The sequence below is a fragment of the Novosphingobium sp. GV079 genome, from assembly GCF_003058045.1.
Classification (GTDB): Bacteria; Pseudomonadota; Alphaproteobacteria; order Sphingomonadales; family Sphingomonadaceae; genus Novosphingobium; species Novosphingobium capsulatum.
Genome location: NZ_QBUE01000014.1, coordinates 1 through 115,343 on the forward strand (window position 1 = coordinate 1; position 115,343 = coordinate 115,343).

Here is a 115,343-nt window from a genome sequence, read left to right on the forward strand (position 1 = left end):
ATATCAGTCCATGCCATTGGTCACACCATCTTCTCGCAAGGACGGCGTGAATCACAACATACTGGTATCGCTCAACAACTTTCGGATCGGGCTCTCAGACGGGCTAAAGGCACCATAATAACCTCAAGTCTCTGGTAACAACCACTGCATTGCCATTATTATAAAACCTATTGAATTTTATGCAAATTAAATAACAAATATGAGTATTATTACTTCTCCTACTGAATAACGAACTTCTGATAAATTCTATGGGATGAAATTAAGATTATTGACCCTCCTCCCGTTCTTAGGCCGCCGATAAATTAGATCCGGTGCCCTTATGGTCTTGGCGAGGGCTTGCAAACTCAGCGGGTGCCATCCCGCCAGGGCTGCCGTGCGGACGCACGGCGCTGTAGTCCGTCCGCCATGCCTCGATGATCCTTCCTGCGTCGGCCAACGACGGGAACAGGTGCTATGACGATGCCGTGTGACGATGCTGGCGCTATGGGGGTGCGGCGCTTCAAGGTATTCACTGTCGTAGGCCGCCGACGGGATTGACCGGCGGAAGTGAAGGCATCGATCGTGGTCGAGAGCTTTTCAGGCCACGAGACGGTTTGCGCGGTGGCGCGCCGGCATACGCTGAGCCCATCGCAACTGTTCACCTAGCTCCGGGAGCTGCGTAAGCAGTTCGAGGAGCGCGGTATGGCGCCGCCAGCGGCGCCGGCGCTCGAAGGCGAGTGCGGTCGAACTGGAGATCGACGGCGTGCTGTGAAGATCGGCCGTGGTGCTGATGCCGGCGTGATTGCTGCGGTGAGACTTAACGCATCAATCACAGTAAGTCGGGGTCCGGCTCAAGGCCGACCAGATGGCGCCCGACGATGACCAGGCGATTTTCGAGATCGAAAAACATGTGATTGCCGGCAGTATGGATGTCCCGCCAATAGCGCTGCAACGGTCGCGACTTGAATGTCGCGCTTCCGCCAGCGGCGGCGAGCAGCCGGTCAACCGCGTTCATGATCATGCGCCCGGCAAATGCTTCGTCGCCACGCGAGCGCAAGACCTCGTCCATCGCCGGACGGGTTCCCGCCTTGGCGTGATCGACAATGCCTTGCCAGTGCGCGGTGACCAGCGCACTGGCAGCGCGGATTTCCATATGGCTTTCAGCAAGCCGGATGAATGACAGGGGATTGTCCATCCGCAGCTTGCCGGTATGCGGGCGAATGCGTTTCTGCACACTTTCGCGGTAGGCAGCCAGGGCGCCATCCGCAGCACCGAGCAGTACGGCGCCGAAGTTGGCCGCAGTGGCCAGAAATGGCATCCGGAAGAGCCAATGGTCGTGCAGACCGGGTTCTGCTGGCGGCGCGAACATGCCTGGCCCCCAGCAGCGATGCTGCGGCACGAACACGTTGCGCACTTCCACCCGCTTGCTGCCGGTGGCACGCATGCCAACCGTGTCCCAGTTGTCTACGATATTGAAGTCGCTGCGCGGGATCAGGCCAAGGTATGACACGCCCGGCATGCCCTCAACGCGAAATCCAAGCTGGGCCCAGGCAGCATGGTCGCAACCGCTGGAAAAGTCCCATGCGCCGGTAAGCAGATAGCCGCCCTCGGTCGTCTGCGCGGTGACTACCGGCGCGAACGACGAGCAGATGCGGGTGTCGGGCCCATCGGCCCAGATGTCATCCTGCGCCTGTTTGCCGTAATAGGAAATCCCGTGCGAATGCGTGCCAACCACACCAGCGATCCAGCCAGAAGCAGGGCACACCGCAGCGAGGCGCCGCACGCCGGCCAGGAATTCGATGAAATCGACCTCGTCGCCACCATACATTGCCGGCACGAGAGCGCGGAAGACACCTGCTTGGGTCAAGGCAGCGATGCTGTCGGGATGAAGCGAACTGCGCTCATCGCCTTGTGCAGCCCCGGCGGCGATCTGCGGCAGTATCTGCTCTATCCGTGCGCCAAAGCCATCGGTCGCGACGCCATGTGAATCTGGTGGCGGCATGAGCAGGGTGTGATTCATGGGGGCTCTCCTGAACGGTGGCACCGCGCTTCATCGCGCGTTGCGGGCCGCGTTTTGTCAGGAAGCCAGACTTCAGGAAAATCGTAAGGCGTGTACGGATACATCACGTAAAATGATAGATGCCGGCATGGCGCCAGCCTTCATGCCGCGTGGACATCCATCGTGTGCAACACCCTTTCGAGCCGCGACAGCAGCCATTCGAGGCCAGGATCGGATGTCCGGTGACGATGCCATTGCGCAATTTCGATCACGGGCTTGAGCGCGAGGGGCAAAGGCAGAACCTTCAAAGGCAACATGCGTGCAAACCGTTCGGCATGGCGGCGGTGCATCACACCCATGTGCCTGCTGCCGACCAGTGCAAAAGGCACCATGGCGAACGAGGCGACCGACACCTCGATGCGGCGATGGATACCCATTTCCGCCAACTGCTTTTCATACACGGATGGGTGCGAAACGCCCCTGAATTCGGCACAGACATGGCCCATGTCGAGGAACTGGTCGAGCGTGATGCGATCGCCAATCGTCGGATTTCCGGCCCAACAGACAGCCCGCGCGTCATCCTCGAACAGCACGCGCCGCGGATGTTCCGGCCTGGCGAAACTTTCGGCAACGATCAGAAGATCGATGTCGCCACGCTCGAACATCTCCAGCGCGCTGATATCAGGGGGAAGGAACTTGAAACTGATCCCCGGCGCCTCGTTTTGAACCTGCAGCGCAAGGTCGTGACCAACGATCATCGCCACATAGTCCGAGCACCCCAGCGTGAAACACCGAACCGCGGTGGCCGGGTCGAATTCGGATGGGTTGGTAATGGTGGATCGCACCTGTAGCAGAATCGCGCGAATGGCAGGGGCAAGCTGCTGGGCCTTGCCGGTCAGCACCATGCTGCGGCCGTCTCTCGCCAGAAGCTCGTCGTTGAAATATTCACGTAGCCGCTTGAGCGCGCCACTGACCGCCGATTGGGTCAGGTTCAGGTGCTCCGCCGTGCTGGAAACGCTCTTCAATTCGATCAGCGCATCGAGCGTGACCAGCAAATTGAGATCCAGTTTGTCAAAACGCATCGCGCCACTCTCCCAGCTACGCGGATGCGTGCATCTAAGCCGGAACACCACATGCTTTTGCAACCCAAAGATTGGCGATGCCCAGCGGAGGGACGACGGCCGCCATATGGCCCGGCGCGGCTACCCGGCTCGGGAGCCGGGCCCGCCAATACCGAGCATTATCTGCATCGGCGCGCTGGTTCCGCTCAGATCGGATAATGGCCGGGCAGGGTTTCCACCGTGATCCAGCGGGTTTCGGTGAAGCTGTCGATGCCCTGGCGCCCGCCGAAGCGGCCATAGCCGCTGTCGCCTACCCCGCCGAACGGCATTTGCGCCTCGTCGTGCACGGTGGGGCCATTGATGTGACAGATGCCTGATTTGATGCGCTTGGCCAGCATCAGGCCCTTGGCCGCGTCGCGGGTGAAGATCGCTGCGGAAAGGCCGTAGTCGGTGTCGTTGGCCAGCTCAATCGCGTGGTCTTCGTCGCGGGCGCGGATGATGCCGACGACCGGGCCGAAGCTCTCGTCGCGGAACAGCTTCATGTCGGTGGTCACGTTGTCCACCAGATGGGCGGGCATGATGACGTTCTGGCTCGTCTCGCCGCTGACGAGAAGGTTCGCGCCTTGTGCGACGGCATCTTCGACCAGGGAGAGGCAATGGGCGACCGTCTTGGCATCGACCACAGCGCCCAATGGAGTCTTGCCCCGACGTGGATCGCCAGCGGTCAAACTCTTGACCTTGGCAGCGAATTTCGCGGCGAATTGATCGGCCACGGCATCGACTACGATAATCCGCTCGGTGCTCATGCAGATCTGGCCCTGGTTGAAATAGGCGCCGAACGCGGCGGCCTTGACCGCCTCGTCAAGGTCGGCGTCGGCGCAGACGACGAATGGCGCCTTGCCGCCGAGTTCGAGCAGGCATGGCTTGAGGTTTTCAGCCGCACGTTTGGCGATGATGCGGCCCACCGCCGTACTGCCGGTGAAGTTGATGCGCTTGACCTGTGGCGCGTCGATCAGCCCGCCAACGACATCGGCAGCATCCTCGGGTCGGTTGGTGACGACTTGCACCAACCCTTCCGGAAAGCCGGCAGCGGCAAAACTTTCGATGATCAGCGTGTGGGTGCGGGGGCATTGTTCCGACGCCTTGAGGATCACACCATTGCCGCAGGCCAGCGGCACGGCAATCGCGCGCACGCCCAGAATGAGCGGGGCATTCCAGGGGGCGATACCGAGGATGACCCCGACCGGCTCCTTGAGCGCCATCGCCAGGCAACCCGGTTTGTCGCTGGGAATAACCTCGCCCGCGATTTGCGTAGTGAGGGCCGCTGCCTCGCGGATCATGCTGGCACCCAGCATGTGGTTGAAGCCCGCCCAGCCAGCGGTTGCCCCGATCTCGGCCATCATCGCGGCGATGAAATCATCCTTGCGCGCCACCAAGGCATCTGCTGCCTGCATCAAAACCGTGCGCCGCGCATTGGGGCCCATCGCGGCCCATGCGGGCTGTGCGGCCGCTGCGGCCGCAGCAATCGCGGGCACGTCGGCTGCTGTCATCGCGCGCGCCGTTGATGCCACTTCGCCGGTGATCGGGTTCAAACGGGTAAAGGTCACCAGATCTTCTCCTCAAACTTTCCGGCTGACAGCTTGGGGTATAATTAGTTTGTCGTCAAACTAAAATGCTGTATCAGCGCGCCAAGGCCGTGAACGAATCGACGGCCTGGAGGAGAGCAAAAATGAGACTTGCAGGGATGGATGCACGGATATCGGCGAGCGTGACCGCGATGATCGTAGCGGGACTGTGGACCGCGTCGGCGCAGGCACAAGCGGCAGACCAGGTGCCGGATCAGGCGGCCAAGGATGCGGCCGTGGCGCAGGAGATTGTCGTGACCGGGTCGCGCGTTGCCAGCAATGGCAATGCCCAGCCAACCCCTGTTACCGTGATGTCGGCCGACCGCCTGCAGGATGCCTCGCCGCGTGGCCTGGCCGAAGGCGTGCTGTCACTGCCCAGCTTCAACGGGTCCAACTCGCGGACGGCGGGTGGTGCGGCAGCCAACGCCGGGCACAGCTACCTCAACCTGCGCGGCCTGGGCACCAACCGCAATCTCGTGCTGCTCGATGGCCGCCGCTTCGTGTCGACGCAAGATGCCGGCGCGGTCGACATCAACCTGTTCCCGCAGTTGCTGATGAAGCGCGTGGAAGTCGTGACCGGTGGGGCGTCGGCGGCCTATGGTTCTGACGCCATCGCGGGCGTTACCAACTTCATCCTCGACGATCGCTTTACCGGGCTTAAGGGCCTCGCCTCGCAAGGCATCAGCCGTTACGGGGACAGCAAGACCACCCGTCTCTCGCTGGCCGGCGGCACGTCGTTCCTGGATGGCAAGCTGCGCGTCGTTGCAAGCTTTGATTACACCAAGGACACTGGCGCCCAAGGCTACAACATCGGCGGCAAGAACCGCGCGTGGCAGCGTCTTGGCAGCTTCCTGGTCAACAACCCCAATGTGTCGCCAGCCAATCCGGCATCGCCCACCAACCCCACGCTGATCGTGGCCAACAACGTGGTGTTTCCCTATGCCACCACAGGCGGTCTGATCGTGTCGGGCCCGCTGGCGGGAACGCAGTTCCTGCCGAACGGGGCAACCGCGCCATTCACCTTTGGCACCAACCGCACGTCGGGTTCGATGTCGGGCGGGGATGGCGCCAGTCCGGTTGGAACCGGCACGCTGGAAACGCCGCTGGATGCCAAGGTGGGCTTTGTCCACGTTGCCTATGGCGACAAGGACAGCATCGAGGTGTTCGCCGAGGGCAACTATGCCCATACCTACATCACCAACAATGCCGGTGCCAACAGCTATGGCGTGAACGGCACGGCTTACACGATCTTTGCCGACAATGCCTATCTGCCGGCCAGCATCGCCTCGCAAATGGCGCCTGGCAGCAGCTTCAAGATGGGCCGCTACAACATTGACCTTGGGGTCTACCAAAAGCAGGTCGAAACCGAGGTGGTGCGCGGCGTCATTGGCGCGCGGGGCCGCATCGGTGCCAACTGGAACTGGGACGCCTATTTCCAGCATGGCCGCACGCAGGGCAACTTTACCGCCGCCAACGGCATCATCACTGCCAATCTCTACAACGCGGTTGATGCGGTGGTGAACCCAGCCACCAACCAGATCGTCTGCCGCTCGACGCTCAGCAATCCGGGCAATGGCTGCGTGCCCATCAACCTGTTTGGCGCCGGCACCCCGTCGGCCGCGGCGCGCCAGTATATTGCCGGCAATGCCTATGCCAACCAGACTGTCACGCAGGATGTGCTGGCGGCCACGCTGCGTGGGTCGCCGCTGGAACTGCCCGCCGGCAAGGTGCAGGTGGCCGTGGGCGCCGAACACCGCCGCGAAGGCCTGAAGCAAGTGGTGCCCTCGCTGGCCACCATCACCCAGACCGGCAATGGCGCGCAAGGGTTTCCCGGCAGCCTGCTGGGCACCCAGGGCGGCTATTTCCTGGGTAACTCCTCGCCGGTCAATGCCAGCTATCTGGTGGACGAAGCCTTTGCCGAAGCACAGATTCCGCTCCTGGCCGACAAGCCCTTTGCCAAGTCACTGGAACTGAACGGCGCTGCCCGCGTCACGCACTATTCCAACGCCGGCACGGTGTGGACCTACAAGGCGGGCCTGGTCTATGCGCCGTCAAGCGATCTGCGCCTGCGTGCCACGGTCTCGCACGATATTCGCGCGCCCAACCTCGGCGAACTTTACCTGTCTCAGGCGCAGACGATTGCCACGGTAATCGATCGCCAGAATGCCAATGCCTCGGCGACGGCGACGATCCAGTTGCCCGGGAACCCCAACCTGAAGCCGGAAAAATCGAACACCATCACGATCGGTGCGGTGCTCACCCCCAGCTTCTGGCGCGGTTTCAGCGCATCGGTCGATTATTACGACATCAGCATCAATGGCGCGATCACCCGCCTCAGTAACCAGCAGACGGTGGATGAGTGCGCCGCGGGCAATGCGGCCCTGTGTGCGCTGATCACACGCAATGGCGGTGCCATCTCGGTGATCTCCACGCCCAATCTCAACCTTGCCACGTTGAAGACGCGCGGCTTCGATGTCGAAATGAACTATGGCTTTGGCATCGGCACGGTGTTCGGCCAGCCGAGCCGGGTTTCGCTGCGGGCGCTGGCGTCCTACGTCACCAAGCTGCAAACCACGACGCCGGGTTCCGCGCCGATCGATCGCGCCAGCCAAACGCCCTTTCAGGGCACGGCCAGCGCCGATATCGACCTTGGCCGGCTGAATGTGCTGGTGCAAGAACGGCTGATCGGCAGCCGCGCGATCGACAGCACCTATACGCCCTCGTTCGTGGCCAACAACCATATCGGCGCGGTGTGGTATACCGACCTCAATGTCACCTATCACCTGGGCGGCAAGCTGGAGGGGGTCGATGTGTTTGCCTCGGCCAACAACCTGTTTGACAAGGCCCCGCCGCTGGGTGCCACCACCTTTGGCATTGCCCCGTCTTCCACCCTGTCGCAGTTCTATGATGTCATCGGGCTCTATATGACCGCCGGCATTCGCTTCAAGTTTTGACCCTGTTGGCTGGCGCCCTTTGTGGCGCCAGCCTTTTTCGCATGGGGAGCTTCGACCATGACCAAGATTTCAATCGCCAGTCTCGCGCTGGCCGGCGCGATGGCGCTGACCACAGTGGCCCCCCTGCAGGCCGCGCCTGCCGCATCGTGTGACCGGGCCTGCCTGATCGCGATGATGGAAAGCTATATCGACGCCATTCCCACGCACGATCGCGCTGGCCAGCCCATCGCGGCCGGCGCCAGGGAAACCGTCAACGGCCGGGTATCGCCCGCCCAATCGGACTATTTCTGGAAGCTGGTGGACGGTATCACCTATCGCCAGATCCTGGCCGATCCTTCCACCGGGCAGGTCGCCATGCTGGGCGTTGCGACCGAGGCGGGTGGCCGCGGCGCCTATTGGCTGCGGCTGGCGGTGAAGAATCGCCAGATCACCGAGATCGAGCAGGTGATCGGCGACCGGCCTGCTGGCGGTGTGCCGGGCCTTGCCGCGCCCAACCCCTATTTCGAGCAGATTCTGCCGGAGCAGAGCCGTTCCACCCGCGCGCAACTGATCGCCATTGCCGACAGCTATTTCGAGGGTTTGCAGCGCCACGATGGGGCTGGGGTGCAGTCTGCCCTGGGGTGCCGGCGCTATGAAAACGGCAACCAGACCTCGCTCAACCCGCTGGGCAACACCTGGGCCTGCAACGTAATGAGCGACTACACCTACATGGACAAGATCAAGGAGCGCCGCTTCCCCATCGTCGATGTGGAACGCGGCATCGTGGTCGGCGCCATGGTGATCGAGGTGTCAAAGCCCAAGGCCAGCGCCGCGATCACCGGGGCCGTTCCCGGCGGCCCGCAGTCCGTTGTGCCGCTGTTCAGCCGCCCGCACGACACGCTGATCCAGGAGGTTTTCAAGATCGCCGACGGCAAGATCCAAGAGATCAACGTGATCCGCCAGGACATGCCCTATCAGTGGGGCAGCGGGTGGTGATGGCCCTTATCCGAAAGACGCCGGCATGAAGATCATGGTTGTGGGGGCAGGCGCCATGGGCACCCTGTTTGGCGGGCGCTTGGCCCGGGCCGGCCATCAGGTGGTGTTCGTCGATACAGACCCCGCGCGGGTCGCGGCCATTGCCGCCAATGGCGTCTGGGAAAACGACATCCCCGCCCGTTGCGCGGCGGCGTTGCCCGGCGTGGCGCAGGGTGAGACTGATCTGCTGATCCTGTTCACCAAGGCCCAGCATACCGCCGCTGCCATGGTACAGAACGCTGGCGCGTTGCGCCCCGATGGCATGGTGCTCACGCTGCAGAACGGCCTGGGCAACGGTGTCGCGATTGCAGGCGTTGTCGGCGCTGATCGAGTGCTGGTGGGTATTACCAATTGGCCGGCCGATTTGCTCGGCCATGGGCGCATCCACGTGGCGGGCCATGGCATGGTCAAGTTCTGGAGCCTGACAGGCGCGGATACCCCCGCCATTCACCGGGTTGCCGCCGCATTGGCCGAGGCGGACCTTGGCGCGAGCGCCGAGCCTTCGGTCAAGGTCGCGATTTGGGAAAAGGTGATTTTCAACGCCGCGCTCAATGGTATCTGCGCCCTGACGCGGATGACAGTGGGCGAGGTCGGTGACTTCGCGCCCGCTCGTGATCTCGCGTTGCAGGTGGTGGCGGAAGGAATCACCATCGCGCTGGCCAACGACGTGGCGGTCGACGGTGAGAGAGTGCGCCAAGCCGTTGCCTTTGCCATGACCCATCACCGCGCCCACAAGCCTTCCATGCTGCAGGATGTGGAGGCCGGCCGCCCCACCGAAGTCGATGCCATTCAGGGTGGTTTGCTGGCCGCAGCCCACCGTCACGGCGTGACGACGCACGCACTTGCCCATTGCACCGCGCTGTTGCGCAGCATCGACCACATCGTTCGGAGTTCGTGATGTACACCACCGCCACTGCCTTTCTGGAAGCCCTTGTCGAGCAAGGCATCACGCACGCGTTCGTCAATCTGGGTAGTGATCATCCGGGGCTGGTAGAGGCGATCGCCGAAGCGCGCGCAAACGGGCGGGCCGTTCCGACCATCGTGACCTGCCCGAACGAGATGGTGGCCTTGACCATTGCCCATGGCCATACCCAGATTAGTGGTCAGCCGCAGGCCGTCATCATCCACGTCGAATGCGGGACGCAGGCCCTGGCTGGCGCGGTGCACAATGCCGCCAAGGCGCGCATTCCGGTGCTGATCTTCGCCGGTTCTTCGCCCTTTACCCAGGACGGGGAAATGCTCGGCAGCCGCAACGAGTTCATCCAGTGGATTCAGGATGTCCACGACCAGCGCGGGCTGGTGCGCGGCTACATGCGCTATGACAACGAAATCCGCACCGGCGCAAACGTCAAGCAACTGGTTCATCGCGCGATGCAATTTGCCAGGTCTGACCCCAAGGGCCCCGTCTATCTGATGGCCCCACGCGAAGTGCTGGAGGCGCCGTGCGAGCCGGTAAGCGTGGACATGGCACGCTGGCAGCCGGTGACGCCCTGCGCGCTGGCAGCGCAGGATGCGCGCTTTCTGGCCGAGCGGCTGGTCAAGGCGAAGCGCCCGTTGATCGTCACGTCCTATCTCGGCCGTAATCCGGCAGCGGTTGACGTGTTGGCGGCGTTGTGTGCCCAGGTGGGTGCGGGCGTGGTGGAATCGGTGCCCAGCTACGTCAACCTGCCGCACAACAACCCGTTCTATCTTGGCAACTACTGGAACAATCCCGAGCAGAACCCCGATCTTGCCGCTGCCGATCTGGTGCTGGTGGTAGACTGCGACGTGCCGTGGATTCCGATCAAGAACACCCCGTCCGAAGCGGCCGAAATCTATCACATCGACATCGACCCGCTGAAGGAGCAGATGCCGCTATGGTATATCGAGCCGCACCGCAGTTTCCGCGCTGATGCCGCGCAAGCCTTGCAGGCCATCGGCGATGCAGCAGCGGCACTGGACACGGATGCCGCTGCCTTGGCCGAAAAGACCGGGCACTATGCCGCGCGCAGTGCTGCGCGTCGCGCCCGCGTCGCGCAGGAAGTGTTCGCGGGCGAGGGGCTTACGATCGCCCGCCTGATGGCGGCCCTGCGCGAGCAGTTCGATGGCCAGACCATCGTGATGAACGAAGGCATCACCAATTATCAGCCGGTGTTCGATCATCTGGCCCCCGTGCGTGCTGGCAGCATGTTTGCCAGCGGCGGCGGATCGCTGGGCTGGAACGGCGGCGCGGCAATCGGGGCAAAGCTGGCCAATCCCGAAGCGACGGTGATCGCCGTGTCGGGTGATGGCTGTTATATGTTTACCGTGCCGTCCAGCGTGCACTGGATTGCGCGCCGCTATGCCACGCCTTTCCTGCAAGTGGTGCTGAACAATGACGGCTGGAATGCGCCGCGCCATTCAGCGCTTGCGGTTCATCCCGATGGGCATGCCAGCAAGGCCGCCGACCTTGATTTGAGTTTTACGCCAGCGCCTGATTACGGCGCGATTGCAGCGGCATCGGGCGGTGCGGCCAGTTTCGTCGTGGACCGCGAGAGCGACCTTGCCACCGTGCTGGGCGACGCTTTCGCCGTGTTGAAGAACGAGCGCCGCGCGGTGGTCGTCGAGGCGAGGCTGGGCTGATGGCGTTGGGAGAGGCGCCTTCGTCCGTTGCGGGGGTAATTGATGACCGACCCTGGGGCTGGCGGCAAAAGCTGCTGCTGGCGCTGGTGTCGCTCACCATCCTGCTGGATGGGTTTGACAACCAATCCTTGGGCTTTGCCTTGCCCAGCCTGATGAGGGATTGGGGCCTGCCCAAGGCGGCGCTGGGCAGCGCGCTGGCGGCTGCGCAGGTTGGCATGTTGATCGGGGCGATCAGCGGCGGCGTTGTGGGCGACAGGTTCGGTCGCAAGGCTGCCCTGGTGGCCAGCACGACCTTGTTTGGTGCGGGCACCTTGCTGATCGGCTTTGTCCACACGCCGCTGCAACTGGCAGGCTTGCGATTTGCCGCCGGCCTCGGGCTGGGGGCGGCTTTCCCCACTGTTGCCGCGCTGGCCGCAGAATTTACGCCGGCGCGCCATCGCAGCCTGGCGGTCATCCTCTCGATCGTCTGCGTGCCGCTGGGCGGCGTGGTTGGCGGCATGGCGGCATCGGCGATCCTGCCCGTGATGGGCTGGCAGGCACTGTTTGTGCTGGCCGGCGCCTGCACCTTGGCGCTGGCACTTCTGCTAATGCTGGCGGTGCCGGAATCGGTGACGTTCCTGCTCTCGAACGGCGCGAGCCCCGCGGTTGTCTTGCGCAGCCTGCGCCGGATGGGCCTGGGCGATGCGGTTTTGCCCGAACGGGCCGCAGCCCGATCGCAGGGTGCTGCCGCGCCGCTGTCGGCCGTCTGGGCCCCGGCGTTGCGCGCCGACAGCATGCTGTTGTGGGCGGCGTTCTTCTTTTCCCTGGTGTCCGTCTATGCCGCGTTCAACTGGCTGCCCACGCTGCTGGCAGAGAGCGGTCTGAGTGTGGCGCAGGCCGCTGAAGGTCTGGCGGCGTTCAACATGGGCGGGGTTGTCACAGCCCTGCTGGGGGGCGCGTTGATGGCCCGCTTCGGCTCGCGCTGGGTGATGGCGGCGATGGCGCTGGTGGCGGTTGGCGCGGCTGCGACCCTGGCCTTGCTGGCCAATGTACACCTGCCGCTTGCCGCGACATTCGCGCTCATCGCGATCGAGGGCGGCTGCGTGAACGGGGTCCAGACCAGCCTCTATGCCTTGGCGTCGAACATCTATCCGGCGCCAACCCGCGCGCGCGGCGTGGGCATGGCAACCGGGATTGGCCGGCTTGGCGCGATTTCCAGCGCGTTGCTGGGGGCAGTGGTGGTTGGCGCGCTCGGCATGGCCGGCTTTCACTGGGCGATCGCAGGGGTGATGGTGGTGGTGTTGGCAGCGATTGCCCTGATCGTGCGCCATGTGCCATCCCGGTGATTGCTCGGCATTTCCGCCAAGCTTGACTCCGCCGTGCCAGCCGTGCGACCGATCCGGACCGTCTGCCGGATTTGGGACCATTGATGCCGCGATGTAGTTGCTGTCATGTTGATTCGGCGCTCGTTGTGCGGGTCACGCCAGCGGTGGTCCATGGCCGGTAAGAAGCGGCGCGGTGAAGCGGCCGTAGCTACCGAAGACAGGCAATGGACGCGCGGGCTCGACGACGTCATCGCCTATCATCTGCGCCGCGCGCAGGAGGCATCGTTTGCCGCCTATTCCCGCAGCATTGGCGAAATCCGCATCTGGCCGGGCTGGTATGCCCTGCTGCGGATCATTTACGACAACCCCGGCATCAACCAGACCGAACTGAGCGCGGCCAGCGGGCGCGACAAATCCACCCTGACCGCGTCCTTGCGTGAACTCGGCAAGGCAGGGCTGGTCGAGCGCGAGCGCGACGAGATCGACCGCCGCAATTTCCGCCTCAAACTGAGCGCGGCTGGCGAGGCCCAACTCGCCGAGCTGGAACTCAAGGCAGCGGCCCACAACGCCAGGATCGACAGCATCATCGGGCCAGAGCATCGCGATCTGTTCCTGGCGCTTCTCAAGGAACTGTCAGCCCGGCTCTGACCAGATCGCGCTGCGTGGGTCGATCGGAGTTGCACGCTATGCACCACCGCATTGGGCCAAACGGCCCTGGCAATGCTTGCTCTCACTTGGCGGGGCAGTGCATGTTTCTGGTGTTTCATAGTAAGCGCCAACGGAAGGCGGCGTTGACGCGGCGTCGGGCTGCCGCGCAGCAGCGCTTGTACTTCATGCCCCAGCCGCGTTTCGACCTCTCTTGCCAGTCTGCATGGCGCGGAGAGCGGGTTTCTTGTCCTCGCGCATGAGCGCGAGCTTGCGCATTCCAACTAGGGCGCAGGGTATGAGGGCTGCGTGCTCATCGCGGATTGTGTTGGCGTCGTCGCGTTCATCGCACGGCTCGCCGATGTCCATGAAGCCGGTGAACAGGGCAACGAGCGTGGCGGTTCGTTCGTCCTCGGCGATCACCGACCAGTAATCCGGCGCCAGCTTCATGGCGCTCCAGAAGCCCCTGCCCCAGGTCCTGACCTTACGTGGTCTGGCTTCTGACCCGGCTCGCAGAAGGCGGGGGAGAAGCCTGGCCAGCCTTTGGCGAAGCTTGCCTCGGTAGCCTTGTGATGGGCCAGGACCGTAACAAGGCCCTGCTCGATCCGGGCAGGATCGACCGCAGACCGTTCTCGCCACAGACCCATATCCGCCTTTCTGGACAGCGATCGCGGCTTCGTCCGCGCCCGCGAAGCCGCGATCGCAAGAGTTCAAAATGACGCGATCGTCGGAGGAATATGTCCGGCTTCTGCGGATCGCCGAGGTGAAGCGATGCGTGAGCATCGGCAAGAAGCGGATACACCGGCTTATCAAGCGGGTGGATTTTCTTTTCACATTAGCACTTTTCAGCGCTTGCCGGTATTCCGCTCAGACACGCTCTAGCAGAACCGCCAGCCCCTGCCCCACGCCGATGCACAGGAACGCTAGGGCATAGCGGCCCTGCTTGCGGTGCAGTTCCTCCACTGCGGTCATCGCGATCCGTGCACCAGACATGCCCAGTGGGTGACCCAGCGCGATCGCCCCGCCGTTGGGATTGACGCGTGGATCGAGCGGATCGATGCCAAGATCGCGCAAGGTAGCGATCGCCTGGCTGGCAAAGGCTTCGTTCAGTTCGATCACGTCGAGTTGGTCGATCCGCAGCGCGTGGCGGGCCAGCACCTTGCGCGCCGCCTCGATCGGGCCGACGCCCATGATGCGCGGCGCGATGCCGGCGGCGGCCATGCCGATGACGCGGGCGCGCGGTGTCAGGCCATGCGCCGCAGCCGCTGCCTCTGTCGCAACGAGCATGGCTGCGGCGCCATCGTTAAGGCCCGATGCATTGCCCGCCGTCACCGTCCCGCCAGGCTTCACAACGGGCTTGAGAGCGGCGAGCGCTTCCAGCGTCGTGGCGCGCGGATGCTCGTCTGCATCGAACAGGATCGGCTCGCCTTTGCGCTGCGGGATCGCGACGGACACGATTTCGGCGGCAAAGCGCCCGCTGGCCGTGGCGCGATGTGCCTTTTCCTGGCTGGCCAGGGCAAAGCGGTCCTGGTCCTCGCGGCTGATCTGCCATTGCTCGGCGACGTTCTCGGCCGTCTGCGGCATGGTATCCACGCCATAGGCCGCCTTCATCGCGGGGTTGATGAAGCGCCAGCCCAGCGTGGTGTCCTCGATCTTCTGGTCGCGCGCGAATGCGCTATGCGCCTTGCCCATGACGTAGGGCGAGCGCGTCATACTCTCGACGCCACCCGCGATAAGGAAATCCGCGTCCCCCGCACGGATCGCCTGGGCTGCCATGCCCAGCGCGTTGAGACCGGAACTGCACAGCCGGTTGACGGTAACCCCCGGCACCGTTTCGGGCATGCCCGCCAGCAGCACGGCCATGCGGGCCACGTTGCGATTGTCCTCGCCCGCCTGGTTGGCACAGCCAAGCAGCACATCGTCCAGTTCCGCCCAGTCTGCCCCCGGGTTGCGCGCCATCAGCGCCTTGAGCGGCACAGCCGCCAGGTCGTCGGCGCGGATGGTGGCGAGCGATCCGTTGAGCTTGCCGATCGGGGTACGGATGGCGTCGCAGATGAAAGCATCGGGCATGCGGTATCAGCTTTCCAGAAAGGCGGCGATGGTCGCGGCCAGCGGCTCTGCCGCCTCTAGCGGAGCCAGGTGCGCCGCTGCCAGCGCAACATGGCGCGCGCCGGGAATGCGCGCAACCAGGTGTTCGCCATGGCCCTCGAACGGCGTCGAGGTGTCGCGCGTGCCGGTCACTACCAGCGTCGGACAGGCGATGGCGTGGAGCCGGTCGGCCAAGGCCATGTCGCGAATGGCACAGGCACAGCCGGCATAGCCTTGCGCGTCCATGGCAAGCAGTTGACGCCGCACCGCTTGATAGATGGCCGGATCGGCAGCATCGGACAGGAAACGCCCCATCGCCAGATCGACGATTCCGGCCATGCCTTGCTCGCGCACGGTGGCAACGCGGTTGTCCCACGCGACGCGGTCCATCGTTGCCGAAGTGCAGATCGGCAGCAAGGCCCTTACCCTGCCCGGCGCGCGCAGCACAAGTTCCATGGCGACCATCCCGCCGAGCGAAACACCCGCCACGGCAAAGCGCGCAAATCCAACGGCGGCGGCTGCGGCCAGCACATCGTCTGCCAATTGCGCCAGGCTGTAGTCCCCCGGATCGGCCAGCGAAGCTCCATGGCCGCGCGTATCGATCCGCAGCAGCGCGAAGCGATCGCGCAAATGCGGCAGGACGGCGTCCCACAGGTCCATGTCGGTGCCGATGCTGTTGAGCAGAACGAGTCCGGGCGCCTCGTCGCGCCCGTCGTGCTTGATGTATAGCCGGGCGCCAGGGCGCGCTAGGAACGCCATGCCATTTCCTTTGATGCGATCGGTGCGTGCTCTGACGCGGTCAGGGAAAGCGCCAAGGGCGCTGCCGTCTTGGCCAGCACCTCCGCCTCGGTTACACCGGGCGCGCATTCGATCAGGTTAAGCCCGCCCTTGCCGCGATCGACCGCCAGGACAGCAAGATCGGTGATGATGAGGTCCACCACCGCCTTGCCGGTGAGCGGCAATGTGCAGGCAGGCAGGATCTTGGGGCTGCCGTCCTTGGCAACGTGATCCATGACCACGACCACACGCTTGACCCCCGCAACCAGGTCCATCGCGCCGCCCATGCCTTTCACCATCTTGCCCGGGATCGTCCAGTTGGCGAGATCGCCCTGGGCCGATACCTCCATCGCGCCAAGCACGGCCATGTCGATGTGGCCGCCCCGGATCATGGCAAAGCTGTCTGCCGAAGAGAAGAAACTGCTGGTCGGGAGCGCGGTAACGGTCTGCTTGCCGGCATTGATCAGGTCAGGGTCTGCTTCCCCGTCATAGGGAAAAGGTCCGATGCCCAGCATGCCGTTTTCAGACTGCAGCGTTACGTTCACACCGGGCGGCACATGATTGGCCACCAGAGTGGGAATGCCGATGCCCAGGTTCACGTAATATCCGTCGCGCAGTTCGCGCGCGGCGCGGGCGGCCATCTCGTCGCGGGTCCAGGCCATCATGCACTCTCCCGCTGACGCGTGGTCAGCTTCTCGATGCGCTTCTCATTGATCGTGGCGAGGACGATCCGGTCGACGTAGATGCCCGGTGTGTGGATGCCATCGGGGTCGAACGTCCCTTCAGGCACGATTTCCTCCACTTCCACCACGGTCACTTTGCCGGCCGTCGCCATGTTGGGGTTAAAATTGCGCGCCGTCTTGCGATACATGAGATTGCCCGCGGGGTCCGCCCGCCAGGCTTTGATGATCGAGAGGTCCGCCCGCAGCCAGGTCTCTCGCACATATTCGGCGCCTTCAAACACGTCCACCGGCTTCCCCTCGGCCACGACAGTGCCGACCCCGGTTTTCGTGTAAAAGGCCGGAATGCCCGCGCCGCCGGCGCGGATCCGCTCGGCCAGCGTCCCTTGCGGGTTCAGTTCCAGTTCCAGTTCGCCAGACAGGTACTGGCTCTCGAACAACTTGTTTTCGCCGACATAGGACGAGATCATCTTCTTCACCTGCCGGCTTTCCAGCAGCATCCACAGGCCAAAGCCATCGGCACCGGCATTGTTGGAAATGATCGTCAGATCCTTGACCCCGCGTTTGCGGATTTCGGGGATCAGGCTTTCGGGATTGCCCGAAAGCCCGAACCCGCCCGACATGATGGTCATTCCATCAAACAGAAAGCCATCAAGCGCAGCGGCAGGATTGGCGTAGATCTTGTCCATGTCGTATCGAAACCTTTAGCCGAAGAATGCGCGTTATCCGCCCTGGCGGTGCGTTATGCCGCATCCACTGGTTCGGCCGCAGCGCGCGCGCGGGCAGAAAAGCCTTCGTCCTCGGCATCGCTCGCCCGCTGCAACTGGAAATCGAAAGCGATATATGCCGCATCACCCTGGCGATTGGGCACAGGCAGCAGGCCTTCGCGCGTGCCAAAGGCAAAATCGTCGGCTGCAAAGGGGTCGTCGCCGAAATTGATCTGGGTGGTCAAGGTGCGATAGCCCGGTGCCTCGATAAAGAAGTGCACGTGCGCCGGGCGATTGCCATGCCGGCCCAAGGCCTGCATCAGTTGGTCCGTTGCGCCACCGGGCGGCACCGAATAGCCGCTCGGCTGCTTGGAATGAAACGCATAGCGCCCGTCCTTGCCCAGCTTGATGCGCCGGCGGTTGTTGAACGGGGTCTGTTCGCCAGTTGGATCGAAGTGCGAATACCACCCTTGGCTGTTTGCATGCCAGACATGCACGATCGCATTCTCCACCGGCTCGCCATCGGGGCCGGTCACCGCGCCGCTCATGTAGAGGGTGTGGGCGCCTTCGTCGGGATCGACCGTCAGCGCGGCATCGCCTTCCACCAGCGGCGCACCGGCCACATAGAGCGGCCCCTCGATAGTGCGCGGCGTGCCGCCAACCCGCCCGGCTTGCGTGTCCTTGGCATCCAGGAACAGGTCGATGAAATGCTCAAGCCCGATGCCCGGAACGATCAGCCCGAGTTCGCCGGAACCTTCGGCAAGATACTTCACCGCCAGCCAGAATTCGCTCTCCGACACGTCATGCTTGACGATCACGGTCATGGCGCTTTCGATAAGGTCGCGCATGATAGCCTTGAGACGCGGGTTGCCACCGCTTTCCTCGATGCCCGCCGCGCGATCGAGCAGCTTCTGGACTTCTGGCGATTTGACGAAGCTGGTGTCCATGTTCACTCTCCTGGATGTCTTTTATGCCCGGTTTTCGTACGCTGCGCTCAGCGATCGTCGTCGTGGAGCGACGAGGGATGCCGGCACAGCGGGGTCACTTTGATGGTCATGAACGGAAACAGCGGCAGCGCCATCAGCGTGTCATGAAGCGCGGCATTGCTCTCCACATCGAAGATCGAGACGTTCGAATAAAGCCCCACCTTGCGCCAGATGTGGCGCCAGGTCCCTGCCGCCTGAAGCTGCTGGGAATAGGCCTTTTCCTCGGCCTTAATCCGCGCCGCCTCGTCAGCATCGAAGCCCAGCGGAATGTTGACGTCCATTTCCACCATGAACAGCATGGGTTTCAGGCTCCTGCACTGACGGGATGAAGACGCGGCCCGTCGCGGTCGCGCCGGAAGAAGGCGAGCTTGTCCTCGTCAAAAGCGATGCCAAGCCCTGGCCCGTCGGGCACGCCCAACGAGAAGTCGCGATAGTCGAGCGGCTCGCGCAGAATCTCTTCGGTCTGCAGCAGCGGGCCGAACAACTCGGTTCCCCAGGCCAGATGCGGGATGGTGGCAAAGACATGGGCCGAGGCGGCCGTACCGACACTGCCTTCGAGCATCGTCCCGCCATAGAGACCGATGCCTGCGGCCGCGGCGATTGCCGCAACTTCGGCCGCAGCAAACAGCCCCCCGGATTGGGCGATCTTGAGCGCAAACACATCGGCCGCGCCGGCCGAGGCGATGCGCAGTGCGCTGCGCGGCCCGTGCAAGGCTTCGTCGGCCATCAGCGGGATCGTCTGCTGCGCGGTCAGGCGGGCCATCGCCGCGATGTCATCGCCCGCGATCGGTTGCTCGACCAGATCGCAGCCCACATCGTGCAGCATCGCCATGCCCAGGCTGGCCTGCGTTGCCGACCAGTTCTGGTTCACATCGACGCGAATGCTGGCGCGATCGCCCAGCGCCTTGCAGATCGCGCCGACGTGGGCAACGTCATCGCGCACCGCACGCTTGCCGATCTTGAGCTTGAAGATGCGGTGCCGGCGCCGATCGAGCATTTCCTCACCCTCGGCAATGTCGCGCCCGGTATCGCCGCTGGCCAGGGTCCAGGCCACGGGCAGCCGATCGCGCCGCGCTCCCCCGGAAATCAGCGCCGAGCCCGGCACGCCAAGCCGTTTGCCTGCGATGTCGAGCAAGGCGGATTCCACTGCGCATTTGGCAAAATGGTTGCCGCGCACACTGGCGGAAACCTTGGCCATGGTCGCGCCGACCTGCGCGATATCGCAGGTTTTCAGCACGGGCAGGATATAGGTGTCTATCGCCGACTTGATGCTTTCGGGGCTTTCCGGGCAATAGCTGAGACCACCGATCGTCGTGCCCTCACCCACGCCTTCGATGCCGTCGGCGTCGGTCAGGCGCACGATCACCATCGATTGCGCGTGCATTGTCGCCATGGCCAGGACATGCGGGCGGATCGTCGGCACATCGACAATGAAGGTATCAGCCCGACTCAGCGTTGCCATTGCAGAAATTGCCCCAAACAGCAGAATTTCAATGATCGATAAGCCTTGCGCCCGAGGCAATCCAACATCTATTGGGTCTAATCTCTATACCTGATAGGTATGAACCATGCTGGACCTGCGCCTCTTGCGCTACTTCGTGATCGTTGCCGACGAAGGCAATTTCAGCCGCGCGGCCGAGCGGCTGCATATTGCCCAGCCGCCATTGTCGCGCGCGATCCAACAGCTCGAAGCCCATGTCGGCGCGCCCTTGCTGGATCGCACGATGCGGCCGCTGCGCCTTACCGAGGTTGGTCGCCTGCTCCATGCCCAGGCCGTGCAATTGCTGGCGCGGATGGAGGATGTCGACACGATGGTGAAGACCGCCGCCACCAGCCGCCGACGGCGGTTCGTCATCGGGTTTGTCGCCTCCACGATCTATGCCCGGCTGCCCGAAATGATCCGCGAGTTCCGCAAGGTCGCGCCAGATGTCGAGATCGTGATGGTCGAAAGCACGACGCTCGAACAGATCGCACAGCTGAAGGACGGGCGCATCGACGTAGGCTTTGGTCGCATCCGCTTCGACGATCCGGCCGTACGCCGCATCGTTCTGCACAACGAGCGGTTGATCGCCGCCTTCCCGGTCGACCATCCCCTGGCGCGGGGTGAAGGGCCGATCTCGCTGCACGACCTGGCGAACGAGCCGCAGATTCTCTATCCGCGCTCTCCGCGCCCAAGCTATGCCGACCAAGTTCTATCGCTGTTCCGCGACCAGGCGATCGAACCACGCATCGTCCACGAGGCGCGCGAACTCCAGATCGCCATTGGCCTTGTCGCGGCGGAGGAAGGCATGGCCATCGTCCCGGAGTCGGTGCGCCGCGCGCGCAGCCACGATATTGCCTTTCGCGAACTGGCCGAGCCTGCGACATCGCCGATCATCATGAGCCACCGCGTGGGCGATCTTTCGCCCGATATTGCCAGCATGACCGAGGTTGTGCGCCGCAAATATCGCGATTGGGGCCATGATGCGCCTTTGTCAGGCCAACTGTGACGATGCCCTGCGTTGCCCCCGCAACCAATAGTTGACCTGCGAGCGCGTCATGCCAAGGCGCCGCGCCGTTTCGGTGACGTTGTTGTTGGTGGCCACGAGCGTTGCGCCGATCAGACGGTCTACCACCTCGTCGCGGGTCAGGCGCGCATCGAGCAGTAGGGCATCGATCCTATCGGACGTTTCGGGCAGGCCAGACGCCCCGCGGCGAATGCGATCCATCACATAGGCGGAAAATGGCTCACCGGCTCGCCCGTCGCCATCGCTGTGTCCGCCGTCGAACGATTGCGCCGTCATCGTCACGTGGTGGATGCCGATCAGCTCGTTATCGTCGGCCAGGATCACCGCCCGCTCGATCAGGTTTTCCATCTCGCGAATGTTGCCCGGCCAATCGTATTCCAGGAAATGGCGAATGATCGCATCGTCGAACGCCACCTGGGTGCGCCCGTGCTTGGCGCACATCTTGCGCAGGAAATAGTTGGCCAGCAGCGGGATATCGGCGCGGCGCCGGCGCAGCGGCTGGATCGTGATCGGAAAGGTGGAAATCCGGTGCAGCAGGTCTGACCGGAACGTGCCGTTTGCCACGTCCCGGTGCAGATCCGCATTGGTTGCAGCGACAAGCCGGGCGTTGGTGCGCAGCGGCCGACTTCCACCCACGCGATCGTATTCGCCTTCTTGCAGCACGCGCAGCAATTTGGCCTGAGCCGCGAACGACAAGGTGCCGATTTCGTCCAAAAACAGGGTACCGCCTTCGGCCCGCTCGAAGCGACCGGGGCGCGACGCCGTAGCGCCGGTGAACGCCCCCTTGTCCACGCCGAATAATTCCGCCTCGATCAGCGTTTCGGGAATGGCGGCGCAGTTGACCGACACCAGCGGACCATCGGCACGGTTGCTGCGCTTGTGCAACTCGCGCGCGAACACCTCCTTGCCCACGCCGCTTTCGCCGGTGAACAGAACCGGCGCATCGGTTCTCGCCACCTTGTTCACGAGGTGAAGCGCCAGGTTGAACGCAGAGGAGGCGCCGACGATGGAGCGTTGGCCGATGCGCAGGTCTTCATCGGGTAGCAGCTTTCCCGCCGCCACCCCGCCCTGTCGCTGTGCGTAGTTTTCCGCGCGGAACCAGCGCATTTCCTCGTCGGCGTTTTCCCACTGCTCGGCCGCCTTGCCGACGAGGAAGCAGCGATCGTGCCCCATGGCGACGCATTGAACTTCTCGAAAGATCATCGCCCGCCCGAAAAACGCCGAAGCATAGCCCGAAGCATAGCCCACCTGCTGCCAGCCACCGGGATAGGGCGTGATGCCCAGCTCCTGCCGGTGCGACAGGCATTCGGCAGAATTGTGCCAATGATATTCGCTGTAGAAATGGCCGGTCTTGCGATCCGCTTCGAACACCAGCGGCTCGACCTTGACCGATCCCTTGAGCGCATGAAGCTGCGGCCCGACAGCGAAGCCAGCGAAAATGTCATCTTCCTTGCGCAGGTCCAGTGCCAGTTGCGCATCGGCCGAACCGATGCCGTAGCCGATCCGCGTCACCAACCCGCGCGCTTTGTCGTAACCCAAAGAGGACACCAGCTCGCGCCGCATGATCCCCAGGGCATTGTTGTCGGTCAGCACCATGCGCTGGCCGTTCAGCGTGATCTCGGCCCGATCGGGATCGTAGTGGAAGGACTTCCACAGATCGTCGAACGATGGCTCACCGGCCACGACCAGTTTGCGCGCCAGATCGCGCGCGGCATCGCGTTCTCCGGCCCAGGCCGGATGCGAAGGATGCTCGCTGGGCATCACTCTCCCCTGTGTTTGTTTTTATACAACTCCAGCATAATGAATGGCCAATTTTGCGCAACAGTTCTCATGCCACACGAACGATCTCGCGCATCATCCCAATTATTTCATGCCCTTATTTAAACTGGCACATTCCCTGCTCTTACACTCTGCGCAACGGCACTCCGAAACAACGGGGGCCATTACGGAGGGGTAGAAATGATCAAAGCAGCCTTGCTCACCGGGACCGCCATGCTGTCTGCGGCGTTGGCAACTCCCGCCATGGGCCAAACCACAGCCGGCACCGAACCGGCTGCCACCGCGCAGAATGCTCCTGCCGCCGATACCGGCATCGCTGAAATCGTCGTCACCGCGCAGAAGCGTGCGCAGAACGTGCAGGACGTGCCCATCGCCATTTCAGCCTTTGCCGGCAATGCGCTGAAAGAGCGCGCCGTGGCTGATGTGTCGAGCCTTTCGAACATCTCGCCCAACGTGACGCTCGATGCCGGCTCGCCTTTCTCGGGTTCGTCCTCGGTCCTGTCAGCCTATGTCCGTGGCATCGGCCAAAGCGACTTTGCCGCCAACTTCGATCCAGGCGTCGGCGTCTATCTCGATGGCGTCTATCTTGCCCGCACCGTGGGCGCCAACCTCGATTTGCCCGATGTGCAGCGCATCGAAGTGCTCAAGGGGCCGCAGGGTACGCTGTTTGGCCGCAACACGATCGGCGGCGCGATCTCGATCGTCACGCGCGATCCGGGCAACACCACGTCGTTTCGCGGCGATATCACCACCGGCCGCTACAATCGGCTCGACATGAATGCGAGTGTCGACTTGCCCGTGTCCGACACGCTTGCCTTCGCGATAACCGGCGCCTCGCGCCACCGCGATGGGTATCTCAACCGCATTCCCTATCCTGGCGCGGCGACCTACGCCACCGATCCGGAATCCACTTTCCGCGCCAACGGTACCGATCGCTCCGCCCAGGAAGGCGGGCAAAGCGAATGGTCGCTGCGCGGCAAGATGGTGTGGCGTCCGACAGACCGCCTGACCATCCGCGTCTCGGGCGATTACATGCGGCAGAACCAGCAGGGCACGGCCAACAAGCTGATCAAGACGACATCCAGCATGCCTTCGACGCTGGCCTTTCTCTACAACACCTGCATCAACACCCCGCAGGCGGGGCTGGCCGCAGCAGGGCTGAGCGCGCTGTGCGGTTCGCGCGGCACACCGCTCAATCCGGGGCAGATGCTCGGCGGGATCGGCGGCGTGAATGTCGATGCCGATCCGAACAACAACCGCCTACCGTATGACGACCGCTTCGTTACCAACAGCATCGATACCAGCTATGCCACCGGCATCAACTTTTCGAAGATGAAGGCCTGGGGGCTTTCCGCCACCGTCGATTACGAACTGGCCGATGGCCTCTCGCTGAAATCGATCACGGGTTATCGTGATCTCGACTGGGCAACCGGCCTCGATGCCGATGGCTCGCCGCTCAACATCCTGGAATTCTCTTTCGGCCTCAAGAACTGGCAATTCAGCCAGGAGCTGCAGCTGGTTGGCCAGACCCTCGACAACAAGCTCAAGTTCGTTCTGGGAGGCTATTACTTCAAAGAACGCAGCCACATGAACGACTATGTGACGTTCGACCAAGGCCTGATCCAGATCGATGGCCCGAATTATCTCGACACCAAGAACTATGCTTTCTTCGGGCAGGTCGATTATGAAATCTCACCGCTTGTCTCGGTCACCGTCGGCGGGCGCTATACCAACGAGAAGAAGACCTTCAACGGCGGCCAGAGCGACCTCAACGGGTTTTTCTACAAGGTCAGCGGCTGCACGACCTATGGCAATCCCTGTTCCTCGCTGCTCGGGTTCCCCGATCCCAACCAGCCGCTGCGCTTCTTTGTTTCGCAAGACCAGCATCAGAAATTCAACAACTTCTCGCCCAAGCTGGGCATCCAGTTGCACCCATCACGCGATGTGATGGTCTACGGTTCGTGGTCCAAGGGCTACAAGACCGGGGGTTGGACCACGCGACTTTCCGCGCCGCTCAACTATGCGCCCACGTTCAACCCGGAAAAGGCCGAGACGTTCGAGGCCGGGATCAAGTCCGAACTGCTCGATCGCCATTTGCAGATCAACGCTGCCGTGTTCACCACACGGTATTCCGATATTCAGCTCAATTTCCAGCTTGGCATTTCGCCCACCATCCAGAACGCCGGCGATGCCCGCATCAAGGGTTTCGAGGTCGAGGCCGTGCTCGCCCCGGTCGCGGGCCTCACTATCAACAGCTCGATCGGCTACACCCAGGCGAAGTATACCAGCGTGCTGCCGGGCGCCGTGGTGGCCCCCAACACGCTGCAGGCCGGCGTCTTTGTCGGCGCCCCGCTGCCCAAGGCCCCGAACTGGAAGTTCAACATCAGCCCGCGCTATGAATATCGCCTGGGCAACGGCGGCTCGGTTGTCGCGCTGCTCGACTATACCCGCACCAGCAGCCTGTGGAACGATACCGAGCGCACGCTCCTGCTCCAGCGCCCGGGCGTGGACTCGCTCAGCGCCAGCCTCACCTATCGGGCCCCGGACAAGCGCTGGAGCGCCACGGTGGGCGGCACCAACCTGACCAACGATCGCTACATCGTCAGCGGCAATCTCCAGGCCGCCGGCCTCATCTTCGGCACCTACAACCGTCCCACCGAGTGGTATGCCCGGCTGGGCGTGGAGTTCTGACCATGCCAACCAAGACTGAAACTTTCCTGCAAAACTGCTGGTATTGCGCCGGCTGGGGCACCGATGTCGGGCTCGGCAGCCGCGATCTTGTCGTGCGCAAGATCGCGGGCCGCTCGATCCTGCTCTATCGCACGCCGCAAGGTGCGCTGGTGGCGATGGAGGATCGCTGTCCACACCGTTCCGCCCCCCTCTCGCTGGGCCGCAAGGAAGGCGATGCCGTGCGCTGCATGTACCACGGCATGCTGTTCGGCCCCGATGGCCGCTGCCGCCAGGTCCCCGGCATGGACAAGATCCCGCCTGGCGCTAATGTGCCGACGCTCGCGGCGGTGGAAAAGGACGGCTGGATCTGGGTCTGGCTGGGTGATCCAGCCACGGCCGACCCCGCGCTGATCTGCGAGGCGGTGGGGCCGGCCGATCCTGACTGGGTGCTCAAGACCAACGCGATCCGCATCGAGACCAATTACCGGCAGGAAATCGCCAACCTGGCCGATCTCAGCCACGTATCCTGGGTGCATGGCGAAACCTTTGGCGGGTCTGACGACTGGAGCCTGATCCGCCCCCGCCACAAGAACCTGCCGCGCGGGATCGAGACGCGCTACACCGTGCGCGGCGTACCGGCGCCCAACTTTGCCAAGCACCTGTTCGATCCGGCGGCACGGTTCGATATCGATGTGCATGTCACGCTTACCGTGCCGTGCAATTTCATCATGAGCTTCCGCATCAAGTCTGCCGGCGATGCCACGTCGGGAGAGAGCAACGGGGACTTGCTGCTCGATACGTTTACCAGCCAGGCGGTCACGCCGCGCGACGATGGATCGATCGACTATTACTTCTCGTGGGGCACCAGCAAGGCCACCTGGTTTCCCGGCATTGTCGAACTGATGCATGCCACCAACCTCGATGCCTTTCTCGAAGACAAGCGCATTCTGGAAGGTCAGCGCGAGCGGCAACTGCAATATCCCGACGCCCCGCAAATCGACATCGTCCACGATGCCGGCCCCGGCCGCATGCTGTGGGTGCTCGACAAGCTGCTGGAGCAGGAAGCATCGGACCACGTGGCGGAGACCGTTGCATGAACGGATGGATTTCCGTTCGGGTCGCCGAGCGGCGCGAGGAAGCCGAGGGGATTGTCGGCCTCGTCCTCGCGCCGCTGCCCGGCGCCAGCCTGCCGCCATACGAACCGGGCGCGCACATCGACCTGAAAATGCCCAATGGCATGATCCGCCAATATTCGCTGTGCGGCCAGGTGGGCGACACAATGGTCTATGAACTGGGCATCCTGCTCGAGACCGCCGGGCGCGGCGGCTCGCGCCATGTGCACGAAGAGGTCAAGGTGGGCGACGTGCTGGAAATCAGCGCGCCGCGCAATCTCTTTGCCCTGGTGCCAGGAGAGCCCGCGCTGCTGTTTGCCGGCGGCATCGGGATCACCCCGATCATCGCCATGGCCGATCATCTGGCGCGCAGCGGCACGCCCTATGCCCTGCACTATTGCGCCAGAACGCACGCGCGCATCGCGTTTCGCGAACGCATCGCGCACTCGCACGCGCCCCACCACGTTCATTACCATTTCGACGATGTGCCGCAGACGCGGCTGGACATGGCGCGCGTGCTGGCAGAGGCTGAGCCGCAGGCCCACCTTTATGCCTGCGGCCCGGCCGGCTTCATGGATTTTGTGATCGGCGCGGCGCGGGCGGCCGGTTGGCCCGAAGCACGCCTGCACGTGGAGCATTTCTCCGCGCCGGAAGTGCAGGATCCGGGCGATGCCTTCGAGATAGAGATCGCCGGAACCGGGCAAATCGTGCCCGTTGCTTCTGGCCAAAGCGCGGCAACCGCGCTGGCCGAGGCAGGGATCGAAGTGCCGCTGTCCTGCGAACAGGGCATCTGCGGCACCTGCCTCACCACTGTGCTCGCCGGGGTACCTGACCATCGCGACATGTACCTGTCCGCGGCCGAACAGGCTGCCAACGACTGCTTCACGCCCTGCTGTTCGCGCGCGCGCACGCCGCGCCTTGTCATCGAAATCTAGATTGGAGAGGTCTTGCCATGAAAACCCGTGATCATTTCCTCATGAAGGCCTGGTACATCGCCGCCCTGTCCACCGAGGTGGACGGCGCGCAACTGTTCCATCGCAAGCTGCTGGGCAAATCAGTGCTGATCTATCGCCAGGCCGATGGCACCGCAGTGGCGCTGCACGATCGCTGCCCGCACCGCTTTGCCCCGCTCAGCATGGGTACGCGCCATGGCGACGAGGTGGCCTGCCCCTACCACGCGCTGCGCTTCAACGCGCAGGGGCAATGCACCCACAATCCCCATGGCACTGGCCATATTCCCAAGGCAGCGCAGGTCGATACCTTTGCCCTGGTCGAACGCCACGGCTTCCTGTGGATCTGGATGGACGCATCCGAACCCGATCTCACCCTGCTGCCCGATTATTCCCCACTCGACATCGGGCACGAAAATGCCGTGGCCTACACCTATATGCACCTGCCGGTGAATTACGAGCTGATCATCGACAATGTCATGGACCTTAGCCACATCGACCACGTCCATGGCGAGATCATCACCACGCGCGGCAAGCTATCGCCGATCGTGCCGCAACTGCGCGAAACCGAAAAGAACGTGAGCGCGCGCTGGGAATGGTCGCAACAGCCGGCGATGATGATCTTCGCCCCGTTCCTGCCGCGTCCCGAAGACGAGGCCAGGCAGTTTTTCGACATCACCTGGAGCGCGCCGGCCAACATTCAGCTTACCGTTGCCGCGGTGCAGGACAGCGACCACTTCGACGACGCGCTCGACCAATATGACCTGCACAGTTGCACGCCCGCCGATGCCTTCTCCACCCACTACTTCTTCGCCACGCGGCGCAATCACGTGGTGGAGGATGCAGATTACAACGCAGCCAAGATCGCTGGCATGCATGCCGCCTTTGAAGACGAGGATGGCCCGCTGGTTAAAGCAGTGCAGCAGGAAATGGGCGATGCCGAGTTCTTCTCGCTCAACCCCGTGCTGATGTCCAACGACGTCGCGCCGGTGAAAGTGCGCAAGATGCTCGATCGCATGATCCGTGCCGAACGCGCCGAGGCATAGCGCCACGCGAACACCCTGGGGGACGCCGCACCGGAGCCTCAAGCCGAACAGGGCGCCGGCGCGATAACCTCACGTCCTGCGGGCAGCGTGGTTTGCGCCAGGCTGCCCGCCTTTTCATCTGGTGTACGTGCTCGCGGCACAAGATAACCGGCCAGTATGCAGAAAAGCGCGATTGCGCCACTTGGCCGGCACCCTGTCCAGATTTCCGGCACCACCTCAATTGAGCCGGCGAGAACAGCGCCACCGCCCGTCACGTTAAACATCCGAATTGCCGAACGCGCGGCGAAGGGCATCGAATTTGGCCTTGGTGAACTGGCGTGCCGGTGCCGTATCGGCAGCGACAACATCAAAGCCGTGATAGGCACCAGGGATCACCAGCAATTCGCATGGCACCTTCGCCTCGATCAGCCGACGCGCATAGGCAACGTCTTCAGACACGAACAAGTCGATGCCACCAACGCCAATGAACGCCGGCGCCAGTCCGCCCAGGTCCTTGACACGAGCAGGAACGCCTGCCGCCGGCACGTTTGCACCGCCTGGCCGCATGCCCAAGAACGAGGACCAGCCATAGCGATTGCTGGGCGCATCCCAGCCAATCGAACCGAGCGGGAACGGCGGAATAACAGTGCTGCCGGTGCGATCGTCCAGCATCGGATAGATCAGCACCTGCAACAGTACGGGCACCTCGCCGCGATCGCGCGCGGTGATCGCCAGACGCGCAGCATGGCCGCCGCCGGCACTTTCGCCCATGATGGCGATGCGGTTAGGATCGACACCGAGCGTGGCTGCATTGTCATGCACCCATTTCAGCGCCGCGTAGTTGTCCTCGACCGAACCGGTGAAACGGGTTTCGGGGGCGAGGCGATAATCCACCGTAACGATGACACAATCGAGTTCCTTGGCCACTGCTTGGTGCTTGCCCACCTCGAAGGCGGCTGTGCCGGCGATATACCCGCCGCCATGCATGTGCACGATGGCGGGTCGCTTGCTGCCGGCGCGGGCGTTGATGACAAACACCTTTACCGCTGGCGCGCCACCTGGAACGGGGATCAGGCGCTCTTCCACCGCAACATCGGGCAGTCGCTTGGGCATGAATTCAGGGTGCGGACGGCGCAGTTCAGCCAGGGTGCTGTCGTTGGGCGTGCCGTGTTCGGCACTCATGCGGGCAACCATTTCAGCCGACGGGCGCAAGGCTGGATTTACATAGCGCAGCGCATCGCCCGGGGTGAGCGCGCCGCCAGTTGCGGATCCGGCCGCCGCGCGGGCGATGGGAGGCACCAACTGACTGACGGCCAAACTGCCGGCCCATTGCGCAAGACTCCGGCGCGTGATCTCGAGTGCCATGATCGATTTCCAATCGTGTAACGGGTTTTCAGGAAAGCTGCGTCTGCGCCCAGGCATGGAACAGATCCGGCCAGGCTTTATTGGGTTGATTGGCCCGACCCGCGCCAAAGGCGTGACCGCCCTTTTCGAACAGATGAACCTCGACAGGCCGCTGCGCTGCCGTCATTGCACGCATCATCACCAGCGTGTTTTCCGGTTTGACCGCAGGGTCATCCAGGGCATGCGCCAGGAACATCGGCGGCGTATCGGCCGTCACGTGCAAGGCTGGGGAGTGGCGCGCGATCTGCTCCGCCGTCGGATTGGCGCCGAGCAGATTGGCGGTCGAATCATGGTGGCCGAGGTCTGGGGAAAGACTGATGACCGGATAGATCGCCGCCACGGCAGCAGGCCGTGCATCGGAATCATCCAGCGCGTCCACCGCTGGAAAAACCCGATTGCCATAGCCGCTAGCGAGTGAAGCCGCGAGATGCCCACCGGCCGAAAATCCCACTGCCATGATGCCGTCAGGCCTGAGCTGGCGGCGCGCTGCGTCAAGGCGGATGACTTGGACGGCGCGGCGCGCATCGGCGAGCGGAACGTCTGCGCGCTGCTCCCACCCCTCGCCCGGCAAGCGATAGACCAGCACAAACGTGGTATAGCCCATCGCGCCGAACCGCGCGGCAACCTCGATGCCCTCGTTGAGGATCGACACCCAGCTGTAGGCCCCGCCGGGAAGGAGAAGCAGGCTAAGGCCGTTGGATGGCACGCCTGCTGGTGGCGGAAAGACCCGGATTTCGGGGCGCGCGACATTGCGGATCAGGATGTCGGGAAAGCCAGCGGGCAAAGGTTGCGCCTGGAACCCCGTGCCCGGCACTGCCCCTGGCCACAGCGGCACGCGTTCCACGCTGTTCCATGACGCCGGGAGCGGTGGCAGTTGCAATCCCCTGGGCAGTACCTGCCCCAGCGCCGGGCCGGTTGCGCAGGCCCCCGCGGCTAGGCCAAGCGCAGGCAGTATTGCGCGGCGCGTCCACCCTGCTGCCCGCCGGTTGCCTCCGTCCATCGCTGCATCCTCTCTCACTTATTCCCAGTACATTTATATCAAATGGTAGAAAATGCAATTGATTGCAGCAAGATTCTTGCTATGGTTTCGGCAAGGCTGACGAGGCCACGAGAGGATCCCTGATGATGCAGAAATATTCAACTGGCATAGCGGCGATCTGCGCCGTGCTGTCCATGGCGGCAGCGCCGGCCCAGCCCGACCTGGCGCGGGTGGATGCGCGCGCGCCGGCCGGTAGCGGCCGCTTTCCAGCCGTGATGGAGCAGGCGGCATCGTTTCCCGGCTACACGGTATTCGCGCCGGCCCATCTCGCCACTCAATCGAAGCTGCCGGTCGTGCTGTGGGCCAACGGCGGATGCATGGCCTATGGCAACCGCTACCGGACGTTTCTGACCGAGATCGCCTCGCACGGGTATCTGGTGATCTCGATCGGTGGGATTGGGCCCGCCACGATCGAGGGTGGCTCGGAAGAGGGCATGCCCCCGCCGCCAGTGAGCATGACCGCCCCGGCCCTGTCGAACTATACCCAGCTGACCGACGCGCTCGATTGGGCGACAGCGCAGAACCGCGATCGCAAAAGCGCGCTGTACGCCAAGGTGAATACCGCTGCCGTGGCCGTGATGGGTCACTCGTGCGGAGGACTCCAGGCTATCGCGGCCGCCGCCGATCCACGGATCAAGACCACGCTGGTCATGAACAGTGGGGTCTGGAACAAGGGCACGGGTGGCTTGCCCGGCGCGCCGGTGACCAAGGCGAGCCTGGCCAAGCTGCACGGCTCGGTGCTCTATATCGGCGGTGACGCGTCAGATGGCGCGCACGAAAACAGCCGTGACGATTTCGAGCGCATCACCTCCATTCCAGCGGTCTGGGCCTATCCGGACGGGGTCGGCCATGGCGGAACCTACTTTGAGCCGGGCGGCGGCACGTTTGGCAGCGTGGTTGTCAACTGGCTGCAATGGCGCCTCAAGGGTGATCGCGCCGCTGCATCGCTGTTTTCGGGGCCGGATTGCGGGCTGTGCCGCGACACCCGCTGGCATATCGCCCGCAAGAACCTGAAATGATGATCGGGCGCGACCCGGCCGATACGCCAGCTGGCAAGCCGGCCAAGCGAAAGGAAATACGCCATGCTGTTTGACCGCCGCAGCGCGATGGGCGCGACGCTTGGCTGTGCCGCGCTCATGGCGTTTGAGCGCCCTGCACATGGTGCGGCGGCAACATCGGTGGCGCGGACGACCGCTGGCCGGGTTGCGGGCGTGCTGGCTGACGGGGTGCACCGTTTCCTCGGCGTTCCCTATGGCGAGCCAACCGGAGGAGCGGCCCGGTTCCTCCCTGCCCGCCTGCGTCGACCGTGGAGCGGCATCCGCCCGGCCATTGAGGTCGGGCCGCGTTGCCCACAAAAGGGCCATGACGGCTCAACCCCAGAGGCTTCGGAAGACTGCCTGTCGCTCAACGTGTGGACCGGCGCGCTCAAGGGGCGCAAGCCGGTCATGGTATGGCTGCACGGCGGCGGATGGGAAGCCGGCATGGGCTTCGATCCGCTCACCGATGGGGCGTTCCTCGCCCGCACGCAGGACGTTGTCGTCGTGACTATCAACCATCGCCTGAATGTCTTTGGCTATCTCAATCTCGCCCACGCCGGGGGCGAGAAATACGCCGCTTCGGGGAATGCCGGGCTGCTCGACATCGTCCTCGCCCTGCAATGGGTGCGACACAATGCCGAGGCATTCGGTGGCGATCCTGACCGCGTGATGATTTTCGGCCAATCGGGCGGAGGGCGCAAGGCCAGCGTGATGCTGGCAGTGCCGGGCGCGGCGGGCCTGTTCCATCGCTGTGCGTCGGAAAGCGGGCCAGCGCTGCGCATGGATGATGCCGACCTTTCGTTCGAGCGGGCCGATCGCCTGTTGCACACGCTTGGGCTGAATGCCGGTGAAGTGAGCAAACTTGCCGATATTCCCGTGGCGACGGTCACCGCAGCGGGCATCACCGTGCGCAACGCCATGGGGCAGTTCCGGCCCAATGTGGATGGCGTGATCCTGCCCCGGCAGCCCGTCGATCCTGGCGGCTTGGCCCCCAGTGCCCATGTGCCACTCATCGTCGGAACGGCGCGCGATGAAACCGCGCTGTTCCTTGGCGCCGACCCTGCCTATGCCACGCTTGGCGAAGCGGAGTTGCGGCGGCAGCTGGAACCATTTCTGCCGTCCAGCCATGCCGAGGCGGTTATTCAAGCCTATCGAGCGCGCTATCCCGCGCTCGACAATGGCCGCTTGTTCGCGCGGCTGACCACCGATCGCAGCTATCTGCTCGATGCGATTCTGCTTGCCGAGCACAAGGCAGCGCAAGGTGGAGCACCCGCCTACCTCTACGCGTTCGACTATCCCATGACCGTCGGCGCATTTCATGACGTGACCCCGCATGTGGCCGAAGTTCCATTCATCTTCGGCACACTGCCGGCCTGGCGCTATGTCACGCCATCGGCAGAGGCGCTGCGGCTGGTCGACACGATGTCAGGCACTTGGGCAGGTTTTGCCCACACGGGCGTGCCCCATGGGCCGCGACTGCCGTCATGGCCGCGTTTTGACGTTGCGACGCGATCGACGATGGTGATCGGCAAGACCATCCGTGTCTTGTCCGATCCGTATCGTGCCGATCGCGAAACCATGCTGCCGTTCGGTTCGCAGCAACTCGATCGCTTCGAGCCAAGGCCCCCCGGGCCCTGGATCCGCCCATGACCAGCGCATCAAAGCCAGCAAGGCAATCAGGCAGGACAACAGCGATGACCGAAACAAAGCGATCCCCGTGGTGGTCCCGTGCACTGATTGCGGGCGCCGTGGCTGCCATGCCGCTCTCCAGCAGTGCCCAGACGCCACCAGCGCCAGCCGGCGGTCCCTCGCCGATCGAACTGGCGCGCTATGCGGGCTATTTCGCGTTGCCAGACCTGCCGGGTACTGGCCCGATGCCCGCTATCGTAGAAAACCGCGCCACCCTCCCCAACCACCTTGTCTATCGCCCGGCCTCGCTCCCGAAGGATGGTAGCAAGCTGGGCGTCCTGCTGTGGGGCAACAGCGGATGCTCGGCCGATGCGGCCAGCGCGCGGCTCCACCTGCTTGAAATTGCCTCGCATGGTTATGTCGCCATTGCGCCCGGCACCGCGTTGACCGGGCCAGACGCACCTGCTGCGCTTCGCGGGATCATGCCTGATCACGCGCTGCGTCCGGTGGCGACGATGCCGGCGGATATCCTCAAGGGCCTCGATTGGATTCTTGCCGAAAACGCCCGGCCGGAAAGTGATTTCTATGGCAGGATCGATCCGCGCCGCGTTGCAGTTTCCGGGCACAGTTGTGGCGGCGTACAAGCGCTGGATGCCGCGTCCGATCCGCGCGTCCACGCCGTGATCATCCACAACAGCGGCATTTTTCCTGATGGGAAGCCGTTCATTCCAGGGCTGACGACACCCAAGCAAGCGCTGGAGCGCCTGCATACCCCGGTCCTCTACATCATGGGCGGCCCGGGCGACATTGCCTACGATAACGGGATGGATGATTTCCGCCGGATCAGCCGTGTGCCGGTGGCTATGGTCAATATCCAGCTCGGCCATCGCGGCAGCATGGACGAGCCATATGGCGGGCGCGTTGCGCAGGTGGCACTCGACTGGCTGGATTGGCAGCTCGATGGCAATGCAGCGGCTGGGCGAACGTTCACGGGCCCGATGTGCCGCCTCTGCGTCGATCCGGCGTGGACTGTGCAGCGCAAGGGCTTTTAAGCGCCAAGTGGGCGGCATCGGGCGGTTTGGCTCCGCCCGATACCGCATGCACTGCTCAGGGCAGCTTCTGCTTGTTGGGATCGATCTTGCGATCGCTGCGGAGCATCGGGTCCCAGTGTTCGGCGATCCGGCCATGCGCAATGCGGAACAGATCGAACCAAGTGGTGACATAGCGCTGCCCGGCCGCGTCGGTTTCTGGCCGTGCGAATGCGATCGTCACGTAATCGCCTTCTGCCATGATGTGAATCATCGGGATTTCGAGATGATCGAGCACCGGCCGCACTGGCCGGGTCGCCTTGACATAGGCGATGAGCCCGGCGAGCCCCTGCGCGGCATTCGGATTATGCTGGATGTAGTCCGTGGCGATGAATTCATGCGCACGGTCGGTGTCTCCGGCCTGCAGCACGATCCGATACATATCAAACACCAGGCGTTTGTTCGCCGCCAGCTTGCGATCGGCACTGGCGAGCAGAGCCCGCTGATCCTTGGTCGCGAGGACCACCACAGGTGCGGCGGGCGGGGTTACCGTAACACTAGGCGGCACTGCGGCAGGCGCGCTGGCGGCCGCAGCCAGGAAGAGCAGGGAAGACAGGGCCATCGGAGTATCCAAACAGGAAGATGCAGGAAAGGAGATCGGGAGCTTCTACCAGATGGAGAAGCTCCCGATCCGATCGATCAGAACGAGCGCTTGACCGTGATGCGCCATTGGCGCGGTGCGGCCGGGAAGCCGGTCACCAGGCCATTGACGGCACGCGCATCGAGCAGCGCATAGTAGTACAGCTTGTTGGTAAGGTTCATCAGGTTACCGATCACCATCCACTTGCCGTCGGGCGCTTCCCACGCGAGCGAGGCGTTGAGCAGGGTGTAGCCCGGCACCTTGTTGAAGGTGGTGTTGGGGATCGAGGTATAGAAACTCGACTGGTACGTCATGTCGAGGCGCGGCGTGATCGCTCCGGCAGATTCCGTGTCGATCCGATATTGGGCGCTTGTGCTAGCCTTCCATTTCGATGCCAGCGGGAACTGCGAATTGAGTGTCGTCCCCGCGCTGATGGCCGCAGCCTGCAGCGACTTGAACCCGATGTCGAGATAGCCGAGGGTCCCTTGCAGCGTGAGCTTGTCGATCGGACGGGCGGTCACTTCGAGTTCACCACCCTGGGTCCGGGCCTTGCCGGCGTTGAGCAGGGCGCTGCATGGCTGGGCATAGCTGGCCAACGGAACGTTCGGATAGGCCGGATTGGCCGGGCAAGAACTGACCGGCAGCTGCAGGTTGGTATAGTTGCCGTAGAACAGGCTGGCGTTGACGCGCAGGCGGCGATCGAACAGGTCGCTCTTGAAGCCAATTTCATACGAGGTCAGCCGTTCGGGATCGAACGGGATAACCTGATAGAGGTTGTACGGCCGGGGATTGACCCCGCCACCCTTGAAGCCGGTTGCGACCGAAGCATAAGTCATGAACGTCGGCGTCCACTGATACTGTGCGGCCACGCGATAATCGACGTTGTCTCCCTTGAACGTGCCCGACAAACCGTTAACCGGGCAGACTGCCACGTTGACCACGGTTCCGCCTGCCTGCGGGCACGGGAAATAGGGCGGGCCATCGGGATGGAAGCCAGCGACCGACCCCGGCACGCCAAGGCGCCCGAAGTTGAAGGTCTTTTCCTGCTTGGAATAGCGCAGGCCACCGATCAGCTGCAGCTTGTCGGTCGCTTTCCAGTCGATGTTGCCGAACGCAGCATACGTGGTGGCGGGCACGCGATCACGCCCCAGGAAATCGAAGGGTGGGATATCGATGCGCGAATCCAGCTTGGTCTTCTCGTTCATGTAGAACCCGCCCAGCGTCAGGTTGATGCGGTTGTCGAACAAGCCGGCATTGAGACGGAGTTCCTGGGTAAATTCGCGATAGGTCAAGGCATTGGTCAGCAATGCGCCGCCGATCGGGGTGGTGTCGCTGTCATCGACATAGTCCATGCGCTGACGACGATAGGCCGTGATCGACTTGAGCGAGACATGATCGCCGATCTTGTAGTCGATGGTGAGCGAACCACCACCGCCATGCGTGGCCGAACGCGGCTGGACGCAATAGGCCGCGGTCTTGTCGCTGGGCGACGGATCGCAATACGTCGCATAGCTTACATAGGCGCTCTTGCTGTACGGATCGGTGGCATAGGCACCATAGGGCGAATAGCTGATGAACTGTGATGCGCCGCTGGCGGTGCCAAGGCTTACGCCGTTGATGCTCGTTTTGGGCGTTTGCCCCGGGTTCTGCGCATAGAGCAGCGTTTGCGGCGTGCCTTCCGAATTGTCGTTGATGTAGTCGCCGGCCAGATTGACCTCGAGCGTGTCGCTGGGAACCCAACGCAACTGTACGCGGCCCGCCGTTACCGACTTGCCGCCCAGCGTGCCCAGCTTGCAATCGCCCGAAGAGCCGAACGAGGGGACCGCCGTGCCGGGATGGGTGCAGGCAAAGTCATAGCGCGTGACATAGCCATCCTTGCTGTCGGAAACCCCAGTGATGCGCATGAACAGACGATCGCGGACCAGCGGGATATCCGCCGCAGCATTGACCCGGACATTGTTGAACCGGCCATAGGACAGCGCAACATAGCCGCTGCCATCACCGGTCGGCTTCTTGGAATAGAGTTTGACCGAACCACCGATGGAGTTCTGCCCCGCCAGCGTCCCCTGAGGCCCGCGCAACACCTCGACGCGGTCAAGGTCGACAAGATCGAAGTTCGCCCCGGCGATCGAACCGTAATAGACGTCGTCGATATAGGTGCCCACGCCGGGCGACACCGCCGGGTTGGAATCGACCTGGCCTACGCCGCGGATAAACGATTGTACCGACGGGCCAGCACCCGCTTGCGCCGGCTGCAAGACAACGTTGGGCGCCTGCGCCGCAATGTCGCTCACGTTCGTCAGGCCCTGTGCCGACATCGTCTCGGCCGAAAGGGCCGTGATCGCCAGCGGCGTGCGCTGGACGCTTTGCGCGCGGAACTGCGCGGTAACGACGATTTCGCCGATCGCCCCTTCGGTGGTGGCGGTGTTTTGCGCAGCGCCTTGCGGTTCTTCAGCCGGGCTCTGCGCGGTTTGGGCCCAAGTGCTGCCCGGGAAAGCAAGCACAGTGGCAAATGTGGTAAGCGCCGCAGACTTCAGCAGCCAGGTCTTGCGCAACGTCGAAGCGTTAATTCTATCGGTCATGATAACTCCCCTCCTAATAATGGCGGGCTCTGGCCGCCTTGTTTGCCGTTAAACGTGCAATCGATTGAATCTTTGGGCACAAAAACGCGATGGTCGTTATCGCGTCATTTGACTGGCTTGGCTTTGGACAGTGGCAGGAACCCAGCACCCATGAACTTGCGCCCGCAACGGAAGCGGGACATGCACCCTGGCGATCGGGCCGCGGCTGGGCCGATCGGCATCGAGCACCCACAGTTCGGATTGAAAACCCGCGTCGCCATTGGCCTTGTCGACAATGCACAACAGCCAGTCACTGCCGTTGGGCTCTGTCGCCGGAACGTGAACGGGCTCGCTGACAGCATGGCCCGGCGGCAGCGCCAGCATGTCGATCTCGCCATGCGGCAGCGTGATGCGGATCAGGCAATTGAAGGCAGCGCCCACTGGCCCACCCGGAAGCGGCGGCCCACCCTGCGGGTTCATCGAGAGATACCAGCCGGTCTTGTAGTCCCGCCCACAATCCGCATCGCGAATCCGCGGCATGTCTCCGGGCGGCCCGAGCGGCGTCACCGTGAAATGTTCGCCCTCGCCAGCCAGGTCGAACGTCCAGCGTTCAAATCCCCCGCGAATGGCGCGTTGATCGATATGGATACCGCCCGCCTCGCGCATAAAGCCAAACGCATTGGTTTCCGAAACGAACAGATCCAGGTGCACCACATCGCCCTCGTCAAAGGCATTCATGATGTGAAAGGCCGAAGCGCCCTTGGCACCCTTGAACCACCGCATTCCCGCCACGTCGCCGTCTCGGCCCATGATCCCCACGCAGCATTCCAGGTTCTGGTCGTGCGCCCATTTCGGCCCCCCTGCCCGCAAGCGGTCGAGATCGGTCGTAGTGGGGAAGAACGGGAAGATCGCGCGGCTGCGCGTGATGGCAAAATCATGGATCATGCCGTGATAAGGCTGCTTGAACCACTGCTCGCGCATCAGGTGCCCGCGCGGGTCAAGCACCGCATAGGAAACGTCGCGCGAGCAGGCGCCATCGGCTTCATAGCCGAACAGGAACAATTCGCCGGTCTCGGGATCGACGCGAGAGTGCGCCGTTACGGTTTGCGAACGCAAGGCCCCGTCGAAATCGCATGCCCCCTTGGTGGCCAGTGTGTCCGGATCGATCTCATAGGGGAGACCATCCTCCTTGGTCATGAACAGGCGCCCGGCGTGCCACAGCGGCGTCGTATTCGCCACGGTACGATCGGTTTCGGCCACCGAGGGATGATCGGTGAACGGATTGCGATAGCCGCCAAACAAGGCCTGGCCAGCGTGTTGCTCAGCGAGATAGCGCGCGGTCTGGACGTAGCGGATGTCGAAATCCACCGCACCTTTGCTGAAGCGAAAGCGGGAAATCATGCCATCGCCCGACAGGATGTTGTCGTCGGCAAACATCGGTGGATGGGCCGGGTCTGGTACGGCCCGGAAAAACGATCCTTCCAAACCGGACGGTAGCGTCCCTTCCACAGTAAGGCCGGGCACCGAGGCCTCGATGCCAACCGGGGTGTTAAGGCCGCGAAAATGGACAGTATCGGGATAGGCGTCGCGATCGCTGGCCACCCAAGGCTTTTCGCTGACCGGCAGGGTGCGTTCGTCGTGCACGTGTCTCTCCCCTAGAGCGGGCTTGCGGCCCGCCATCCGTTGCTTGAAAATATCGAGAATGGCGGCCCTGCCCGGTCTTTCTGAGATTTGGATGTCGGCAAATCGCCGAACATCTATAAAAAACCGGACAATTGAATTTACAGCAACCCAATGGGCGTCAGGCTTCCGGACGGCTCACCAAGCGGGCGCTGACGCGATGCCCTGTCACACCAGCGCCCAGTAGGTGAAGATGGAGTGCGATTTGTCGCGATCCGCCTTGCCCACGAAGATAGTCTGGCTGAGCCATTCATAGGGCCCTTCGGGCGCTTCGAAGCGAGGCGTCAGCCCCATGTAATACTCCGACGGATCGACGTGTTCGTACCGCTGCATGCGATCCAGCACAGCCTTGTCGGCGTGGCGGATTCCGGTGTTGTGAAGCGCAACGATAGTGCCATCATCTGCCTGAAGCAGGTAGCGCGCGTCAAAACGCACGCTGTTGTCGGGCCGGATGGTCGGCCAATCGCCACCGCTGTGCGGAATGACTTTTCCGGAAAAACGCGGCCCCGTCACCGTGCCCCCAAGAACGCCGACGTAGCCACGATCAAAGCCCCAGTACGTCGGCCCATAGCGCAGCCGCTCGCCCAGTTCGATCCGGATCTGAAAGGCAAATTCAAAACTTGGCGGCCGCGCATCAGGCGGGATCACGAAGCCGTTTGCGCTCGTCTGGGTTTTGACAACTTCGGTGGCGGCGTTAGCCAGGGTTGGCAGCATTCCCGCGACGCCCACTGTGCCTGCAATCATGCTCCGGCGCGATACTTCAGCGGTCATCAGATGTCTCTCCCGGCCTGGGCTGGCGATTTCCAGCTCCAATTGTGACGCATTCGTGCGCCTGCTGCAGCGGACTAACCATATAATGTCTGCTTTTTCAAGCCGATTCGATTTAGCTTTTCCCGGATATCAGCCAATCGAGCGATAAAATGACATCGATTGCAAGGAACATGGGTGCACGCCATCGCCTGATATCTGCCAAGGCTAAACGTGCAATTCCTTCTGATTCAGTGCATTATAAATCATCGAATTGCCCGCTCAACGGCTTGCCATCGGGGCACTTTTGGTGACTATGCATTGCACGGTTGAGGGCAGCATGAATTGTCAGGGTAATGACAGTCCGTGATGAGGTTCCGCTAACCCGCGCCTGCTGATATTGCGATGCTGTCGGGCTCCATGATCTGCCCCGCAAATTGGAAGAACAAGATATGACTGCTGCAGCCCATCCTGCGAGTCCTTCGGCGAAAGGTGGCGGCCGAAAGAAAAAATCAAGCCTTCACAAAAGCATAGCCCATGATTTGGGAGTCGCGATCGTCACCGGCCGGCACCAGCCCGGCGATATCCTCAGCACTGAAATCGAATCGAGCGAGCAGTTGAGCGTCTCGCGCAGCGCTTATCGCGAGGCGATCCGTATTCTCACCGCCAAGGGTTTGGTGGAATCCCGCCAACGCACGGGAACGATCGTCTTGCCGATCACGCGTTGGGCCATGCTCGATCCCGACGTGATGGCCTGGATGTTTGAAGGCGGCGCCTCCGAATCGGTGCTGGATGGGCTGTTCGAAATGCGCCTGATCATCGAGCCGGCGATGGCGCGCCTGGCCGCGATGCGCCGCACGCTCGACCATATCGCCGATATGCGCAAATCGCTCCAGACGATGGAACGCCATACGCTCGCCACCGACGAAGGCCAGGCGGCAAACCGCCGGTTCTACAGCATCATCGTGCAGGCGACGGGTAATCCGCCGCTGGTCAACCTCGGCAACAGCCTCGGTACTTTTGTGCTGTGGTACACCGAATTCCAGGGCAACAGCGGCTCTAAGCCACGGGATACGATTGCCGAGCATTGGGAACTGTTCGATGCCGTTGCAGCGGGCATGGTCGACGAGGCCGGCATCGCGATGGAAAAGCTCATCCGCGCCAACCAGGCAGACTTTCCAGAGCGGCAGAATATCGCAATGTAATCCTCAAGGTAGCCAATCGGTAACAATCAAGGTTGTCCCTAGGCGTTCAAAGGTAGATCTGGCTCACATTCCTTTCAAATTTGACATTTCCGCGCGTTGTCCACCCCACTCCACTGGGGCTCAGCAGTGAGTGCACAGCAATGGCCTCAAAAGCATGGGACATTAGGCGGCGTGGACAAATTGGCGCTTGAAGCGGACTATCGGTTATGACGGTTGCGCTGAACGGACGATGTTGACCAGAGCAAGGTCATCCATGACCGTTGCGCTCCAGCACCAAACACCTGTTAGTCCAGTCAGGGGCACAATATGGCTGTACAACTCATCGCAGGCGGCTTGTGCGATGTGATCCGATGCCCCCTCGATCCGCTGTTCTTTGCGCAGCAGGGTGGCCCATTCGACCAGTGCTTTTTCGTGATCGATGGCAAGGACTTGGGAGACGTATGTCCCGCCCTCGTATTCGCAGATGAATGTGAAGAGGTCCGATGCCATATGGCAGGCATATATGGTTCGGATCGCTATCGCCACCGGATCTATAGCTGACGCTGCCACCAAGCCTTGATTCAAAGCTGCTTTTTTGGAGGCAGGCTTGAGCAGGGGCGATCTTACAGAAGCGGAATGGCGTGTTCTGAAGGGCTTATTGCCCATCGAGCCTGCAAACCGTGGCCGAGGCATGCCGCCCGAGCAGAACCGCTCCATCATCAATGGCATCCTGTGGCGCCTCCGCTGCGGCGCTCCGTGGCGCGATGTCCCGCCCAAATATGGCAGTTGGAACACCATCTATAGCCGGTTCCGGCGGTGGAGCGAGGCCGGGGTCTGGGAGGCCGTCGCCGTGACGCTGGCCGAGATCATGGCGGACAGCGGCCACTACAGCATCGACAGCACCACCGTTCGCGCCCATGTTTCGGCAGCGGGCGGAAAGGGGGGACTCATCGACGCGCTCTTGGCCGCTCGCGGGGCGGGTTCACCAGTAAACTTCACTGTCTGGCTGATGCCCATGGACGGCCAGTCGCCTTCCACCTGACGGGCGGCGAGGCGGCGGATTGCAAGGCCTATGATGATTTGATCGACCTGCCTGAGCAGGCACCCGATGCCTTCCTTGCGGACAAAGGCTATGACGCCGATGCCATCCGCGCCGATCTCGCCGAGCGAAAGATCAAGGCAGTCATCCCCGGCCGGTCAAACCGCCGCGTGAAGATCGAATATGATCGGGCGCTCTACAAGCAGCGCAATCGCATCGAGTGTATGTTCGGCCATCTCAAGATCAACCGCGCCATCGCCACCAGATACGACCAACTGGCAAACAGCTTCCTCGGCATGGTCCATCTCGCCACAACCAGATACTGGCTCAAATTTGTCCACAGCGCCCGTCTGCAGGCAAAAACCGCCAGTTCAAGGAGGCGAGGAAGCGCAATATCGGGAATATTGTGCGACGAGCCGACGCGGAAATGACGATTTTAGGTCCAGCCCCGAAGGGGTTGTGGAATTTGTTCACGCCGCCGAACTGGCGGCTACCAGGTTTGCTCGTGGAACGGCGGATTGTGGTCAACGGGATTGTCGACATGTCACGCCAGCTGGCGGCCACCCTCGCGATTTGCTCGGACGGTGCGATGCCCTCAACGTCGATTCACAGCCGATCCGAGCGCCGATCAGCGGGAATGGCGTCAGACTGCAGTTGTCGTTTTGACGGTTCCGTTGCACGCACGTGCTTTGCCCCCGGTACACATTCAGCGAGCCGCTGACTCCGTAGGTTGGCCGGCGATATGGCCCCAGGGCGACGGGGACGGGCGGACAGCTTTCTTTAGCCCATCGCCTGCAGCTTGCGTCTCAATGTAAAGCGCGTCACCGATAGGCCGAACTAATCCCAGACTACCGATCGCAATGCCGATTCGGCCCAGGCCGCCCTAATCAACGCAGTGATTGAGAAGGCCGTGCCCGCGCTGATCGCCACACGCGATGCGCTTGATCGCTTCCACGCGATGATGCGCTCGAAGGAGAAGGCACGGCTCGATCCGTGGATCGCCATGGCGGCGAAGACCAAGCTCGCTGCGTTCGCCGCTAGCGTCGAGGCCGACAAGGATGCGATGGCCGCCGCGATCTCGACGCCGCGGTCCAGCCGTCAGGTCGAGGGCAAGGTCAACCGCTTAAAGGTCATCACGCGCCAGATGGTACTGGGCGCGCCAAAATCGACCTGCTCAAAGCCAGGGTTATGGCGCCAACATGAGCCGAATTGCACGGAATGTGAGCCAAACCCAAATTTGCACGCCGTTTGACACGATGTCGGCGTGAGAAGCGTAAGTGCAACCGTTGATGAATCGTATAAAAGTAGCTCGCCCCATCATATTCGATGATGCAGCGGCCCCAGGTTCCGGCGCCACTATCCTACAACTGTATCTTCACGGTCCGGACTCCGTAATAGTTACGCTGCGCCCTCGGCGGGGTGATTCGATGGCACCAAGAACTCAAACCTCCCCAAGAAAATTTTGAGGGTATCGCTTAGGGCATCATGCAGAAGATCGCTGCCAAAAAAAGTGGCAGAATTGAGGGATAAATGGGTGCAAATACGAGTTCTCTCCTGGCGCCCCATAACCACCGGCGAAGACAGGGAAACAGCAGCAATGGGCAAGACTTCCAAGCTCCTGGCGATCATGGCGATCGTCCTGGCCCTGTGCGGCTTAGTGCTGTTGGGCGGGGGATTGTGGCTCGCGATCGAAGGCGGCAGTTGGTTCTATGCCCCGGCGGGGCTGGCCCTGATCGCCTGCGCCGTGCTGCTGTGGCGCCGCAAGGCGGCGGCGCTGCACCTCTATGCCGCGCTGGTGGTGGCCACGCTGGCCTGGGCGCTGGTGGAAATCGGGCTGGACTGGTGGGCGCTGGTGCCGCGTGGCGACGTGATCTTTATCCTCGGCGCCCTGCTGTTGCTGCCCTGGATCACACGGCGACTGGTGCCCGCGCAAACGGGCTGGTGGCGCAATGCCGGGCCGCTGGCGCTGGCCCTGATCCTGGCGGGCGCGATCGGCATTGCCGCCATGCTGCGCAGCCCGCACGAATGGGACGGCGCCCTGCCCGGCGCGCGTGGCGCCGCGCCGGCATTGGCCGCCGGCACCGATGCGGGGGACTGGCTGGCCTATGGCCATACCTGGGCCGGCACGAAGTGGTCGCCGCTCGCGCAGTTGACCCCGGCCAATGTCAGCGGACTCAAGCAGGTCTGGCGGATGGACACCGGCGACAGCCGCCGCCCCGGTGACCCGGAAGAAATCACTTATGAACTCACCCCGATCAAGGTCGGCGATACGCTCTATGCCTGCACGCCGCACAATATCGTGCTGGCGCTCGACGCCGAAACCGGGGCGGTGCGCTGGCGCTATGATCCGCACATGCAGGTGCCCAGCCATGTCCAGCACCTGACCTGCCGCGGCGTATCGTATCACGATGCCAACTGGCCCGGCGCCACGCGCAGCGCCGATGGATCGTGCCCGCAACGGATCATCATGGCCACGGCCGATGCGCGGCTTATCGCGCTCGACGCGCATACCGGGCGGCTGTGCCCCGGCTTTGGCAAGGGTGGCGCCGTCAACCTTGCCGTCACCGGCCCCGGCCTCAAGCCGGGCTGGTTCCAGTTCACCTCGGCCCCGCTGGTAACGCGCGGCCTCGTCGTGGTGGGCGGGGCGATCTATGACAACGCCTCGATCCATATGCCCTCGGGCGCGATCCAGGCGTTTGACGTTGCCACCGGCAAGCCGGTGTGGGCGTTCGATCCCGGCCGGCCGGAAGACACCGCTCCCCTCGGGCCGAACCATCCCCCCGTGCCCTCCACCCCCAACAGCTGGAGCACGGCGGCGGCCGATGAAGACCTTGGCCTCATCTACCTGCCGATGGGCATGGGCGCGATCGACCAGTGGGGCGGCAACCGCCCGCCCAATACCGAGCGCTTTGCCACCTCGATCCTGGCGCTCGACATCAAGACCGGCAAGGCGCGCTGGGTGTTCCAGACCGTGCACCACGATCTGTGGGATATGGACGTGCCGGCCCAGCCCGCGCTGGTTGACCTGACCATTCCCGGCAAGGGCCGCGTGCCGGCACTGGTGCAATCGACCAAGACCGGTAACATCTTCGTGCTCGATCGCCGCACTGGCTTACCCGTCCAGCCCGTGCACGAAATGCGCGTGCCCGGCGGCGCGGCGCCAGGCGATTTCACTGCGCCCACCCAGCCGGTTTCGGCAATCTCGCTGATGCCGCCGCGCATCCGCGAGGCAGACATGTGGGGCGCCACGCTGTTTGACCAGATGGCCTGCCGCATCGCCTTTCGCCGCTATCGCCACGAGGGGCCGTTCACCCCGCCCTCGACCCGCGGCACATTGGTGTTTCCCGGCAATTTCGGGGTGATGGACTGGGGCGGCCTGGCCATCGATCCGGTGCGCCAGGTGGCCTTTGCCCATCCCAACTACATGGCCTTTGTCGATCGCCTGATCCCGCAGCGGCCCGGCGCCGGCAATGGCAAGGATGGGCCGGCGGGTGCATCGGATCGCGGCGGTTCGGCCGAACATGGCTTCAATCCCAATGCTGGCGCGCCGTTCGCCGTGTCGATGGGGCCGTTCCTCTCGCGCCTTGGCCTGCCGTGCCAATCGCCGCCGTGGGGCTATGTCGCGGGGATCGACCTGGTGACCGGCAAGGTGGCGTGGCGCCATGCCAATGGCACGATCCGTGATGAAACGCCGCTGCCCATTCCGCTCAAGCTGGGCGTGCCCTCGCTCGGCGGGCCGATGATGACCGGCGGCGGGCTCTCGTTCATGGCCGCCTCGCTCGACTATTACCTGCGCGCCTATGACACCACCACCGGCCGCGTGCTGTGGCGCGCACGGCTGCCCGCTGGGGCCCAGGCCACGCCGATGACCTATCGCTCTCCGGCCAGCGGGCGGCAGTTCGTGGTGGTGGTGGCCGGCGGCCACGGTTCGCTGGGCACGCGGCTGGGCGATTCCATCATTGCCTATGCCCTGCCCAAATCCTGATCTCGCCTGAAAGGGCAGCTTGCCGGGCGGGGCGGTAATGGTGCTTTGCTCGGCCATGTCGACCGTTGCCCTGCCCCGCCCGCTCGTTGTCCTTGGCCTTGCCGGCATTGCGCCGCAGGCGTTCTGCCTGCTGATGGTGCTCCATGGTGGCGAGGATCGCTGGACCGCGCTGGCCGCCGCCTGCTGCTATGCCGCGCTGATCCTGTCGTTTCTGGGAGGATTGTGGTGGATGGCCGGCATGCTGGCCGGGGTGAAGGAAGCCTGGTTCCACGTCCTGGCCGTGGTGCCCAGCCTGATCGGCTGGGCCATGCTGCTGCCCTGGTGCGTCGGCGCCCCTTGGCCACGGCCGGAACTGATGACGCTTGGCCTGCTGATCCTGGCCAGCCCGCTGGCAGACCGCGCGCTGGCGCGGCACGTGCAGTGGCCGGCAGGATGGCAGAGGCTGCGGTTGATGATGGCAACCGGGCTGGGGCTGCTGACAATGGCGATCGGGCTGTTGGCCTGACCGCATCCCGGATCGCGGCGCTGTTCAGGCCGGCTCTTCGTCCACGCGGTCTGTGGGATAGGCGCCCAGCGTTCCCAGCAGCACCGCAGCGGCAACAAAGCAGGCGATGCCGCCGAAAATTGCGCCGTCATAACTTTTCGTCAGGTCGAACGACCAGCCCGCCAGCGGCGCGCCCAGGGCTGCGCCCAGCGAAAAGCAGGACATGAGCAGGCCATAGATCGCGCCATAGGCCCGCATCCCGAAATAGCGGCTCGTCAGGTAGGCAACCAGATCGGTCTCGGCACCGGCGGCAAACCCCAGCAGCAGGATCGCCAAGGCCGTCATCGGCAGCGATGGCCCTGCCAGGAACAGCAGCGCCAAGGCAGCGGCGGGCATCAGCAGGACGCAGCGCGCCACCAGGGTGCCCGGCAGCAGATCGAGCAGCAGGCCAATCACAACGCGCCCGACGATGACCGAAATCCCAAGCGATCCTGCCATCTTGGCGGCAAGGCCAGGGGTAAGACCGTGGTCAGCCAGGAACGGCACGAGGTGAACGGTCGCGCCCGACTGGGCCACGATCAGAAGGAACACGCCGATGGCAATCTGCCAGAACTGGCGCGAGCGCAGTGCCTGCTGGCGCGTCAGGCCAGAACGGGGATGCGGCACGGCGTCGCTGCGCCCTGACGGGCCTTCGCGCAGGCCGGCCGCGACCACCGGCATGACCACCAGCACGACCACGCCCGCCATCGCCAGATAGCCGCCGCGCGGCCCCCAGATGGCGATAACCGCGGCCAGCAGCGGCGGCGCCGTCAGCGCGACAAGCCCAGTGCCCAGCAGCGTGAGGCCCAACGCCAAGCCGCGCCCGCGATCGAACAGCAGCGCGATCGGGCGCGTCCACGTGATCGGCGTAGTGCCAACCCCCAGAAATGCCAACGCGATCCACGCCGCATAGAAGGCCGGCAGTGAGCCGAGCGCAGCGGCCAGCAAGGCAAAGCCGACGGCAAGGCCTGCCAGCGACACCAGCGCGATGCGGCGCACGCCGAGCCGGTCGATCGCCGTTCCCAGAAACGGCGAGAGCAGGATTGCGCCCAGGCTGAGGCAGGTCATGCCCAGCCCGATCTGGCCACGCGACCAGCCGTAGGCGGCGGAGAGCGGCGCAATGAACAGGCCGAAACTGTAGAACGGCAGCCCGGTGGTGCCCACGCCCACGCCCAGCGCGGCAGCCAGCACGCTGCTCCACCCGCGGCGAAATTCCGACAGAGCCGATGGCGTTGCCGTCACCTGCGGTTTTGCTGCAACGCGCTGATCCATGTACCGCCTGCTCCTGTGCCGTTTGCCAGCCGATCCTAGGAAAATGTTGCCGCAACGCAACATCACCTACGCGCGGCTGATCGCCAGTCGGAGAGTCTTGCGCAAGCATCGGGCCTTCGCGCCGCTGATAGGGCCTATTCATCGGTGAAACGCTGCCAAGGCGTCACAACGAGAAAGACGAGGACAACATGAGGACTGCACTCTCCTTCAAGGGCCTCCTGCTGACAGGGGCCGGGCTTGCCATCCTGACGGCGAGCCCTTCGGCCTATGCCCAGAATGCCAGCGCCGCGCAGGACGAAGCCGCGAGCGACGGCCTGCAGGTGATCACCGTGACCGCGCAGCGCCGCAGCGAGAACCTGCAGTCCACCCCGGTCGCCGTCACCGCCTTTACCGGCGATTCCCTCAAGACCATGCAGGTCAGCTCGGTCCTCGACATGGCCCAGCATGTGCCCAACGTCTCGTTCACGTCGGCCTTGGCCAGTTCATCGAGCGTGGCGGCCTTCATCCGTGGCGCGGGCCAGGCCAACGCCGGCTTCGCCTTCACGGATTCGGCGGTCGGCTTCTATGTCGACGATGTCTATCACGCGCGCCTTTCCGGCACGAACCTGCTGTTCAACGATATCGACCGGATCGAGGTTCTGCGCGGACCGCAGGGCACGCTCTATGGCCGCAACAACCTGACCGGCGCGGTCAAGGTCGTGCGCAAGCAGGCCGACGGCACCACGTTCGGCTCGGCCGAGGGCAGCTATGGCAGCCGCGACTACAACGACCAGAAGGCCACCTTCTCCACCGCGATCGCGCCCGACAAGCTGGCCGTGATCGTCTCGGGCTTCCACCAGTACAAGGGCGACTACTATGATGCGCCCGCGATCGGCGGGAAGCGCGGCAAGGACGAACAATATGGCGCGCGTGTTGGCCTGGCCTGGATCGGCGACGGTCCGTTCAGCGCCAAGGCCAATGTATCCTACACCCATGAAAAGGGCGACGGCGCCGCGCAGATCAACTTCACCGAAGGGCTCAAGGAAACCGGCTGCGCCTTTGGCACCTATATCAGCCCGATCCCGTCTTCCAGTTTCAACGAGCAGATCAATGCCGACCTGACGCTGGGCTATGACTTTGACAATGGCCTCAAACTCAAGGCGATCACCGGCTACATCCGCGGCGACGATCGCTTCCGCTTCGACGTCTATGGCGGGCAGGTCGATGCCACCACCGGCGCCTACACCGCGGGCTTTGACCGCCGCAGCGACATGATCAACCACCAGTTCAGCCAGGAACTGCAGCTCTCGGGCGATGTCGGCGGGAACGTCCAGTTCATTCTCGGTGGCTATTACTTCCACGAGACCATCCGCCAGGTCTTCAATGACAACGTGCTGGGCTACCAGGTCCTGCCTGACACGATTCACCAGGTCACCAACAGCTATGCCGGCTTTGGCCAGGCGACCTGGCGCTTTGCCCCGCGTTTCTCGCTGACCTTGGGCGGCCGCTACACCCGCGAAACCAAGGACATCGACGCCACGCTGTCCAACGGCCTGTTCCTCCCCAGCCAGACGCTGACCGCCGTTGGCGGGCACCTGTCGTTCACGAACTTCAGCCCTAAGGGCGAGATCGATTTCCAGGCGACCCGGGACATATTCATTTACGCCAGCATCTCGCGCGGCTTCCAGAGCGGCGGCTTCAACGCCTCGGTCGTTGCCAACCCCACGCTGTTCAACACGCCCTATGGCGCCGAGACGGTGACCGCTTATGAGGCGGGGATGAAGAGCGAATTCTTCGACCATCACCTGCGTGTCAACGCGGACTGGTTCGTCAATCGCTTTGGCGAAATTCAGACCAACACCTACATCGGTACTTCGGTGGTGACGCAGAACGCAGGCACGGCGCTGGTCCATGGCCCCGAACTGGAAGTGACGGCCGAGCCGGTCCACGGCCTCACGCTGTTCGGCAACGGATCGCTGACGCTGGACAAGTACCTCAAGCTCAACGCCAACACCGCCGCCGCGCGCGCCAACGCTGATGCCCTGCCGCGTGTGTCGAAGTGGCAATACAACATCGGCTTCAACGCGCGCCATAGCCTGGGCGGCCAGGGTATGGGGACGCTGCACGCGTCGAGCAGCCTGGCCTATCGCAGTTCCTACAACGTGGATCCGGGCCTCGTCGCGATTTCGCAGATGCCGGCGCAGACGCTGCTCAATGCCGCAATCGGCTGGACCTCGGACAACGGCAAGCTGGACGTGACGCTGTCGGCCGACAACCTCACCAACAATCGCTTCTACGTCACCGGCTCCAACTATGGCGTCAACCGCAAGTCGCGCCTGCAAAACGAGCCGCGCCTGGTCAAGATCGCGGTATCCTACAAGCTCTAGGCCGCCCTGCATCGACCATGCCCTTCCGTCCGTGCCCGCGCGGGCGGAAGGGTTTTGACGCTGGGTAATGGGGGGATTGCCGTAAGGGCGTGACGCTGGGCGTCTGGTCTCAGATACCCTGGCCGCCATCGAGCGGGATCACTGCCCCGTTGACCATCGCTGCAGCGGGTGAGCACAGGTACGCGGCCAGCGCCGCCACCTCCTCACGGGTAACCAGCCGCCCGGCCGGTACGCGCGCTTCCAGGCGGGCCATCAGGGCCGCCGCGCCTTCCGCGCCCAGGGCATTGCCACGCAGCATCGGGGTGTCGACTGGGCCGGGGGCAATAGCGTTGATCCGCTGGCCCTTGGCGCCCGCCTCGGCAGCGAGCCCGCGGACCAGGGTCTCGACGCCTGCCTTCGCCACTGAATAGGCCAGCGAGAGTGGCGTCGGTCGGCTGGCCAGGGTGGAACTGAACAGCACGACCGACCCTTGGCGCAACAGCAGCGGAAACAGAAACCGGCAGGCCAGGTAGGCGCTGTGCAGATTGGCGGCGAGATGGTCGTGCCACAGATCGGGCGACAGTTCGGCAAAGGGCAGGTTCGGACGATACCACCCAGCGGCGTGAACCACCGCATCGATCTGCCCGTGGCGCGCCGCAAGCGTTGCGGCCAGCCCCTCCCACGCGCGGGGATCACGCACGTCGCAAACGTGGGCGCGCATGTCTTCTGCCCGGCCCGGGCGGATCTGGTCGGCGCGCTCGACGGTAAAGCCATCGGCGCTGAAGCGCTCGACGATCGCGCTACCCAGCCCCCCGGCCGCGCCGGTCACCAGGGCCACGCGCGCGGCGCTCGGCGCGCTCATACCGCTGCGGCCCCGGAGACGAGCGAGCGCAGGAACTGCGCGGCTTCGTCCTCGCTGACCACGTCGGCGTACTTGGCATTCATGTCGAACAGGTTGGCCTCGTGCGGGTCGGGATGCCGATCGCCGCAGGCCTCGGCCACCACGGCGGTGCGAAAGCCGTGCGACATGGCATCGACGCAACTGGCCCGCACGCAGCCAGATGTCGTCAGCCCGGTAAGGATCACGGAATCGATGCCTGCCGCCGTCAGCGTGGATGCAAGCGAGGTGGCGAAGAACGCGCTGGGATACTGTTTCGAGACCACCAGTTCGTCGGCGAAGGGGGTAAGCCCGGGGCCGAACGCGGCAGTGGGGCTGCCCTTGAGGAAATTGCGCAAGGGCACTGCCTTTTCAAAGAAGCGCCCGCCGTCCAAGCCACCGGCCTGATAGACCACGTTGGTCAAAACCACCGGAACGCCCGCCGCGCGGGCGAGCGCACGCAGGCGCAGCGCGGATTCCAGCGCGGCTTCCACGGGCGCGTACAGCAGGTTGCCCGGCTCGAAATAGGCCTGGCAGAAATCGATCAGGATCAGCGCCGGACGGTGGCCAAATCCCACGCGATTGTCATAGGCTTTCCGATAGTTGGCCATCAGATCATCATTGTCGCGCATCGGCGTGCCTTTCCTTCGTGCATGCAGGCCATTGCAAAGCCTTGGCGATTCACCTTCAAGCTAGCATCCGGCCGGGGTGCGCCCGGTTTCCCGCCCGGCCTATCCGACTGGTGGTCATCGCGGGCGACCGGATCGACACCACGGCCGCAAAGGTAGGTATTCGTCCCGTTGCACCCCATTGGGGTTCGGTCCCGGTTTCAGCAGAGAGTTGCACCATGGAATACGATTACGTCCCGCTGCCGCAGCGCAAGCCCCTGATCTGGCCGAACGGGGCCCGCGTCGCGCTGATCCTGACTTTCAACCTGGAAACGTGGGATCTTACCAAGGACACCGACAAGCCCTACTACGCCGGTGGTCCGTCGATCCTGCCCGACACCCTGCCCGGCAATACACCCGACTTCCCCAACTATACCTGGCGCGAATATGGCCAGCGCGTAGGCATCTGGCGGCTGATCGAGCTGTTCGACGAACTGGGCGTCAAGGCCAGCTGCACCACCAATGCCGTCACGTTCGAACGCCGCAAGGCGATGACCGATGCGGTGCTCGAACGCGGGTGGGAGCTGCTGACGCACAACTGGGAACAGGGCGAGTTGCTCACCAGCTTTGCGCAAGCACCCGAGAAAGAACGCGAAATCGTGCTGCGCAGCCTGGCGCAGTTCGAAAACTATGTCGGGCGCAAGTCGAAGGGCTGGCTCTCCTCGTCGCTGCGCGGCACGATGCAGACTGCCGATATCCTCGCCGAATATGGCTGCACCTTTTACTGCGACATCATGAACGACGATCAGCCGTTCCTGCTGCGCACCCCGCACGGCCCGATCGTTTCGGTACCCTATTCCAACGAGATCAACGACTTTACCTTCATCACCCGCAAGAACTACACCACCGACCAGTTCCGCGATGCACTGATCGAGGAACTGGACGTGCTCTATGCCGAGGGTGCCAAAACCGGGCGGATCATGAACGTCGGCCTGCACCCCCACGTATCGGGCCGTGCACACCGCGTGCGCGCGCTGCGCGAGTTCATCGCGCACGCCAAGTCATTGCCCGGCGTGTGGTGGGCCACCCGCGAGGAAATCGCCGAATGGTATCTCGCCAATCATGAAACCCACATTCCTGGCCAGCTGATGCGCGACGTCTGAGGCCGGGCGAGCGACAAAAAGGGGGCGGCATCGTGGATGCCGCCCCCTTTTTTCATCAGGCCCACGCCTGGTCAGGCATGACCCATGACCTCGTTGCTGAGCGCGTGGCTGATCGCGTCGGCGGTCGCCTTCATGTCAGCCAGATAGAGGTTGATCCCCTCGGACAGCTTCATCGCCGCCACGAAGAATGCCAGCGTCATTGCCCCTTCGAAGCGGCCGTTGCGGAAGATCGGCACGGCGATCGACGAGGTCTTGCCCGGTGTCAGGTTATGATAGTTGCGCCCCTGCACGGCATAGCCATCTGCCCGGATGCGTTCGACATCGAGGCCGACTTCCGCCGTTGCCAGGTAATTGAGGTCGATGTCCTGCGACACACGCATGAAGCGCAGGATCATCTCGCGCTCCTCGTCCGGCGCAAAGGCCATCGAGACCTTGCCAGACGCGCTGTCGAGGATCGGCAGGGTAAAGCCGGGATAATAGTGCTCGAACGTGAGCGACGAGTTGGAATGCGTGGAATCGCGCAGCATCATCTCGCGCCCCACCCGCACGGCGATCGACACGGGCCAACCGAACCGGCGCGTCAACTCGACAATGTGCGGCCGCGCGGCACGAACCAGCGCATCGTCCTGCTGGTATCCGGTGGCCAGCGTCTGCACCAGCATCGTCGCACGGTAGCGCTTGCGCGCCGGCTCCTGCTCGATCAGCCCTTCATACAGCAGCGTCTGCACGATCCGGCAGGCGGTGGCGTATGGCACCTCCGACGCCTTGGCGATCTCCATCATGTTGAGCGAACCTGCCCGGTTGATCGCGCGCAGCGCCGCGATCGAGCGGGTGATGGACCGAATCGGAACGCCTTTTTCCATGTGACCAATTTCCCCACGTCTTTGACCGGGATCAAAGAGTGACGAGAAAATGACGTTTCACCGATTTTATCAAGGTTTTATCCGACAGGCGGATAAATCAGCCTCGAGCCACGCCCAGATAGGGCCGTCCTGCACGGCGCCTAGACGGATGGCCGCGCCCATCGGCGTTCGAATTCGCGCACCTCGTCCATCCCGATCAATGCGGAAAATTCCCTGAAATCAAACAGTCCCTCAGGGTCTCCGGCGCCGGTGTCCTTGAGCGCGCGCAGCACGGTCTCCATCGCCTGCGCCGCAGCCAGACTGGTCAGCGAGGGGTAGATCGCAAAGGCGAAGCCCAGCTTTGCCAGCAGCGTCGGCTCCAGCATCGGGCTGGCCCCGCCGTTTGCCATGTTGACCATGCAGGGCAGCGGCAGTTCGGCGCAGACCCTTGCCATTTCCTCTTCATCGACCAGCGCTTCGGGAAAGAGCACGTCGGCCCCGGCCTCGGCATAGGCGCGCAGCCGCCGCAGCACCCCTTGCTCGCCTTCGGACTGGCGGGCGTCGGTGCGGGCAATCACCACGAAATCGCGGCTGTGCCGTGCCGCGCAGGCAACCTTGATGCGCTCGACCATATCCTCCACCGGCACGATCCACTTGTCGGGCATATGCCCGCATTTCTTGGGAAACTCCTGATCCTCAAGCTGGATCGCAGTGACCCCGGCAGCCTCGTAGCCGCGCACCGTGTGATGCACGTTGATAAGGCCGCCATAGCCGGTATCACCATCGGCAATGACAGCCGCGGTGCTGGTGCGCACAAGGGTCTCCATCCGGTCGCGCATCTGCGTATAGGTCGCAATGCCGGCGTCGGGCAGGCCAAAGGCCGAGGCAGTCAGCCAGTAGCCGGTGCCGTAGACAAACTCGAAACCGACCTTTCGCGCGATCACGGCAGCGATCATGTCCTGCACGCCGGGCACCATGAAGAAGCGGCCCTCGGCCAGGCGCGTACGCAAAAGAGGGTCCGCCATCGAAATTGCCTGCCTTTTCCATCGACCCCGAACTGCAGGGCCCGTTGCCAAGGCGTTCGCATGCGCGGCTGCGCGCGCCGCCGCTTGCCCCAAAAATCGCCGACAGGCGGTGAGCCAGCCGCCCGGGCCAGGCCTCTCCAGCGCTGCCAAGTGGTTGGAAAAACACGCGTGCTGATCGCCTAACCGGCAGGTGGATAGAGTGCCCGCGTCCTGCTCCTGGCACCGTGGTCGCGTTCATAACCGCCGGGTGTTCACCGGCTCCTGCGATGGGCCGGTGCTGATCGGAGAATGCGGAAATGACAGGGCATAATCGCTGCCAGGTGGCCATCGCCGGTGCCGGACCCGTCGGCACGGTCATGGCGACTCTGCTGGCGCAGGAAGGTATCTCGGTAATCGTGCTCGAGACGGGCGCCGACTGCGCGCAAGACTTGCGCGCATCCACCTTTCATCCCCCGACGCTCGAGATGCTCGACCGCATCGGCATCACCCGAATGCTGCTCGATCGTGGCTTGAAAGCACCGGTGTTCCACTGGCGCGACCGCGCCAGCGGCGAAGTGATCGCGTTCGACCTCTCCGAGATCGCCGACGTCACGCGCTATCCCTTCCGTATCCAGTGCGAACAGTATCATCTCTCGCGCGCACTGGCGGAAGGTCTCGCCCAGCTGCCGCACGCCGACATCCGCTTCAACAGCCGCCTTTTGACATTCCGCCAGGACGAGGCCGGGGTCGACCTGTGGGTAGAAACCATGACCGGCGTCGAGACGATCCGCGCCGATTACCTGATCGGCGCCGACGGGGCGAATTCGATCGTGCGCAAGTGGCTGGGCATCGAATTCGATGGCTTCACCTATCCCGAGCGCTTCCTGACATTGTCCACCGAGGTGGAGCTGGCAGACTACCTGCCCAACCTCGCCTACGTGAACTACGTCAGCGACCCCGCCGAGTGGCTGGTGCTGCTGCGCGTGCCCTCGCTGTGGCGGGTGCTGGTGCCGGTCAACGGCGATGTGGACGAGACGACGCTGCGCTCGGACGCCAACAAAAATGCCATTTTTGACCGCATCACCGGCGACGGCGCGAGCGTGGAAACCCGACACCGCACGCTGTACCGGGTGCACCAGCGCGTCGCCAAGTCGTTCCGCGAAGGCCGCGTGATGCTGATCGGCGACAGCGCCCACCTCAACAACCCGCTCGGCGGCTTCGGCATGAATTCGGGCATCCATGACGCGTTCAACCTGTTCGACAAGCTGGCGCCGGCGATCACCGGCAACACCAGTGCCGAGTCAGGCCTGGCGCTGTTCGACCGCCAGCGCCGCACGGTGACGCACACGTTCACCCAGACGCAGACCCGCCAGAACATGGAATTCATCCGCGGCAACCAGGACAATGCGCATGAAGCCCGTCGCCGCGCCATGCTCGATATCCTGGCCGATGACGACAAGCGCCGCGCCTACATGCTGCGCCAGGCCATGTTCGAAAGCCTCGACCTCGCCGCGCAGATCGCGTGACGGCGTGGTGACTACAGGAGACCTGCCAAAATGACCGACGTTCTGGGCTGGCGCGCGCTGTTCGGCGTGGTCGCGCCCTCGACCAACACCGTCGTCCAACCCGATATGGAGCGGATGCGCCCCGACGGCGTGACCAACCACGTCTCGCGCATCTGGGTGGAAGACCCCTACGCCCTCACCAACGAGGACTTCATCGCCGGCACCACGGCGATCGCGCAAAACACCCTCGATGCGGTGCGATCGGTAATGACCTGCAAGCCCGACTACCTCGTGCTCGGCATGTCGGCCGTCACCTTCTACGGCGGCGTCGATGGCGCACGGGCATGGAAGGCGCAGGTTCAGGAGGTGGCGGGCGTAGGCGCGTCCACCGGCGCGGAATCGGTTGCCGCCGCGCTCCATGCCTATGGCGCAAAATCGGTGAGCTTCGTCTCGCCCTATTATCCTGTCGCCAACGCCGAAGTCCGCCGGTTTCTCGAGGAAAGCGGCTTTGCGGTGAAGCGTGATGTCCCGCTGCAATGCCGCCGCTGGACCGATATCGCCAAAGTCACGCCCGATCGGCTCGACGCTGTCATCGACCATCTCGATGGCGACGACGTGGATGCCATCGTGCAGGTGGGCACCAACCTGTCGATGGTCGACATCGCCGCGCGACACGAGGCCCGCCTTGGCAAGCCGGTGATCGCGATCAACACCGCCACCTACTGGCACGCGCTCCGCAGCTTTGGGATCAAGGACCGCATTTCCGGTATGGGGCGGCTGCTGGCGGAATTTTAGGCCATAAACAGCCTAGCCTGGCACCATGTCGATCCGCGCCGGCATGCGGTAAGGCTGGCGCATGGTCGACTGGGTGATCCACTCCACCGGCCCGGCCAGTTCGATCCGCACGTCAGGGGCGAACAGCCGGGCGAGCATGCGATGAACCATCAACCGGGCGATATTGCGGCCCGGGCACAGGTGAATGCCGCCGCCAAAGGTGGCGTCATAGCGCCGCATCCGCTCCAGCCTGTATGTGCCGGGATCGTCAAAAATATCGGGATCGCGATTGCCTGCCGCCCACAGCATGGCAATCGCGGTTCCGGCCGGGACCAGCACGTCGTCGAACACGAAGTCTTCCAGCGCATAGCGGTGTGTCACGATGACCGGGGACGACATCCGCAGGCCCTCGTCGATCGCGGCGCCGACACGCTGCGGGTCCGCCCGCACCTCTGCCGCCGCAGCGGGATGGCGGAGTAGCTGATATGTGGCGTTGGCGGCAGCGAGCGCGGCGGTATGGAACCCGTCGATCAGATTGGCGGCCAGCGACAGCGCCACGCTTTCCGGCTTGCCTTCAATCGTGACCGCATCGAACTCCGCCGCCATGGTGGCGAGCAGCGGATTGTTGCCTTCGGCCAATGTCCGTTCGATCGCCGTGGCCATCAGCGACAGATAGGCGCCGATGGCCGCGTTGGCCTCAACCGTCTCGGCAGCGGTGCGCACGAGGAAAAAGAACGACGTCATCGCGCGCACCTGCTCGACGACCTGGCGCTGCTCCGATGGCGTAAGGCCGATCAGCGCGCCCCAGAATCCCGCAGTGACCTGTTCGGTGAAGTCGAACCCGAAATCGATCTCGCCCGCTCCGGCAACCTCGGCCAGGACCTTGTCCACCACGCCACGCACCAGATCGTCGAACGCTGCCACCTGCTTCATGCCGAATGGCTTGGCCAGCAATTGGCGGGTCGGGCCGTGGAGCGGCGGATTGGCGGTGAAGACCTGATTGAAGAGGATGCGGCCAAAGTTCGACACGTCGGGCTGGTCGTGCTCGGCCCGATCGTCCCCCGCCTCTTCCATCGCCCGCTCGGCAAGGGCGCGAAGCGGCATGTTGCCCACCGCCGGAAGCGCGGCGATCCTGCGCAGATCCTCGCCACGAAACACGACGATGCGCTTGCTACCCGCCTTGAACAGCCGTTCGGCAGTTCCGAACAGCGCGGCGAAATCCTCGGAAAAACCCGCTTCGAACGGATGGGGCAGGTCCGCAAGGTCGCTGATCGACCGGCGCGTGACGTCGCCCTGCAATGGTTGCGCTGACATGGAACACTGTCCCGGACAAGCAAGCCCCGGGGCGATGGGCGCGCCGGAACCGAACGTGGAAGGATGGGTGGATGATCCGCGCCCGCCCCGGCCCGCCAGGGTCGAAGCAGGTGCGCTGGAAGGCGCTCAGCCGCGCTCGCCGGTGAACGAGAACGCGCCGAACGGGCCGGCCGAAACGCTGCCGCTCAGGCTGGTTTCGGCCACGGTGCCATCAAACGTGAGCGAGAGCGGCATCGGATTGGTGATGTCGATCTTCCAACTCACCTTATCGCCGGTGATCTTGCCGTCCTGGATGGGGTGCGGCGCGCCATCTGCATCGGTGGCGGTGCCGGTCAGGCTATCCCCCGAAACCGTGAAGGTGGTCACGCTTTTCATCGGCCCCATCGGCGAGTTGACGATGATGTTCCATGTTCCGGCAACAGACATAGATATTCCTTCCCTGGCTCGCCGCGCGGTGGACGCCTGCCCGCCGGCAAGCGGTGTGCCTGTTGCCGCACGCTACCGCAAAATTTCATATAGTAAATACTATTCTTTGTTGGTGCGGCAGATTTCGCCCATGGCGACGCGCGCCAGGCGTTCCGCATCGAGAATCCAGATCACGCGATAGCCCAGCCGCACCATGCCGGCCTGCTCCAGCGTGCCCAGAATGGCATTGGCAGTCTGCCGTCCCATGCCGCAGGTGCCGGCAAGTTCGTCCTGGGTCATCGCCACCGGGGCATCGTCACCCGCGCTTGATGCGAGCAGCACCTTGGCCACCCTGGCGGCGCGCGGCAGGCTGAGGAGATCCTGAATGTGGCTGATCGCCTGGCGCTGATGCGTGCAGGCCAGCCGGCCGATATGCCGCCACAGTTCGGGTTGCTGTGCGGCAATCTCCGCAATCGCGGCAAGCGGTATCCGGGCAACCTGGCACGCCCCTTGCGCGATCGCGTCCTGCTGGCGGGGCGCGGCATCGATGGTCGAAACTTCGCCGAACCACATGCCCTCGGCGGCGAGCAGCAGCAGGCAGCCGACGCCGCCCGGGCTCCACGCGATCAGGCGAACCCGGCCCTGCAGCATGGCGTACAGCCCGTCGGGCGCATCGCCTTGGCGATAGACCGCCTCGCCATCCTTGAGCCGGCGCACCTGCGCGGCGGCGGCCAGCTGCACCTGGATCGGATCGGCCAGGCTCGCAAACCATTCGCTCTTGCCCTGCATGGTCGCAAGGAACCGCGCTTCCTTTGTCATTCGATCATCCTTGGGCCGCAGGGAAATGTCGGCCAATCGACAAAGCGACCAGCCGGTCTGTGGCATCCTTGCGGCAATAACCACTGGAGAGACGCATGACCCTGAACGCCACGCAAGCCCCTGATTCCGTGGAAGCGGCGGAACGCCAGATCCGCATCGACCTGGCCGCGGCCTATCGGCTCGTCGCCCATTTCGGCTGGGACGACCTGATCTTCACCCATCTGTCCGCGCGCATCCCCGGCCCAGAGCATCATTTCCTGATCAACCCATACGACCTGATGTTCGAGGAAGTCACCGCGTCCAGCCTCGTGAAGATCGATGTCGATGGCAATCCGGTGAGCCCGACGCCGCACCCGGTCAATCCCGCCGGCTTCACGATCCATTCGGCGATCCACATGGCGCGCGAGGACGCGGCCGCCGTGATGCATCTCCACACCCCGCATGGCCAGGCTGTTTCGGCCATGGAGAGCGGGCTGCTGCCCCACACCCAGACCGCGATGATCGCCGGCAGCGGCCTGGCCTATCATGAATATGAAGGGCTGGCGGTGGATCTGGCGGAGCGGGAACGCCTGGTGGCTGATCTGGGAGACGCCAACCTGATGATCCTGCGCAACCATGGCACGCTGGTGGTCGGCAAGAGCGTCGCTGCCTGCTTCCTGCGTCTCTATTTCCTCGAGCGCGCCTGCGAGGCGCAGGTCCTGATGCTGTCGGCCGGTCGCGATGCGCTGCATGCTCCGCCGCCCGAGACGCTGTCCAAGGTCGCGCTGCAATCATCCCCTGCCGGTATGGGCCTGGTGGCAGAGCGGCTGGCATGGCCGGCGCTGCTGCGCAAGCTCGACCGTATCGACCCCAGCTACCGCGACTGACGGAAGGACTGGTGCGCGGGCCAGGCCGCGCACCAGTGTCTTAGTGATGATCAGGCGGTCGCGGCGTCTGCGGATGCCGACTGCTTGATCAGCGAGCGCGTCGTCGTCACGGCCTGGAACGCGGCCATGCCCATCAGATTGACGTCGGTGGCCACGGTCACGATCTGGAAGCCTTTCGCCGCCATTTCCGCGGCATAGGCGGCCGTTCCGTTCTGGATGCCGGCAATGAGATTGCGCGCACGCACGGCCGCGATCACGCGATCGTAGATGGCCAGGATTTCCGGCTCCTGACGATCGAGCACGGGCGCGAGCCCCATCGCCAGGCCAAGGTCGCTCGGCCCCACATAGGCGCCACTGATGCCCGGCACATCGAGGATCGCCTCCAGATTCTCCACCGCCTCGACCGTCTCGATCTGTGGCAGAACCAGGACATTGGCATTGGCGATCCCCTGATAGGGCGACGCCGTCCCATAGAAACCGGCGCGAACCGGCCCGTTGGAGCGGGCACCCTGCGGCGCATAGAGGCAGGCATCCACCAGCGCGCGCGCCTGCTCGGCATTGTTGACCATCGGGCAGATGATGCCCCATGCGCCCGCGTCCAGGATCTTGCCGATGATGCCCGGCTCGTTCCACGGCACGCGCGCCAGCGGCACCGGGCCGCGGCCATGCAGGGCCTGCAGGCTCTCTACTGCCGAACGATAGTCATGCAGCCCGTGCTGCAGATCGATCGTCAGGCTATCCCAGCCGGTCTGCGCCATGATCTCGGCAACATAGCTGTCAGGTGCCAGCAGCCACCCGTTGACGCAGACTTCGCCGCGCTTCAGGCGTTCGATAAGCGGGTTTGCCATAATTCCTCTCCAGTTTTTTGCGTGCTCAGAAATAGGTCCGGATCGATCCGATGACGTCGAACGCGCCATCGATCACGTGCAGCACCCGCCACTTGTCGAAAGTGAGGCACGGATGAGAGATGCCGAAGCCGATCATGTCGCCCACCCGCAGCGGGGATTCGTGCGGGATATCGAGAAACCCGTGCTGGTCGTTGAGTGCGATGACCTGATGGTCTGGCGTTAGCGCCTGCGGCGCCGACATGTCTGCGCTGGGGCGATGCCAAAGTTCCGGCTTGGGCATCTCGTCAAAGCCGACATCGCGCTTGCCCATGGTGACGATCGCGCGGCCGGGCTCTGGCATGGATTGCACATAGGCCCAGACGCGCAAGGCCGGGCTTGGCGCATCCTCGGCCAGCAGTTCGGGCGCCCGCATGTTCAGCAGGGAGAACAGGAACGTGTACAGGCCGGAGTCGTGCGTGATGTAGCAGCCGCTGCGCAGCAGCGTGGTGGTTCGGCGCTCCAACCACGCGGCGTTGAACGCGGTAACGACCAGATCGAAAAAGCCCGATCCCCCCGCGCTCAGCAGCACATCGTCCGAGGCGAACAGCCCTTCCCGGTCACACGCCTGTGCAAGCATAACAACCTGGCCCAGGAAGGCGTTCACGGCGTCGAGCGTGGATTCCAGGTCCGCCTTGCGGATAATACCTTCAAATCCTTCGACCCCGGCAAGTTCGAGGTACGGCGAGGCAGCCACTGCCCGCGCGACGGCAAGGCCCTGCTCCACCGTTCGGCATCCGGTGCGCCCGCCTTCAAAGCCCATTTCGACCAGCACCGGCAGCGCACGACGACCGCCTTTCCCGGCTGCGACGGCGGCGAGCTGTGTGACCAGATCGAGCGAATCGACCAGCGAATAGATGGCAAGCTCAGGATCCCGCTCAAGCTGATCCAGCACATAGGCGATGCCGCTGCGCCCGATCAGCTGGTTCGCCACAAAGATGCGCCGATGCCCGGCCGCCACGGCAACGGCGATCTGGTGGGGTGTCGATACCGTAATCCCCCACGCGCCATCGCGCATCTGCAGGTCGAACAGCGCCGGGGCGAGCGTGGTCTTGCCGTGCGGGGCCAGCGCCACGCCGTGCTCGGCCGCAAAGCTCCGCATCCAGCGACTATTGCGCTCCAGGCTCTCTCCGTCCAGCACCGCGACCGGCAGGGGAAGGTCTTCCCGCAAGAGATTCCAGCGCTTGCCCGCCACGTCTGCCAGCGGGATCGGTCCGCCGCCCCCCGGCACCCCCTTGTCCCAGGGCATGAGCGTGCCCGACAGATCACCATCGAAGCGCAGCGGGGTCTGCTCTGCGCCGCTCATGGATGCACCGCGACAACGGCCTCGATTTCGACCGTGATGTTCCCCGGCAGCGAGCCCACGCCCACTGCCGATCGCGCGTGGCGGCCAGCCTCCTCGCCGAACACCGCGCACATCAGGTCAGAGCAGCCGTCGATCACGCGCGAATGCAGCACGAAGTCCGGCGTCGCATTGACCATGCCGAACAGGCGCACCACGCGCCGGACGCGATCGAGCGAGCCGAGTTCCTGGCGTATGGCGGCAAGCAGCGAAAGGCCCACCAGCCGGGCATGCTCGCGCGCTTCGTCCGCAGAAACGTCGGCACCGACCTTGCCAAAGCGGTAGCCGGCCGCATCGCGCGGGCCTTGCCCGGAAAGATAGAGCAAGCCGCCATCGAGCAGGGCAGGCGCAAAGTTGGCGATGGAGGGGATCGCCGGCGGCAGCACGAGGCCGAGTTCCTCCAAGCGGGCTTCGGGTGAAAGCGATTGGGTCATGCGGCGCTGCCTTCCAAGAATTTGCGCCCGAAGGCGCCCAGGTCAGCCTCCCCGTTGGGGAAGGCAATAAGCTCAACCGCGCGCCCATCGGGATCGCGGACCGAGAAATAGCGGACGCCGAACATCTCGTCGGGCTGGTCCGCCACGCCGATGCGCACATCGGCCAGCGCCGCGAACGCGGCATCGATATCGTCCACGGTGAGCGCAGGCGTGATGGTATCGGCGCCAGTCTTGGCCTCGCGCTGCTCCAGTTCCAGCAGCAGCTGCCCGATCATGCCCTTTGCGTTCGGCACCGTCTCGGCCCTGCCGTCGTGGATCACCGCCATGCCCAGGCGATCGCGATAAAAGGCCGTGGTCACCGCCACGTCGGCCACGACGAGCGCGAGATGCGACAATCCCCTGATCCGAAAATGCCCGCCGCCGGCGGCTGTTGCCGCGGGTGCTTCTGGCTCCGCCATGCCCATCTTCCTTCTCCTGTCCGCACCGGACGAACCATCATATCCGCAGACCATTCAATCTGTATAGCTTTCACTATATTTTTTATCTGTCAATCCGCGCGTGGACGCCCTACCAAGGCTTGGGGGCACCTCTGTCAGGGCTGCGCCGCTTGCGAGAGTCTCCGCGCAGGCGGCACGCCGGCCCCATTGGGCGGGGGTGCCGTTGCCGTCGGTTCAGAGAGGAAGACGAATGCGGAAGACGAAGGAAAAGATTGTCCTTGTGACGGGTGGCGCAAGCGGCATCGGCGCTGCCATCGCGCGCGCTGCTGCCGCGCAGGGACACAGGGTGCTGATCGCCGACATCGATGTTGCCGGCGCGGAACGCGTTGCCCAGGACATCGGCGAGCGCGCGCAAAGCGTCGCGCTCGACATTACCTCGGACGCGCAATGGTCTGCGGCGCTCGACCTGGCATGGGCGCAGTACGGCCGGCTCGACGTGCTGATCAACAACGCGGCGATCGTGCGGACCGGCTATGTTCGCAACGTGGCGATGGACGATCATGCGCTGACACTCGAAGTCAATGCCATGGGGCCAATGCGCGGCATGGTCGCCACGTTGCCGCGCTTTCGGGAACAGGGGCATGGACACTTCGTCACGGTGTGCAGCATGACCGCGTTCCTGCCCTTCCCGGGGCTCGCCAGCTATGCCGCGGCAAAGTTCGCGCTGCGCGCTTTCCACCTTGGCCTGGCCATGGAAGAGCGGGATTCGCCGCTGAACTTCACGATCGTCCACCCCACATCGACGGAAACGCCGATGCTGGAGGCAGAGGCGGCCAGCGACGAAGTGCCCATGGCATTCCTCTCTGACGCGGTTAGTGCCGACTATGTCGCGCAAGTGGTGCTGGAGGCGATGCGCCGGCGCAAGCTGGAGGTGTTCATGCCCGCAGACCGTGCCAAGTTCGTGCGGCGGCTGGGTGGCAATGCGGCCGAACTGCTGAAGATTGCCGGCCAGGCCGAGCAGTTGGGCGCACATAACCTGGCGGAGCGCCGCAAGAGCAAGAGCGAAGCGGCCTGAAACAGCGTGCCTCGGCCCGCGTGCGCGGACCGAGGCACCTTCTGCAACGATGATCGGTCAGGGCAGGCCGGCGCCGGCCACATCCATTCGCACGGCATAGACCCGGGCCGTCCGCACGTCGCGCGCGATCGCCGGCGTCCTGCTGTCGGCGGTGAGGATGAACAGGGTGCGCCGGTCCTCACCGCCGAACATGCAGGCGATCGCTTCCTGCTCGGTCGCGATGCGATCGACCACTTCGCCGTCCCGACGCAGGCACAGCACTTCGCGGGATGTAGGCGAGGCAGCCCAGACGCAGCCGGCGGCATCCAGGCAAATGCCGTCGGGTAGGGCATCGTCGGGCAATCGCGCCCAGAGCCGCGGTTCGACCAGCGCGCCATCGGCTGCGATCGTCAGTTCGGTCAGCACGCGCGTGCCGCTTTCGGCAACGATCATCGTGGCGCCGTCGGGCTGGATGACCATGCCGTTGGGAAACCACAATCCGGCCGCCGCCGTCGACACCGTGCCATCGGCCGTAACCCGCGCGATGCTCGCGGTGCACGGCGAAATGGGATGAGTGTCGATATCGAAGCCGAAGTTGCCGACATAGGCAGTCCCGTCTGGCGCCACGATCATGTCGTTCGCGTGCCACGTGGCAATGCCTGACAGATCGGCATGCACGTCGAACACGCCGTTGCGGTGGCGCAGGATCCTGCGGTCGTGCATCGACACGACCAGCATGTCGCCATCCGGCAACCAGCCCAGGCCAGAGACGGGACCATCGTGTTCGGCCACAACCTCCCACCCGGTGCTTTCCGAATAGCGCAGCACGCGGTTGGCGTGCATGTCGGAAAGGTAGAGCGCGCCGTTGTGCCAGCGTGGCGCTTCGCCGAAGGCCAGATCGTCGGCCAGCAGCGTCAGGGTATGGGTCATGGTGGTTCGCTCGCTGAAGAGGGATTGTGCCTGGATCAGAAGTTTATCTTCGCGCCAACGCCATAGGTGCGCGGCGGCGCATAGTTGGGCTGGACGTAGCCGAACGGGCTGATGCTGTTGAACGCAGCGGTGGCGTAGTAGGTGTTGCCGAGATTGCGCACGAAGGCTGACAGCTCGAGCTGCGAGATGGTCAGCGCGACGCGTGCGTCCTGCGTCCAATAGGCCTGCTGCGTCGTATAGGGATCGTTGGTCGCGTCCAGGAACTGCCGGCCCTTGTAGGTGGCGCTGTATTGCAGGTCGATCGCCTGGCTTTCGCCGATCGGGATATGGTACTGCGCCTGCAGGAACGTGCTCAACTTGGGCGAGAACGCCAGCTGGTTGCCCGAATAGTCTGGCACGGTGGGATCGGCCACCAGCAGGAACCGCACGAGCTTGGTGTTCAGCAGACCCACCTGCGCGCTCAACGTCAGATTGCGGACCGGGCGAACGGTCAGGTCGATATCCGCGCCATAGGTGCGCGCCTTTTCGGCATTGGCCGCAAGATTGAGCGGCCCGATCGGGCTGGGCACCAGGGCAAACAGCTGCATGTCGCGATAATCGTTGTAGAACAGCGCGGCATTGAACGTGACGGCGCGATCGAGGAACGTCGTCTTGATGCCCACTTCGTAGGTTGTCACCTTTTCCGGCTTCACCGGGCGCTGCTGATAGGCGGCCTGGGCGGGGTCGGGGCTGAGAAAGCCGCCATTGAAATCGCCGCCCTTGAAGCCTGTCGTCAGGGTCGCATAGGCAAGAACGCCAGGCATCGGTTTGAAATTCAGGCCGATGCGATAGGAGAATGCGGAATTCTGCAGGCGGCTCGTGCTGTCGGCAACCTGAGCCAGTGGCGTGAAGTTGTCCATGCCGCCGCTCTGGTACTGCACCTGGCTGTTGAACAGGAACGAACGGCGCTCGTGGGTAAACCGGCCGCCGAGCACCAGGCGCAGCGTGCGGGTCAGGTTGTATTCGCCCTGCCCGAACGCGGCATAGGCGTCTGTCACCTGCGTATTGCGGGCAAACTGCCGGCTGGCCAGACCATCGCCCGCGCCAGGACCGTAAAACCGGTCGATGTCGAGCAGAAGCGCGTAATCCTGGTTCTGGTTCAGTCGCTCGTGCAGGTAATAGACACCCGCCACCCAGTTGTAGTTTTCCTTGGTCTGGTTGACGCGCAGCTCCTGGGTGAACTCGTTGCTGTTGTTGCCCCAGTTCACCTCCAACTCGCGATAGGGCGAGGAGTCGCTGTCTTCGGGCAGGAAGCGCTGGTTGTAATTATAGCCAGTCACGGACGTGACGGTGATCGTGCCCGGCGACCATTCGATCCGCCCGACAACGCCCCTGTCCGTCACTTTCAGATGCTCTGTCCGACTGGACGCGATGGAGTAGCGCTTGGGGTCGCTCGGCTGGTTGTAGATGTCGACGCACTGCGAGGCATAGGTTGCGGCGACCGAACAGACCACAGGCGATCCGGTTTCGACCGAGCCCGGCTCGAACGCGCCGAAATGCGCGTAATTGTCGGGCAGCCGATCGACATGGGACACATGCCCGACAACAAGAATGCGCAGATCCGGCGTCGGCTTGTAGAGCAGCGACGCGCGGAAGGACTCATCATCAGCGCCGTTCTGACGGCGATTGAGGAACGTGTTGTAATTGTACCCTTCCGAATAGTTCCGGACGAAGGCGAAGCGGGCCGAGAGCGTATCGCTCAGCGGGCCGCTAACCGCGCCGCTGATCTGCGAGGTATCGAAATTGCCGTAACGCGCATCGAGATAGCCCTCGAACGTATTTGTCGGCTTGGCCGTGATGAAGTTGATCGCGCCGCCCGAGGTATTCCGGCCATAGAGCGTCCCCTGCGGCCCCTTGAGCACCTCGACACGATCCAGGTCGAACATCGCGAAGGCCTGCGAGGTGGGAGCGCTGAGATAGAACTCATCCACATAGATGCCGTTCGGCCCGGAATTGTTGGAATTGTTCACGTTCAGCCCGATCCCGCGGATGGTGATCGCGGGCTGGTTTCCGGCGCCTTGCGGCAGGGAGACCACAACGTTGGTCGCAATCTTGCCGAGATCGGCGGCAGCCTCGACGCCCAGTTTCTTGAGCGAGTCACCCGAGAACGCCTCGATGGTGATCGGCACGTCCTGGATGTTCTCGCTACGACGCTGTGCCGTGACCACGATATCACCCTGGCCGACAGCGCCGCTCTGGCTCGACACTGGCGTGGTTTGGCCCGCAGCAGCCGGTGCGGTCTGGCCCAGCGCATGGCCGGGTAGCAAGGCTGCGACGATCAGTGCCATGGGCGCCGTCGCGCTTGCTGCGCCGATCATGCGATTGGTCTTGGTGCTTCTCCCCATCGATCTGCTCCTCATCTGTTTGTGACAAGTTAGCTAAAACTATCCATTTGGCAATAGGCCGATCGACAGGGAGGATCATGGATGCATTTCCCGCCGCCAGCTGTCGCGTGGCGGCGCTTTTTCGGTTAGGGAAAGGCATGGCAGGAAAAACGGAAACCGTCGCAGACACAGCGACAGGCGAGAATAAAGTTCTCAAGAAAGCGCGCGCATCGTCGGCTGGAAGCAAGGCCGCACGCCCCCGCGCGACTCCAAAGCGAGACGCCGCGCGCAACCAGGATCTGGAAGACACGAAGGTGGTTCCGCGCTCGCGCAGGGCGATCGAAACCTATGAGAAGCTAATCGCCGCGGCCGGCGAATTGCTGGGCGAAGTCGGGTTCGAGCGGCTGACGACCAACGCGATCTGCGAACGCGCGCAGCTCACCCCACCAGCGCTCTATCGCTACTTCGATGACAAGTATCAAATCATCGAGGAACTCGCCACGCGGCTGCAAAAGCGGCAGTTTGATGCCTTTGCCGTCTGGCTTTTCAAGAATGGCGCGACGCTGGACACCAGCGAAAACCCGATCCTGCTGGCAGACTGGTTTCGCACCGCGTCCGAGATCATCGAAACGCAGCCCGGCGGCGTGTGGACCATCCGCGCGATGCGCGCGCTGCCCCATCTTGCCCATGTGCGGCTGGAATGGCAGCGGCGGTTCACCGACCAGATGTTCCGGTTTTACCGCCCAGCCATCACCGACCTTTCCGATGAAACGCTGTGGGCCAGGCTGCGCATTCGTGCCGAATTCGGCTTCGTGGTCGATGAACTGGCCCTCGAAGAAGACCGGGTTGCCCGCTCGACCCTGTTCAAGGAAGCTGCCCTGATCCTCACCGGCATGAGCCGCTTGACCACGTCATGAGCCGGACGGCGGCGACACGCCATTGACAGGTGTATAGTTTTAGCTAGCCTCAATGCGTCGGCGGTCCACCGGCGAGGAGAGCGCGTATGGCTACATCGGTGAAGCGTCGGCAGGCCTGGCTGCTCGATCCGCCGTCGCACCGCGAGCTTGCAGCGGTGATGGCGGTGGGGACCTTTGCCCTGGTGATCGCCGGCATTCAGCCGCTGCTGTTCGGGGCATTGGTAAACGAAGGCCGGATATCGGCCGCGGGCCTGGGCGGCGCGGTGACGGTGGAGTTCCTTGCTCTTGCCTCCGGGGTGGCGCTGGCCAGTGCCAGGCTTCAGCCGGTTCATCTGCGGCTGCGCGGGCTGCTTGCGGCCATGGCGCTGATCGCTGCCAACGTGATGAGCATGCGCCATGCAGCGCCGCTGCTGTACGTCGATCGCGGGATTGCCGGATTCAGCGCGGGGGTTTTGCTGTCGATCCCTTCGCTTCTGCTGGCGCGCTCGCGTAATCCCTCCAAGCTCGGCGCCGTGCTGATGGTGTTGCAGGGATTGGTCCAAGTGGCGTTTTCGGCGCTCCTGCCGCTCACCTTGATGCCGGCCTGGGGCGCCAACGGTGGGTTCCTGGCGCTGGCCGGCACTTCGACGCTCGCGGCGGTCTTCGTGCTTGGCGTGCCCAACCGGCTGCCCGCCGTCGCCGACGATCACTCCGATGGGGAGCCCGCGCAAAAGCTGCCACCGGCCGGCGCGCTCAGCCTGCTGGGCGTGGTGCTGGTCTACGCCTTTGTCTTCGGCTTCTTTTCCTACCTCGGGCAAATCGGCACGGAAGCCCACCTCGGATCAGACCTGATCGGCCTCGTCCTTGCAGTGACGGTGGCAGCCTCGATCGTGGGGTCGCTGCTGACCGCCGCGATCGCGCCGAAGGTTTCGTTTTTCCGGATCTACGGCATTTCGGTGGCGTGCAACGCGGCGCTGATCGTCATCCTGTTTCAATTGCCCGGGCCCATCGGCTTTGCGCTGTGCGCCGTCTGCTTCGGCGTGTTCTGGGGCCTGCTGATGCCGTATCAGCTCAACTTCACCGCCGAAGTCGATCCCACCCGGCGGGCCACCTTGCTCGTCCCCGGCGCCCAGGCGCTCGGTGCCAGCCTTGGCCCGCTGCTGTGTGCCCTGAGCGTTACGGCCACCGACAGCAGAGGGGCATTGATCGTCGCGGGCGCCTGTCTTCTCGGCTTCCTGGTCATCGTCATGGGCCTCCATGCCCGCCAGCGCCGGCTTCTGTCCCATCCCGAGCTGTTCCCTTCGACCTGACGCGTTGCTGGTCGTCTGACCGCCGCAGGGCGAAGGCAGCGCCAGCACTTATCCGGTGGCGTGCAAGGGCTCGGCCAGGCCCAGCAGCGGCGGCTCGATGCAGTTGCGCCCGCGCTGCTTGGCTTTGTAGAGCGCGGCGTCGGCGCCTTCGATCAGCACATTGAGATCGAAATCATCCGTCAATGCGCCTGTCGCAATGCCGAAACTGGCAGTGACAAAGGGCGGCCCGATCGGTGCCTTGTGCGGTATGCGCCGCGCGGCAATTTCGCGCCGCATGCGTTCGGCAACAAGGATCGCGGTCGGCTGATCGATGTCGATGAGGAAGACAATGAACTCCTCCCCGCCGAACCGGCATACCCGGTCACCCGTCTTGCGCGCCTCGGATACCAGCAACCCCGAAATGCGGCGCAGGCAATCGTCCCCGGCAAGGTGGCCGAACGTATCGTTATAGGCCTTGAAGTGATCGATATCGACCATGACCACGGATACCGGCCGGCCGACATGAACCTGCCGCTGGATAGTGACCCACTGTTCCAGGGCACGCCGATTGCCCAGCCCGGTCAGCGGATCGATGATCGACAGTTCCTCGAAAACCTGCGCGCACAGGCGATCGCGAACCGAACGCAGCCAGCCGCGCCGCTCCATCTTTTCCAGGCTGTAGAGCGCCACCAGCGCGAAACCGACAAAGGCGAGCGAGAGGAAGGCGGATGCGCCTTTCGACTGTACCGAGGCGTCTTCGAGACTGGCCAGGGTCAGGAGTTGGACAGTCACCGTGGTGGCCGCTGCCAAGAGGGCGTAGCGCCATCGCAGGCGCAGCACCATCACCGTGAACATCATGACGAACAGGATGCCCAGATGGTAGTTCTCGCGCAGCGGGCTCGCACTGGCGACGACCAGCATATAGATGGAAAGCGCCATGATCGTGGAGAGTGCCACCTGCAGCCCCTCGCGCACGGCGGCGGGAGGATGGCGCGCGGTTATCCAGACCGCCGCGACCGTCAGGCTGGTCACCAGCCCGAACCGCAGGACCAACGCCAAGCCAAATGCATCGGGCAGGGAAAAATAGTCGAGCACGATAAGCGAATCGAACAGCGCCAGGGACAAGAGCGCCATGCGCACATACCAGCGCACCCGCACCGGCCCGGTCTCCTGCTCGAACTGCTCTTCCAGCGCGCGCGGAAAGCGCAGCGCAAAGCCTCTCTTGTCCAGCGCCTGATCGATCAGCGCGAACTGCAGATCGACCGCACTCTTGCCGTGGAGGTCGTCCATCCCGTGTCTACCCGCAGCAACTCCCATTTCAGGGTACATCGGCTGCAAGAATGAATTGTTAACAGGCGGGTTTTTGAGTGCCTTGATCCACGGCCAATCCCAATCAGCGGCAGGCGCAATTCTGGATCGGCGTGGCTCTCCAGAACGGCTGACGTATGGCCTCTGCCACCGCTTTCCTCAGCCAGCGGAGGGCGGGATCCTGCGATTGACGCGCGCGCCACGCGATGTGGATGGCAATTTCCGGCAGGGCAACCGGCAGCTCGTGGATCGTCAGATGGGCCTTCTCCTCCTCGCGCAGGATCGCCGATGGCACGACTGCGAGAAGATCTGACCCGATCACGACGCTGGCAACGATCAGGAAATGCGGCACGCGTAGCATGATGCGGCGGCGCAGACCCATGGTTTCGATGAGCGAGTCGACATTCGCCCCGGTACCTTGGCCGATATCCACGCCGACATGCGGCAGCGTCAGGAAAGCCTGAAGCGTCATTCCGCCAGACAGTGCCGGGTGCGCGCGATCGGCGATGCAGACCATTTTCAGCGTCTGGACAGGCTCGCAGTGCAGGCGTTCGGGCAGGTTGGGAAATACGCCCAGGCCAAGATCGGCCGCGCCGGATAGCAGGTGCTCGGTCCCCTCGCGCGCGCCCGATGCCAGCAGGTCGATGTCCACGCCAGGAGCGCTGGTCCGCAGGCGGGGAATCAGGTTGGGCAGCAGGTGCGCTGCACTCGCATCCGACATGGTAAGCGTGAAGCTGCGCTCCGCCGTGGCCGGCTCGAACTCGGGCTCGGTGTCCAACGCGGCGCGCAGCCGGTCGAGCGCACCGCCGATCGGGTCGGCCAGGGCCAGCGCGCGCGGGGTTGGATCCATGGCACCGCCGCGGCGGATAAACAGATCGTCGCCCAGTACCCCGCGCAAGCGACGCAGGGCGTGGCTCATCGCTGGCTGGCTCAGCCCGACCCGATCACCGGCGCGCGAGAGATGGCGGTCCTTCATCAGCGCATCGAAGATGACCATCAGGTTAAGGTCGAGCGAAGCCAGGTTGAGCGGAGCCGTCATGCCCCCGGCTATAGCAGCAAGGGATCATCACTGAAAACGAGGGAAATGCCCAGATCATTCACCATGCGAATAATGTGGTGCGAACATGCAATTTGCCCAACCCCGGCAAACCAGGCTTAATCGCCCCAACAAGGCCCAAGAGAGCCACGAAGGGGAGAAATGATGAAGGCACTATTGCTGGTCGGCACTGCGTTTGCGGCGGTGTCGCTTCCCGTGACCGCAGCCGCGCAAGTCGCCACGCCTGGCACTGCCGTGGCGCCTGCAGCCACTGCCCAGGCCGAACCATCCGGGCAAACCACCGGGCTTGCCGAGATCGTCGTCACGGCGCAGCGCCGGGTCGAAAACGCGCAGCGCGCCGCCGTGGCGATCGATGTCGTTTCGCCAGGGGAACTGACGCGCGCCGGAGTGGTGACGGCAACGACGCTCAACGCCACGGTTCCCGCGCTGACGGTGCAGCAAGGCGGCGGCGCCAACACGACGTTCTTCGTGCGCGGCGTCGGCAACTTCACCAACAACGGCTATTCCGACCCGGCGATCGCGTTCAACCTCGATGGCGTCTATCTGGGCCGGCCGACATCGACCACCGGCACGTTCTTCGATCTGGAACGGATCGAGGTGCTCAAGGGGCCGCAAGGCACGCTGTACGGCCGCAACGCCACGGGCGGGGCCATCAACGTCATTCCGGCCAAGCCCAAGCTGGGCGAGCGGTCGGTCTCGCTTTCGGGCGGTTTCGGCAACTACAATGCCATTGACGTCGAAGCAGCGGCTAATCTGCCGATCGGTGACAATGCGGCGTTCCGCCTGGCCGGTAAGATCGTGAACCGCGACGGCTACAACCAGGACGGCACGTCTGATGAAGTGGGCCAGGCCATCCGCGCCCAGTTGCTCGTCCGCCCGAGCCCCGGCGTGACCGTAAGGATCAGCGGTGACTATTCGCATCAGGGCGGCCGGGGCGTTGGCGGCAGCTATGTCGGCACGGAAAACTTCACGCCGGGCACGCCCGCAACCGCGACATCCCCGGCGAACTACACGTTCGCGCCGGCAAACGTCGATCCGTACAGTGGCCTCCTGTCGCGTTCGGGCAGCGCCTATTTTGCGCAAGCGGTCATTCCCGGCACGTTCATCAATCCGGCGCCGCTGGTGCGCCCCTATCTCAACAACACCTACTGGGGCCTGACCGGCGAGGTTAATGCCGATCTGGCCGGCGGCACGCTCACTATCGTGCCGGCCTACCGGCACTCCAAACTCGACAACCTGTTCAACGGCCCGTCGTTCAGAGGGTCGCTCAACCGCGAGAACGACAGCCAGTTCAGCGGTGAAATGCGCTTCCAAGGTCCGCGGGTCGGTCCGTTCGACTGGTTGATCGGCGGCTACTACTTCGACGAAACCGTCAAGGGGCAGTATGGCATCAACCAGTACCAGATCATCTCCTTCCAGGATTTCACGTCGAAAACCAAGTCTTACGCCACCTTTGGACGGGTAACCGCCCATCTTGGCGATGCCCTGCGGTTTGTCGCGGCCGGGCGCTACACGCACGACAGCAAGACGTTCAACGGTAGCTCCGACACGCTCGTCGAACTGTGCAACAATGCGCCGCCGCCGTTCGGCACCGGCTGCTTTGGCGGGCCATCGCTGCCGGTTGTCCAGACCCTTGCCCAGGTGCCAGGCGTACCTGCCCTGCCCGGGCCAGCCAACGCGGTGCCCTATGGTTCGGCCGGCAACATCCTGTTCTACATTCCCAACCAGGTGAATGCCGCGATCAGCAAGGGCCGCGTGACCTATCGCCTGGCCGCCGAATACGATGTCGCGCGCGCATCGCTGCTCTACGCCAGCTATGAAACGGGCTATCGCTCGGGTGGCTTCTCCAACGCCCCAGGGCACGAAACCTTCGCCCCGGAATATGTCGAGGCGTGGACGCTCGGCTCGAAGAACCGGTTCTTCAACAGCCGCGTGCAGTTGAACATCGAACTGTTCCACTGGCGCTATCGCAACCAGCAGGTGTCGCACTATGGCCTGGATGCCAACAACGCCACCAACTACTTTACAGAGAACATCGGCAGCTCGACCATCAAGGGTGTCGATGTGGAAGCGCAGGTTCTGGTTACGCGCAACACGCGGTTGAGCGGGACGGTCCAGTATCTCGACGCCAAGGCCACCAGCTATACCTACAACACGCCCCGTGATGCGGCTTCACCCCCGCCGGCCGTGGGCTGTGCCGTAACGCCGACAACTGCGGGCGGCGCGGCTGTCTACGCGATCGATTGCGCCGGCAAGCCCAGCTACAATTCGCCGCGCTGGTCGCTCAACGGCGGGATCGAGCAGACGATTCCGCTCGGCGATCGCAAGCTCGTGCTGAACGGCGATGCCCGCTACCGGTCCAACAGCGTCGTCGGTTTCGAATATCTCGCGCAGCAGAACAGCGGTTCGTTCTGGACATTCGATGCCTCGGCCACGTTCGGATCGACCGACGAACGCTGGTCGATCACCGGCTATATTCGCAACATCACGAACCAGGCGGTGCCACTGTTCACACAGTACGTGGCGCCAGCCGGCGGTGTGCTGTCGTCGGTCTATGCCCCGCCCCGGACGTATGGCGTGCGCCTTGGATACAAGTACTGATCACGCCGGAGAGAACGTGATGCTGAAGATGATCATCGGCGGGCGCCGCCGCGCGGGAATGACTCACCGCGACTATTCCCGCTATGCCGAGCAGGTTCATGGTGCAACGGTGGCGCATAACCCCGGCTACATGACGAGCTACATCCAGAATCACGTTCTCGATGCAGTCTATGGCACCCATGCGGCAGGATGGGTGGCCGGGCCCGACTTTGACTCGTTCAGCGAGATCAGCTTTCCCGACGGGGCAGCGTTTGCCCGTTCGATCGCCGATCCCTATTACCGCGAAACCATCCAGCCCGACGAGCTCAACTTCGTCTGCCACAGTGCCATCATCCTGCTGGCCACCCGGACGCAGGAGGTTGGGGTACGCGTGCCCGGCGCCGCCCCGCTCAAGCTCATGCGGTTCATTGCCAGTAACGATGCGTCGTCGCCTGCCGCGTTTGCCCAGGCCTGGGCGCAGGAGGCCGGCCGCATCGCCGATCATCCGGCCCTTGCCCCGTTCCTCCGGCGCATGACCCGCAGCATCAGCATCGCGGGAGAGGCCGACGCCAACCTTCCCGCCAACTTCATCGCCAATGCGCCGCTCAGCCCCTTTGCCGGGGTGGAAAGCCTGTGGTTCGACAGTGATGACACGTGGCGCGCGATCGATGCCTATCGCGCGGTGATCGAGGAACCCCAATCACACCTTTCTGGCCTGCTGGACCGCCGGCAGGAAGCGCTGTTCGTGGTCGAGGAGCGCACGATCGTGGCCGATCACACGGCACCCAACTCAGCAGTGGAGATGACGTGATGGCTCGCTTTGTTCAAAACCGCTGGTATCAGTTCGCCTGGGCCGATGAAATTGCCGATGGTGCCGTGCTGACCCGCACGGTGCTGGATATTCCCATGGTCGCCTTCCGCACCGACGCCGGCAAGATGGCCGTGCTCGACAATCGCTGCCCCCACCGCTTTGCGCCGCTCAGCGAAGGCAAGCGAGAAGGCGACACCATCGCGTGCCCCTATCACGGCCTGGTGTTCAATACCGCCGGCCAATGCGTCCGCAACCCGCACGGCGCGGCGACCTCGACGCTTGCGGTCGCCAGTTTCCCGGTGCTGGAGCGGCATAAGGCGGTGTGGATCTGGGTCGGCCAACAAGAGCCGGACGAAAACCTGCTGCCCGATCTTTCCTTTATCGATGCCGCGCCGGAAACGGCACAGTTGCGCCTGCACACCGCGGTCCAGGCCAACTACGAACTGCTCGCCGACAATATCCTCGATCTGAGCCACGCCGATTATCTGCACGCCAGCAGCCTGGGCAGCGGGTTCAACACGCGGGCCAAGTCGACCGTGGAAGAACATGCCGATCACTTCTCCATCGCCTGGCGTTCGGACAGCGACGATGCGCCGCCGGCCTTCAACCTGGAATCGCCGGCCAAACTGTGGACCGAGGTGGATTGGTATGCGCCGGCGCTGATGGTCCTGCGCGCTGGCGGGCATCCGGTGGGCAAGCCCGAGCGCGGCATCGACACGCTCAACCTGCACAACATGACGCCCGAAACGCTGACCAGCACGCACTATTTCAGCTGCAACACGCGCAATTTCCTGATCGATGACGCCGCGTTCAACGCTGTCCTGCGCGAACAGCTGATCCACGCTTTCCAGGTCGAGGACAAGCCGATGATCGAGAAGGTCCAGCGGCAGATGGGAACGCCGGACCTGTGGTCGCTGGGGCCAAAGATGCTGCCGATCGACAAGGGCGCCGTGCTGGCCCGCCGCCGTGTTGCCAGGCTGATCGAGGCTGCCGAATAAGGCCGCGAGCCCGGCGCGGATCGATCGCCGCGCCGGGCTTGTCCACTATTTCCGAAACATGTCTATTGCGATGGCATCGGCCATCGCCTGGTAGCCCGCATCGTTGGGATGTAGCCAGTCGCCCGACTGCAGATCCGTTCGCATCCTCTTGGGACGAAGCGGGTCGCGTATAACCGCGTCGAAATCGATCACGGGGCCATCGCCGGGGTTGTTTCTGATCCAGGCGTTCACCGCCTGCCGCGTCGCTTCGCCCGCCTCGGAATAATAGTCGGCGCCTTCGAACGGCGGTATGGTCGCCAGGTGAACCTTGATCCCATGGGCGTGGGCCCGCGCGGTGATCTGTTGATAGGCCGCGATCAGCGCGGCGGCCGGCGTTTCGGGCGCGCTGCCGATATCGTTGATACCCTCCAACACGATCAGGTCGGTAACCCCTGTCATGGCAAACACATCCCGATCGAGCCGCGCCAGGGCTGGAACCCCGAAGATCGCCACAGGATCAGGCGCAAGGACGCGATTGCCGCTGATCCCCACGTTGACCACCGCCGCAGACGCAAGGTCCGCCGTCCCATGCAGTCTCGCGGCGAAAAAGTCTGGCCACCGTCGGTCGGCGCCGGGGGTCGACATATAGCCGTCGGTGATCGAGTCCCCCAATGCCGCGATTACCCGGCCCGGTGGGCCCTGCACCTCGACCGCCGTCAAGAACGGGCGCGCCGGAGAGCGGGACGCCGGGGTAAACGCACGCGTGGTGTAATCGCCGGGTGGCGAGAGCAGCGTATAGGCCTGCCCATCGGCGTGGCACGTGCATGCGACCTTCTCGTCTGCGACGTATATCGCCACGCTGAGCTGGGCGCGCGCGGGAACGCGGATCGCGATGGCATCGCTGACCAGCGGTGATCCGGGCGCCACGGTAAAGTCGGCGTTGCCATTGGCGGTCACCACCCGCGGCTCGCCAACCGTCTTGGCCCCTGCCGCATCGAGCAGGCGAACCGTCACGCGACCAATGTGCAACGGCGCCGCACCGAACTCGTTGGACAGGCGGAGGCGAACCGCATCGCCACCCGCGCTCAGGCGGATGACCTGAACGATCGTCTGGTTCGCGATGACCGGACTGACAAATTCCGGCGGAACACCGGGGCCCGCCTGCAACGACGGCGCGGGTGATGCCGTCCAACTCGCCCGCCATACCTGTGCGCCCGCCGGCGCTCCTGCCGCAAAGGCAGCCACGATCAGCGCAGCAGCGCGAACAGCCATCCAGGGCATCGTGCCGAACACTCCTGCAAAAGATTCATCACGCATGGGCCGGCGCGATCACACGTCCTGGCCGACCCATGCTTGCAACGATGATCAATAATGGAACGAAACCTGCACGCCATAGGTGCGCGGCGCGCCCACCGTCTGCGTGATCATCCCGAACGGCGCCGTCTGGTCGGCCGCGCCGATCGCGTACTTCTTGTTGGCAACGTTGCGGACATAGGCACCGATATCGAAGCCATGCTTGTTCTGGTAAACAATGTTCAGGTTATGAATCCAGTACCCGCTCTGGGTGATATAGGGATCGTTGGTCGAGTCGAAATACTGGAAGCTGCGATAACTTGAATTCCAGCGAAAATTGAGATCCCCATTCAACGCGTCGAGCGGAATCTTGTAGCTGGCGGTTCCGGAAAAGCTGAACCGGGGCGCATTGGCAAGACGATTGCCATCGAGCGGCGTGGCGCCCTCGAACATCGGCAAGCCTGCGCTGATGATCTTGGCATTGAGCCACGCCGGCGCCAGGGTGAACGTCAAGCCGCGAACAGGGGCGGCGGTCAGTTCCACCTCGACGCCCTCGGTACGTGCCTTGTGGGCATTGGCCAGAACCTGTGTGATCTGTTCGATCGGCCCGGCCGCGGTGTTAACGGTCTGCGGAACCTGCGCGAAGATCTGCTCGTCGATATAGTCGTTGTAGAACAGGGCAACGTTGAAAATCAGGCGGCGATCAAACCAGCTGGTCTTCGCCCCGATTTCATAGGCCGTCACCCGCTCGGGCTTGACCGGCTGCAGCTGAAACAGCGCTTGCTCGGGGTCGCTGCTCAGGAAGCTGCCGTTGAACACGCCGCTTTTGAAACCGGTCGCGACGCTGGCATAAGTCAGGATCGCATCGGTCGGGCGATAGCTGACCGCAGCGCGCCAGGTGGCGTTGGTGTTGGTCTGGGTCTGGTCCGAAGAAATGAACCCTTCCAGCGGGCCGAAATTACCGCGACCGCCGGACTGGTATTGCCGCGACGCGTCATACTCGAACGTCTTGCGTTCGTGAGTCAGCCGGCCCCCAAGCGTGAACGTCACGTTGCCCAGCGTATAGTCGGCTTGGCCGAACGCAGCCACGGAATCGGTTTTCTGATGGCTGTGGTCATAGGCACGCTGGGCGATGCCATCGAAATTGCCGGCGCCAGCCGGAATGCCGAAGCCGCCGTAGAGATCACCATCGATGAAGAGATCAAGCGGTTGATCCTGCCGGAGATCTTCGTGGAGGTAGTACAGGCCGAACACCCAGTTAAATTTTGCGGAGGTGTACGCCGCGCGCAATTCCTCGGTGTAGGTGTTGGTTTTCACGCCAAATGTCGCTTCGACCAGGTTGGCCGGGTTGGCGTCGCTGTCCTCGGGGAAGTATTTGTCGTTGTGCTGAAAGGCCGAAATCGAGGTCAACGTCACGTGGCCGAGGTCGTAGTCGATCCGGGCGGTTTCGTTGAGATTGAGGTTCCGCAGATACTGCGTGCGGTTGTATTGGCCGCGATAGAAGTTGGACGGCGTGCCGAAGCCGAACATATCGACGCAGTTGCCGGCATAGGCATCGGTGACCGAGCACACCACCGGCGCCGGATCGCTTTGCGTGCCAGGCTTCAACGTGCCGATGTGGCGATATTCGTTAGGCACGTTGTTGACCAGGCCGGCGGTCGAGCTGAGCAGGATTTTCAGGTTCGGCGTCGGCTTCCACAGCAACTGTGCGCGCACGGCCTTGCTGTTCGTGCCATTGGCGGAAATGCCGTAGAAGTCGTTGTGCATGAAGCCGTCGGAATGATTGTAGACGACCGCAATGCGCGCACTGAGATTTTCCGTAATCGGCCCGCCGACCGCGCCGGTGACAAACGTGGTGTTATAGTTGCCCTGCTCGATATGGACGTCCGCCGTCAGCTGGTCGGTCGGCTTTTTCGACGTGAACAGCAGGGCGCCGCCGCTGGTATTGCGCCCATAGAGCGTGCCCTGCGGCCCCTTGAGCACCTGCACCTGGTCGAGATCGAAAATCGCAAAGCTCTGCGCCGAGGGCGCGCTGATATAGACATCGTCAATATAGACGCCGTTGGGGCCAGCGTTGTTGCTGTCAAAGTCATTGAGGCCAATGCCGCGAATACTGATCAAGGGCTGGTTGCCGACCCCCATGGGGCTCTGGATCATGAGGTTCGGGGTCGCCTGGGCGATATCCTCGGTGCTCTTGACGCCGATCGACTGGAGGTCCTGGCCGGACAGCGCCTGGACGGACACCGGCACCTTCTGAATATCTTCGTTTCGGCGCTGCGCCGTGACCACGATCACACCGACCTGGTTGGAATCCGGGGCCACGGCTACCGCCGTGGTCGCAGGGGCCGCCTGGGCGGCAGCGCTTCCAGCATATCCCAGAACCATCATCGCGCTCGTCATCAACAGCGTTCGATTTAGCAACTGCTCGGACATAAGCCCCCCTCATATTTTGTTGTGGACCGTGGCCTTTTCGCAGTGGGCGAATGCGGCCTCATTGCGATAGCTAGTGCTATTGAAACATGTTCGACATACCTTGGCAATAGGGGAATAATGGGGCGGTGGATTTAGCGTGACTGGACGCATCGCAACCCGCACAAGACCGCCGAAAATCCAGCTATCCGGTATCGCCTTCCCGGTGCCCAAACGCAGCAATTATCGCCGTCGTCCCGATTAGAGCAGGACCGCCGGCGGCGCGTCCAAACCCGGCAAAAGGGCGACTCGATCGCTGTAGAGTCGCCCCTTTTTGTGCGCATTTACAGCACTATAGTATGATCACTGCGGATTGGAGGCTCGCTGCCAGACTGGCGCGCCCTGGCGATGTCACCGCAAATTTGGCGAATCGAATCACGAATGATCGCTGCAGGATCGGTGACGCTGCGGCACAGGCCCGCGACGCTGCTGAAAAGCAGCCCCGAGCACTGCCGAATCCCTTATATTATGATAGTCTATGCAATCGTTATTTTCGGCCGCTTTCGACGTGCCTGACGATCATGCATGGGGCGCGGCCTGGCCGCCTGCGACGCGTGATCGCGTCACATAGAGACCGACGATGAGCAGAGTCGCGCCAATGGCCAGCAATGCGCATAGCTGCAGCACGCGGCCCGCACTGGCATCATCAGCCAGCGTGGATGCAGCGAGCGGCCCCAACCCTGATCCGACCAGGACCGCGGACGGGACCAACAGTGCCGTGCGGCGCGTCGGGTCGTTTTCGATCGACAACGGCGTCAGGAATGGGGTGATGAAAATCCATACCGCACCAAACAGCGTTTCGAGCACGAAAAAGACGGTGGCCCCTGGCGGAGTGGACAAAATGAACAGCACGGCGCTCAATGCGATGCTCGAGACGATCAGCGAGACAAACCAAGGCAGGCGCCGGGCAAGAAATATCGCGGCAAAGCCACCCACCACCTGCGCGCCCAGCGACGCCGGCACCGCAAACGCAACCTGCTGCGGTGTCATGCCGGCCTGGCGGCCAAGCGGCTCGAAATAGACCCATGCCCCAACGATGCAGCTTTGGATCAAAAGCGACGCCGCCAGGACAACCCACCCCCGCAGCGGGGGCAGACCCGATACCTGCGCGGGATCACGCGGCAGCGGATTCAAGCGCTTGGGCAGCAACGGAACCAGCAGCATCGCGGCAGCCGCCAGGACGGCGATCGTTACCGGCACGCCATCGCGGGCATTGGGAGCGGCGATGGCAAGGCCGGTGGAGGTGGCGAACTGAACGATCGCCTGGGTCAACAGAAACGCAGCCGACAACGCCGTAGGGCGCGCGGAACGGACAATGACGCCGGTGGTCATCCACACCAGCACACCCGCCGACAGGCCGACCAGCCCACGCACGAAAAGAACGCCCAAGCCGCTGGTCCAAACCGTTGCGAAATTGAGCGACGCGACCAGCGCCAGGGCAACGAGCGTGGAAAGCCAGACCGAAACGCGCTCGAGAAACGACTCGGCAATGACGACGCCGATACCGATCGAGACCAGTTCGGCTGCCGCGACATGGCCCACCTGGGCCGCCGAAAGACGGTCAGCGGCGAGCAGCGCCCCGAAGAAGACCGGCTGGACGCCGGCAATGACGAGCCCGACCGTACCGATCAAGAGCGCTGCTGCCATTGCGCCCCGGCTGGAGGCGCTTCGCCCCGCGTTCGCCTGGCTATCTGCTGTCACCGTGCCGCTCCTTTTTGCAAGGTCAAGGTACTGTTATTCCAAACTTCGCTCCGTCGGCATCGGCAACACAGTATGGCCATCGGGTGGCGCGCAACGCCCACCGCCGCCCTGGGTCAACTTGCCTTCTCGTCGCCTGTTGCTGCCTCGACGGTCACACCCAGCAGGTTGCGATAATAGAGACTGACCATGTTCGCGTACTCGCGCCCGATCTCGTCGCCCCACTCGGGCATGTCGGAGATCAGATCATTCGTCGCACTGCCCAGCGCCGTGCTCAGCAGGGTCGCGGCTCTCAACCGCGTTTCGTCCACGCCGGGATATTGCGCGTGGAGCTTGGCAAAGAGCACGTCGGAAACAGCCTGCGTCGAGCCGATCCGCACCTCTTGCAACACGGGCACCGCCCGCATGACCCGCAAGATCCATTCGCCGCCCGGAACTCTGCGCGCGGCCCGCCGCACCTTCGTCAAAAGATCCAGGCGATGTTCGACAACCTGCTCGAGCGGACCATCGAAACCGAGTTGCCCGGTCGCGATCGAGCGGAACACGACACGATCCTCGGCCTTCATCGCCCGATCGCCCATCTCCCTGAGAATGGCATACTTGTTTGGGAAATACCGATAGAGCGCAGGCGGGGTCAGTCCCGCACGCTCGCAGATCATATTGGTCGAAAGACGTTCGATGCCCACCTCGCCAAGCAACTCGCCGGCGACCTTGAGAATGATTTCAAACGTGACCTTGGAGCGATCCTGCGACGGCGCGAGCTTGGTATTGAGTTCGACATCCTGGTCGCTCCCGCTCTTTGCTCTTCTCGGCCGTGCCATCGCTGTTCCTTGAACTTTCAGATTACCTCCTGATCCACTATCCGCAGTGCCGGGCAATATCCAGCAATCGCTAGGAAGACGCGCCAACACTCCGCGACAGCGCCATGGTTTCGTCAAAGCTGGACAGCGCGCCGACCGTGCCCAAGCCCATTGCCACTTGCGCCGCGGTTGCCGTCGCGAAACGAAGCGCCGCTTCTTCATCAAGGCCCCGCAGCCGCCCGGCATGGAACCCCACGCAGAAGGAATCGCCGCAGGTTGTCGTGTCGACAGGATCGATGGGCAAAGCGGGCACCTGCACCGCGTAATCCGGCTTCAACAGGATGGCGCCTTCGTGGCCAAGCTTGAAGACGCATCCCCCCGCGCCCATTGCAATGAACCGATCGGCTGCCGCGCGCAGATCGTCATTGCCGTGCAGGTGCAGCACTTCGGCAAGGCTCGGCATGAAGAGATCGACATAAGGCAGGATGCGGGCAAGATCCTCCATCGTCCCCTCACGCGGGGAAACAAGATCGCAGGTCACGAACGCGCCCGCCGCCTTTGCCGCCTTCAGGATCGCGACGGCCTGTTCTCCAATGCCAGGGAAGTTTACCGCTCCCCAATGAATGGCCCGGATCTGGGGCAGCGCCGCTGCCAGGTCCTCATGCAGGGGCGTGACCATGCTCGCGCCGACCATATGATAGGTCGAACGTTGGCCGATGCTGCGCACGGGAAGCACCGTCGAGGAGGTGGGAAACTGCTCGTTGGTGACGAGGAAACGAAGATCGACCCCGGCCTTCTCCAGGCCATGGCGAACCGCAACCCCCTGCAGATCGTCACCGATTGCCGATGCAAGGGCGACCTTCAGCCCGAGCTTTGCGGCAACCATGGCAGCCCCGCCCGCCGTTCCCGCCGGGGAGAGCAGGATCGATTCCACCAACATGCCGCTATCGATCGGCGGCAACTCGTTCACCGGCCGCACCGCGATATCGACTGTCAGCAGGCCGACAGTGAGAAGATCAATCGACTGGTCCATGGTTGTTCCTCGCAGCATGCGTTCAGGCCAGGGCCTGGAGTTCTTCCGCAGCTTTCGCTGCTGCCATTGCCAGGATCACCGGCGAAGGTTGCAACTCGGCCATGCGCGCCCGGGTCGCGGCAAACGCCCCATCCGCCGCAGCAACCGCCATATCGATGTCAGCTTCCGTCATGCAGGCGGCGATGAACATGTTATGCCAGGGATGAATATAGACGCCGCGCTGCAGCATCTCTTCTGCCCAGGCAAAGCCGACGCGCAGATCGGGATCGTCGTCGAACAGCATGATCGGCATTTGCGACGGCCCCGTCTGGCGCAGGCCGAACCCGTGCCGCTCGGCAGCGCTGGCCAACCCGGCCCGCAGCCGGTCACCCATGCGGATCATCTGTTCAAGGTAATCGCTCTCGCGGATGATGCGCAGCGTCTCGAGCGAGGCTGCCATCGGCACGGCCGCGAACCAATAGGAGCCGGTGACGTAGATCGAGCCAGCGCCCTTGCGGCAGCGATCCGATCCCAGCAGGATGGACAAGGGCTGTCCGTTCGCCACGGCCTTGCCCCAGCAGCTCAGATCAGGCTGCACGCCGACAAGCGACCAACTGCAATCCCGCGCCAGCCGGAAACCGGCGCGCACATCATCGACAACCAGCATCGCCCCGGTTTCGTCGCACAGCTCCCTTGCCCGGCGCGCATAGACCGGATCGGGCAGCGCCTGGTCGAAAAAGGCATCGTGCTTGAACGGCGTGGCGAAAATAGCGGCCAGGTCTTCGCCGGCATCGCGAACCGCGGCCTCGAGGCTCTCGGCATTGTTGTATTCGTAATAGCGCAGCATGGCGCGATCTTCGGCCACGACGCCAACGGGATTGGGCGTGCACCAGGGCGCCGCGCCATGATAGGCGCCCTTGGCCAGGAGCACGATCCGTTTGCCGGTTTGCGCGCGAGCGGCGACCATCGCCATGCTGGTGGCATCCGTGCCGTTCTTGCAGAACATCGCCCAGTCCGCATGGGTCACCATCGAAACCAGTGCTTCGGCAAGATCGACCATCACCGGCGATGGTCCGGTCATGGTGTCGCCTTTTGCCGCCTGCGCAGCGGCCGCCGCGTCCACCCGCTGATCCCGATACCCCAGCAAGCTCGGCCCATAGGCGCACATGAAATCAAGATAGCGGTTGCCATCGGCATCCCAGATGTATGCGCCTTCCGCTCGCTCGAAAAACTGCGGGAACGTGGCAGGCAGCGCATGCACCGCCTCGTGGCCATACATGCCGTTGGGAATGACCTTGAGTGCGCGAGCCTTGAGATCGCGATCGGCAGTACGATCCATAGAAACCTCGACAATGATAGTGTGAACTATGTAATTTTGAGCTTGTGAGATTGTCAATTCGCTTTCCGCAAAGGCTGGAAATATCGAACCAGGCCAACCCCATTTGCAACGAAACGACAGAAATCATCCGCTACGGTCGACATAATAAAATCACGCACTCATCAGCTTTCAACAAACGACGGCGGTGCAGATGATTTTCAGCCGGTTACGGAAAATTCCGCCTGAAGAAGATATACCCTATCGTCCGTAGGAAATCTTCGAGATCTTTTCTCGAAACGCGTCCATATCTTCGACCGACAGGTGGTTTGGCTCACCCAACTGCTGCGCCAGGAGGTATTGCCGGCAAAGAATCTCGAGCCGATGGGCGAACATCATCGCAATGGGCATCGAAGGCCCGCGCGCGGTCATGCCGTGGTTGGCCATGAGGCAGGCGTAGCGATCGATCAGCGCGTGCGAGACATCTTGCGCCAGCGTTTCGCTGCCAAAGGTCGAATACGGCACGCAGGGAACGTCGTCCCCACCGAACAGGCCGACAAGGTAGTGAAACGGCGGCAACGAATGGCAATGGCACGACACCGCAACACAATTGTCGGAGTGCGTGTGCACGATTGCGGTGGTATTGACATCGTTGCGATATATGCCGGCATGCAACTGCCACTCGCTCGACGGATCGAGACTTTTGTCCCAGTCCCCCGATGCGTTGACGTAGACAATGCTCTCTTCGCAAATATTGTCGCCATCAGCGCCCGCCGGTGAAATAAGCATGCCATTACCGAAACGGACACTCAGGTTTCCCGAAGACAGCTCGGTCAGGCCGAGGTCCACAACCCGTCGGTAAGCCTCTGCCAGCTGGTTTCTTGCCTGCTTTTCGGTTTGATCGCTCATGAGCCCTCCTTGCGCGAAACGCGCCGCCGAAAGCGCCTTTCAAAGGCACGATTCGCTCCATCCAGATGCACAGATACCGCACCCAATAGAATAGTCCAGACTATTGTTTATGCCGGCTGCATGCGCTACTCTGCCGCTGCGCTTGACGAGAAGGGATGCGACGAATGGACAGTGTCGAGATCGGAAGCCTGGGAACGCTTGCCGAGTTCGGTTTCACCGGCGGCCGCGATAGCATCCGCCCCTTTGCAGAGCGCGTTTTTGCCGGCCCGGAGCCTCGTTTCCTTCAGGACCAGGACGGGAACCTGGCGGTTTTCCGCAATGCGGATTTGCAGAAACTGGGCGCCCTGCCCCAGATCGGCAACGTTCCCGCCGGGGTGCTGTTTGGCGAATCGCTCACGCGGATGGACGATCCCACGCCGCCATTGGGTGCCGAAGTCGCGCGCGTGGTGGCAAACCAGGTCTTCACCGCCAATCCGCCGATCCATCGGCCGTTGCGCAAGGCGCTGGTTTCCCGCCTCGGCCCCAGAGAGGTGAGCGCGATGCGGCCGGTGGCGGAGGAAACCGTACAGCAAATCCTCGATGATCTTGCGCCTTTTGGCGAGATAGACGTCATGAGCGACGTCGCCGAACGGCTCACCTGCGGGTTCTGGGGCCGCATGCTGGAGATGGACGCCGACGAAATCGTGGCGATGCAGGCCTATACGCAGGACCTGACCCGGCTTTTTCACTTCGACCGCAACGCCGAAGACTACATCGTGCTCGACAACGCCATGCGCGGATATTGGCGCGTGATCAGGGCAGCGGCCGAGCGCAGCCTTCGTCGGGGCGAGAATCTCTTCGTCGTTGCCTTGGCCGACGACCTCCGGCGGATCGATCTGCCGGACGATCCCGACGAGGCGGGAATCGTCCCGCGCGATGTTGGCGCCATGCTGGCCGGCAACCTGATCGACGGTTTTCATACCGCGGCCCTTGGCGCCGCCAACACGCTGTTCGCGCTGCTGAAAAATCCAGACGCCCTGGCGCGGGTGGTTGCTGACCGGCAACTTGTGACCAGTGCCATCTTCGAAGCATTGCGCATCGAGCCGCCCGTGATCCACCTGCCCCGCTGGGCGATGGAGGAGGTTATCTTCGCGGGCGTGCGCATACCGCGCGGCGCGATCGTCTCGCTGATGTGGGGCATCGGCGGCTTCGACCCAGCGGCTGTGACCGACCCGCTGCGCTTCGACCTCGATCGCTCGCGCAAGGGCAGCACGACGTTCGGCGGTGGCCAGCACATTTGCCCTGGCCGGTATGTGGCCGTGATGCTGATCGAAGTGCTGCTCGACGCGGTAATGGCCCGCGGCCTGACGCTCACCCCCGGAACGGCAGCGCCGCAATGGATTCCGGCGCACGCCATGGGCCAGATGGAGCACTTTCCGCTTCGCCTGGCGCCAGCTTCCTGACTGCACAACGCCTTGCCGACGCAGCGCCAGCACGACCAACAACGATATTTATAGCTACTTTATACACAACCACCCCCGCCTGGTTCGGATGAACTGCGGGCACACCGATTTGAGAGGAGCCGACATGCGCGAGTACACACGATTTTACATCGACGGCCAATGGGTTGAACCGGCAGGCCAAGAGACCCTCGATGTCCTCAATCCCGCGACCGAGGCGGTCGCCGGCCGTATTGCGCTGGGCACCGCTGCCGATGTCGACAAGGCCGTTCACGCGGCGCGGCGCGCTTTTCCTGGCTGGTCTGCCACCAGCCGGGAAGACCGGCTCGCCATCCTGGGCAGCATTCTGGCGGAATACCAGAAGCGCGCCGACGATCTTGCCGCGGCCGTGACCGAGGAAATGGGGGCGCCGGTCTCGCTGGCGCGCAATGCCCAGGTGCAGATCGGGCTGGCGCACCTCGCCACCGCACTGGAAATTCTCAAGACGTTTCCATTCACGCAGGAGCGCGGACAGACGCTGATCGCGCGCGAGCCGATCGGGGTCTGCGGCCTGATCACGCCGTGGAACTGGCCGCTCAACCAGATCACCTGCAAAGTGGCGCCGGCCATTGCCACAGGCTGCACCATGGTGCTCAAGCCATCGGAGATCGCACCCTTTTCCGCGCAGATCTTTACCGAGATTCTGGAGGCCGCCGGGCTTCCCGCTGGCGTGTTCAACCTGGTTCATGGCGACGGCATTGGTGTGGGCGTGCCGCTTTCCTCGCATCCCGAAGTCGACATGGTGTCGTTCACCGGATCGACGCGGGCAGGCATCGAAGTGGCGCGCAACGCCGCCGCAACCGTCAAGCGGGTGGCGCAGGAACTGGGCGGCAAGAGCCCGCACATCGTGCTCGACGATGCCTATCTGCCGCAAAGCGTTGCCGGCGGCGTGCAGGGCATGATGATCAACTCCGGCCAGTCCTGCAATGCGCCGTCGCGCATGCTCGTGCCGGCCGCGCGCATGGCCGAAGCGATCGAGAGTGCGCGGGCTGCCGCAAGCAGCATCACGGTCGGGCCGCCTGATGGCAACGCCCAGATCGGCCCCGTTGCTTCGCAGGCCCAGTTCGACAAGATTCGCGGGCTTATCCAGTCAGGCATCGATGAAGGCGCCACGCTGGTCGCCGGCGGGGTCGCGCGCCCCGAAGGCCTGGACAAGGGCTATTATGTCCAGCCCACGGTGTTCGCCAACGTGACGCCTGACATGACCATCGCGCGGGAGGAAATCTTCGGTCCCGTCCTGTCGATCATGGCCTACCAGACGCTCGACGAGGCAATCGAAATCGGCAACGACACCGAATATGGGCTCGCCGCCTATGTCAGCGGGGCAGATATCGAAACGGCGCGCAAGGTGGCAGCCAGGATGCGCGCGGGCCAGGTATCGATCAACGGCGCGCGCGATCTGATGGCGCCGTTCGGCGGCTACAAGCGCAGCGGCAATGGCCGCGAATGGGGCGATTTCGGCTTCCACGAGTTCGTCGAGGTGAAAGCCGTGCTCGGTTACGCCAGCCAGGGGTAAACCGGCGCAGCGCCGCGCTGAATAATTTCTCCCACAATTCCAAATCAACCTGCCCAAGCACGTATGAAAAGGATGCGATATGAGCGTTGCAATTTCGGCCCCGGAAACCGGGCTCTTCAATCCCAACCCGTCTGACAACTGGAAACCTGTGGAAGGGTCTCCCACGATGAAGACGTGGCTCGAATTCCAGACGGCAGACAAGACCATGGTGACCGGCACCTGGCATTCCACCACCGGCACCTGGCATTCCGAAAACACGCCCTATCACGAATATATCTATCTGATCGCAGGCGCGATCGAACTGACGGCGGATGGCGGCGAGACGGTCAGCGTCAAGGCCGGGGATGCCTTCATGGTCGAGGCAGGGTTCACCGGGACCTGGAAAGTGACCGAACCGGTGGAGAAGCGGTTCTGCCTGCGGCTGGCGTAATCCCCGCCTGAGAGGCAGGCGCGCAGACCGCCGTCGCGGGAAGGCCTGCTCCGACCGCATGCCGGGGCAGGCCTTCTTATTTGGGCGCGCAACAGGACCGTTTCTGGCGGTCGACGGTATGTTAGGCGATGGGAACGTCGAGACGATAGAATTTGGCAGCAGAGCGCGCGAACAGCCACGATTTCTCGTCTGCCGAGGCGGAACGCGTCAGACGTTTGAACGCGTTCCAGGTTTCGACATAGTCTGCGCCCCAGCGGTCGACCGGGAAGTTGCTTTCGAACAGCGCACGGTGCGGCCCAAAGGCTTCGATGCAGCTTTCGATATAGGGCTGCCACAGGCGCGCGAGAGTCTCGGAGCCAACGCGTTGCGTGGGTCCGAGGCCGTCGAGCATCGTGAAGGGCATGCCCAGCCCGCCCAACTTGACGTGGACGTTGGGGCAGGTCGCCAGTTCCCGGATGGCGCGTTGCCAATCGGGAAAGGTCGCTGCCAGCGTGCCGCGATGCCGGGCGATCCCCAGCGGCGTGCCAACGTGATCCAGCATGATCGGCACCTGCGGAAACGCACGGGCGAGGTCCGTCACTTCCCCGATCTGCGGCGCGAATACCCAGGCATCGAACGAGAGGTCTGCCTCGGCCAATGCGGCAAAGCCGCGCCGAAAGGCGTCGCTGCCATAGAGCCCACGGGGCGCTGGGGCGACCGGGCCGAGCACGCGTTCGTCGTCATGCGGGCCGATGTTGCGGATGCCGCGCAGTTTGCCCGCGCCAGCCGCTTTCGCGCGCGCCAGCGCCGCAGCGGCATCATCGCTGGTCAGATCGACATAGCCCACGATCGCCGCGCACGGCTGGCCTCCCGAAGGATCGCCCGCGCCTGCCTGCGCGATTTCCACGACCCGTTCGATCTCACCCAGCGCGCGATCGTTCTCCGATCCGTGCTCGTGGTAGAATGCGCCGCATTCGACATAGACCGTGGCGATGATGTTATGGCCGGTGCGCAAGTCCGCCAGGAACTCGTCGCGCAGATACACGGGGTCTTGGGCAAAGATATCGTTGAACGGATGCACCGCCTTTGCCGCATAGTGGCTTTCGGGATGGTCCTGCCAAAGATGATGGTGCGGATCGATGATCGGCAGATCGGGATCGATCGCGTCCTCGCGCGGCATTATCCGCGCTGCGTTACCCAGCCCCATGCTATCGCTGTCCTTTGCTGTGGCCAAACACCGCCCCTGCCCCAGCGCCTCGGCCATCTTGACCCTGTGAAATGCGGTTCCGGGCCGGCAAAGCGGCGGGCACGCATATTAATAGCTATCGCTATTGATTGGGTCAAGCCGGTGCGGTAGCATGCGTACTACGCATAGCGGCCCGGAAACTGGGCGCGGCGAGGCCCAGTCGGGTTCAGCGCCGCGGTTGTAATAACGATAGCGATTGATGGACAGGAGAACTGAAATGGACACGCTCGCGCCGGCAGACCGGACAGCCGCACAGACCGATACCGCATCGCAGGAATGGCAGATCCGCGTAGAACTGGCCGCGCTCTATCGGCTTGTCGCCCTGCACGGCTGGGATGACGCGATCTATACCCACATTTCGGCGCGACTGCCCGGGGATGATCACCACTTCCTGATCAATCCCTATGGGATGTTTTTCGAAGAGATCACGGCCTCGTCGCTGGTCAAGATCGATCTGGATGGCAAGATCATCGAGCCGACGCCGTACAAGGTCAACCCGGCCGGCTTCACGATCCATTCGGCGATCCACGGCGCGCGCGAAGACGCCCGTTTCGTCATGCACCTCCACTCCGATCACGGCGTTGCCGTGTCGACCCACAGCGAGGGGCTTCTGCCACTGACTCAGCATGCGCTCATCGCGCTGCCCTCGATCAGCTACCACGGGTATGAAGGGATCGCGCTCAATCTTGAGGAGCGTGAGCGGATCGTCGCCGACCTGGGGGACAAGAAGACCATGATCCTGCGCAACCATGGTACGCTTGCGGTGGGAGAAACGGCGGCAGAAGCGTGGCTCGGCATGTATTACCTTGAAAAGGCATGTGCCCAGCAGGTGGCTGCGCTGTCGATCGGGCGAGACAACGTGATGCTTGCGCCAGCCGCTGCGCAGGAAGAAGTGCGGCAGCAGGTGAGTACCGGACGCGCAAAATCGGCGATGCTGGCTTGGCCGGGCTTCCTGCGCCAGCTCGATCGCCGCTTGCCCGGTTACGACAGCTGAGGTCCTGCCGGTTTAGCCACGGCGGGGCAGCGTATCAGGCTTTGCCCCGCCTTTGCTGCCGCGGCAACTGTACGTGGAACACCGCGCCACCATCCGGGCGGTCGCCTGCCAGGACTGTCCCGCCGTGCGCCTCGACAACCGCTTTCACCACGGCGAGGCCAAGGCCACTGCCTCCGTGCACCCGGCTGCGCGACGGTTCACCCCGCCAAAAGCGGCGAAAAACCTGATCGGGCTCGTGCGACGGCAGACCGGGACCACGATCGGTAATGATCAGCAAGGCGCTGGCACCATCGATTTTCGTTTCGACTTCGACCACCCCACCTGTTGCGGCATGCCGGCGGGCGTTGTCGACAAGCGCGAGCAGGACCTGTCCTAGCCGTTGCTCATCCATCTCGACCAGGGTCGGCGCGAGGCGCGTTTCCAGGCGCATGCCGGCGCTGGCCAGGATCGGCTCGAGGGCGTGCAGGTGCGTGGCGGCGAGCAGCGCCATATCGGCCAAACGCACATTCAGTTCGAGACGGCCGGTATTGGCCAGGCTGAGCGTCTGCAAATCCTCAACGATGCGCGCGAGCAGATCCACCTCCTGGATCAGCGCGGCGATCGCGGGACCATCGGTGGCAAACACGCCATCCAGCTGGCCTTGCAGCCGCCCGCGCAAGATTGTCAGCGGGGTGCGCAACTCGTGCGCGATGGCGGCAGAGCCTTCGCGCAGATCACGGTCATAGGCTTCCAGCGCCTCGGCCATGCTGTTGAAATCGGACAGCAATTGCCGTAGCTCGCCCGCGCCCGGCGGCCCTTCGGCCGCCCGCGCCGACAGATCGCCCGAGGTGATCGCGCGCGCCGCGTGGCTCACTGCCTCGATCGGGCGGGCCAGGCGGGTGGCCAGCGCCAGGCCAACCGCGATGCCGAACATCGATGCTAGCGCAGCCAATCCGATCAGCAGCACGCTTTGTTCGTGGTCGATGGTCTGCGCAATCCGCACCCGTTCCTTGTAGAGCGCGACAGCGGCTGCCGCCGGCGGCCTCCCCCCGGCGTTGACCTCCATCAGCGTCTGGCGCGCAACCGGATCGAGCGCATTGAGCATCATCTGCTCTTGCCATCGCGCGAAGAGATTGAGCCCGACATAGCCGAACAGAATGGCCAGCAGGATGGCCAGGATCATCGCCGCCGCCAGTTGCGTGCGCAGGCGCAGCGTGCGCCACATCATCGCGCCGACAATCGATAGCCGACGCCGCGCACGCTTTCGAGCACGTCGCCGGCCCCGGCCATCTCCAGCTTGCGCCGCAATTTCGACAGGTGGCTGTCGACGGTCCGTTCGAGCGCCTCTCCTTCCGGAAGGCAGGCATCAAGCAGCGCGCCGCGACCGACCACCCGCGGGCTCGCGCGGGCGAGATATTCGAGCAAGCGAAATTGCGTGATGGTCGTCTCGATCAGGCGGCGCGGTCCCTGGCCTGCGGAAACCGACACGAGATGCGCATCGCAATCGATCTCGATCACCCCGATCCGCAGCCGCTGCGGCACGCTTTGCGACCTTGCCCGGCGCAGTACGGCGGCAGACCTCGCCACCAGTTCGGCCGGATTGAAAGGCTTGACGACATAGTCGTCTGCCCCGATGCGCAACCCCGCAAGCCGTTCGTAATCCTCGCCCAGCGCGGTTACCATGATGATCGGCGTGTCGGAATGCGCGCGCATCCGCGCCAGGGCCTGAAACCCATCGAGCTTGGGCAGCTTGACATCGAGGATGACAAGGTCCGGGGCCAGCCGGTAGTGGTTCTGGACGCCTTCCTCCCCATCTGCGGCGCGGACCACGCGGTAGCCCTCGCGCTCGAAATAGGCCCGGATAATGTCAGCGATTTTCTGCTCGTCCTCGACGACCAGCACCAGGGGCCCGGACTCGGTCATGCATTGTTGCCCAGCGATTGCGACATAGCCGCAGGTATTATAGCCCTGACTATATTATACAAGCCAGCCGAGCGGCGCGGGCAAGGCCCTCTCATCACTCCGGGGCGAACAAGCCGTTGCCCAATACCGACTTGTAGGCATCCATCACCACGGCCAGCGAGCGATCCTTGCGCCACCCCTGCAGATCGTAGGCCGCGTTGATTGCCGCAAGCAGAAACTGTGCGGCGATGAACGGATCGACCAGGCGAACGGCGCCTTCGGCCATCCCCTCCACCAGCTCGCCCATCATGCCGAGAGCTGTGCGCTGGGCATAGCGCAGCGCCAGCGCGCGAACCGCAGGCGGCATCGCCTGATAGGCCGTCACGCGCAGCAGCGGGAACTCGTCGGCAAACTGCAACTGCAGCGCCGACTGCACCGTGGCGGAAAGCCGCTTCCACGCCGATGCCTGCTCGGCCCTGGCCCTGGTCTGCAAATCGGCCAGGCGACGGTGGCTGGCCCGCCAGCACGCGACGACCAGATCATCCTTGGAATCGAGATGATGGTAGAAACTGCCCTTGGTGCGATTGAATTCCGCCATGATCCGCTTGACGGACGCGCCGCGATAGCCGGTGGCATTGATGAAACGCGTTGCCACGCGCAGAAAGCTTTCCTGGTCGCCCGCGTCGGTTACCGCCCCCGGCGTGAACACGCGAACGTCCCAGGCCGTGCCGGGCGTGACGATACCGCCGTCGAGAATCCGGAAAAAACGCTGCCGGACATTGGGCATATCCCCGATCGCGAACTGCCCGAGCCATGTGCGCTGCCATAGCAGCGCCTCGTTGAGGATGTGCGCGCGCGCAATCAGCACGTCGCGGTGCGAGGCATCGCGGGCCGGGCCAAAGAAACTGCGGATCGCCCGCAGCGTGCCGCGATATTGCTCGATCAGCGATGATCGCGCCGGCTCGTCCATCGAGCGGATTTCGGAAAGGTTTGCCAGCGGCCGCTCCGACTGGCGCAGGGTTCCCGCAAAGTGCTCGAAATGCAGTTCGACGTAGCGGGCAACGCGCGCGCGGGGCGTCGCCTCTGCCTGCGCTGCATCCACCATCGCTGCCAGCCTGCCGAGCGTGTCTTCGAACACCGCCGTCAGCAGCTGCTCCTTGCGACGGAAGTAGTAGGTCACGCTGGTCGTGCTCAGGCCCAGTTCGGTCGCCACGTCAGACAGCGTCATCCCGCGCATGCCCTTGTCGTTCAACAGCGCCGTAGCCGCATCGACGATGCGCTGCTTCTGCCTGTCAAAGCGGGTCGCGCTATCGACCAAGGCAGCGCCGGTTTCCGCGCCAGGCATGGGGGGGATGGTGTCGCACATGCATGCCTTATCGCCACTCGCGCCGCGGCTGTCGACCCACAGATTGCACCACCCCAAACTGCGATTCGAATATCGGGTCAGTTTTGACAAAGCGACGAGCCGTGCCGATTTTACGCAATATATCTCGTTTTGCTTGTCGAGTCCTGCTGGACAGGTCTGCAGAGATGCGTCATGGTCAGGCATAATTAGAACTTAGGGTATGGCCCTTGAGTCGGCCAGCCTCTGGAGAGGTCCATGAATTTCACCTTCACCGAACGTGAGCGGCACTTCCAAGGCGCGGTGCGTGATTTTATCGCCGCGCACGTCAGGCCGCAGGTCGAAGCCTATGGGGCGGAGGTGAACACCGGCGATCGCTGGACGCCATCACAAACGATCGAGGCGCTCAAGCCAAAGGCCAAGGCTGCCGGGCTGTGGAACCTGTTCATGCCGCCGGCGTCGGGCCATAGCCATGTGGACGACAGCTTCGTGTTCGAGGGAACGCAGCTCAGCAATCTTGAATATGCGCTCTGCGCCGAAGAGATGGGGCGCATCGGCTGGGCTTCGGAAGTGTTCAACTGCTCGGCGCCCGACACCGGCAACATGGAAGTGCTGCACCGCTATGGCACGCGGGCGCAGAAGGATCGCTGGCTCAAGCCGCTGATGGAGGGCACCATCCGCTCGGCGTTCCTGATGACCGAGCCCGAGGTCGCCTCGTCCGATGCGACCAACATCCGCACCTCGATCCGGCGTGACGGCGATCATTATGTGATCAACGGGCGCAAGTGGTGGTCGTCTGGCATGGGCGACCCGCGCGCCAAGCTGGCGATCGTGATGGGCAAGACCGATCCCGATGCCCCCGCGCACAGCCAGCAGGCGATGATCCTGGTCGATGTCGATACGCCCGGCGTGAAGGTCGAGAGGCTGCTGTCGGTTTATGGCTATGACCACGCCCCCCACGGCCATGCCGAGGTTACGCTGACCGATGTGCGCGTGCCGGCGGAAAACCTGCTGCTGGGCGAGGGCCGCGGCTTTGAGATTGCCCAGGGAAGGCTCGGGCCGGGCCGCATTCATCACTGCATGCGCACGATCGGCGCCGCCGAGGAGGCGCTGGAGGCCATGGCCAGGCGGCTGGTATCGCGCACCGCGTTCGGCAAGCGCCTCTCCGAACACAGTGTGTGGGAGGAACGCGTCGCCCGTGCCCGCATCGACATCGAGATGACGCGGCTGCTCTGCCTCAAGGCGGCCGACATGATGGACCGCGCCGGCAACAAGGCCGCCCGCAACGAGATCGCGATGATCAAGGTGCAGGCGCCGATGATGGCCCTGAAAATCATTGACGATGCCGTGCAGGCCCATGGCGGCGCTGGTGTCTCGGGCGATTTTCAGCTGGCGGCAGACTGGGCCAACATCCGCACGCTGCGCCTTGCCGACGGCCCTGACGAGGTGCACGCCCGCGCCATCGCCCGCGCCGAACTCGGCAAATACCGTGACGCCGCGCGATGAGCGATCTCGACCAGGACAAGCTGGCGGGATGGCTCAAACAGGCAACCTCTGCCGAGCTGCGCGCGGTGGAGAAGTTTGCCGGCGGGCAGTCCAATCCCACCTACCGCATCGAAACCTCGGCCGGAAATTTCGTGCTGCGGCGCAAGCCGTTTGGCCGGTTGCTGCCGTCGGCCCATGCGGTCGACCGTGAATTTCGCCTGATCTCGGCCCTTTCCCCAACCGGATTCCCGGTGCCCCGTCCGATTGCGCTGTGCGAGGACGAGAGCGTGATCGGTGCCGTCTTCTACCTGATGGAACTGGTGGAGGGCCGCACGCTGTGGGATGGCACGCTGCCCGATATCCCCAGGCCCGATCGCCATGCCTATTACGAGGCGATGGTCGATACGCTGGCGGCGCTTCACGCGATCGATCACCAGGCCGTCGGGCTCGGTGATTTCGGACCGCCAGGCAACTATTTCGAGCGGCAGATCCAGCGCTGGACCAAGCAGTATCGCGCCGCGCAGACGGACGACATTGCCGAGGTGGACAAGCTGATCGATTGGCTGCCGCGTACAGTGCCCGCGCAGACCCGCACCGCGATCATCCACGGCGACTACCGGATCGACAACCTGATCTACGACCCCACTGCCCCCAGGGTGGCCGCGGTGCTCGATTGGGAGCTGACCACGATCGGCGATCCGCTGGCCGACTTCACGTATTTCGCGATGAACTGGGCGATGCCGCGTGACGGGCGGTCGGGGCTCGCCGGCCTCGATCTCGCGGCCGAAGGGCTGCCGCCGCTTGGCGCCATGGTCGACCGCTATTGCGCGGCAAGCGGGCGAGACGCCTTGCCCGATCTGCATTGGTATTTTGCCTACAACCTGTTCCGCCTGGTCGGCATCGTCCAGGGCATCAAGAAGCGTCTGATCGATGGCAATGCCTCGAGCAGCAGGGCCGCAGAAGCCGTCGCCAAATTGCGGCCGCTGGCCCAGGCCGCCTGGGCACAAGCACGCCAGGCCGGCGCCACCGCATAAGGAGAGCGATAAACATGGACTTGTTCGATCTGACCGGCAAAGTCGCGATCATCACCGGATCGTCGCGCGGCATTGGCCGCGCCATCGCCGAGGCTTATGCCGATGCCGGTGCCAAGGTGGTGATCTCCAGCCGCAAGCAGCAGGCTTGCGAGGAAGTTGCCAACGCCATCAACGCCACGCATGGCGAGGAACGCGCCATCGCCATCGCGGCCAGCATCTCCGACAAGGCGATGCTGCAGGCGCTGGTCTCGGAAACGCGCCAGCGGTTCGGCAAGATCGACATCCTCGTCTGCAACGCGGCCTCCAACCCCTATTACGGGCCCATGGCGGGGATCACCGACGAACAGTTCCGCAAGATCTTCGACAACAACGTGCTGGCCAATCACTGGCTGGTCAACATGGTCGTGCCCGAAATGATCGAGCGCGAGAACGGCGCGATCGTGATCGTCTCCTCGATCGGCGGGCTGATCGGGTCCGACGTGATCGGCGCCTACAACGTGTCCAAGGCCGCCGATTTCCAGCTGGTCCGCAACCTTGCGATCGAATTTGGCAGGCACAACGTGCGCGTCAACGCCATCGCACCCGGGGTGATCCGCACCGACTTTGCCAAGGCGCTGTGGGAAGACCCGGAGGCAGAGGCCGCGCTCAAGCGCGTCACCCCGCTCGGCCGCATTGGCGAGCCCGACGAGATCGCGGGCGCAGCGGTCTTCCTCGCTTCGAAAGCCGGCGCCTATGTCACCGGCCAGGGCATTGTCGTTGACGGTGGCACGACTATCCGGGGCGGCCTGTGAACGCGCGGTTCGCCGGGAAGAGTGTCCTCGTCACCGGCGCGGCATCGGGAATTGGCCGTGCCGCGGCCATCCTGTTTGCCGAACAAGGCGCAAGGGTTTTGGCGGTCGACCTTTCCGATGGCGTGGCAGCGACGGCTGCCGCCCATTCCGCGATTACCGCGATGCGCGGGGACGCGGGCAATGAAGGCGATGTCATCGCGATGATCGCCGCCGCAATCCAGACGCATGGCGGAATCGATGTGATCTTTGCCAACGCCGGGATCAGCGGCGGCATGGCCGGCATCTTCGACCAGTCGGTGGAAGATTGGCAGGCCCTGCTGCAGGTCAACCTGATCGGTCCGTTCCTTGCCATCAAGCATGGTGCCAAGGCCATGCTCGATGCCGGAACCGCCGGTGCGATCGTCTGTACCGCCTCGGTCGCAGGGCTGCGGGCCGGCGCGGGTGGCCCGGCATACTCCGCATCCAAGGCCGGGGTGATCAATCTTGTGCAGACCGCGGCACAGCAGCTCAGCGGATCGGGCATTCGCGTCAATGCGGTGTGCCCTGGCCTGATCGAGACGGGCATGACCCAGTCATTCTACGAACGCGCCCGCGCCAAGGGCAAAAGCGACCAACTGGGGCAACTCAACCCGCTCAAGCGCGGCGGCCAGCCCATCGAGATCGCCACCGCGGTCGCATTCCTCGCGTCCGGCGAGGCCAGCTATGTCAACGGCCATGCCCTGGTCGTCGATGCCGGCCTCTCCTCCTCCCATCCCTTCGCCCGGCCGCGCGGCCTGGGCGAGACGTCCTTCTGACGAGAGATATCCCATGATCGAGACCAAGCTTCACGACGACGTCCTCGAGATTGTCATGGCCAACCCGCCGGTCAATGCACTGGGGGCGCAGGTCCGCCAGGGGCTGGCCAAGGCGCTGGCCGATGCGCAGGGCGATCCGGCGATCAAGGCGATCGTCATTCGCGGCGCCGGCAAGATGTTCTCGGGTGGCGCCGACATTACCGAGTTTGGCAAGCCGCCGGTCGATCCTTGGCTGCCGCAGGTGGTCGATGCGATCGAGGCGAGCGCCAAGCCGGTGGTCGCCGCCATTCATGGCATGGCGCTGGGCGGCGGGCTGGAGGTGGCGCTGGGCGCGCATTACCGGATCGCCAGCCCCAAGGCCAGGCTGGGCCTGCCCGAAGTCTCGCTTGGCATCCTGCCCGGTGCCGGTGGCACGCAACGGCTGCCGCGCCTCGTCGGCGTGGAAACCGCGCTTGGCATGATTGTCTCGGGTACGCCGATCGCGGCGAGCAAGGCGGCGCAGGCCGGGCTCGTCGACAAACTGGCCGAAAGTGACGAAAGCCTTGCCGCCGAGGCGATCGCCTATGCCCGCACGCTCACTGCGCCCCGCCGCACCGGCGATCGTTCGGTTTCGGCCGATCCGGCAGTGTTTGAACAGTTTGCGGCCCAAAATGCCCGCAAGATCAAGGGCCTCGACGCGCCCCAAGCCTGCATCGCGGCGGTGAAGGCCGCAACCGAACTGCCGCTCGACCAAGGGCAGGAAAAGGAACGCGCGCTGTTCCAGCAACTCGTCGCCGGCGAGCAGTCCAAGGCGCTGCGCCACGTCTTCTTCGCCGAGCGCGCCGCGGCCAAGATTGATGGCCTGCCCAAGGATATCCAACTCCGCCCGATCACCAAGGTCGGCGTGATCGGCGCCGGCACGATGGGCGGCGGCATCTCGATGAATTTCCTCTCGGCGAATATCCCGGTAACCATGGTCGAGATGGCGCAGGATGCGCTGGACCGTGGCATCGCAGTCATGCGCAAGAACTATGAGGCGACTGCCGCCAAGGGCAGGCTCACCGCCGAGCAGGTGGAAAAGGCGATGGGCCTGGTCACCCCGACGCTCGACTTTTCAGCGCTTGCCGACTGCGACCTCATCATCGAGGCGGTCTATGAAAACATGGACGTGAAGAAGGATATTTTTGCCAGGCTCGACGGCATCGCCAAGCCGGGCGCGATGCTTGCGTCAAATACCTCCTATCTCTCGATCGACGAAATCGCGGCGGCAACCACGCGCCCGCAGGACGTGCTCGGCCTCCATTTCTTCTCGCCCGCCAACGTGATGAAGTTGGTCGAGGTGGTACGCGGCGCCAAAACCGCGCCCGATGCGCTGGCCACCGGCATGGATATCGCGCGCAAAATCGGCAAGGTGCCGGTGGTTGCCGGGGTCTGCTATGGCTTCATCGGCAATCGCATGCTGATCCCGCGCCAGGCCAACGCCAACGCGTTGCTGCTGGAAGGCGCGACGCCGGAACAGGTCGATCGCGTGCATACCGAATTCGGCATGCCGATGGGTCCGTTCCAGATGGCTGACCTCGCCGGCGTCGATATCGGCTGGCATCGCGATCCCAGCCGCATCGAAAGCCTTCAGGACGCGCTGTGCGCCGAGGGGCGCTGGGGCCAGAAGAAGCAGGCCGGCTTCTACGATTACGACGAAAAGCGGCGGCCGACGCCATCGCCGGTCGTCGCGACGATCATCGATGATTTCCGCGCCAGGGCTGGCATCGTCCCGCGCGATATTTCCGACGAGGAGATCATGGTGCGCACGCTGTACTCGATGGTCAACGAAGGCGCCAAGATCCTGGAAGAAGGCATCGCCCAACGCGCGTCGGACATCGATGTCGTGTGGAACTATGGCTATGGTTGGCCGCGCCACAAGGGCGGGCCGATGTTCTGGGCAGACACGGTTGGATTGGACAAGATCGCGCAGGCCCTGACACGCTACCAACAAGCGCTGGGCGCCGAATTCACGCTCTCGCCGCTGCTGCTGGACTGCGCCGCGCAAGGCAAGCCGCTCGACCGATAAGCGACGCACAAAAAAGACAAGACAAGAGGAGAGCATCATGCCGCTACGCTTCGCTGAACCGGCGACCGAGGCCTATCGCTTCCCGCTGACCATCCGCCACCTGCTCGATAGTGCCCTGACCACGGCGAGCGACCGGCGGATCGTCTATCGCGACCAGGGCAGCTGGACCTATCGCGAGTTTGCCGGGCGGGTCGGCCGGCTCGCCTCGCTGCTGGCGGACCTGGGTGCCGAGCAGGGGATGACGATCGCGGTGATGGACTGGGACAGCCACCGCTATCTCGAGGCCTATTTCGCCGTTCCGATGATGGGCGCGGTGCTGCAGACGGTGAACGTGCGCCTGCCCGCGCCGCAGGTTGCCTACGCGCTGAACCACGCCAAGGCGGAGATCCTGCTCGTCCACCATGATTTCTTTTCGCTGGTTGAAGCCGTGCTGCCATCGCTGCCCGGCGTAAAGGCGGTGGTCGCCATCATGGATGGCACGCAAGGCGCGCTGCCGGCCTATGCCAAGGGCGAGTACGAAGCGCTGTCGGCCGCAGCTTCGCCGGATTATCCGTTCGAGGACTTCGACGAAAACGCCGTTGCCACCACCTTCTACACCACCGGCACCACCGGCAATCCCAAGGGCGTGTGCTTTACCCACCGCCAGTTGGTCCTCCACACGCTGGCGTGCAACGCGCCGTTCGGCGCGGCCGACGGCACCGGCTTTGCCTACAAAGACGTCTACATGCCGCTGACGCCGATGTTCCACGTCCATGCCTGGGGCGTGCCCTATGTCGCGACGATGCTGGGCATGACGCAAGTCTATCCGGGTCGGTACGAGCCCGAGATGCTGTGCCGGCTGCACGCGCAGCACAAGGTGACCTATTCGCACTGCGTGCCGACCATCCTGCGAATGCTGCTCGATGCGGCCGAAAAGACCGGCACCGATGTCAGCGGCTGGACGATCACCGTGGGCGGATCAGCATTGTCGCCGCAACTCTGCGCCGAAGGGCGCCGCAAGGGCATGCGTCTGATCGCGGGGTACGGCATGTCGGAAACCGGGCCGCTGGTCTCGGTCGCGCGTATCCGCCCCGGCACCGAAGGCGATGACGCGGCGGAAATCCAGGCATTGACCGCGACGGTCCCGGCCCCGCTGATTTCTGCGCGGATCGTCGATGATGACATGAATGATCTGCCGCATGACGGCCAGACGCGCGGCGAACTGGTGCTGCGCGCGCCCTGGCTTACCCCCTGCTACACCGGCGACGCCAAGGCCTCGGAAACGTTGTGGCGCGGCGGCTGGATGCACACGCAGGACATCGCGACGATCGATCCCGATGGCTATATCCGGATCCGCGACCGACTGAAGGACGTGATCAAGACCGGCGGCGAATGGATCGATTCCATCCAGCTGGAGGAACTCGTCGCCACTGCCGAAGGTGTGGTGGAAGTGGCGGTGGTGGCCATGCCAGACGCCAAATGGGGCGAGCGGCCCTTGGCGGTTGTGGTCGTGCGGCCCGGCGCCGCGCTGACGCTCGAAGCGCTCAACGCGCCGATCGAGGCAGCGATCAGCCAAGGCACCATCACCCGCTATGCCAAGCTGGAGCGCTTTGCCGTGGTCGAGGGCCTGCCCCGCACCAGCGTCGGCAAGATCGACAAGAAGCTCATCCGCGCCACCCATGCCGATAACGCCCAGGCGGGCGTGGCCTGATGCCCTGCTCCGCTCTTCGCCGCGGCCTCCGCCCTGCCCCTGCCCCCCGCCAGCCGCATGGCGGCCTGTTTGAAAGGTTGATCTGATGGATCTCCACTTCTCGCCCGAGGAAATGGCTTTCCGTGAGGAAGTCAGGGCTTTCCTGAAGGACCGGCTGCCCACGCGCATCGCCGAAAAGGTGCGCACCAGCAAGCGGCTCACCAAGCAGGACATGGTCGAATGGCACGCCATCCTCAACGAACGCGGCTGGTATGCCAACCACTGGCCCAAGGAATATGGCGGCCCCGGCTGGTCGGTGGCGCAAGCGGCGATCTTCGACATCGAAAGCGCGCTGGCCCACGCACCGCGCATCGTCCCGTTTGGCGTTTCGATGCTTGGCCCGGTGCTGATCAAATATGGTTCGCAGGCGCAAAAGGATCATTGGCTGCCGCGTATCCTCGACGGTACCGACTGGTGGTGCCAGGGCTATTCCGAACCTGGTGCCGGCTCTGACCTTGCCAGCCTGAAAACCAGCGCGGTGCGCGATGGCGACCACTACGTCGTCAACGGCCAGAAGACCTGGACCACGCTTGGCCAGTATGCCGACATGATTTTCTGCCTGGTGCGCACCTCGACCGAGGGCAAGAAGCAGGAGGGCATCTCGTTCCTGCTGATCGACATGAAAACGCCTGGCGTCGAAGTTCGCCCGATCATCCTACTCGACGGCGAGCACGAGGTGAACGAGGTGTTCTTCACCGATGTGCGCGTGCCGGCGGAAAACCTGGTGGGCGAGGAGAACAAGGGCTGGACCTATGCCAAATACCTGCTGACTTACGAGCGCGCGGGCCTAGCCGGGGTTGGCGGCTCGATGGCGGCGTTCAACCACCTCAAGGAAATCGCGCAGAGCCAGCGCAAGGGGGGCCGGCCGCTCGCGGAAGACCCGTTGTTCGCCGCGCGTCTCGCCCGGCTGGAAATCAACCTCGAGAACCTCAAGCTCACCAACCTGCGCGTGCTGGCCGCTTCGGGAAGCGGCGGGTCGGCGCCGCTGGAAATGAGCGCGATGCTCAAGATCTGCGGCACCGAGATCCGCCAGGAGATCACCAGCCTCACCCGGCGCGCGCTGGGGCCATACGCCCAGCCCTTTGTCAGCGAGGCGCTGGACGAGGGCTTCAACGGCGCGCCGATCGGGCCGGACTATGCCGCGCCAGTAGCGGTGGACTATTTCAACAACCGCAAGCTCTCGATCTTCGGCGGCTCCAACGAAGTGCAGCGCGAGATCATCACCAAAGCCCTGTTGGAGCTCTGAGCCATGTATTTCCACCACAGCGAAGATCGGCAGATGCTGGCCGACATGCTCGGCCGCTACCTCCAGCAGCGTTACCCCTTCGACATCCGCAACAAGATCAGCGCGTCGCCGGAAGGCTGGTCACGCACGCATTGGGCGGAACTGGCGGAACTGGGTGTCGTGGGCGCCCTGTTCGGCGAGGAAGCGGGCGGCTTTGGCGGCACCGGCTTTGACATTGCGGCCGTGTTCGAAGGATTGGGCAAGGCACTCGTGGTCGAGCCGTTCCTTGGCACGCTGATCGCCGGCCAGGCACTGGCCAAGGCCGCGGGCGGGCAGGACGCGCTGCCGGCCGAGGTGCTGGCCGAGGTGATCGCCGGGACCACCCTGCTCGCCTTTGCGCATGAAGAGCCGCAGAGCCGGTACGATCTCCACGACGTCGAGACCCATGCCTTGCCCAACAGCGAGGGCTGGGCGCTCCATGGGCGCAAGGCGGTTGTCCCGCAGATCGAGGCGGCCGATCGCATACTCGTCTCGGCGCGGATCGCCGGCGCACCGGGCGATGAAGCCGGCATCGGCCTGTTCCTTCTCGACAAGGCGGCGGCCCAGGTGCGCGGCTATCCCATGGTTGATGGTGGGCGCGGCGGCGAGCTGGTCCTTGATAACACGCCTGCCACGCTGGTGGCCGAGGATGGCTTCCCCCTCATCGAGCAGGCGATCGCCGCCGGCATCGTCGGGCTTGCCTGGGAGGCCGTCGCGGTGATGGACGTGCTCAAGACCGCTACGCTCGATTACCTGCGCACGCGCAGGCAGTTCGGCGTGCCGATCGGCAAGTTCCAGGCGCTGCAACATCGCATGGCCACCGTGGCGCTGGAGATCGAGCTGGCGCGCTCTGCCGCGATCAGCGCCGCCGATGCGCTGGGCCAGGATCGGCGCACCCGCGAGCGTGCCGTCTCCGCCGCCAAGTACACGATCGGCCGCGTCGGCACGCTGGTGGCCGAGGAAGCCATCCAGATGCATGGTGGCATCGGCATGACGTGGGAGCTGCCACTCTCGCACTACGCCAAGCGGCTGACGATGATTGGCCACCAGCTCGGCGACGAAGACCATCATCTTGGCCGCTTCATCGCGTTGGGGCACGCCTGATGAGCAGCGACGCATTGCCCTCGGCCGCACTGCTTGCTTTCCAGCTGGGCGACTGGCTGGACGCACTGGGCGGGGATGACCATGGCACGTTCCTCGCCATGCTGGAAATGGCGCACAAGCTCGCGGCAGACGAATTCATGCCGCACTATCGCCAGGCCGACCTACAGGAACCAACGCTCGATACCGATGGCGTACATATTCTGCCCGCGATCAAGCAGGCCCTGGCCCGCTATGCCGAACTCGGCCTGTTCGGCATCAGCTTCCCCGAAGAGCTTGGCGGGCTCGGTCTTCCCACGACGACGTCGCTGGCGCTGTATGCGGTCTTTGCCGCAGCCAATGTGTCGACCTCTGCCTATCCGATGCTGACGACGGCCAATGCCCGTCTCATCACCGCGTTTGGCACGCCCGCGCAAATCACGCGGTTCGCGCGGCCGCAGATCGCAGGGCGCTGGTTTGGCACGATGTGCTTATCAGAGCCGCAAGCCGGGTCGAGCCTGGGCGATATCCGCACCCGCGCCACCCCCGATGGCGAGGACGAGCACGGCGTCCGGTATCGGATCACCGGCAACAAGATGTGGATTTCGGGCGGCGACCAGGATGTGAGCGAGAATATCGTCCACCTCGTCCTCGCCAAGATCACCGACGAAAATGGCGCGCTTCCTGCCGGATCGAAGGGCATCTCGTTGTTCATCGTGCCCAAATGGCTTGCGGATGGATCGCCCAACGATGTCGTCGTGGCCGGGCTCAACCACAAGATGGGCTTTCGCGGCACGTCCAACTGCCTGCTCAATTTCGGCGAGCGCGAGGGCGCGATCGGATGGCGCGTCGGCGCGCCGGGCCAGGGGCTTGCCCAGATGTTCATGATGATGAACGAGGCCCGGATCGGGGTTGGCATGGGCGCGGCCGCGCTGGCCTATCGCGGGTATCGCCAATCGCTGCGCTATGCGCGCGAACGGCTGCAAGGCCGCGCTGTCGGCACCAAGGGCGGCGATCCGCTGCCGATTATCGACCATCCCGACGTTCGCGGCATGATCCTGCGGCAAAAGGTCTATGCCGAGGGTGCGATCGCGCTCTGCCTCTATTGCGCGCACCTTGTCGATCAGGCGAGCGAGGATGCAGAGGCGCTGCTCGCGCTGCTCACCCCGGTGGCCAAGACGTGGTCGTCCGAGTTCGGTCTCGCCGCCAACGACCTCGCCATCCAGGTTCTGGGCGGATACGGCTACACGCGCGATTTCGATGTCGAGCAGCTCTACCGCGACAACCGCCTCAACCCGATCCACGAAGGCACCACGGGCATCCAGGCGATAGACCTGCTGGGACGCAAGATCCTGTTTTCCGACGGGCGCGGCCTTGCCATGCTGCGCGACAGGATCACCGCCACGGCGGCATGCGCGGATAGCGCCCTGGCCGGTTGCGCCACTGCCCTGACTGCCTTCTGGGACCGACTGGCACAGACCATTGCCGGGCTGCAGAAGCGCAGCGGCGCTGACACCTTTGACGATGCGACGCTGTTTCTGCGCGCCTTCGGCCACGGTGTCGTGATGTGGTTGTGGTTGGACCAGGCCGGGAAGGCCGCCGTCGATAGTCCGCTGCGCCCCGGCATCCTCGCTGCGTGCCGTTTCATGGCCGAAACCGAACTGCCACAGGCGCTGGCGTGGCTCCGCGTGGTCGACACGCACAGCGATCTGGTGCGCAACCTGCCGGAAGAGGCATTCGCATGACCGATTTTACCGCTGCCATCCAGGCAGAGATCGGCATAACCCGCCATTCGGACTGGGTCATCGTCGATCAGAAGATGATCGATCTCTTCGCCGACGCGACGCACGACCACCAGTTCATCCACGTCGATCCGGCGCGCGCGGCGCAAACGCCGTTCGGCGGCACGATCGCGCACGGCTTCCTCACCCTGTCATTGCTCGCCTGGCTCGATGGCTCGATCACCCGCCCCGCGATGCCGCCTGTCAAGATGGGCGTGAATTATGGGCTGGACCGCGTGCGGTTCATCTCGCCGGTTCGCTCTGGCAGCCGGATTCGCCTGGCGTCGACACTTGTCGATATCACCGAGAAGGCGCCCGGCCGCTTTCAGCAGACACTCGATGTCTCGATAGAGATCGAGGGGCACGCCAAGCCTGCTCTTGCCGCCATGTGGCTCACCCAATTCACGATTTGAAAAATCAGGAGATTTTCGTGCGCGAAGCCGTCATCGTTTCCACCGCCCGTACGCCGATCGGCCGCGCCTATCGCGGCGCGTTCAACGCCACCCCCTCCCCCACGCTCGCCGCGCATGCGATCCGCAGCGCCGTCGAGCGGGCCGGCGTGGACCCGGCCGAAATTGACGATTGCATCATCGGCTCTGCCTTGCCGCAGGGCGTGCAGCACACGATCGGGCGCACCGCCGCCTTGCGCGCTGGCCTGCCGGTAACGGTCTCGGGCCTCACCATCGACCGGCAATGCTCCTCCGGGCTCATGGCGATCGCCACGGCTGCCAAGCAGGTCATCGTCGATCGCATGGACGTGGTCGTTGCCGGCGGCGTTGAATCCATTTCGCTGGTGCAGACGCCGCAAATGCGGGTGGAGCCCGATCGCGCGCTGCTCGCGATGGTACCAGACATCTACATGCCGATGCTTCAGACCGCCGAGATTGTCGCCAAGCGCTATGGCATCTCGCGCGCCGCGCAGGATGCCTATGCGTTGCGCTCGCAGCAACAGACGGCCAGAGCCCAGGCCGCCGGGGCCTTCGACCAGGAAATCGTACCCGTAACCGCGACGATGGCCGTCGCCGACAAGGCCACCGGCGAAATTTCGCACCGCGACGTCACGCTGACCAAGGACGAGGGCAATCGCCCGGAGACCACGGCAGATGGGCTCGCCGCGCTCAAGCCGGTGGTTGAAGGCGGCGTCATCACCGCGGGCAATGCATCGCAACTGTCCGATGGCGCTTCGGCCTGCGTTGTCATGGAAGCCAGGCTGGCTGCCGATCGCGGGCTCACGCCGCTCGGCCGCTATGTCGGCATGGCAATGGCCGGCACCGAGCCCGATGAAATGGGGATCGGCCCGGTCTTTGCAGTGCCCAAGCTGCTCGAACGGTTCGGCCTTGGCATGGACGACATCGGGCTGTGGGAGCTTAACGAAGCCTTTGCCGTGCAGGTGCTGTATTGCCGCGACACGCTGGGCATTCCCGATGACCGGCTCAACGTCAATGGCGGCGCCATCTCGATCGGGCATCCCTATGGCATGTCGGGCGCACGCATGGTCGGTCACGCGTTGATCGAGGGCAAGCGGCGCGGTGCGCGGCACGTTGTCGTGACGATGTGCGTGGGCGGCGGCATGGGCGCGGCCGGCCTGTTCGAGGTGCTGTGATGAAGGCGCTCATCTCGCGCGCGCCCGGCGGCCCTGAAACGCTGGAACTGGCCGAGCTGCCAACACCGCAGCCCGGCCGATCGGAACTGCGGATCCGCGTCATCGCCTGCGCCATCAACTATCCCGATGTGCTTATCATCGAGGACAAGTACCAGTTCAAGCCAACCCGCCCCTTCGCACCGGGCTCGGAGGTTTGCGGTGTCGTCGATGCGCTCGGCGAGGGCGTGGAGGATTGGGCGATCGGCGATCGGTTGATCGCGATCACGCTTGGCGGCGGGCTGGCCGAACAGGTCATCGTTCCCGCCGCCTCGGCCATCCGCCTGCCCGACGGCGCCGATCCGGTCGAAGGCGCCGCGCTCGTGTTCACCTATGGCACCACGATCCACGCGCTGAAGGATCGCGGGCAACTCAAGGCTGGTGAAACGCTGCTGGTCCTGGGCGCGGCGGGCGGCATCGGCCTGTCTGCGATCGAGATCGGCAAGGCGCTTGGCGCCACGGTCGTCGCCGCCGTTTCCAGCGCGGAAAAGGCCGCCGCCGCGCGCCAGGCCGGGGCCGACAGCACGGTGATCTATCCATCAGGCCCCTTGGACAAGGCCGCGTCCAAGGCACTGGCCGAAACGTTCAAGGCAGCCGTGGGCCCACACGGCGCGCATGTGATCTACGATCCCGTGGGTGGCGACTATGCCGAGCCGGCGCTCCGCAGCATTGCCTGGGAAGGTCGCTACCTCGTCACCGGCTTCCCGGCGGGGATACCGCACCTGCCGCTCAACCTGACGCTGTTGAAAGCCTGCGACGTGCGCGGCGTTTTCTGGGGCGGCTTCGTTTCCCGCGAACCGGAACGCCATCGCGCCCATGTGCGCGAGTTGCTGCACTGGTGGCAGAACGGACAGATCAAGCCACGGATCGACCGCGTCTTCCCCCTCGCCGAAGGCGGCGCCGCGATCGCGCGGCTGGCCAACCGTTCGGCCATCGGCAAGGTCGTCGTGAGACTGTCGCACGACGCCTAAGGTCTGTGGACGAATGCGATGCCCGGAAACGCTCAGTTGCGGTCATGCTGGCGTTTTGCACAAACAGAACAGCTGGACCCCGGATCAAGTCCGGGGTGACGATAAGTACATATGTTCTCTCAAATTCTTCGTCACCCCGGACTTGATCCGGGGTCCAGCTTGATAACTTGCACCTTGGCTGCCGTCATCGCGCATGCGGCAGCCAGCCACCAGTTTCGGTGGTTCCTGAAGCGCTGGATTTGTCCACGCGGGCTGGGCGCCGCGCCGGGGTTGCGCTTGGTTTACAACCCGCCAGTGAGACCTCTCGCTGCTGCTGCCTTCCGTCGGGCAAGCAGCAGCGAGCAGCATCGATCAGGCCTGGCCCGCCGGCTGGCCGGCTGGAACTTCGGCCACCTTGGCGTCCTTGAACAGGGCGTCATACTTGGTTTCGAGGTTCTTGAACTCGGTCCCGCAGATTTTGTCCCACCAGCGGAAATACAATCCATAGTTTCCGCGGACCATCTGGTGATGCATGTAGTGATGCATCGCGGTGTTCTTCCACTTCAGCACCGGAACCTTGAGCCACCAGGACGGATAGACTTCATAACCAAGGTGGCCGATCACGTTCAACGCCAGCTGGCCCAGCCCCCAGACCACCGGGATCGAAACGTGCCACGGCAAGAGGAGAAACAGGGGGAGCATGGCCACCGCCGCGCCTGCTTCGCCCAGCGCCTCCAGCGGGTGGAAGTGGAACGCCGAGTAAGGCGTCGGGTCGGTGCTCTCGTGGTGAACCTTGTGCACCCGATCATACAGCTTCGGGTGATGCATGATGCGATGCATCCAATAGAAATACGCATCGTGGATCACGAACACAAAGAACAGGATCATCGCGTAATAGGCCCACCCGTGGGTGGCGATGTCGCTATAGCTGTTTTTTTCCGATGCCGGGACGAGAAACGCCGTCCAGATATCGACAGCAATGAAAATCACCTGCGTGCAGGTGCTGAACAGCGCCTCGCGAAACACCTGGCTGGGCTTGGGCCAAGGCTTGCGCGACAGCTTGCGTTTCTTCAGGGGCTTGTCGAGCAGCACCCAGAACACCACGAAGAAGGTAGTCGCAAAGGCGATGTACTTCGCGGTTTCACTAAAAAAGATCTGCACCTGCTCGTTGGCTTCCGAGCCGAGCAGGGGATTGATGACGGTGGCCAGCAAGGCTGCGCCGGCGCCGCCCAATCCGATCCAGATCGGCGTGCGTGTCGACTTTATCGGGCCTTCTCTTGTCGCCATGGGATTTCCTCGCGTTGAGCCGGCCCGCCGTACCGAGCTTCAATGGAGGAAATGTGGAGGGAAGTTGGAGCGCGCGTGGCGAAGGCCAATGCGTGGCGACGCCCACAAGGACGCCGCCCGCATCGGCAATCACAGACGGACCAGTCCGTGCCGCGCCAGCATCGCATGCGGCTGCGCATCGCGCCCCCGGAACGCGCGAAAGCTTTCCGCTGCCGAACGACTGGCACCCCGTGCGAGGATGTCGTCGCGCAGCTTTTCCGCCGTGGCGCGATCGATCGTGCCGGCCTCGGCAAAGCGTTGGAACCCATCGGCAGCCAGCACTTCTGCCCAGAGATAGCTGTAATAGCCAGATGCATAGGCGCCCGCGAAAATATGGGTGAAGGCATGCGGGAAGCGGTGCCAGGCCGGTGGATGCACCACGGCCACCTCGTCGCGCACCGCCGCGATCACCTCGATCGGGTCGCTTCCCAGCGTTCCGAGATGCAGGAACAGGTCGAACAGCGCCAATTCGACCTGGCGCACAATGAACATGCCCGACAGGAAATGACGCGCGGCAACGAGCGTGTCGAACACCGCATCGGGCAACGACGCACCGGTTTCATGGTGGCCCGACATGTCGCGCAACGTGGCGCGATCCCACGCAAAATCCTCCATCAACTGGCTGGGCAGTTCGATTGCATCCCACTCGAACCCGTTGGTGCCGGCAATGTTGGGGCGGTCAACGCGCGTGAACAGGTGATGCAGGCAATGCCCGGTCTCGTGCAGGAAAGTGACAACCTCCTTGTGGCTGAGCAGCGAAGGCGCATCGTGCGTCTTCGGCGCGAAGTTGCAGACGAGGTAGGCAACCGGCACGCGCCGGACATTGCCGTCGTTCAGCCGGGGCCGCGCCTGCGCCATCCAGGCGCCACCGCGCTTGCCCGGGCGGGCATGCAGATCGACATAGACGCCCGCGAAGACCATCCCTTGTTCGTCGGCCACGTCGTAATAGCATGCATCGGGATGATAGACGGCAATGTCGGGCCGCGCAGTCAGGCGAATGCCGAACAAGCGGCCGAGCAGCCGCTGCCAGCCCGCGACGACGCGCTCCACCGGGAAATGGGCGCGCACCTGCTGCTCGTCGATCGCATACTGCGCCTCGCGCATCCGCTCGCCGACATAAGCGATGTCCCACGGTTGCAGGTCGGCGATGCCCAGATATGCCGCCGCATAGCCGGCCAGCGCGGCGATCTCTGCCGTTGCGGCAGGTTTCGCACGGTCAGCAAGATCACGCAGGAAAGCAATGACCTCGCCCGCGCCCGGCGCCATCTTGGTGGCAAGCGACCATTCGACCGGGTCGGCAAAGCCGAGCAGCCGGGCAGCCTCGTGGCGCCGCACGAGGATATCGGCGATCCGCTGCGAATTGTCGAACTGCCCGGCATGGGGCCCCTGATCAGAGGCGCGCGTGCCGGCGGCGGCATAGACCCGCTCGCGCAGGTCGCGGTTTGCCGCGAAAGTCAGGACGGCGCTGACACTCGGCATCTGCAGCGTGACGACCCACCCCGAAAGGCCCTTGGCCCGCGCCGCCTCGGCGAACATCGCCTTGTCCGTATCTGCAAGCCCGGCGAGCAGCGCTTCGTCCGTGATATGTTCAAACCAGGCGTCGGTGGCATCGAGCACGGCATTGCCGAACGCGGTCGAGAGCTGCGACAGTTCCACCGAGAGCGCGGCAAAGCGGGCGCGATCCTGAGGCGGGAGGGCCACGCCGGCGAGTGTGAAGTCGCGAACCCTGTGCAGCACGGCGGCGTGATCCGCATCGGCAAGCCCGGCAAACTCGCTGGTCCGGGTCAGCGCGACCAGCACAGCATAGAGCGCCTCGTTCTGCATGACCCGAAGGTGGTTTTCGACCAGCAGCACTTCGCCGGCAGCGTAGGCCGCGCGTAGATCGGGCGTGTCGGCAACGCCGTGAAGATGCGACACGGCAGACCAGATGCCCGCAATCGCCGTGTCGACGCGTTCCAATGGCATCCATGCCTCGGCAAAGCGGGTCGGCCGGGTCTCGACGATCCTGGCAACCACTGCGCGGTGTTCGGCAATCGCCCGGTCAAGCGCGGGTACGATGTGCTCAGGTCGGATATCCTCAAAACGCGGCAGTGCCAGCGTGTCGAGCAGCGGGTTCGGTGTCATCGATGTCCCTTTCAGACTGTCAGGCCGGTGTCGGCGCCGTCGGCTGCGATCGCATGGCTGTTGTGCCCGGCCATGTAGCGCTCGGCTTCCAGTGCAGCCATGCAGCCCATGCCGGCAGACGTAACGGCCTGGCGGAACTGCTTGTCCTGCACATCACCCGCCGCGAACACACCGGGCACGCTGGTTGCGGTGGAACCGGGGGTGACGAGGATGTAGCCCTCCTCGTCCATGTGCAGTTGCCCCTGGAAGAGGGCAGTGGCCGGATCGTGGCCGATCGCGACAAACAGCCCATGCACCGCCAGCTGCGATACCGCGCCATCACGCGTGTCGCGCAGGGCCACGCCGGTTACACCAGCGCTGTTGCCCAGCACCTCGGCCACTTCAGCGTTCCACACCATCTCGATCCTGGGATTGGCATGAAGGCGCGCCTGGTTGGTCCGATCGGCCCGCAAGGTGTCGCGGCGGTGGATCAGATAGACCTTCTCGGCGAAATTGGTCAGGTACAGTGCTTCCTCGACCGCCGTATTGCCGCCGCCGACGACCGCGCAAATCCGCCCCCGGTAAAAGAATCCGTCGCACGTCGCGCAGGCCGATACGCCGCGCCCGCGAAATTCGGTCTCGCTGCCCAGCCCCAACCAGCGCGCTGACGCACCAGTGGCGATGACGATCGTGTCAGCGGTATAGTGTACGCCGCCATCACCGATTGCCAGGAACGGCGCCCGCCCCAGATCGACCTTGACGATGACGTCGCCGACCACGTCGACGCCCGCCTGGCGCACCTGTTCGCCCATTCGCGCCATCAGATCGGGACCGAGCACGCTGGCGTCGCCGGGCCAGTTCTCGACATCGGTGGTAATGGTCAATTGCCCACCGGGCTGCGGCCCTTCGACCAGCGTGGGCGCCAGCGCCGCTCGCGCGGCATAAATGGCCGCGGTATACCCTGCCGGGCCAGAGCCGATGATCAGGACCTTGCTGTGGCGGATGTCTGCCTCGGCGACCCCCGCGATTTCGCGTTCCAGCGTCATTGCGCCGCAAGCCGTGTTGCGGCGATCGGCGCCTGTTCCATCAGTTCGATCGCCTTCCAGGCCAGGGCCCGATATCGCGCGCTCGATTCCTCCATGAGATCCAGCCGCACGCGAAATTGCTCTGCCAGCGCCGGATGATCGGCATCCAGGATCGCCAGCACGCGGTCGAGCCCAGAGAGTTCGGCCTTGTATCCGTCGGTCTCTGCCTGCTGGCGAATATGGAAGACGCGACTCTCGTTTTCCTCGGTCCAGCCAGCCTCGGACAGCGACAGATGGAGTTCGGCGGTGCCCAGCCCGTTCAGCGTGTCGCGCAGCACGGTCCGCATGGTGCCCGGCCAAGCCGCAGCTTCCACGACCTGTGCGGCCCGGCGTTCCAGCGCCGCTTCATCGACAGCGTCCGTCGCAGCCACGGCGGCGAGGCGCGCGGCTTTCCACGTCTTGCGATCGGGTTCGTCACCGTCGATCACGCGGCGGTGCAGCGCCATGATCGCCTGCCGGCTCTGCTCGACATCGGGATATCGTTCAGTCAGCTTCACCAGGTCCGCGTTGGCGAGCAGGTCGAGCACCAGCTGCGAAACGATCGTCGTAAGATCCGCGCCCACCGGTGTCCGCTCTAGCCAGGCTAGCGCGAAACGCACCGCCTCGGGCTGCGGACGAAAGCCGTTGACCAGCATCGGCAGGGTCTCAGCCAAGGCAAGCGGGTATCCCAGCCGCTCGGCATAGGCGGGCGTATCATCGGCCTCGACGACCGCACCGATAACGTTCGCGTTTCCGTTTTCCCAGGCCGGGAAATAGAC

At 63.9% G+C, this 115,343-nt stretch carries 97 protein-coding genes and 1 pseudogene (1 of these 98 running past the window's edge); 47 read left to right on the forward strand and 51 right to left on the reverse strand.

Features of this window, described 5'->3' with window-relative positions; genetic code table 11:
* Positions 1–286: 286 nt before the first annotated feature.
* Positions 287–448 carry an integrase core domain-containing protein gene (locus C8K14_RS23250; RefSeq protein ID WP_107717646.1) on the reverse strand — a complete coding sequence of 54 codons (162 nt, stop codon included), beginning with the start codon at positions 446–448 and terminating at the stop codon, positions 287–289.
* Between the two features lie 98 nt (positions 449–546).
* Here C8K14_RS23250 and C8K14_RS23255 point away from each other — a divergent pair, with 98 nt between their 5' ends.
* Complete coding sequence (locus C8K14_RS23255) at positions 547–645, forward strand: transposase (RefSeq protein ID WP_107717648.1); 99 nt, start codon at positions 547–549, stop codon at positions 643–645.
* 163 nt (positions 646–808) lie between these two features.
* Here C8K14_RS23255 and C8K14_RS16390 read toward each other — a convergent pair whose 3' ends face one another.
* The 3 genes from C8K14_RS16390 to C8K14_RS16400 form a co-directional block, all read right to left on the reverse strand.
* A complete protein-coding gene (locus tag C8K14_RS16390; protein WP_233251117.1) occupies positions 809–1,999 on the reverse strand; it encodes an acyl-CoA dehydrogenase family protein in 1,191 nt (396 codons plus the stop codon).
* Positions 2,000–2,139: 140 nt separating this feature from the next.
* Entirely contained in the window at positions 2,140–3,060 is a 921-nt protein-coding gene (locus tag C8K14_RS16395) for a LysR family transcriptional regulator (RefSeq protein WP_107717651.1), read from the reverse strand.
* Between the two features lie 185 nt (positions 3,061–3,245).
* Positions 3,246–4,646 (reverse strand): aldehyde dehydrogenase, encoded by a 1,401-nt coding sequence (locus C8K14_RS16400; RefSeq protein ID WP_107717653.1) that lies wholly within the window; start codon positions 4,644–4,646, stop codon positions 3,246–3,248.
* Between the two features lie 170 nt (positions 4,647–4,816).
* On the opposite strand from C8K14_RS16400, the gene C8K14_RS16405 reads away from it, so the two are divergent.
* From C8K14_RS16405 to C8K14_RS16430, 6 genes are all read left to right on the forward strand, one after another.
* Positions 4,817–7,618 (forward strand): TonB-dependent siderophore receptor, encoded by a 2,802-nt coding sequence (locus C8K14_RS16405; protein ID WP_233251124.1) that lies wholly within the window; start codon positions 4,817–4,819, stop codon positions 7,616–7,618.
* A gap of 57 nt (positions 7,619–7,675) precedes the next feature.
* The gene (locus C8K14_RS16410; protein WP_022676226.1) at positions 7,676–8,593 is read left to right on the forward strand and encodes a hypothetical protein; all 918 of its coding nucleotides are present in this window, start codon (positions 7,676–7,678) and stop codon (positions 8,591–8,593) included.
* A gap of 34 nt (positions 8,594–8,627) precedes the next feature.
* On the forward strand, positions 8,628–9,530 hold the full coding sequence (locus C8K14_RS16415) for a ketopantoate reductase family protein (RefSeq protein ID WP_255420072.1): 903 nt from the start codon (positions 8,628–8,630) through the stop codon (positions 9,528–9,530).
* Positions 9,530–11,233: a thiamine pyrophosphate-requiring protein gene (locus C8K14_RS16420; RefSeq protein WP_022676228.1), complete on the forward strand. Its 1,704-nt coding sequence runs from the start codon at positions 9,530–9,532 to the stop codon at positions 11,231–11,233. The genes C8K14_RS16415 and C8K14_RS16420 overlap by 1 nt, the downstream gene beginning before the upstream one ends.
* On the forward strand, positions 11,233–12,558 hold the full coding sequence (locus C8K14_RS16425) for an MFS transporter (RefSeq protein WP_107717659.1): 1,326 nt from the start codon (positions 11,233–11,235) through the stop codon (positions 12,556–12,558). Before C8K14_RS16420 ends, C8K14_RS16425 begins: the two co-directional genes overlap by 1 nt.
* Before the next feature lie 150 nt (positions 12,559–12,708).
* Entirely contained in the window at positions 12,709–13,185 is a 477-nt protein-coding gene (locus C8K14_RS16430) for a MarR family winged helix-turn-helix transcriptional regulator (protein WP_022676230.1), read from the forward strand.
* A gap of 183 nt (positions 13,186–13,368) precedes the next feature.
* Here the strand turns inward: C8K14_RS16430 and C8K14_RS16435 are convergent, their stop codons facing one another.
* From C8K14_RS16435 to C8K14_RS16470, 8 genes are all read right to left on the reverse strand, one after another.
* Complete coding sequence (locus C8K14_RS16435) at positions 13,369–13,632, reverse strand: hypothetical protein (protein ID WP_107717661.1); 264 nt, start codon at positions 13,630–13,632, stop codon at positions 13,369–13,371.
* A gap of 417 nt (positions 13,633–14,049) precedes the next feature.
* The gene (gene pcaF, locus C8K14_RS16440; protein ID WP_062786770.1) at positions 14,050–15,252 is read right to left on the reverse strand and encodes a 3-oxoadipyl-CoA thiolase; all 1,203 of its coding nucleotides are present in this window, start codon (positions 15,250–15,252) and stop codon (positions 14,050–14,052) included.
* 6 nt (positions 15,253–15,258) lie between these two features.
* A complete protein-coding gene (locus tag C8K14_RS16445) occupies positions 15,259–16,029 on the reverse strand; it encodes an alpha/beta fold hydrolase (protein ID WP_107717663.1) in 771 nt (256 codons plus the stop codon).
* Positions 16,017–16,709, reverse strand: coding sequence for a 3-oxoacid CoA-transferase subunit B (locus C8K14_RS16450; RefSeq protein ID WP_107717779.1), 693 nt, complete (start codon positions 16,707–16,709; stop codon positions 16,017–16,019). The genes C8K14_RS16445 and C8K14_RS16450 overlap by 13 nt, the downstream gene beginning before the upstream one ends.
* Positions 16,709–17,416 carry a CoA transferase subunit A gene (locus C8K14_RS16455; RefSeq protein WP_107717665.1) on the reverse strand — a complete coding sequence of 236 codons (708 nt, stop codon included), beginning with the start codon at positions 17,414–17,416 and terminating at the stop codon, positions 16,709–16,711. The genes C8K14_RS16450 and C8K14_RS16455 overlap by 1 nt, the downstream gene beginning before the upstream one ends.
* Before the next feature lie 53 nt (positions 17,417–17,469).
* Positions 17,470–18,381 (reverse strand): dioxygenase, encoded by a 912-nt coding sequence (locus tag C8K14_RS16460; protein ID WP_107717667.1) that lies wholly within the window; start codon positions 18,379–18,381, stop codon positions 17,470–17,472.
* Between the two features lie 47 nt (positions 18,382–18,428).
* Positions 18,429–18,719: a muconolactone Delta-isomerase gene (catC, locus tag C8K14_RS16465; RefSeq protein WP_022676236.1), complete on the reverse strand. Its 291-nt coding sequence runs from the start codon at positions 18,717–18,719 to the stop codon at positions 18,429–18,431.
* Positions 18,720–18,724: 5 nt separating this feature from the next.
* Entirely contained in the window at positions 18,725–19,882 is a 1,158-nt protein-coding gene (locus tag C8K14_RS16470) for a muconate/chloromuconate family cycloisomerase (RefSeq protein WP_107717669.1), read from the reverse strand.
* Positions 19,883–19,991: 109 nt separating this feature from the next.
* On the opposite strand from C8K14_RS16470, the gene C8K14_RS16475 reads away from it, so the two are divergent.
* Positions 19,992–20,909: a LysR family transcriptional regulator gene (locus C8K14_RS16475; protein WP_028657838.1), complete on the forward strand. Its 918-nt coding sequence runs from the start codon at positions 19,992–19,994 to the stop codon at positions 20,907–20,909.
* Here C8K14_RS16475 and C8K14_RS16480 read toward each other — a convergent pair.
* Entirely contained in the window at positions 20,895–22,688 is a 1,794-nt protein-coding gene (locus C8K14_RS16480; RefSeq protein ID WP_022676239.1) for a sigma-54-dependent Fis family transcriptional regulator, read from the reverse strand. The genes C8K14_RS16475 and C8K14_RS16480 overlap by 15 nt on opposite strands.
* Before the next feature lie 198 nt (positions 22,689–22,886).
* On the opposite strand from C8K14_RS16480, the gene C8K14_RS16485 reads away from it, so the two are divergent.
* From C8K14_RS16485 to C8K14_RS16500, 4 genes are read left to right on the forward strand one after another with little or no spacing between them, the layout of a single operon-like run.
* Complete coding sequence (locus C8K14_RS16485) at positions 22,887–25,397, forward strand: TonB-dependent receptor (protein ID WP_233251118.1); 2,511 nt, start codon at positions 22,887–22,889, stop codon at positions 25,395–25,397.
* Positions 25,398–25,399: 2 nt separating this feature from the next.
* Entirely contained in the window at positions 25,400–26,473 is a 1,074-nt protein-coding gene (locus C8K14_RS16490; RefSeq protein WP_107717671.1) for an aromatic ring-hydroxylating dioxygenase subunit alpha, read from the forward strand.
* Positions 26,470–27,423, forward strand: a complete 954-nt coding sequence (locus tag C8K14_RS16495) for a PDR/VanB family oxidoreductase (RefSeq protein ID WP_107717672.1) — start codon at positions 26,470–26,472, stop codon at positions 27,421–27,423. Before C8K14_RS16490 ends, C8K14_RS16495 begins: the two co-directional genes overlap by 4 nt.
* 17 nt (positions 27,424–27,440) lie before the next feature.
* The gene (locus C8K14_RS16500) at positions 27,441–28,484 is read left to right on the forward strand and encodes an aromatic ring-hydroxylating dioxygenase subunit alpha (RefSeq protein WP_107717674.1); all 1,044 of its coding nucleotides are present in this window, start codon (positions 27,441–27,443) and stop codon (positions 28,482–28,484) included.
* A 255-nt stretch (positions 28,485–28,739) separates the two neighbouring features.
* Here C8K14_RS16500 and C8K14_RS16505 read toward each other — a convergent pair whose 3' ends face one another.
* Both C8K14_RS16505 and C8K14_RS16510 read right to left on the reverse strand, forming a co-directional pair.
* Positions 28,740–29,828 (reverse strand): alpha/beta hydrolase, encoded by a 1,089-nt coding sequence (locus C8K14_RS16505; protein ID WP_107717675.1) that lies wholly within the window; start codon positions 29,826–29,828, stop codon positions 28,740–28,742.
* A 28-nt stretch (positions 29,829–29,856) separates the two neighbouring features.
* Positions 29,857–30,711 carry an alpha/beta hydrolase gene (locus tag C8K14_RS16510; RefSeq protein ID WP_158271934.1) on the reverse strand — a complete coding sequence of 285 codons (855 nt, stop codon included), beginning with the start codon at positions 30,709–30,711 and terminating at the stop codon, positions 29,857–29,859.
* Positions 30,712–30,989: 278 nt separating this feature from the next.
* Between C8K14_RS16510 and C8K14_RS16515 the strand changes: the two genes are divergently transcribed.
* The 3 genes from C8K14_RS16515 (at position 30,990) to C8K14_RS16525 (ending at position 34,624) form a co-directional block, all read left to right on the forward strand.
* Positions 30,990–31,925 (forward strand): alpha/beta hydrolase, encoded by a 936-nt coding sequence (locus tag C8K14_RS16515; protein WP_107717679.1) that lies wholly within the window; start codon positions 30,990–30,992, stop codon positions 31,923–31,925.
* Between the two features lie 63 nt (positions 31,926–31,988).
* Entirely contained in the window at positions 31,989–33,593 is a 1,605-nt protein-coding gene (locus C8K14_RS16520) for a carboxylesterase/lipase family protein (protein ID WP_107717681.1), read from the forward strand.
* A 44-nt stretch (positions 33,594–33,637) separates the two neighbouring features.
* Positions 33,638–34,624, forward strand: a complete 987-nt coding sequence (locus tag C8K14_RS16525; protein ID WP_233251119.1) for a hypothetical protein — start codon at positions 33,638–33,640, stop codon at positions 34,622–34,624.
* Positions 34,625–34,679: 55 nt separating this feature from the next.
* Here C8K14_RS16525 and C8K14_RS16530 read toward each other — a convergent pair whose 3' ends face one another.
* From C8K14_RS16530 to C8K14_RS16545, 4 genes are all read right to left on the reverse strand, one after another.
* Positions 34,680–35,222: a nuclear transport factor 2 family protein gene (locus C8K14_RS16530; protein WP_107717683.1), complete on the reverse strand. Its 543-nt coding sequence runs from the start codon at positions 35,220–35,222 to the stop codon at positions 34,680–34,682.
* A gap of 77 nt (positions 35,223–35,299) precedes the next feature.
* Entirely contained in the window at positions 35,300–37,822 is a 2,523-nt protein-coding gene (locus C8K14_RS16535) for a TonB-dependent receptor (protein ID WP_107717685.1), read from the reverse strand.
* 96 nt (positions 37,823–37,918) lie between these two features.
* A complete protein-coding gene (locus C8K14_RS16540) occupies positions 37,919–39,445 on the reverse strand; it encodes a carotenoid oxygenase family protein (RefSeq protein ID WP_233251120.1) in 1,527 nt (508 codons plus the stop codon).
* A 204-nt stretch (positions 39,446–39,649) separates the two neighbouring features.
* Positions 39,650–40,252, reverse strand: coding sequence for a DUF3237 domain-containing protein (locus tag C8K14_RS16545; protein ID WP_107717689.1), 603 nt, complete (start codon positions 40,250–40,252; stop codon positions 39,650–39,652).
* A 428-nt stretch (positions 40,253–40,680) separates the two neighbouring features.
* On the opposite strand from C8K14_RS16545, the gene C8K14_RS16550 reads away from it, so the two are divergent.
* Positions 40,681–41,433 (forward strand): FadR/GntR family transcriptional regulator, encoded by a 753-nt coding sequence (locus C8K14_RS16550; protein ID WP_022676253.1) that lies wholly within the window; start codon positions 40,681–40,683, stop codon positions 41,431–41,433.
* 204 nt (positions 41,434–41,637) lie between these two features.
* Here C8K14_RS16550 and C8K14_RS22910 read toward each other — a convergent pair whose 3' ends face one another.
* The gene (locus tag C8K14_RS22910) at positions 41,638–42,078 is read right to left on the reverse strand and encodes a hypothetical protein (protein WP_166643365.1); all 441 of its coding nucleotides are present in this window, start codon (positions 42,076–42,078) and stop codon (positions 41,638–41,640) included.
* Between C8K14_RS22910 and C8K14_RS16560 the strand changes: the two are divergent.
* From C8K14_RS16560 to C8K14_RS16575, 4 genes and pseudogenes are all read left to right on the forward strand, one after another.
* Positions 42,071–42,882 (forward strand): annotated as a pseudogene (locus C8K14_RS16560) (IS5 family transposase). The gene C8K14_RS22910 and the pseudogene C8K14_RS16560 overlap by 8 nt on opposite strands.
* Positions 42,883–43,346: 464 nt before the next feature.
* The gene (locus tag C8K14_RS16565) at positions 43,347–43,703 is read left to right on the forward strand and encodes a hypothetical protein (RefSeq protein WP_107717694.1); all 357 of its coding nucleotides are present in this window, start codon (positions 43,347–43,349) and stop codon (positions 43,701–43,703) included.
* Between the two features lie 345 nt (positions 43,704–44,048).
* A complete protein-coding gene (locus C8K14_RS16570; RefSeq protein ID WP_199223760.1) occupies positions 44,049–46,436 on the forward strand; it encodes a membrane-bound PQQ-dependent dehydrogenase, glucose/quinate/shikimate family in 2,388 nt (795 codons plus the stop codon).
* A 55-nt stretch (positions 46,437–46,491) separates the two neighbouring features.
* Positions 46,492–46,941 (forward strand): DUF3429 domain-containing protein, encoded by a 450-nt coding sequence (locus C8K14_RS16575; RefSeq protein ID WP_107717696.1) that lies wholly within the window; start codon positions 46,492–46,494, stop codon positions 46,939–46,941.
* A gap of 24 nt (positions 46,942–46,965) precedes the next feature.
* Here the strand turns inward: C8K14_RS16575 and C8K14_RS16580 are convergent, their stop codons facing one another.
* Positions 46,966–48,231, reverse strand: coding sequence for an MFS transporter (locus C8K14_RS16580; protein WP_158271935.1), 1,266 nt, complete (start codon positions 48,229–48,231; stop codon positions 46,966–46,968).
* Positions 48,232–48,419: 188 nt separating this feature from the next.
* Between C8K14_RS16580 and C8K14_RS16585 the strand changes: the two genes are divergently transcribed.
* Positions 48,420–50,597: a TonB-dependent receptor gene (locus C8K14_RS16585; RefSeq protein ID WP_107717699.1), complete on the forward strand. Its 2,178-nt coding sequence runs from the start codon at positions 48,420–48,422 to the stop codon at positions 50,595–50,597.
* Between the two features lie 109 nt (positions 50,598–50,706).
* On the opposite strand, the gene C8K14_RS16590 is transcribed toward C8K14_RS16585, so the two are convergent.
* Together C8K14_RS16590 and C8K14_RS16595 are read right to left on the reverse strand one after the other, a co-directional pair.
* Positions 50,707–51,438, reverse strand: a complete 732-nt coding sequence (locus C8K14_RS16590) for an SDR family NAD(P)-dependent oxidoreductase (RefSeq protein ID WP_107717701.1) — start codon at positions 51,436–51,438, stop codon at positions 50,707–50,709.
* Positions 51,435–52,085, reverse strand: a complete 651-nt coding sequence (locus C8K14_RS16595) for an isochorismatase family protein (RefSeq protein ID WP_107717702.1) — start codon at positions 52,083–52,085, stop codon at positions 51,435–51,437. Before C8K14_RS16595 ends, C8K14_RS16590 begins: the two co-directional genes overlap by 4 nt.
* 215 nt (positions 52,086–52,300) lie before the next feature.
* Between C8K14_RS16595 and C8K14_RS16600 the strand changes: the two genes are divergently transcribed.
* A complete protein-coding gene (locus tag C8K14_RS16600) occupies positions 52,301–53,224 on the forward strand; it encodes a polysaccharide deacetylase (RefSeq protein WP_107717703.1) in 924 nt (307 codons plus the stop codon).
* 71 nt (positions 53,225–53,295) lie between these two features.
* Here the strand turns inward: C8K14_RS16600 and C8K14_RS16605 are convergent, their stop codons facing one another.
* Together C8K14_RS16605 and C8K14_RS16610 are read right to left on the reverse strand one after the other, a co-directional pair.
* Positions 53,296–54,087, reverse strand: a complete 792-nt coding sequence (locus C8K14_RS16605) for a helix-turn-helix domain-containing protein (protein ID WP_022677690.1) — start codon at positions 54,085–54,087, stop codon at positions 53,296–53,298.
* A gap of 140 nt (positions 54,088–54,227) precedes the next feature.
* Entirely contained in the window at positions 54,228–55,241 is a 1,014-nt protein-coding gene (locus tag C8K14_RS16610; RefSeq protein WP_233251121.1) for an oxaloacetate decarboxylase, read from the reverse strand.
* Positions 55,242–55,411: 170 nt separating this feature from the next.
* Between C8K14_RS16610 and C8K14_RS16615 the strand changes: the two genes are divergently transcribed.
* Both C8K14_RS16615 and C8K14_RS16620 read left to right on the forward strand, forming a co-directional pair.
* Positions 55,412–56,596 carry an FAD-dependent oxidoreductase gene (locus tag C8K14_RS16615; RefSeq protein ID WP_369974062.1) on the forward strand — a complete coding sequence of 395 codons (1,185 nt, stop codon included), beginning with the start codon at positions 55,412–55,414 and terminating at the stop codon, positions 56,594–56,596.
* Between the two features lie 30 nt (positions 56,597–56,626).
* Positions 56,627–57,370, forward strand: a complete 744-nt coding sequence (locus tag C8K14_RS16620) for an arylmalonate decarboxylase (protein ID WP_107717709.1) — start codon at positions 56,627–56,629, stop codon at positions 57,368–57,370.
* A gap of 12 nt (positions 57,371–57,382) precedes the next feature.
* Here the strand turns inward: C8K14_RS16620 and C8K14_RS16625 are convergent, their stop codons facing one another.
* From C8K14_RS16625 to C8K14_RS16635, 3 genes are all read right to left on the reverse strand, one after another.
* Complete coding sequence (locus tag C8K14_RS16625) at positions 57,383–58,663, reverse strand: cytochrome P450 (protein ID WP_107717711.1); 1,281 nt, start codon at positions 58,661–58,663, stop codon at positions 57,383–57,385.
* 126 nt (positions 58,664–58,789) lie between these two features.
* Entirely contained in the window at positions 58,790–59,089 is a 300-nt protein-coding gene (locus C8K14_RS16630; protein WP_107717713.1) for a hypothetical protein, read from the reverse strand.
* Positions 59,090–59,188: 99 nt separating this feature from the next.
* Complete coding sequence (locus C8K14_RS16635; protein ID WP_158271936.1) at positions 59,189–59,887, reverse strand: Crp/Fnr family transcriptional regulator; 699 nt, start codon at positions 59,885–59,887, stop codon at positions 59,189–59,191.
* A gap of 95 nt (positions 59,888–59,982) precedes the next feature.
* On the opposite strand from C8K14_RS16635, the gene C8K14_RS16640 reads away from it, so the two are divergent.
* Positions 59,983–60,753, forward strand: a complete 771-nt coding sequence (locus C8K14_RS16640; RefSeq protein WP_054131514.1) for a class II aldolase/adducin family protein — start codon at positions 59,983–59,985, stop codon at positions 60,751–60,753.
* A 50-nt stretch (positions 60,754–60,803) separates the two neighbouring features.
* Here the strand turns inward: C8K14_RS16640 and C8K14_RS16645 are convergent, their stop codons facing one another.
* The 4 genes from C8K14_RS16645 to C8K14_RS16660 are packed head-to-tail and all read right to left on the reverse strand — an operon-like array spanning position 60,804 to position 63,871.
* Complete coding sequence (locus C8K14_RS16645) at positions 60,804–61,601, reverse strand: HpcH/HpaI aldolase/citrate lyase family protein (protein WP_107717717.1); 798 nt, start codon at positions 61,599–61,601, stop codon at positions 60,804–60,806.
* Between the two features lie 25 nt (positions 61,602–61,626).
* Positions 61,627–62,943: an amino acid deaminase gene (locus C8K14_RS16650; RefSeq protein ID WP_199223761.1), complete on the reverse strand. Its 1,317-nt coding sequence runs from the start codon at positions 62,941–62,943 to the stop codon at positions 61,627–61,629.
* Entirely contained in the window at positions 62,940–63,413 is a 474-nt protein-coding gene (locus C8K14_RS16655; RefSeq protein WP_107717719.1) for a RidA family protein, read from the reverse strand. The genes C8K14_RS16650 and C8K14_RS16655 overlap by 4 nt, the downstream gene beginning before the upstream one ends.
* Positions 63,410–63,871 carry a VOC family protein gene (locus C8K14_RS16660; protein ID WP_158271937.1) on the reverse strand — a complete coding sequence of 154 codons (462 nt, stop codon included), beginning with the start codon at positions 63,869–63,871 and terminating at the stop codon, positions 63,410–63,412. The genes C8K14_RS16655 and C8K14_RS16660 overlap by 4 nt, the downstream gene beginning before the upstream one ends.
* Positions 63,872–64,100: 229 nt before the next feature.
* On the opposite strand from C8K14_RS16660, the gene C8K14_RS16665 reads away from it, so the two are divergent.
* Positions 64,101–64,925: an SDR family oxidoreductase gene (locus C8K14_RS16665; protein WP_107717723.1), complete on the forward strand. Its 825-nt coding sequence runs from the start codon at positions 64,101–64,103 to the stop codon at positions 64,923–64,925.
* 57 nt (positions 64,926–64,982) lie between these two features.
* Here the strand turns inward: C8K14_RS16665 and C8K14_RS16670 are convergent, their stop codons facing one another.
* Together C8K14_RS16670 and C8K14_RS16675 are read right to left on the reverse strand one after the other, a co-directional pair.
* Complete coding sequence (locus tag C8K14_RS16670) at positions 64,983–65,834, reverse strand: SMP-30/gluconolactonase/LRE family protein (protein ID WP_107717725.1); 852 nt, start codon at positions 65,832–65,834, stop codon at positions 64,983–64,985.
* Between the two features lie 35 nt (positions 65,835–65,869).
* Positions 65,870–68,218 (reverse strand): TonB-dependent receptor, encoded by a 2,349-nt coding sequence (locus C8K14_RS16675; protein ID WP_158271938.1) that lies wholly within the window; start codon positions 68,216–68,218, stop codon positions 65,870–65,872.
* A 77-nt stretch (positions 68,219–68,295) separates the two neighbouring features.
* Here C8K14_RS16675 and C8K14_RS16680 point away from each other — a divergent pair, with 77 nt between their 5' ends.
* Together C8K14_RS16680 and C8K14_RS16685 are read left to right on the forward strand one after the other, a co-directional pair.
* Positions 68,296–69,114 carry a TetR/AcrR family transcriptional regulator gene (locus C8K14_RS16680; protein ID WP_199223762.1) on the forward strand — a complete coding sequence of 273 codons (819 nt, stop codon included), beginning with the start codon at positions 68,296–68,298 and terminating at the stop codon, positions 69,112–69,114.
* 86 nt (positions 69,115–69,200) lie between these two features.
* Positions 69,201–70,403, forward strand: a complete 1,203-nt coding sequence (locus C8K14_RS16685) for an MFS transporter (protein ID WP_107717729.1) — start codon at positions 69,201–69,203, stop codon at positions 70,401–70,403.
* A 48-nt stretch (positions 70,404–70,451) separates the two neighbouring features.
* Here C8K14_RS16685 and C8K14_RS16690 read toward each other — a convergent pair whose 3' ends face one another.
* Positions 70,452–71,672 carry a diguanylate cyclase gene (locus C8K14_RS16690; RefSeq protein WP_158271939.1) on the reverse strand — a complete coding sequence of 407 codons (1,221 nt, stop codon included), beginning with the start codon at positions 71,670–71,672 and terminating at the stop codon, positions 70,452–70,454.
* 103 nt (positions 71,673–71,775) lie between these two features.
* On the reverse strand, positions 71,776–72,729 hold the full coding sequence (locus C8K14_RS16695; protein WP_022677708.1) for a LysR family transcriptional regulator: 954 nt from the start codon (positions 72,727–72,729) through the stop codon (positions 71,776–71,778).
* A 162-nt stretch (positions 72,730–72,891) separates the two neighbouring features.
* Between C8K14_RS16695 and C8K14_RS16700 the strand changes: the two genes are divergently transcribed.
* The 3 genes from C8K14_RS16700 to C8K14_RS16710 are packed head-to-tail and all read left to right on the forward strand — an operon-like array spanning position 72,892 to position 77,136.
* Complete coding sequence (locus tag C8K14_RS16700; protein WP_158271940.1) at positions 72,892–75,348, forward strand: TonB-dependent receptor; 2,457 nt, start codon at positions 72,892–72,894, stop codon at positions 75,346–75,348.
* 19 nt (positions 75,349–75,367) lie between these two features.
* Positions 75,368–76,138 (forward strand): EthD domain-containing protein, encoded by a 771-nt coding sequence (locus C8K14_RS16705; RefSeq protein WP_158271941.1) that lies wholly within the window; start codon positions 75,368–75,370, stop codon positions 76,136–76,138.
* The gene (locus tag C8K14_RS16710) at positions 76,138–77,136 is read left to right on the forward strand and encodes an aromatic ring-hydroxylating dioxygenase subunit alpha (RefSeq protein ID WP_028658239.1); all 999 of its coding nucleotides are present in this window, start codon (positions 76,138–76,140) and stop codon (positions 77,134–77,136) included. The genes C8K14_RS16705 and C8K14_RS16710 overlap by 1 nt, the downstream gene beginning before the upstream one ends.
* 45 nt (positions 77,137–77,181) lie before the next feature.
* On the opposite strand, the gene C8K14_RS16715 is transcribed toward C8K14_RS16710, so the two are convergent.
* The 7 genes from C8K14_RS16715 to C8K14_RS16745 form a co-directional block, all read right to left on the reverse strand.
* Positions 77,182–78,432, reverse strand: a complete 1,251-nt coding sequence (locus tag C8K14_RS16715; protein WP_084391011.1) for an SGNH/GDSL hydrolase family protein — start codon at positions 78,430–78,432, stop codon at positions 77,182–77,184.
* A gap of 48 nt (positions 78,433–78,480) precedes the next feature.
* A complete protein-coding gene (locus C8K14_RS16720; RefSeq protein ID WP_107717736.1) occupies positions 78,481–80,841 on the reverse strand; it encodes a TonB-dependent receptor in 2,361 nt (786 codons plus the stop codon).
* Positions 80,842–81,396: 555 nt separating this feature from the next.
* Positions 81,397–82,524: an MFS transporter gene (locus tag C8K14_RS16725; protein ID WP_107717738.1), complete on the reverse strand. Its 1,128-nt coding sequence runs from the start codon at positions 82,522–82,524 to the stop codon at positions 81,397–81,399.
* 167 nt (positions 82,525–82,691) lie between these two features.
* Positions 82,692–83,396, reverse strand: a complete 705-nt coding sequence (locus tag C8K14_RS16730) for a TetR/AcrR family transcriptional regulator (RefSeq protein WP_107717740.1) — start codon at positions 83,394–83,396, stop codon at positions 82,692–82,694.
* A 70-nt stretch (positions 83,397–83,466) separates the two neighbouring features.
* A complete protein-coding gene (locus C8K14_RS16735) occupies positions 83,467–84,408 on the reverse strand; it encodes a carbohydrate kinase family protein (RefSeq protein WP_062786675.1) in 942 nt (313 codons plus the stop codon).
* 22 nt (positions 84,409–84,430) lie between these two features.
* Complete coding sequence (locus C8K14_RS16740; RefSeq protein ID WP_022677716.1) at positions 84,431–85,726, reverse strand: aminotransferase class III-fold pyridoxal phosphate-dependent enzyme; 1,296 nt, start codon at positions 85,724–85,726, stop codon at positions 84,431–84,433.
* Between the two features lie 237 nt (positions 85,727–85,963).
* Positions 85,964–86,611, reverse strand: a complete 648-nt coding sequence (locus C8K14_RS16745; protein WP_022677717.1) for a class II aldolase/adducin family protein — start codon at positions 86,609–86,611, stop codon at positions 85,964–85,966.
* A gap of 164 nt (positions 86,612–86,775) precedes the next feature.
* On the opposite strand from C8K14_RS16745, the gene C8K14_RS16750 reads away from it, so the two are divergent.
* The 3 genes from C8K14_RS16750 to C8K14_RS16760 all read left to right on the forward strand — a co-directional run bounded on the left by C8K14_RS16750 (position 86,776) and on the right by C8K14_RS16760 (position 90,035).
* Entirely contained in the window at positions 86,776–88,053 is a 1,278-nt protein-coding gene (locus C8K14_RS16750; protein WP_158271942.1) for a cytochrome P450, read from the forward strand.
* Positions 88,054–88,177: 124 nt separating this feature from the next.
* Positions 88,178–89,605 carry an aldehyde dehydrogenase family protein gene (locus tag C8K14_RS16755; RefSeq protein ID WP_107717744.1) on the forward strand — a complete coding sequence of 476 codons (1,428 nt, stop codon included), beginning with the start codon at positions 88,178–88,180 and terminating at the stop codon, positions 89,603–89,605.
* Between the two features lie 79 nt (positions 89,606–89,684).
* On the forward strand, positions 89,685–90,035 hold the full coding sequence (locus tag C8K14_RS16760) for a cupin domain-containing protein (protein ID WP_062786662.1): 351 nt from the start codon (positions 89,685–89,687) through the stop codon (positions 90,033–90,035).
* A gap of 121 nt (positions 90,036–90,156) precedes the next feature.
* On the opposite strand, the gene C8K14_RS16765 is transcribed toward C8K14_RS16760, so the two are convergent.
* Complete coding sequence (locus C8K14_RS16765) at positions 90,157–91,221, reverse strand: amidohydrolase (RefSeq protein ID WP_233251122.1); 1,065 nt, start codon at positions 91,219–91,221, stop codon at positions 90,157–90,159.
* Between the two features lie 256 nt (positions 91,222–91,477).
* Here C8K14_RS16765 and C8K14_RS16770 point away from each other — a divergent pair, with 256 nt between their 5' ends.
* Positions 91,478–92,254 (forward strand): class II aldolase/adducin family protein, encoded by a 777-nt coding sequence (locus C8K14_RS16770; protein ID WP_022677722.1) that lies wholly within the window; start codon positions 91,478–91,480, stop codon positions 92,252–92,254.
* A gap of 34 nt (positions 92,255–92,288) precedes the next feature.
* Here the strand turns inward: C8K14_RS16770 and C8K14_RS16775 are convergent, their stop codons facing one another.
* The 3 genes from C8K14_RS16775 to C8K14_RS16785 all read right to left on the reverse strand — a co-directional run bounded on the left by C8K14_RS16775 (position 92,289) and on the right by C8K14_RS16785 (position 95,480).
* On the reverse strand, positions 92,289–93,461 hold the full coding sequence (locus C8K14_RS16775; protein ID WP_107717746.1) for an ATP-binding protein: 1,173 nt from the start codon (positions 93,459–93,461) through the stop codon (positions 92,289–92,291).
* A complete protein-coding gene (locus C8K14_RS16780) occupies positions 93,458–94,156 on the reverse strand; it encodes a response regulator (RefSeq protein WP_107717748.1) in 699 nt (232 codons plus the stop codon). Before C8K14_RS16780 ends, C8K14_RS16775 begins: the two co-directional genes overlap by 4 nt.
* A 94-nt stretch (positions 94,157–94,250) precedes the next feature.
* Positions 94,251–95,480, reverse strand: a complete 1,230-nt coding sequence (locus C8K14_RS16785) for a TetR/AcrR family transcriptional regulator (protein ID WP_022677724.1) — start codon at positions 95,478–95,480, stop codon at positions 94,251–94,253.
* 255 nt (positions 95,481–95,735) lie between these two features.
* Here C8K14_RS16785 and C8K14_RS16790 point away from each other — a divergent pair, with 255 nt between their 5' ends.
* The 12 genes from C8K14_RS16790 to C8K14_RS16845 all read left to right on the forward strand — a co-directional run bounded on the left by C8K14_RS16790 (position 95,736) and on the right by C8K14_RS16845 (position 110,092).
* A complete protein-coding gene (locus C8K14_RS16790; RefSeq protein WP_022677725.1) occupies positions 95,736–96,983 on the forward strand; it encodes an acyl-CoA dehydrogenase family protein in 1,248 nt (415 codons plus the stop codon).
* Entirely contained in the window at positions 96,980–97,996 is a 1,017-nt protein-coding gene (locus C8K14_RS16795; RefSeq protein WP_107717753.1) for a phosphotransferase family protein, read from the forward strand. The genes C8K14_RS16790 and C8K14_RS16795 overlap by 4 nt, the downstream gene beginning before the upstream one ends.
* Positions 97,997–98,010: 14 nt before the next feature.
* Positions 98,011–98,787 carry an SDR family NAD(P)-dependent oxidoreductase gene (locus C8K14_RS16800; RefSeq protein WP_022677727.1) on the forward strand — a complete coding sequence of 259 codons (777 nt, stop codon included), beginning with the start codon at positions 98,011–98,013 and terminating at the stop codon, positions 98,785–98,787.
* Entirely contained in the window at positions 98,784–99,581 is a 798-nt protein-coding gene (locus C8K14_RS16805) for an SDR family NAD(P)-dependent oxidoreductase (RefSeq protein WP_107717754.1), read from the forward strand. The genes C8K14_RS16800 and C8K14_RS16805 overlap by 4 nt, the downstream gene beginning before the upstream one ends.
* Before the next feature lie 13 nt (positions 99,582–99,594).
* Positions 99,595–101,628, forward strand: coding sequence for a 3-hydroxyacyl-CoA dehydrogenase NAD-binding domain-containing protein (locus C8K14_RS16810; RefSeq protein ID WP_107717756.1), 2,034 nt, complete (start codon positions 99,595–99,597; stop codon positions 101,626–101,628).
* 37 nt (positions 101,629–101,665) lie between these two features.
* Positions 101,666–103,318, forward strand: coding sequence for a long-chain-fatty-acid--CoA ligase (locus C8K14_RS16815; RefSeq protein WP_107717758.1), 1,653 nt, complete (start codon positions 101,666–101,668; stop codon positions 103,316–103,318).
* A gap of 85 nt (positions 103,319–103,403) precedes the next feature.
* Positions 103,404–104,603, forward strand: a complete 1,200-nt coding sequence (locus tag C8K14_RS16820) for an acyl-CoA dehydrogenase family protein (protein WP_022677731.1) — start codon at positions 103,404–103,406, stop codon at positions 104,601–104,603.
* A 3-nt stretch (positions 104,604–104,606) separates the two neighbouring features.
* Positions 104,607–105,725: an acyl-CoA dehydrogenase family protein gene (locus C8K14_RS16825; RefSeq protein WP_107717760.1), complete on the forward strand. Its 1,119-nt coding sequence runs from the start codon at positions 104,607–104,609 to the stop codon at positions 105,723–105,725.
* Positions 105,725–107,446: an acyl-CoA dehydrogenase gene (locus C8K14_RS16830; protein WP_107717762.1), complete on the forward strand. Its 1,722-nt coding sequence runs from the start codon at positions 105,725–105,727 to the stop codon at positions 107,444–107,446. Before C8K14_RS16825 ends, C8K14_RS16830 begins: the two co-directional genes overlap by 1 nt.
* Positions 107,443–107,895, forward strand: coding sequence for a MaoC family dehydratase (locus C8K14_RS16835; protein ID WP_107717763.1), 453 nt, complete (start codon positions 107,443–107,445; stop codon positions 107,893–107,895). Before C8K14_RS16830 ends, C8K14_RS16835 begins: the two co-directional genes overlap by 4 nt.
* Positions 107,896–107,912: 17 nt before the next feature.
* Positions 107,913–109,085 (forward strand): acetyl-CoA C-acyltransferase, encoded by a 1,173-nt coding sequence (locus C8K14_RS16840; protein WP_062786832.1) that lies wholly within the window; start codon positions 107,913–107,915, stop codon positions 109,083–109,085.
* Positions 109,085–110,092, forward strand: coding sequence for an NADPH:quinone oxidoreductase family protein (locus C8K14_RS16845; RefSeq protein ID WP_107717765.1), 1,008 nt, complete (start codon positions 109,085–109,087; stop codon positions 110,090–110,092). Before C8K14_RS16840 ends, C8K14_RS16845 begins: the two co-directional genes overlap by 1 nt.
* Before the next feature lie 351 nt (positions 110,093–110,443).
* Here C8K14_RS16845 and C8K14_RS16850 read toward each other — a convergent pair whose 3' ends face one another.
* From C8K14_RS16850 to C8K14_RS16865, 4 genes are all read right to left on the reverse strand, one after another.
* Positions 110,444–111,358, reverse strand: coding sequence for a sterol desaturase family protein (locus C8K14_RS16850; protein ID WP_082209250.1), 915 nt, complete (start codon positions 111,356–111,358; stop codon positions 110,444–110,446).
* A 129-nt stretch (positions 111,359–111,487) separates the two neighbouring features.
* Complete coding sequence (locus tag C8K14_RS16855) at positions 111,488–113,521, reverse strand: M3 family metallopeptidase (protein ID WP_107717767.1); 2,034 nt, start codon at positions 113,519–113,521, stop codon at positions 111,488–111,490.
* 11 nt (positions 113,522–113,532) lie between these two features.
* Complete coding sequence (trxB, locus tag C8K14_RS16860) at positions 113,533–114,546, reverse strand: thioredoxin-disulfide reductase (RefSeq protein ID WP_107717769.1); 1,014 nt, start codon at positions 114,544–114,546, stop codon at positions 113,533–113,535.
* On the reverse strand, positions 114,543–115,343 hold the 3' portion of the coding sequence (locus tag C8K14_RS16865; protein ID WP_133726861.1) for a hypothetical protein. It continues 81 nt past the right edge of the window; 801 of the gene's 882 nt are visible here — the last part of the coding sequence; its start codon lies off the right edge, out of view; the stop codon is at positions 114,543–114,545. The genes trxB and C8K14_RS16865 overlap by 4 nt, the downstream gene beginning before the upstream one ends.

Bases quoted from the DNA above. Each gene is read 5' to 3' on its own strand.
- C8K14_RS16520 (WP_107717681.1), top strand. From the start codon at position 31,989: ATGCTGTTTGACCGCCGCAGCGCGATGGGCGCGACGCTTGGCTGTGCC.
- C8K14_RS16665 (WP_107717723.1), top strand. From the start codon at position 64,101: ATGCGGAAGACGAAGGAAAAGATTGTCCTTGTGACGGGTGGCGCAAGC.
- C8K14_RS16550 (WP_022676253.1), top strand. From the start codon at position 40,681: ATGACTGCTGCAGCCCATCCTGCGAGTCCTTCGGCGAAAGGTGGCGGC.
- C8K14_RS16480 (WP_022676239.1), bottom strand. From the start codon at position 22,688: ATGCCCAGCGAGCATCCTTCGCATCCGGCCTGGGCCGGAGAACGCGAT.
- C8K14_RS16505 (WP_107717675.1), bottom strand. From the start codon at position 29,828: ATGGCACTCGAGATCACGCGCCGGAGTCTTGCGCAATGGGCCGGCAGT.
- C8K14_RS16755 (WP_107717744.1), top strand. From the start codon at position 88,178: ATGCGCGAGTACACACGATTTTACATCGACGGCCAATGGGTTGAACCG.
- pcaF (WP_062786770.1), bottom strand. From the start codon at position 15,252: ATGCCCGATGCTTTCATCTGCGACGCCATCCGTACCCCGATCGGCAAG.
- C8K14_RS16530 (WP_107717683.1), bottom strand. From the start codon at position 35,222: ATGGCCCTGTCTTCCCTGCTCTTCCTGGCTGCGGCCGCCAGCGCGCCT.
- C8K14_RS16590 (WP_107717701.1), bottom strand. From the start codon at position 51,438: ATGAGCGCGCCGAGCGCCGCGCGCGTGGCCCTGGTGACCGGCGCGGCC.
- C8K14_RS16450 (WP_107717779.1), bottom strand. From the start codon at position 16,709: ATGGCCTGGACCCGCGACGAGATGGCCGCCCGCGCCGCGCGCGAACTG.
- C8K14_RS16435 (WP_107717661.1), bottom strand. From the start codon at position 13,632: ATGAAGCTGGCGCCGGATTACTGGTCGGTGATCGCCGAGGACGAACGA.
- C8K14_RS16420 (WP_022676228.1), top strand. From the start codon at position 9,530: ATGTACACCACCGCCACTGCCTTTCTGGAAGCCCTTGTCGAGCAAGGC.
- C8K14_RS16850 (WP_082209250.1), bottom strand. From the start codon at position 111,358: ATGGCGACAAGAGAAGGCCCGATAAAGTCGACACGCACGCCGATCTGG.
- C8K14_RS16585 (WP_107717699.1), top strand. From the start codon at position 48,420: ATGAGGACTGCACTCTCCTTCAAGGGCCTCCTGCTGACAGGGGCCGGG.
- C8K14_RS16455 (WP_107717665.1), bottom strand. From the start codon at position 17,416: ATGGACAAGATCTACGCCAATCCTGCCGCTGCGCTTGATGGCTTTCTG.
- C8K14_RS16770 (WP_022677722.1), top strand. From the start codon at position 91,478: ATGGACACGCTCGCGCCGGCAGACCGGACAGCCGCACAGACCGATACC.
- C8K14_RS16725 (WP_107717738.1), bottom strand. From the start codon at position 82,524: ATGGCAGCAGCGCTCTTGATCGGTACGGTCGGGCTCGTCATTGCCGGC.
- C8K14_RS16855 (WP_107717767.1), bottom strand. From the start codon at position 113,521: ATGACACCGAACCCGCTGCTCGACACGCTGGCACTGCCGCGTTTTGAG.
- C8K14_RS16705 (WP_158271941.1), top strand. From the start codon at position 75,368: ATGCTGAAGATGATCATCGGCGGGCGCCGCCGCGCGGGAATGACTCAC.
- C8K14_RS16730 (WP_107717740.1), bottom strand. From the start codon at position 83,396: ATGGCACGGCCGAGAAGAGCAAAGAGCGGGAGCGACCAGGATGTCGAA.
- C8K14_RS16820 (WP_022677731.1), top strand. From the start codon at position 103,404: ATGGATCTCCACTTCTCGCCCGAGGAAATGGCTTTCCGTGAGGAAGTC.
- C8K14_RS16715 (WP_084391011.1), bottom strand. From the start codon at position 78,432: ATGCGTGATGAATCTTTTGCAGGAGTGTTCGGCACGATGCCCTGGATG.
- C8K14_RS16545 (WP_107717689.1), bottom strand. From the start codon at position 40,252: ATGACCGCTGAAGTATCGCGCCGGAGCATGATTGCAGGCACAGTGGGC.
- C8K14_RS16595 (WP_107717702.1), bottom strand. From the start codon at position 52,085: ATGCGCGACAATGATGATCTGATGGCCAACTATCGGAAAGCCTATGAC.
- C8K14_RS16605 (WP_022677690.1), bottom strand. From the start codon at position 54,087: ATGGAAAAAGGCGTTCCGATTCGGTCCATCACCCGCTCGATCGCGGCG.
- C8K14_RS16765 (WP_233251122.1), bottom strand. From the start codon at position 91,221: ATGGGGCTGGGTAACGCAGCGCGGATAATGCCGCGCGAGGACGCGATC.
- C8K14_RS16575 (WP_107717696.1), top strand. From the start codon at position 46,492: ATGTCGACCGTTGCCCTGCCCCGCCCGCTCGTTGTCCTTGGCCTTGCC.
- C8K14_RS16700 (WP_158271940.1), top strand. From the start codon at position 72,892: ATGAAGGCACTATTGCTGGTCGGCACTGCGTTTGCGGCGGTGTCGCTT.
- C8K14_RS16815 (WP_107717758.1), top strand. From the start codon at position 101,666: ATGCCGCTACGCTTCGCTGAACCGGCGACCGAGGCCTATCGCTTCCCG.
- C8K14_RS16825 (WP_107717760.1), top strand. From the start codon at position 104,607: ATGTATTTCCACCACAGCGAAGATCGGCAGATGCTGGCCGACATGCTC.
- C8K14_RS16600 (WP_107717703.1), top strand. From the start codon at position 52,301: ATGGAATACGATTACGTCCCGCTGCCGCAGCGCAAGCCCCTGATCTGG.
- C8K14_RS16800 (WP_022677727.1), top strand. From the start codon at position 98,011: ATGGACTTGTTCGATCTGACCGGCAAAGTCGCGATCATCACCGGATCG.
- C8K14_RS16645 (WP_107717717.1), bottom strand. From the start codon at position 61,601: ATGGCAAACCCGCTTATCGAACGCCTGAAGCGCGGCGAAGTCTGCGTC.
- C8K14_RS16695 (WP_022677708.1), bottom strand. From the start codon at position 72,729: ATGACGGCTCCGCTCAACCTGGCTTCGCTCGACCTTAACCTGATGGTC.
- C8K14_RS16390 (WP_233251117.1), bottom strand. From the start codon at position 1,999: ATGAATCACACCCTGCTCATGCCGCCACCAGATTCACATGGCGTCGCG.
- C8K14_RS16690 (WP_158271939.1), bottom strand. From the start codon at position 71,672: ATGGACGACCTCCACGGCAAGAGTGCGGTCGATCTGCAGTTCGCGCTG.
- C8K14_RS16835 (WP_107717763.1), top strand. From the start codon at position 107,443: ATGACCGATTTTACCGCTGCCATCCAGGCAGAGATCGGCATAACCCGC.
- C8K14_RS16485 (WP_233251118.1), top strand. From the start codon at position 22,887: ATGATCAAAGCAGCCTTGCTCACCGGGACCGCCATGCTGTCTGCGGCG.
- C8K14_RS16685 (WP_107717729.1), top strand. From the start codon at position 69,201: ATGGCTACATCGGTGAAGCGTCGGCAGGCCTGGCTGCTCGATCCGCCG.
- C8K14_RS16760 (WP_062786662.1), top strand. From the start codon at position 89,685: ATGAGCGTTGCAATTTCGGCCCCGGAAACCGGGCTCTTCAATCCCAAC.
- C8K14_RS16515 (WP_107717679.1), top strand. From the start codon at position 30,990: ATGATGCAGAAATATTCAACTGGCATAGCGGCGATCTGCGCCGTGCTG.
- C8K14_RS16675 (WP_158271938.1), bottom strand. From the start codon at position 68,218: ATGGGGAGAAGCACCAAGACCAATCGCATGATCGGCGCAGCAAGCGCG.
- C8K14_RS16635 (WP_158271936.1), bottom strand. From the start codon at position 59,887: ATGACAAAGGAAGCGCGGTTCCTTGCGACCATGCAGGGCAAGAGCGAA.
- C8K14_RS16580 (WP_158271935.1), bottom strand. From the start codon at position 48,231: ATGGATCAGCGCGTTGCAGCAAAACCGCAGGTGACGGCAACGCCATCG.
- C8K14_RS16425 (WP_107717659.1), top strand. From the start codon at position 11,233: ATGGCGTTGGGAGAGGCGCCTTCGTCCGTTGCGGGGGTAATTGATGAC.
- C8K14_RS16415 (WP_255420072.1), top strand. From the start codon at position 8,628: ATGGTTGTGGGGGCAGGCGCCATGGGCACCCTGTTTGGCGGGCGCTTG.
- C8K14_RS16500 (WP_107717674.1), top strand. From the start codon at position 27,441: ATGAAAACCCGTGATCATTTCCTCATGAAGGCCTGGTACATCGCCGCC.
- C8K14_RS16845 (WP_107717765.1), top strand. From the start codon at position 109,085: ATGAAGGCGCTCATCTCGCGCGCGCCCGGCGGCCCTGAAACGCTGGAA.
- C8K14_RS16735 (WP_062786675.1), bottom strand. From the start codon at position 84,408: ATGGACCAGTCGATTGATCTTCTCACTGTCGGCCTGCTGACAGTCGAT.
- C8K14_RS16795 (WP_107717753.1), top strand. From the start codon at position 96,980: ATGAGCGATCTCGACCAGGACAAGCTGGCGGGATGGCTCAAACAGGCA.
- C8K14_RS16640 (WP_054131514.1), top strand. From the start codon at position 59,983: ATGACCCTGAACGCCACGCAAGCCCCTGATTCCGTGGAAGCGGCGGAA.
- C8K14_RS16445 (WP_107717663.1), bottom strand. From the start codon at position 16,029: ATGGCGTTCCTAGCGCGCCCTGGCGCCCGGCTATACATCAAGCACGAC.
- trxB (WP_107717769.1), bottom strand. From the start codon at position 114,546: ATGACGCTGGAACGCGAAATCGCGGGGGTCGCCGAGGCAGACATCCGC.
- C8K14_RS16790 (WP_022677725.1), top strand. From the start codon at position 95,736: ATGAATTTCACCTTCACCGAACGTGAGCGGCACTTCCAAGGCGCGGTG.
- C8K14_RS16625 (WP_107717711.1), bottom strand. From the start codon at position 58,663: ATGTCAGCGCAACCATTGCAGGGCGACGTCACGCGCCGGTCGATCAGC.
- C8K14_RS16710 (WP_028658239.1), top strand. From the start codon at position 76,138: ATGGCTCGCTTTGTTCAAAACCGCTGGTATCAGTTCGCCTGGGCCGAT.
- C8K14_RS16405 (WP_233251124.1), top strand. From the start codon at position 4,817: ATGATCGTAGCGGGACTGTGGACCGCGTCGGCGCAGGCACAAGCGGCA.
- C8K14_RS22910 (WP_166643365.1), bottom strand. From the start codon at position 42,078: ATGGGCAATAAGCCCTTCAGAACACGCCATTCCGCTTCTGTAAGATCG.
- C8K14_RS16745 (WP_022677717.1), bottom strand. From the start codon at position 86,611: ATGAGCGATCAAACCGAAAAGCAGGCAAGAAACCAGCTGGCAGAGGCT.
- C8K14_RS16620 (WP_107717709.1), top strand. From the start codon at position 56,627: ATGACCGACGTTCTGGGCTGGCGCGCGCTGTTCGGCGTGGTCGCGCCC.
- C8K14_RS16660 (WP_158271937.1), bottom strand. From the start codon at position 63,871: ATGGCGGAGCCAGAAGCACCCGCGGCAACAGCCGCCGGCGGCGGGCAT.
- C8K14_RS16655 (WP_107717719.1), bottom strand. From the start codon at position 63,413: ATGACCCAATCGCTTTCACCCGAAGCCCGCTTGGAGGAACTCGGCCTC.
- C8K14_RS16460 (WP_107717667.1), bottom strand. From the start codon at position 18,381: ATGGACACCAGCTTCGTCAAATCGCCAGAAGTCCAGAAGCTGCTCGAT.
- C8K14_RS16570 (WP_199223760.1), top strand. From the start codon at position 44,049: ATGGGCAAGACTTCCAAGCTCCTGGCGATCATGGCGATCGTCCTGGCC.
- C8K14_RS16495 (WP_107717672.1), top strand. From the start codon at position 26,470: ATGAACGGATGGATTTCCGTTCGGGTCGCCGAGCGGCGCGAGGAAGCC.
- C8K14_RS16410 (WP_022676226.1), top strand. From the start codon at position 7,676: ATGACCAAGATTTCAATCGCCAGTCTCGCGCTGGCCGGCGCGATGGCG.
- C8K14_RS16525 (WP_233251119.1), top strand. From the start codon at position 33,638: ATGACCGAAACAAAGCGATCCCCGTGGTGGTCCCGTGCACTGATTGCG.
- C8K14_RS16720 (WP_107717736.1), bottom strand. From the start codon at position 80,841: ATGTCCGAGCAGTTGCTAAATCGAACGCTGTTGATGACGAGCGCGATG.
- C8K14_RS16490 (WP_107717671.1), top strand. From the start codon at position 25,400: ATGCCAACCAAGACTGAAACTTTCCTGCAAAACTGCTGGTATTGCGCC.
- C8K14_RS16775 (WP_107717746.1), bottom strand. From the start codon at position 93,461: ATGATGTGGCGCACGCTGCGCCTGCGCACGCAACTGGCGGCGGCGATG.
- C8K14_RS16810 (WP_107717756.1), top strand. From the start codon at position 99,595: ATGATCGAGACCAAGCTTCACGACGACGTCCTCGAGATTGTCATGGCC.
- C8K14_RS16670 (WP_107717725.1), bottom strand. From the start codon at position 65,834: ATGACCCATACCCTGACGCTGCTGGCCGACGATCTGGCCTTCGGCGAA.
- C8K14_RS16830 (WP_107717762.1), top strand. From the start codon at position 105,725: ATGAGCAGCGACGCATTGCCCTCGGCCGCACTGCTTGCTTTCCAGCTG.
- C8K14_RS16535 (WP_107717685.1), bottom strand. From the start codon at position 37,822: ATGACCGATAGAATTAACGCTTCGACGTTGCGCAAGACCTGGCTGCTG.
- C8K14_RS16740 (WP_022677716.1), bottom strand. From the start codon at position 85,726: ATGGATCGTACTGCCGATCGCGATCTCAAGGCTCGCGCACTCAAGGTC.
- C8K14_RS16630 (WP_107717713.1), bottom strand. From the start codon at position 59,089: ATGTCTGTTGCCGGAACATGGAACATCATCGTCAACTCGCCGATGGGG.
- C8K14_RS16650 (WP_199223761.1), bottom strand. From the start codon at position 62,943: ATGAGCGGCGCAGAGCAGACCCCGCTGCGCTTCGATGGTGATCTGTCG.
- C8K14_RS16395 (WP_107717651.1), bottom strand. From the start codon at position 3,060: ATGCGTTTTGACAAACTGGATCTCAATTTGCTGGTCACGCTCGATGCG.
- C8K14_RS16430 (WP_022676230.1), top strand. From the start codon at position 12,709: ATGGCCGGTAAGAAGCGGCGCGGTGAAGCGGCCGTAGCTACCGAAGAC.
- C8K14_RS16750 (WP_158271942.1), top strand. From the start codon at position 86,776: ATGGACAGTGTCGAGATCGGAAGCCTGGGAACGCTTGCCGAGTTCGGT.
- C8K14_RS16470 (WP_107717669.1), bottom strand. From the start codon at position 19,882: ATGGCAACGCTGAGTCGGGCTGATACCTTCATTGTCGATGTGCCGACG.
- C8K14_RS16785 (WP_022677724.1), bottom strand. From the start codon at position 95,480: ATGCCTGGCGCGGAAACCGGCGCTGCCTTGGTCGATAGCGCGACCCGC.
- C8K14_RS16780 (WP_107717748.1), bottom strand. From the start codon at position 94,156: ATGACCGAGTCCGGGCCCCTGGTGCTGGTCGTCGAGGACGAGCAGAAA.
- C8K14_RS16680 (WP_199223762.1), top strand. From the start codon at position 68,296: ATGGATGCATTTCCCGCCGCCAGCTGTCGCGTGGCGGCGCTTTTTCGG.
- catC (WP_022676236.1), bottom strand. From the start codon at position 18,719: ATGCTGTTCATGGTGGAAATGGACGTCAACATTCCGCTGGGCTTCGAT.